Genomic DNA, 115,343 nt, shown 5'->3' on the forward strand with positions numbered 1-115,343 from the left:
GGTTTTACCACTCTTCGTCTTTGGCGCAAGGCCAGGTGCATAATAACCTACCGGATTCCCCTCACGCTGATAATCATGATGCTGGCGGGCATACCATAGTGGCTCATACCCCGGATCTTCGATGTGTTCGTAGCTATTGTATTTCCATACAATGTTGCCGTCCCAATCCACTTGGACCAGATCGACATTATCCTGAATACCGAACTTCGGATCTCTCCGACCCGTGCTGCCCAGCACATAGCCGCCAGGTAATATTTTGGCCGGAAAACCTAACAATCCTTTCCACAGGTGAACCTCCTTGCCATTCATATCGATCAATACTACGCCTTCTTCACCTGCCTGATAAACGGTATAACCGCCCCAAGCCTTATCCGGATTGTATAACGTCGCTCCAGTTGGATATATTGTTGAGTGTCCCATTGATCATCTCTCCCTAGAATGTTTGTGGTATATCAAATGTCGTTACATTGACCCAACCTCAATAACTGAGATAGTTCCTCTTCCCAGCATTGTCCCGCTGCTTCTGCTCAAGGTCACTTGTGGAGGACCGATTATGTTCTTGTATCCCGTTGCTCTCCGCCAATTCCAGCACCGTGTCCGAGAATCCCTCCAGATTCGCTACTACCCGCTCGTAGAATTGACTTTGCTGCTCCAGTTCCTCACTCGTAAAACCCTCAAACAGAAGCGTGATACATCGGGCACCGATATTGCTGTTTCTCGCATACATCTCCCGACCGCTGGATGTGATGTCCAGTAAAACCGTCCGGCGATCGTCTTCCTTTCGTCTGCGGATGGTGAGTCCCTTTTTTTCCAACTTATCGGTTAGAGCAGTAATGGCACCGGATGTAAAGTCCAACTGTTCTGCCAGATCTCCAAGCCGCTGTTCTCCCTCACGAATGATTTTGTGCAGGATAAGCATGCCTGGCAGGCTGATACCTTCTACAGAGATGCGATCCCGCTCTTTGACAAATCGTCTGACCATTTTGCGAAATAACCAATCCGTCCGCTCCAACGCTTCCCAGTCTCTATCACTCATTTCATAACCTCCTTGATCGTTTGAAGCTTCAATAAAGATACAAAAAAAGGCCCCCGAGGACATTCCTTAGAGGAGTAGTCCCGGGAGCCTTTGGTGGTCCAATCAGCTCAATGCAGTTTTCAGTTCAAATTAGTTCACTGTTCATTTAATGAGTATTAAAATAATTGAGATTATCATATAACCAACTAACCCAACCTGTCAAGTGAGAATTAAAATATAGATCTACTTTTACAGTCATTACCCGCCGGTTTGAAATTACTTATCCTGTTTTAAGTTTCACTTCAGGTTTCCCGTTTACACTATTCTCAGATCGAAACATCTACAACTACATCAACGACAAGGCTACGATTCAGTTCGTACTCAACTACAGAAATGAGGATTATCCATATGAATATGAAAAGAGTCATTATTATAGGCACAATGATTGTCACTATGTCCTTCGCTGGAACAGCCTGGGGCCAGTCTGCCATCTCTCCCATACCTACTGCTAAATGGTCCATCGTTGACTTGGACACTCGTGAGGGAAGCAGTGATGAGCTGCTCGACGCTCTGAATCAGGCTTCAGAAGTGGATCTGTACCAGGAACTGTACAACGGCAAATCACTGAGGACGATTACGGAAGAAAACAACGGGAATTTGGATGAGGTCATTGCTATACAAGTAAGGCAGCTCAAGGAACAGTTGGATGAACGGCTCGCAAATGGAAGTATCAGCTCGGAGCAACATGCTGCACAACAAGCTGAACTGGAAGAGTTGGTCACACAGAGCGCAAATACAGCATACAGCTTGGCCTAGATTAGTAGCGTATCCGTACGATGAAGATATAAACATATATCCACGATAACACAGCAAAAAGGAGCGTATTCACGCCCCTTTCTTGTACCCTACTCACCTCAAGCAGGTATGATGTGTAATCCTTATTGTGCTGCCCCAATCGTGCAGGCACCCAAGGATTCGCCGTCCCATGCCAGTTCGAGCACATCTCCTGCTTGTGTTGGTCCAACACCTTCAGGTGTTCCTGTAAAAATGACATCGCCCGGCCCCAGGCCGTAATGGTGACCTACATAATCCACAATATCTTGTAAACTGAAGATCATGTTACGAATATTACCACGCTGGACTTCCTCACCATTTTTGGTCAATGTAAAGTCTTTCTCAAGTAAAGCTGCCGCACCCGGGAATGCCTGAAATGCAGTAACCGGAGCGGAATTTCTGAACCCTTTGGCCGCTGTCCATGGGTGGCCCTTTTTCTTAATCACACTCTGTACGTCACGTAACGTAAAATCAATACCAAATGCATACGCATCCACCAGCTCATCTACCGCCATACCTGGCTCATAACTCCGGCCGATTTGTACGACCAGTTCAGCTTCATAGTGAACTTCACCCTTGGTAGCAGGCAATTCAAGCGTTTCACCATTCAGGGGCACGACTGCATGGGAAGGTTTCATAAAGATCATTGGCTCATCCGGAACCGCGTTACCCAATTCTTCCGCATGAAGTTTATAATTGCGTCCTACACAGTATACATTGCGAATGTTAGTCAACATGGGTATATTACCACCTTTATCGGATTCATTAGTGCATATAGTAAAGTTAAGGTCTGAAAAATCGGCTACTTGTCTCCTGAAATGCCAGCTCCCACACGTCAGGACGGTTCGTACATAACATCAGTTCTGGATCAACTGCCGCCAGTTTCTTCATAATGGTCTTGTCATCCACTGTCCAAGCCATCACCCGAATACCTGCACTCCGCATCTCGTTCATTAAAGATTTGTCTACATTGGTGTATCCAATTGAGAGGAATGTACAATTCATCTGCCGCAGCGCGGTTAACAGATCACCTGGTCGTGCATCGATAATCAGCCCCGTCTGGATCTCCGGTGCAAGTTTCTTCACTTCGATCAGAGCGGCTGGTTCAAATGAGGTAATCACAACATCATTTTGCATATGTCTTTTTCTCACTTCATGTATAACAGCCGCAGGCAGACCCGGGTACATGTCTCCCTGCGTTTTCAGTTCAATGTTCAAACGTACTCTGCCGCACGAGCGATCTAACAATTCACTTAGCGCCGGAATCCGTTCGCCTTTGTAAGACTTATTTTTCCACGATCCCGCATCCAGTCGTTGCAGATCAGCCCAATCGGTTTCCCGAACCAGGCCCTTGCCATTTGTCGTGCGATCCACTGTAAAATCATGAATGACCACGGGTACACCATCACGCGACAACTGCACATCCAGCTCCATCCACTGAACTTCAGGCCGCTCCATGGCCATAAGGAATGCAGCCATCGTATTTTCTGGTGCAATAGAAGAAAATCCACGGTGTGCTACACAAAGGTTGTTCATTCGATTCCCTCCTCAAAAAGGTTTTTAATTAGGCGAAGCGACTCCATTCCCATCATATCGAATACCAGGAGAGAGCTTTGCCATCTGTGCCAACAGCAGTTTGTTCGCCTCATTAATCATTGGAATGGCCTGACCTAGCCCGGCCTCATAAGGGATAACTTTCATGCTGCAAGCTGCATCTTGACTACAGCGAGCCTGAAATACCGCCGTTTTCCAAGTCTCTTCGGTTGTTGATCTGGAGAAAATGAAATTTCCCGTACTGTATGCAATCCACTTCCCCTTATAGTACTCCAACCCTTGCAACACATGAGGATGGCCACCTATGACCAGATCAGCGCCAGCATCTACAAACTCATGAGCCAATCGGGTCTGGTCACTATTCGGAGTACTTACACGTTCCTCTCCCCAATGTGCAACCACGATCACCAGATCAGCCTTCTTACGTGCCTCCTGGATCGCTTTGACTGCTCCTGTGGAATCATAGGCTTCAGCCACGCCAGCCCGATTGCCTTCCGCCTTCCAACTCGTTTCCGGTACAACTCGGGAGAATCCAAGCAATGCAATCTTCATGCCTTTGCGTTCCAGATATGCTGGTGCATAGGCCTCATCCCTGTTCATACCTGCCCCGGTGTGAGCTATGCCATATTCCTTGAGATAAGTTAACGTATCCACCAAGCCCTCTACGCCCTGATCCAGAATATGATTATTGGCCAAATTCACAGCATCAAAACCGGCTGAAGCCATTGCCGCCAATGCTTTGGGCGATGATTTGTAGACATAGGTTTTATCAGCTGCACTGGTACCACCATGAGTTATTGGTGTCTCCAGGTTACCGATGGTAAGATCATCATCCTTGAATAATCTGCCGAGTTTGGCAAAGGGATAATCATAACCGTTTTTATCCAGCAGTTCAGCAACTTTGCCCGAGAATTGAATATCACCAACAAAGTTAATCGTGACATCCTTCGCTGAATTGGAAGGTTTCGACGTCCCTGATTCCTGATCCACACCTGCATTTCCCTTGGTGCTGGATGGTGTCGAAGTTGCCACAGGTTTTTTCGTTTCGGATTCTGCTTTCTCACTATTGGTATTGCTTGAAGTGTCAGGTGTCGCTACTCCCGTTGTCTTTTCTACATCCTCTGTTGTCTCTTCATCCGTAGCTTTAGGATCTTCTTCCGAAGTCTCATCTGATTCCGAGTCTGGAGAACTTACTTGATCGCCGCCTTTGGCATCGTCTCCAATGGAAGGCTGATCCTGATCGACGATTTCTTGTTTCACTGGCTGGTCTGCCTGTTGCTGACGTGAATCAATGACATAAAAAATGCCCACCAGACCAATTGCAATGATCAATACAATATTAACTGTCCAGATGATTGTGATTGTATTGCGGGTGCGTTTACTACCTTTTTTCTTCTTTACACTTCGCTCTGATCTTGGGGGATACATAAGCAACTCCTCTTCTTCACAGCCATACATACCATTATATCAGGCATATTCTGGATTTCCATCATTCCTTGGAACTGTATCGATTGAAAGGGTATGAACTCAGTTAGCTTCCAGATCTTCACATAAAAAAAGCCATCTCTCCAGTAGATAATTCTACGTTTGAGACAGCTCTCTTGCTGTACTTAATCTGCTGCAAGCTCTTGTGTAGCCTGAACAGACATTTCCTTCGCTTGTCTGATGCAATCAGGCAAGCCTACGCCCTCATAACCTGCACCTGCAATGTACACACCCGGTAATTTGCTGCCAAGCTCCTCACGGAGGGCGGCAATATGTTGGAGGTGTCCCACCGGATACTGTGGCATGGATTTACGTAGCCTAGTAATCTCGGAGAAGATCGGCACTGCTTCAATACCCATCGTCTCTCTCAGATCCTTGAGAACCAGATTCGTCAGCGCTTCATCCGGAAGCTCTACGTTCTGTTCGTCACCGGAGCGACCAACATAACAGCGGAGCAGTACTTTATCATCCGGGCTGGTATGCAGCCATTTCGTCGATGTCCACGTACAAGCCGTAATATTCCGGCCCTCTTTCCGCGGAACGAGGAAACCCGACCCGTCGAATACATGCTCCACCTCTTTTTTCTCAAAAGCGAGCACTACATTGGCTACAGACACATAGTTAATCGCATCCAGTGCCGCTGTGTCCACGTGAGGCTTCAACAGCTCCGACGCAACATATGTTGGCACAGTAACCACTACATCATCGGCTTCAAGCATTTCGCCATTCCCCAGTTCAACACGATATCTGGTCTCCGCTTCGTCAAGACGTTGCAACGACTTCACTGCGGTGTTCAGACGCTGATCCACATCCTGCAGTTCATGTACGAGGGCGTGAACAAGGCTCTGCAACCCCTGGCGAAAGTTCAGAAAGGCACTTCGTTTTGTTCCGGTATGCGTCTCAGCCGGTTTGCGCCCCGTCATCATGCCCCGGATCAAGCTGCCGTAATCGCGCTCTACTTCTCCGAACTGCGGGAAGGTAGCCTGGAGGCTCAATCGCCGCATATCACCTGCATAGATTCCCGCGAGCAGTGGTTCCGTCAAGTTCTCCAGCACTTCTGCTCCAAGACGGCGTTCAATCATATAACCGAGCGATTCATCCTCTGTTGTACGACGCGGCGGGATGACAAAATCCATCAACGCCCGCAGTTTGCCTGCCGGAGAGACCAGTCCACTTCTCAAGAATGGTCTTAGTTCTGTCGGGATACCGAGCACAAGTCCTGCTGGCATAGGATGAAGCTTGCCACGCTGCATGATATACGTTTTCTTCGACTCCGGATTCTGACTGACCAATTCATGATCAATCTCCAATTCTTTGGCAAGATCAATCATTGCTGTTTTGCGAGCCAGGAAAGAATCGGGCCCTTTTTCAATCACAAATCCATCCCGGTGCAGTGTCTCAATCATGCCTCCCATGGACGAGCTTTTCTCGACCAAAGTAATCACAGGTTCAACTCCTGCTTCCCGGTAATGCTTGCGGATATAAAATGCCGCGCTGAGGCCGGTAAGGCCACCGCCGACAACAACAACACGGCGTTTCTTATCATCCATTACTCATCCGACCCTTGCTGCCATTGGCTTATAATAACGTCGCTTAACGTCTCCATGTATAGAGGATCGCTATTGAGAGAATCAATACGCATCAGGCGCATGTCGATCTCTTTGGCAATCGATTTGGCCTCAATATCAAGATCATAGAGCACTTCGAGATGATCCGAGACAAACCCGATTGGTGCCACAAGCACATCCTCTACCTGTTCACGAGAAAGCTCCTGTAACGTATCCAGAATATCCGGTCCAAGCCAAGGCTCAGCTGTTCGTCCGGCACTCTGCCACGTAAATTGCCAATTGGTTATGCCTACACGTGATGCAATCACTTCCGAAGTCTCCAGCAATTGTTGCGGGTATGGATCACCCATCTCCACAATACGCGCCGGCAGACTGTGCGCACTAAACAACACCTTCACATCTCCGCGTTTTGCTCCAGCTTCTTCGAACGCATCCAACTTGGCACTGACACGTGTGGACAACGCCTGAATTAACTTCGGATGCAGATGATAACTCTCAATAAAGGACATATGAACGCCCAGCTCTTCTGCTTTTTCACGCGCACGTTTGATATAACTGCCTACACTCATCGTGGAAAAATGAGGAGCCAGTACAATACCAATCGCTGTCTGAATTCCATCCTTCGCCATCTGCTCCACGCCATCCTCAATAAACGGATAGGCATGCTTCAGTCCTTGATAACAACGGAATTCCACATCAGTGCCACGCTCATCGCGGTTTAATGTCTCTTGAAGGGCCTTGACCTGATTGTCTGTGTTCTCCCGAAGTGGGAAAACACCGCCAACAATGGCTTCATAACGATCCGTCAGTTCTTTCAATTGCTCTGGTTCAGGCGGACGTCCTCTGCGGATATGTGTGTAATACGCTTCAACACTCTCCATATTTTCCGGTGTGCCATACGACATCACCAGTACACCTACAGTATTAGTCATTGGTTACCGTCACCCCACTCTTCATTGCTTCGGCAGAATATTCATGAATATACGCCGTTAGTTCTCTGAGCTTCTCTAGCGATGCTTCAGGAAATAATCCGTGTCCGAGGTTGAAAATATAACCCGGCTCCTTGATTCCTTCGTCAATAATCACTTTGGCTTGCTCTTTAATCAGTTCCATCGGGGCAGTCAGCAAATATGGGTCCAGGTTACCCTGTACTGCAAATTTGCCGCCAAGACGTTGACGCCCTTCCGAAATGGATACTCTCCAGTCCAGTCCAATCACATCGGCTTGCAAATTATGCAGGGCTGGCAACAACTCACCGGATGCAACACCAGGGAAATAAATCTTCGGTACATTCAAATCCGATAATTCGGTAAAGATACGGGTAATCGTAGGCAACACATATGTTCTGAAGTCTTTGGGAGAAAGTGCTCCAACCCAGCTGTCAAACAACTGGAATGCCTTACCGCCATTCGCAATATGCGCACGGACATATGTAATAACCATATCACCAAGCTTCTGCATCAGCTTATGCCACACCTCAGGCTCGCTGTACATCATCGTTTTGGTGCGGATATACCCTTTCGAAGGTCTTCCTTCAATCAGATAACTCGCAATCGTGAATGGTGCGCCCGCAAACGTAATAAGAGGCACATCAAGCTCCTTATCCAGAATTCGAATGGTTTCCAGAATATGTGACAGATCTCCTTCTACGTCGATGGGACGCAGCCGATCCACATCTGCAGCGGACCGAATAGGATTATCGATAACTGGACCAATATTTTTTACAATGTCAAAATCAATGCCCAGAGAGGCAACCGGATTCATAATATCGGAATACAAAATAGCCGCATCTACACCAAGTTTGCGTACCGGCATGAGTGTAACTTCAGCCGCCAGCTCGGGTTGTTTGCAGATTTCTAGCAAGGAGTACTTTTCTTTAATTTTGCGATATTCAGGATCGTAACGTCCAGCTTGACGCATGTACCATACCGGGACACGGTCTACCTGTTGTTTAAAACTTGCCCGAATCAGTCGATCATTATAGCTCATGTAAGAAGCCTCCAATAGTTTTTGGACTCATAATTACCATTATGCCCTTTTTAAACAGCCGTAACAACCACATGCAGATGCGTTCTACGTGACAATACTATGACATTCCTTACACCCATCCCTCATATGCCAATTATGTTATAATGAAAGAATGGTGTTTTTTTGAGAATTACAGAAATATCTTTGAAAGGAAGTGAAAGCACTTTGAAAACGTGGAAAGTAAACCTCATTGTGCTTTGGTTCGGACAATTTTTGGTCAATTCGGGCATGACCATGATTACCCCATTTTTGTCTCTTTATCTCGCAAGAGATCTGGGTGTTGTTGGCGAACATGAAATTGGCATTTGGGCGGGGTTTATTTTTGCAGCCAATTTCCTCACCTCATTTTTGTTCCAACCACTCTGGGGCAAGTTATCGGACAAGTATGGCCGTAAAGTTATGCTGCTGCGGTCGGGATTCGGGATGGCCATCGTAATTGCCCTTATGGGTCTGGCACAGAATCCTTGGCAGCTTCTCTTATTGCGTTTGCTTAACGGTACCATCTCCGGTTTCAATCCTGCAGCTGTTGCACTGATATCGGGTACCACTCCGAAAGACCGCATGGGTTTTGCCATGGGAATCAGTCAGTCCGGGCAGGTTGCCGGCACCATCCTGGGTCCACTCATTGGTGGCTTGTTAGCGGATGCGGTAGGCTTCCGCCCCATTTTCTACATTACAGGTGGACTGATCTTTGTTGCTTCCATGCTCGCCATGTTCCTGGTCAGAGAGAAGTTTGACCGTCAAGAAGCAGCCAAACTGCCGGCACAATCCGTATTATCCGGTCTGAAGGAATTGAACAAGTCACCTCAACTGCCCGCACTGTTTGCTGTGACGTTTCTGTTGCAGTTTGCAATGATCAGCCCCATGTCACTCTTGCCGCTGTATGTGCAAAAATTGCATGCTTCGGATGTAAATGTGGCCTTCTGGGCAGGACTTGTCGGTGCAGTTACGGGACTATCCAATATGGCAATGTCTCCGATTCTCGGGAAGCTGAGTGACCGGATTGGTCCTCACAAGGTGCTGACGTTCTCCCTCATAGGAACAGGACTCATGCTTATCCCGCAGGCATTTGTTCAGACCGTGTGGCAGCTCATTATAGTTCGTTTCATGATGGGTGTGTTCATGGGTGGCTTGCTTCCAAGCGTTAATGCCCTGATCCGTTCCTATACATCAGATAGCATGATTAGCCGTGCATTCAGTTTTAATACGAGTACTCTGGCGCTGGGCAACATGCTTGGAGCGATCATTGGAGGTTTTATGGCAGGATTCATCGGGATCGAAGGTCTGTTTATCGTATCTGGCGGACTGCTGCTGCTTAATATGGTTTGGGTCCGATTCAAATTGTATAACAAACCTGCTTCTATTCGGGAATCCTGATTCCCTATCCATTTCTTAATGAGTCCATCTTACTGTTTCATTTGAAAAAGCCGCTTCCAGCGCCTAATTGGCCTGAGAGCGGCTTTTGTCATTCATGTGCCATTCATCATTTATTTATTAGATTGAATTCTATCGGATAATGTTTCACACCAAATACAAAAGCACTTTGTATCGGTTGCAGAGCCGTTCCAGGCACAAGTTGAATGTTCCCCATGTGCTGAAGCAATGTATGAAGAACTACCCTTGCCTCCAATCGAGCGAGTGGTGCACCCAAACAAAAATGAATGCCAAAACCAAAGCCCATATGCCTGTTCGGCTTGCGATCAGAGATGAAATCTTCCGGGTTTTCAAATTGGGCACTGTCCCGATTAGCTGCTCCAACCCAGGAAATCACCTGCTCTCCAGCTTGAATCGTCTGACCATTCAACTCTACAGTTTCCTTGGCGACCCGCCCAATCGCCACAATTGGCGGATAATATCTCAGCGTCTCTTCAATCGCAGAAGTAATCCGCTCAGGATGTTCGCGCAACTCCTGTTGTAGCTCGGGTTGTTCAGACAGAATACGAACCGCATTGGTAATCAGGTTGGTTGTTGTTTCATTACCGGCAGCAAGTAAGAGAATACAGAAGCCAACCACTTCATCTGAAGTCAATTGCTGACCATCAATCTCCGCAGCAAGCAGTAATGAGATCAGATCATCCTTTGGCTGCAACCGACGTTCTTCCATAATGCCAGTGAAATAGATATGCAACTCCTGCATATTTCTTTTTTTCTCCTCCAATAACTCCTGGAAGGCCTGCTCACTATCGTCACGCGCGCCTTTCACCAACACATCAGACCAGTCTTTGAACTTTTGACGATCCGCCGCAGGGACTCCGATCAATTCCGCAATGACAATGACGGGCAGTGGTGTTGCAAGGTCATCAATAAGTTCCATATGTCCTTCTGACAGGTGTGGAGCAATTAACTCATCTGTGATTTCCTGAATACGCGGAGCCAATGCTTCAATTGCCTTGGGTGTAAACGCCTGATTCACCAGATCACGCAGCTGCTTGTGTTTGGGAGGGTCTGTCGTCAACATGCTCGTATTGGCACGATCACGTGCAGAAGAGAATAGTTTCGGATTTTTCAGAACGTACTTCACATCTTCATAACCAAAAACATCCCAACATTCTCGATGCTCATCATAGCGGACTGGAGTGTTATCACGAAGTTCTGCATACACCTTGAAGGGAGATAACCTCTCTTCCAAAGTCTCCAGTTCCCGAATCGGAATGTAATTTGCATACTTTCTCGGTGCCTGTTTCATCGTTTCTCCTCCAATCAATGTTATATATTTATTTACATATGTTGATCACCCCTATTATAAACATAACTCTATAACGAAACCACTCTTTAGACCGTAATTGAGCCCCATTACCTAATATGCGTTACTATCATCCTCTCATTCTGTTACCTACTTCTGATATGAGTCCCAATTCGACATTCTTTTATTAAAATGCTTCATTTTATCAGGACAAAAGACTCATTATGTAATGTTAATTAACATTGTAAAGACATTTCTCTTTTCAAAACTTTTAAAACCAGCTCTTATATATCTCTAGCAGAATGAATATTCTTTCGTAATTCCTCATAAATAATCATTTTACTCTCATTATCTACGAATGTAATCGATTACTCTATCATTATCTAAGTTTGTCATATTACTTAACATGAAATACAATCAATTTGAAATGGTATACATATTCTTCTTAACAAACTTAACATCACACTTACTTGAAGGAGAGTGCTATTCATGAGTAAAACATCCAATCTTCGTCCCTGGGCCGTATGGAGTACCGCAGCTTTAACAGCATTAACCATCTCGTTGTCCCCCATTGGAACCTACGCCGCGCACGCAGCTACGGTAGAGGTGAAAGGCACAACAGGTGCTGTTCAGACAGCAACTACTACTCCAGCTCGTAATACTTCCATCCCTGCAATACCTGACTCTTCCAAACAATCTGCACTTCCTAATGTATTGGTGATCGGAACTGGCGGAACGATTGCCGGTCAATCCGAGGACGCCACCAGCTTCCAGAATTACAAGGCAGGTACACTTCCCATTGGAGAGATGGTAGACGCCTTACCGGATAAACAGAAGATTGCTGATGTTAGCACACTCCAATTCGGAAACTCAGGTTCAGGTTCCTATAGCATGACCGACCTCTATGACTTGTCGCAGACGGTAGACAAAGCTCTGGCAACGTATGACAGTGTTGTCGTTACCACGGGTACAGATACAATGGAAGAAATCGCTTATTTCCTCGATATGACGGTTCAGAGTGACAAACCTGTCGTGATCACAGGCTCCATGCGTCCATGGACCGTCATCGGTTCTGACGCTCAAGCCAATCTGTACAACGCCATCAAACTTGCAGGCAGTGGTCGTACCACTTCATTTGGCACAGTACTCATGTTGAATGACACAATTCAGCTCGCTCGCGGTGTAACCAAGACAAATGATTATCGAACAGATACGTTTGAAACGCCGATGCTCGGAGCTGTAGGATATATTGATGAAGAAAACATTCGAATCTACCGTGCTCCTGCACGTGCCTTGAAACCTGAAGGCACAGCGAAGCCCGTATTTGATCTAAGTAAAATCACAAAGGCAGATCTGGCCAAAGTAGAAATTGCGATCTCATATCAAGAAGCTGGCGGCGGAGCCATTGAAGGATTCGTGAGCAGCGGTGCCAAAGGAATTGTGACTTCCGGTACCGGAGCTGGCGGTATCTCCAGAGCTATGGGACAAGCTCGTACCAAAGCCATTGAAGAAGGTGTCGTCTTTGTGACCACCACTCGGACGGGTTCAGGAAGTGTGTACGGCGGTGGCAAAGGTATCATTGCAGGCGACAACCTGAGTCCACAACAAGCTCGTGTATTATTGATGCTGGGCCTGTCCTTCAGTGATGATTTTGACACCATCAAAAAATGGTTTGAAACGTACGGAACACCTGAAGTATAAATAGAACTACTATAACGATATCTGTAAACACAAAGAAAGAGACGATACTCCCTGTGATTCAAGGTGTGTCGTCTCTTCTTTTTGTTTTCAGAAAACTCCGTACAGAATCACGATCCCCTCACAAACATAAAAGCGTGAGATCGTGCTCCATCGGAGTTTTATCTTTAGGAAATTTTCACTTTCACTTCACCCAGGCAAGTACCAGCCCATCGTAATCCGGCAACATGGTCGTCACCAGGCGCGGGTCACTTGCCATCTGTTCATTGAAACGACGAACAGCAAGCACGGCCGGGCCCTGCTTGTCCGGATTCAGTGTACGACCACGCAGGAAACAGTTATCACCAACAATAACAGCACCTGGCCGAGCCAGCTTGATGGCATAATCGAGATATACCGGATAATTCTCCTTATCTGCATCAATAAAGAAGAAATCAAATGTGCGACCTTCCTGCTCCAATTGCTCCAGGCTGTCTGCCGCCGGGCCAATGCGGTACTCCACCTTTTCGCCAAAACCGCCTTCCTCCAGATGACCACGCGCCATTGCCGCATATTCCTCTTTCAGTTCCAGCGAAGTGAGAGTCCCACTCTCACGCAAGCCCCGTGCAATGCAGATCCCACTGTAACCGCCCAGCACGCCGATTTCGAGCGCAGCTTCTGCTTTGGATGTCTTCGCTAGAAACGTGAGCAATCGTCCATATGCCGCCGCAACCGAAACTTCCGGCATACCGTTCGAACGGATGGCCTCTTTCACTTTCAGCAAAAGGTCATCCTCTTGAAATAATTGATTTACATATTCATCAGGGGTCAGATTCACCACTAAAATCCTCCTTGGACACTTGGACTGCTTTCCATATGGATGCCAATGTTCTATAATAAATGTTTGTTATCAACACAGGCGGTTGACTGGTGCATCACCTCGAAAGAGGAATGCATACGTTCACCGCATTTCTCATTGTAAGTTTTTTCACGGAAAGCGGCAAGGCCGCACCGTTACTATACAGCATAGAGAAGGATATTCCTTCTCCAGCTTGAAATGGAGTTGAAATGAATCACATGGCTCAATTGCAATTGATTGCAACCTCGGCGATGGGACTCGAGGCTGTTGTTGCCCGGGAACTGAAGCAACTGGGGTATGAAGATGTTACGATCGACAATGGCCGGGTTTTCTTCACAGGAGATTATATTGATATTTGCCGTTGTAATCTGTGGCTGAGAAGTTCGGATCGTGTATTGGTGAAAATGGGTGAATTCCCTGCCACGACTTTCGACGAATTGTTTGAAGGCACCAAAGCACTGCCTTGGGAAGAGTGGATTCCTGCCGACGGCGAATTCCCTGTAGAGGGTCGTTCTCAAAAATCCCAGTTAAGCAGTGTGCCTGCATCACAAGGGATCGTGAAAAAAGCAATCGTAGAGAAACTGAAGCTGACTTATGACACAGAGTGGTTCCCAGAGGATGGGTCTCGTTATGTGATTGAGGTTATTCTACTGAACGATCGCGCCCTGCTTACTTTAGATACGACGGGACCAGGTCTGCATAAACGGGGTTATCGTAAACTCGTTACCGAAGCGCCACTCAAAGAAACACTTGCTGCAGCTCTTATTCAGCTCAGCCGTTGGAATGTATCCCGTCCATTCTATGACCCATGCTGTGGATCAGGCACAATGCTGATCGAAGCCGCTATGATCGGCTGGAACATTGCACCAGGACTTCGTCGGACCTTCAACTCTGAGGACTGGGCTGTCATTCCTGAAGAATTGTGGGAACAGGCGCGCGAAGAAGCATTCGATGCTGTACGTGACGATGTCCCGTTACAAATTTCCGGTAGCGATATTGATCCTGAAGCGATTGAAGTTGCTATGGCAGCGATCAAAAGTGCTGGCTTTGCCAAAGATATTGAAGTCAGCGTCCTGCCCGCTCATCGCGCAAGACCACAGGGTGAATATGGTGTCATCATTACCAATCCCCCATATGGTGAACGTTTGAGTGAAGAAAAAGAAGTTCAGAAGTTGCTCCGCTCATTAGGGCGCAGTTACCTCGACATGCCAACATGGTCCTTTTTTGCAATCACATCAACCAAAGCTTTTGAGGAGTATTTCGGTCATAAGGCAGACAAACGTCGCAAGTTGTTCAACGGACGAATTGAAACCCAGTACTATCAGTATTTGGGCCCACTGCCCCCACGAAATAAAGCACCACAATCTTCATAATTATTTCGAATCTAAAGTGCTCCTGCCATCCATGGCCGGGGCGCTTTTTTTGTGCGCTTTTCTGGTCATAAGAATTCACCGACTTCGGTCTTCGGCTGGACAAGATTCAATTCTCCCTGAGGCATAGTTGAAAACACATGAGGCCACGCTATAATGGATGGAGCCCTATTTTACATTCCGATTACAAAACAACAAAAGCAAGGAGGACATACATATGGTTGTCACTCGGCCTACGCGTAGCTCCATGCCACGCGGGCTTCTAAATCATCCATTAACGTTATATCTTATTTTTCTTGTGCTCATGCTGCTCAAACTCATGTGGCTCCATCACAATCTTCACGCTTATAACATTACGATGGGACTGCTGGATAAAGTCATCGCTATAGGGTCTTTACTACTCTTGTCCTTCTGGACCTGGTTGCTGCCACGTAGAGGCATGATCTTGTCTCTCGCCGTACTTAACCTGCTGCTTACCGCACTAATCTACGCCGATATGGTGTATTATCGCTATTTCCAGGATTTCTTGACCATCCCGGTATTGTTGCAGGCGAGACAAGTTGACGCATTGGGTGACAGCATCGCTACACTGATCTACACAAGTGATCTCTGGTTCTTTGCCGACTGGCTTGTCGTCATTCCGTTCGCAGCTATCGTACTGTTCAGCAGACGTTACCGTTCGAAGCACTCCAGTACGTCTGTTACTGGTTACGGGAGTTATTCGTATAACGATGGCAAGGCACGGTTGCGCCGCCGTCTCACGGCTGGCAGCATCGCCCTTGTGCTGGGACTCGGCCTCGCGGTTGGCCCGATTTATTTCTACAGCAAAACATGGGCCAAAGGCCTGTTCGATAACAACTGGTGGAATGTATCCATGTATAATGTGACCGGACTGCTCGCTTTTCACGGTTATGATCTGTACAACTTCGCCAAAGACCATATCGGCTCCGGGCCGCAGGCTGATCCCGCTGATGTTGAGCAAGCAAAAGCGTTCTTTGCTGAAAGGCAAGGAACTGCCCCGCAGAATGATGCCTTGTTTGGCAAATATAAAGACAGCAATGTCATCATTGTTCAGGGTGAGGCTTTTATGAACTTCATGATTGGCCAGAGCATTGGGGGTCAGGAGATCACACCGTATTTTAACGAACTGATGAAGGAAAGCCAGTATTATAGTCACTTTTATCACCAGACAGGTCAGGGCAGAACGTCTGATGCCGATTTTGGCGCAAACATATCACTGCATCCACTTCCGGTTGGATCAGCCTTTGTACGATATGCAGACCATACGTATGATTCACTACCTTCCATTCTGAAGGATAACGGGTATAGCACCAACGTATTTCACGCTTATGAGAGCGGATTCTGGAATCGGTATACGATGTATCAGAACATGAAGTACGACAAGTTTTATAGTAAAAATGATTTTGCACAGGATGACCCACTTGGCTGGTCCCTGTCCGATGAATCCTTTTTCCGCCAATCCGTTGAGAAAATGAGTAGTGAGGTGACCGAACCGTTCTATTCCTTCCTAATCACTCTTACCAGTCACCATCCGTATGCCTTGCCAAAAGAGAAGCAGCAACTGGATGTAGGCGAGTTCCAGGGAACCATGTTTGGTAACTATCTGCAGTCCGTTCATTACGTGGATTCGGCACTGGGTAAGATGGTCGAGGATCTGAAAAATCGGGGCTTATGGGAAAATACCATCTTTATGTTCTACGGGGATCACGACAACTCGATTAAAGAACAATCACAATACGAACAGTTCCTGGGACGTTCACTGAACGAACTGGATATGGCACAGATCATGAACGAGGTCCCCCTGCTCGTGCATTTACCGGACGGAGCAGCTGCCGGAACCATCAACGAACCTTCGGGACAACTGGACATCACGCCTTCCGTACTGCATTTGCTAGGCTTATCCGACCAGTCCTATTATCACATGGGTAACGACGTATATGACGGGTCTGTGCGTACGGTTGTGCTGCGTAATGGCACATTCTCGGATGGTTCTGTATTCTATATTCCATCGGATGATTATATCTATGAGAGCGGTGTTTGTTATGACCTGTCCACACGCGACAAAACGGACATCAATGCTTGCCACTCCAGTCATGATGAAGCAACCAAACGATTGCATGTCTCGGACACGGTCATTACTTATGATTTGATTCAGCGCTTTCGAGAGGAAGACAGTTCAACAGCAACATCGCAATGAACAATATCGTAATGACAAGCTAAACAAATACACGAAATGAATTGAATTGGATTTAAAAAGGAGAACTTGCATTACATGACATCACACACTGAACCACTCAATATTGAACAGCAATTGTTCGATGCAGCCGCAAAATTTGTGAAGCAACGTTATCCTCAGGGATGGGGCGGTGCGGGTGCCGTCTATACAGAAGCTGGCTCCCTGCTGATTAGCGTAGCTCCAGAGGTCATCAACGATGCCACGCATCTGTGTATGGAAACAGGAGCTTATCTGGAAGCCCACAAATTGAACGAACGCGTCACCCACTCTCTCTGTATCGCTCGTAATGACGAGCATTCAGAATTTAAGGTTCTTACACCTTGCGGTGTATGCCAGGAACGATTATTTTACTGGGGCGAAGAAGTCAAAGCTGCCGTATACGATCCTTCTGGTAAACTGGCCTTCAAGAGACTGGATGAGATTCAACCTTACCATTGGTCCAAGGCATATCGGGATAAAAAGTAATCTCCTTGCGAATTATAGAAAGTGGCTTTATAATTGTAACCATATTGGTTTCAACTAAAAGGATGATGGAGGTTTTAATAAAATGAATATTGAGATATGGTCTGATTTTCTGTGCCCTTTCTGTTATATCGGTAAACGCCGCCTGGAGAATGTACTGGAACAGTTCCCACACCGTGATGAAGTGAAGCTGCAATTCAAAAGCTTCGAGCTTGATCCAAACGCTGCATTGAACCCAGGCAAAACCAATTCGGAATATTTGGCTGCCAAATATAATATGAGCGTGGAACAAGCCAAAGGTATGAATGCCCAGATGAATGCCAATGCTCGTACGGCAGGACTGGAATACAATATCGATGCCATGATCCCTACGAACTCCTTCTCAGCTCACCGCTTGACACACTGGGCAGATACACAAGGCAAAGCGCTTGAACTGAGTGAACGGATTTTCCAAGCTGTGTTTATTGAAGGTAAACACTCCGGCGACCCTGAAGTGTTGGCTCAGTTAGCAGAAGAAGTCGGTCTGGATCGAGAGGCAGCTACGGCAGTGCTGTCCAGTGATCAATTCACCGACAATGTCCGCGCTGACCAAGCGGAAGGCGAGCAACTCGGCATCCGCGGTGTACCGTTCTTTGTATTCGACCGCAAGTTCGCCGTATCGGGCGCTCAGCCTGACGAGGTGTTCCTGGATGCCATTCAAAAAGCATGGGACGACCGTTCCCCTTTCACCATGGTTGAATCCAACACAACAGAAACAGACGGCAGTGGCATCTGCACAGATGACGGATGCGAAGTCCCGAAAAAAAATTAAGCCAATTCACACAAAAAAAGCAGCCGGATCAGGGATATTTCCCGATCCGGCTGCTTTTTCTTATACTTCTTAATTACCCACCAAATCTAAAGATGGATTTGTAATTTTCACGATAACGGAGTGGGCAGAAAAAAGCTGGAGAAGCGGAGCGCTCGCATTTATCACCGGATTTCTCCCTTGATACAGGGAATTTCAAAAAAATCCGGGGATAACGGCGATCGAAAGATTGTTCTGCACAAGTAGTGTCTTAGCGTGACCGATTATGCTACATCTTAAACCCACGAAGAACGATTCCGTAACCGGAACAACCACAAGTAGTGCATCAAACACTTATATTCAATTAGCGTTCACCCACTTAATCCCAAAACAGTTGATCCGGATGTGGACCCGTCCGCTTATCGGAATCAAGTGCATCAATCTGTCTCAACTCATCCGGTGTCAATTCAAAGTCAAAGATGTCCGCATTCTCACGAATACGCTCCGGGGTAACCGACTTCGGAATCGTCACAATTTGATTCTGAATGTCCCAGCGCAGAATGATCTGTGCCGGTGTTTTCCCATATTTTTGGGCCAGTGCTTTGAGGGTGGACTCTTGGTTCAGCTTACCTTTCATGATCGGGCTCCAAGCCTCCAGTTGAATTCCCTGCGCCCCGCAGAAATCTTGCAGTTCTTGTTGGATCAGACCCGGATGCAGCTCTACCTGATTAACCGCAGGCACCGTGCCACCTTCATCTATGATATCTTGCAAATGGTGTACTTGAAAGTTACTCACACCAATCGCACGAATGCTTCCTTCGCTATATAGACGTTCGAATGCTCTCCACGTCTCCTTATACTGATCTCTGCCAGGCCAGTGAATTAAATAAAGATCAATCACATTCAGTCCAAGTGCCTTCTGACTGGCTTCAAATGCTCTCAACGTTGAATCAAATCCCTGATCCTCATTCCAGAGCTTGGTCGTCACAAACAGTTCGTTACGGGCAACACCACTGCTTGCAATAGCTTGTCCCACTTCTTCCTCATTGCCATAGATGGACGCGGTATCAATACTACGATATCCAACCTCCAAAGCGGTCTCAACCGCCTGTTGTACTTCCTTACCTTTTGCTTTATATGTTCCAAATCCTAGCCATGGCATCGTTACTCCGTTGTTCAGAATCGTACAATCTGTAATATGTTTTGTCATTCTGTACCTCCCGTATGGAATTTTGCCTGCTCTTGTTCTATTAACCTTCTCACAAAATTTTAAGCGACCATTCGACATACTGTCGGAGTAAACCCATGGACCCAGAGTCTTTGCAAAAGATATGAAAAACCCGCAAAGCATTGCTGCCCTGCGGGTTCTGATGTGACAGGAACGTTATAAATTCCCTTGACCGTGCTGACTCTGGATTGAATTCAATCTTCTCTTCTCCTCGATGAACATTTCCTCTGCCAACTCAACACCTTGCCCTCCGAGTGAAAGCTCTGCTTGTCGCATCGCCTGCTCCGTGTGTGCCAGACGTCGTTCCGCCTGTACAATGGTCTGTGCCGTCGGATGAGACATGGCCTGAGATACAGCATAATGAAGCTTGTTCACCGCATTTTGCGCCTGAGATACGGTGGTATCGGCTTGCAAACTGGAATCATAACGCTTCGGCATGAGTATTCCTCCTTGGGATTATCATGTTCCTGTTACCCCTTTAGGATGGATAACACAAGCCTTCCTTATTCTTCTTTTGTGTTTTTATCGTAACTTTAGTTGATCACGCTACGTTTATTAGATAATCATGTGAGTCGGGAGGAATTTATTTGAAGAAAATATTACTGACACTTTGCATGTTGCCCTTGCTCATTTGGGTACAGGGCTGCACTCCTGCTACATACGAGATAGAAGGATATACAGCGTCATCCATGAACCCAGACATCCCGGTTCCAACCAATGCAAAACTTATTGAGAACATAACTTATTCCGATGATCCAAATCTTAAAAAAGGCGCTAATTACGAACTGAAACATATTGGGGGTGAGCAAGGACTCTACCCACCAATGGATTATTTTCAGAAGTTAGCGGATACAGGTTGGGTAGAATTGGAGGAAAAACGACTGGGAAATGTACATTTTCTGAAAAAGGATACTACCGTCATCGCCATTGAAATTCGAGAAGATACCTTCCAAATTACTGAGTTGGTCGAAGGTGCTATGGAGTAACACACCCTTTCACTTCTACCCAAACGCAAAAAAAAAGGAGAGGCACGTAGCCCCTCCTTTCTGATGTGTGGACAGTTTTCTCCACTCACCTTGTTATATCCTATTACTTCACAAACTTTGCGACTTTGGCGAGCACTTCTTCTTCTGTCGGCGCACTGATATACCGACCATTAATAAAGACAAATGCACGTTTCGCGCAAGGACCGCAATAGGATTTGCACCCAATCTTGATCTCCGTGTCTGGAGCCATTTTTTGCAACTTGGGCACAATCGATTTCAGTCGGACATGATTACACTTTTCGCATACGCGGATATCGTTAGCCATGAGTTCCCCTTCTTCGCGCCCTTAGTGGTCGCCGTGATTACCTTGGGATGGATTCGTAATAACAAATCCCTCTTCCGGGAAGTAGAGGTAGTCAATTTTAACACCGTTCAACAAAGGCTGATCATTCGCGAGAATGACATCAATCTCTTTATCGGTAGATACAACTGTATCATTTTCTTTTGGTGTGTCGATATCCAGGCCGTAGTGAGCATGGTCACCATGTGCATGGGTGATGACAACGCGCAGTTTTTTTCCTTCGTTCTCCGGCTTGTCCAATTCAAGCTTCAATACTTTAGCAGCATTACGCGTAATTTTGCAGTTCATTCTCTTCATCTCCTATATTGTAATTGCAGATTTCAACAATTTCAGCATTCTTAAACTACAGCATCTATTGTAAAGAAAGTTACCGCTCTTCGCAATAACATTGATGCGAATTCAATGTCAATATGATCCATTGGGCCGCAAATTAAGAAGGTGCCCCCTCCTGAAGCACAGGATATTTACGTTCTGCCCGGCTTACAAACCAGTTCATCAGAATCAAAGTGACCCCGATATCATCGATGGGCATAAACGGCATTACGTCAGGAAGTACCCAGTACAACAGCGCTGGAATAATAAACAACAGCTTTTCTCCCAAAGGAATCTGCGGAGCCCGGAGCAGCCGGGGGAGCCTTTTGAAAACTTGTGTCCATCGTTTGAACGACAGTAGTCTTCTCCACTTCATTTGAATCCCTCCGTATAATTATATATGTCGCCGAAAAAGCACATCCATCATTACCCGTTCGAAAACCATTCAGAACGAATGACGTGACATGCCATTATCAAAAATAATAAAAACGGAACGTCGCTCATGGCGTCCGTTCCTGTTATACGAATGATCTACTGTTAAGTTTCACACCTTCGTAATTCGGGGTCTTGCCTCATTGTCCATTGGATAACAGTTCAGCCAGCAACATTCCCACTTCTATACAGATATCATCAAACTGTTCTACGGGAAGCGGATTAACACCCAATCCAACTTCTACCGTGAAGCCCGGTCTACCGAAATCTTGAATAAACCAGTCCTTGTATCCGGCATCACTGCCACCGAGCTTCACCGCCTTGTAGCCGGAAGCTTTGGCGAGTCTACGCGACAGCGGTCCACTCTCTCTAGGTTCCAGATCACGGTAGTTCCAATAGATCTCCTGTCCCTGACTATGCAGGGATACAACCGCATCAAATGTATGTTGCTGCGTCCACTGCGCAAGCGCCTGTGCCTCCGGTTCTGTCAATGGCGCTGTCCCAGCATAATCCCTGGGGCCAGGTGAGGTTATACCTCTTCTCGCTGCCTCTTCATCCCAATGGGCTGGAAATTGATCATTCAGATCCACCCCTCTGATGTTGGCCTTCCAATGGGTGAAATGTGATCTGTCCGCATTCCAGGCTAACAACTGCTGTGCGTGCGGGTGCTGATTGACCACACCTTCCTGAACCAGTTCGACCCCGTCCGGATTAACCATCGGCACGGCCCAGAGTGTCGTATCTTGCATCCAGCGTTCTGTCTGGTATTGATGCCATGTCCTATGCGCACTATACGCCTCGGCATACTCTTCGATAAACTTCATCAGAACTGCTGTTGTCAACCACTCATTCGCATGAACGGAAGCATTAACATGGATATGTCTCGACCCTTGCCCAATACGCAAATAAGGCAGCGACTTCCCCATGACACTTGTTCCAATGGACCCTGTTTCAATAAACGGGTATTGATTCTCCAGCTTGTCTATATCCCTGATTAATTCTCGATAACCATACTCTCCCTGAATCTTTACAATAGTTTTTCCATTCGAAGCCGGAATATGAATACAGCGACCAACCCAGTCGGTTATATTGGTGATTTCGGGATTGGCCTGGCGCAACACCTCTTCGTCCAGACCAAATCTCCCTGCAATCTCCCCTACACGTTCTCCAGGCGGTACAGCGTATCTGCGACCTGTCCCGGGGGCAATACGCAGCATCTGACCTGCCAGCAAGTATGGCTGGGAAGCCACTTCCGGGTTTAGTGCAGCAAGGAACTCTTTGGTCATATGGTGTGCTGACGCAATTCGCGGCAACGTATCTCCCCGCTGAACAATAATCCACTGTAGATCCATGTTGTTCTCCTTTCCACAGGAAAAGACAGGTCTCCTGTCCAGTTCTGACCGATTTCGTGTCTGTAACATATGTATGCAGGTCAGGTTGTCCGTCATGTGACAAGAATCATGTTTATCTCCTGTTAATGCATAATGACGACAAAAAATCCCGGAACTTCACAGTTCCGGGATAGTCCACAACCAATATACATTAATTAAAAGTCTTATTCATGCATAATTTGAGTATAACTATGATAATTGCGTTACCTGCCAGACAACAGGGGTCTTGGAGATCTGCTCCCCTAACCATCGACGGGTGATATTCTGGAACATTCTCGGGTCACCCGTGCAGAAAAATTGATGCACCGGAGTCTCATCCCCACTGGCCAGCTTTCGTTTATCATATAAAATCGTACTGATTTCACGTGCCGTTTCATCTGCTGAACTGATTAACTTCACTTCCTGTCCCATAACTTCCTGAATCGTGTCCATGAGAAAGGGATAATGCGTACAACCCAGAATAAGACAATCGATTGGCTGTTGTTTGATCTCGCCCAATGATTGTTCCACCGTATGTGTCGTGTGCTCGGAACGAAATTCACCTTGTTCCACCAACGGCACCAGCGCCGGACAAGCCTGACTGACCACATCAATATAGGGGGACAACTGCTTGAGTGCTGATGTATAAGCCCCACTACCGATGGTACCCGTGGTACCAATCACACCAATACGTCCTGTACGTGTCGCTGTGATTGCGGCCCGCGCACCTGGATGTATAACACCAATAACAGGCATATTCACTTTGCCACGGATATACTCCAACGCGGCTGCTGTTGCTGTGTTACAGGCGATAACGATAACCTTCGGATCGAATTGGATCAAGAAATCAACGATTTGTTCCGTAAATTGTTTTACTTGTTCGGACGAACGGGGTCCGTACGGTGTCCGGGCAGTATCCCCAAAATAAATGATCTTTTCCCGCGGGAGCTGACGCATCACTTCCTTGGCGACGGTCAATCCCCCCACACCGGAGTCTAATATAGCGATTGCTTGCTGCACGAACACACCGCTTCCTTCTTCATTGAATTGGTTCTCAAAACGTTTGTTTCTCAGAGCTTTCTTCCTACCGTATGAACATTCCGGCAAAAAGGTACCTACATCTTACCCGATTTCATCGCAGGGTTCAAATTAAATCCACGCGCTACGTCATCTATGTGTGGACACGCAACAAAGCAGGCTCTCCTCTAAATAGAGGAAAGCCTGCTTATCCTAAGCTTTGCTTAGTTGTCGTCCTTGGACTCATCCGCAGGAAGCTTCGCTACGATGTCAATTCCGGGTTCATCCACTGTTTTATCGATATCGTTATCAACAATGGCTGCCGATATGCGAATTTCTTTCCCTTCAGCGCAATTGCGCCAGGATTGAATATCCTGAATCACGACATCTGCGGTCTCTTTAACTTTGGATACGATCTGCGAACTTTGTTCTCCCACGATACCAGCCAGTTCCTGACCTTTCTCCGACACCTGACGAGCACCTTCTGTAATATCCTGACGAAGTTCACGTCCCGATTTCGGCGCCAGCAATAATGCCGTTACTGAACCAACCACGGAGCCAATAAGAGCTCCCCACAACAAACTTTTGTTAGAATCCTTCACGTCACATCTCTCCCTTTACTATTGTTTAAGTACCGGACTAGAAGCAACGGTCTGTCGCTCAGCCATCCGGGCGAATGCCTACTCTGTTGATGCATTATAAGCAGCACAGGCTTGACTTGACACTCCAGATGTTAAAAATAATCTGAACGCCCTTTTTGAATGGATGCAAATGACTTGGCTTAAACTCAGTTCTGACGAGCCGGCTCGAGATCAGCCGCGGCATGCTCATCCCCCGGGTCCAAATCAATGACATATCGTCCAGGTGCAATCAATGCCACCTGATGTTCACAACGCCAGCGACGTCCACCTGAAGAACCCAGCGTCTGTCCATCTTGCAGAACATCCCCCTGATCAAATATGTAATACGCTGCACCCAGTAAGGTCTGAGCCACCGTATCGGGATCAAGACCGACGAAGTGACACTGGACATCAGGTACACCCAGCGCAGATAATCCCACGGTATCCATGACCAACCCGCGCTGTTCCTCTGTACCTCCGGCTTGATACATTCGAACGTTCATGGCTGCATACAGATGTTCCTCACGTTCCTGAGCTTGCGTGTATGCTTCCGGTTCAACCAGCTTATCACTGCCATACCAATACAGCGCGTCACAGGTCACACTCTCCATGATTGCCAGTACAGTCTTCTGAAACAGCTCCAGGCGCTGTTTACGAGGCATGGCAGCCGTGAACATATCATGTATCCGAATGGAGTAACGCGCAGCTTCCACAGCTTGTCCCACTTCCGGCCAATGCCATGCTTGTTGCAGAGCACCGCCAAAGCGAGCACGATCTGCGATTTCATTCACAGGAAGCATGCAAGTCTGAGCAGGGATATCCCCTTCCTGGAAGGATACCTTGTGGTCCAGATGATAGAAGACAAGCATCTCATGCTTTTGCCCTCCGCTCTCTTGTTTCACATCCAGTCGGACTTGTCCTGTATGACGGATCATAGCTTCCTGCAAACGCAGGCGATCCACCTCTGGACGTTCCCGGAACAAAAGTTCAACCATATACACCGGATGGAATCCGGAAGGTGTTTCATTTGTTTCGTTACTTTCAGTATTTACTTCATTGAATTCTTTTGATTCATTTGTCATGCGATTTCCCTCATTCCTTACGCTGTCCCTCGGCCTGTGCCGTATTGAAAGGACCAAGTTCTTTTTCCACGTAGGCGCTAACCTGAGTAGTAAAATGTTCAAGTATACTCGGCAACTCTACGCTAAGTGGATGGAGCTCAGACCGCTCCCAAGTGTAATAATCCTGCACCAGTGGCTTGCGTAACGTGACAAGCTGACGCAATATCTCATAGGTCGGATTATCAAAAACCTTTTCTTCATAATTAATCTGAATAATATCATCATAGCTGCTTGCATCTCTCATGATGAAGCCGTCTATCAGATAACTTCCCACATCGGTAACAATCTCGATCGCCAGGTGAAGACAACGTTCCTGTACCATACCCAGCATGAGACTCCCATCCCAAGCTTCTGCTGCCCCGCGAAGCCCTTCAGCTACTTCCGGTACAGCAGCAAGCCGGCGGGCAATCTGTTCTCTGTTCACATAATACATTCGTTCACTTCCCGTTCAGTGAGTTATCGGTTCCGTTTCCCTCTTCGCTTAAGCCAGAATATCATCACAGGACAAGCGATTAGAAACACAACAAAAATATATAGAAATTCCATAACGTCTCTTAAATCGCTCATGCAGAGTCCCCTTTATCTCAACGTAGTTTGAATGATAGATCAGATTTCGTAGTCCACTGCAATTGACTGTTCTCTGACTTCGTTCATGTACTTGATAACTTCCTGATGAAGCGGGTGTACCTGATACGCCTGGAGATCCTCCAGTGACGCAAACTCCGCTGTGAGTGAGATGTCGAACGATCTCTCCGAGCGAAGCACATCAATCCCGATTTCAAGTGAAACCAGGACATCAATTTTACCTTCCAGATTGCGAAGCACTTGGGCTGCAGCTTCAATACTTTCTGCTGAGCGATCTTTCATTTTGAACAGGACAATATGTTTTATCATCTGGGCAAACACCTCGTTTAATATAATAGTAGAAATGAATGAATTTTCATGTATCCAAAATATATCATAACGTTCTCTATTACGAAAGGATACCTGGAAACGTTCTCTTGATTAAGAAAAACTAATCCGAACCGTTTCCTTTCGATTCGGATTTCTTTTGCGATCCATCCTCCGTCTGTTTCGCGGAGTCATCCTGCAAAGTTTGTCCTGTTTCAGCCTGCTGCTTGATGTCGTCCGGGGTTTGCTGCGGTTTGGACCATTCACGATTCGTCAGATATTCCTGATCCTCCTGTTTCTTCAACACTGCAATGGCCTGTCTGAGCTTTGCAGGCAATGGAAGACCGATTTTGGCATAATTCTCGGTAATCGAAATGAGTTCATTCACCAGATAGAAATAAATAGCTCCTCCTTTGATAAAATCGGTTCCCATGATCAGATCAATTCGATGAGCAAGCAAAACAACCGTCAGCATGAGCCCTTTGCGAGCAATCCCCCAGAATCCAATGTTGCTATTCAAGCCGGTACCTGTTCTTACCGCCGCTGCCAAACCTGTTATATAATCCACAGCCATCGCGACCGCGAGCAGGCTCAGCAATTGATCCCATCCGCCAAAAGCAAACGTAACAAATGCTCCCGAGATGACAGCAAAGGTATTCACAGATAGATGCACGTTCCTCACCTCTCCTTTACACTTGAGTATCATACAATATATGTAAAAGTAAGAGATTTGACAGGTCACATGTCATGCTGAACATGCGGATTTATCATTTCAGATTTGTGCACATCCTCTTCGCAACAGTGGAACGAAAATCACATGCTTTTGGGGAATTCAGGGAAATAAACCGCATCATATCAACAAAAAACAGATAAAAGTTCTTTAGACCTAGTAATAAGTAATTGGAACTATATTATTTTTATTCCTGTCCAATTTCTCCCCTCATTTTTAGTGAAACATTGTAATCTAGGAATATACTAGGATGTGAATTGCGCATGGTCTAGTTCGTAGTTCCCTCTTTATCGTGAATTGACGCATTGACGCATTTGTAACCGGTAATCCCGGCACTTGAAAGTACCCCGTTGTTTATTGTAGTATTTGGTTAAAAAAAATCGGAGGAAATATGCCTAATCAACCAGAACAACATTCCATCCAGGCGTGGTCTCTGATCAACCGTAAATACTTGGGAAAAGGCGTCCGTGTTAAACGATTCCGAAAACCGACACGCTGTCAAATCCGCAATCGTGTTCTTCTTGCCGTGCTGATGGCCAATGATATCAAGTTGTCCCAGCTTGCTGAAGACCTCTCCATCTCTTCACGCAGTGTCAGTGCGTGGGTATATGAAGGACGGATACCCGGCAGTACCAATTTGGACAAGACTTGCCAATTACTCGGCTACCCGCGTCATATTCTCTTCAATGAAGAAGTTGTGCGTAATAGCCCTGTCATATGTCAACCCGAGTCATCTCGCTTCATGAAGCGTACGGTGACCCGTTCTCCGGTTAGTAACCGTATTTTGACAGGCTTGTGTATGGTCCATGATCTGTCGGTGACAGATGTCAGCCACTGGATCGGGGTTCATCCCGGCACTTTCCGCAAATGGCTGCATCAGGGAACACTGCCTTCTGCTGCATTTCAGGAACAAGCGGAGCAATTTTTCCGTATCCCGAAAACTATTTTGTTCGCAGATGTCATCTTGAAAGATCGTCGCAACAACTAAATAAGCGAACAGCCAAAAGGCTCTGATCTCCCCATAGGGAGGCCAGAGCCTTTTTTAAAATAAATGCATGCCTTCTCTCTCGGACTTGAAGCACTGTTCTGGCTATTCCAGCAGAAATGTCAGATAACCTACCCTTTTTCGTCTTTTGCTCCCAAGGAGAGCCATCACAGCCCGCTACAAGTGAAGTTTATGCATTTCATCATGATCATTCTCTCTAAAAGGTCATCCTAAACTCGTGTTTAACACTTCATTGATATATCTCAATCCGGTATATCGAGGACGAAGCGTATGCGCTGTGTTGAATGCATGTTCCACCATCTCCGGGGTTACACCAAGTTGCTCAGTAGTCACAGGTCCACCTACTTGTTCCAACCATGCGATGAGCTGAGTAGCCTCCGGCAATTGGTCATATATCCCAAACACCGGTTCACCCGATGTCTGTGCAAGTTCTTTATATTTCACCGTAAGCAATGCACAAGCTACGCCAACTTTGGCACCATGCAGAACCGGCCTTTCTCCCGCTTGCATCAGATCCATCTCCAAAATATGGGACAGATGATGCTCACCTCCGGATGCCGGACGGGAATGGTCAATGATCAGCATGGAGATACCGGAAACAATTAGTGCGTCCATTAATACAGCTACTCCCTCTGCTCGCCCCTCCGCAATCGCTTGTACATGATCTATGCAGGTATTCAGCGCTTCTTCTGTCATCCGATAAGCAACCGGACAGAACGGTTCCCCGCCCAGATCACGAGAAACAATCCAATCTGCAAGGGAAGTATATTTGCCAAGCATATCTCCGAATCCGGCAGCCGTCATCACTTGGGGAGCTTGCTCCAGGATATTCATATCGGCAAAAATGGCTTCAGGCGGAACAGCCTGAAATGTCTGTTTGATTCCGCTTACAATTAAGGGTGCACCCGCAGAGGTAAAGCCATCTACTGAAGCCGCTGTCGGTATCGACAGAAAGGGCTTATTCATTTTGGAACAAACAAATCTCACCAGATCATGAATGGTACCTGAACCCACCGCAATTACAGCCTGACTTTCGAGTCTCACACCCAACATAACCTGCACAATAGCTGCTTCATCCGCAATGATATCCCCCGTGCGATTCTCCGGAAGAGCGATCTCATCCACATGCATTCCCGCTTCGCGAATACTACTCAGCACATCAGATCCGGCGGCCCGAAACGTATGTCGATCATAAACAACCGTCACCTGACGATATCCTTGCTCAGACAAATAACCCGGTAACCTCTGAATGGCCCCAGCTTCCAGATGTATCAGCATATCCACCACTCGGTGTTGATGACCGCAAGCACACTGCTGTGCTTCCTCATTCCATGCTGCAATTCGTTCGTTCATATTCATTCGCTCTTACCCTCCCATATGAGATATCATGCATAATTAACGGGTTAAAACCACAAGATAAAAAAGGAAATAAAATGTGATGATTTTCCTGATCACACTTTACTGCCTGTATCCAATATTTGCAAATCCATATCTCACATTTCCAAGTAGGTGAAGCAATGAAATTAACGAAAGAATTAGGAATTTCGCTCGGATTTCTCGCTGGAACCACTTTTGGCAGCGGTATCGCTTTTTTGTTTCGTCTCCAGTCGGTTGAAGTGGTTGCCAGTGTAACGCTATTTGGTATTGCAGGAGCCATTGCCGGGATCATCACGGCAGTCATTCTGCGCCAGCGGCAACATTAGCATTAGCATGCTGGTAGCAAAATGTAGGCTTCACACGAATGATCCACAAAATAAAAAAAGGTTCGTGAATTGCCCTAGAGCAACTCACGAACCTTTTTTTGTTAGATGCGGTCGAGAGGACTCGAACCTCCACGGGGGTTAGCCCACACGGACCTGAACCGTGCGCGTCTGCCAATTCCGCCACGACCGCATAATATGTATCTCCTCATCCATCGATGAAAAGCGTTCCGGTGAAACAATTCCTTGTTTTACCGTAATTCAGAGTATACATGCTCCAAAATAAAAATGCAACTTCTTTTTTTACTCATTCAAGAATAGGACATATGTCCTTTTTTCTCAACTTCAAACACCCTATCGTAGCATTAATCAACAAATATACCATCCATAAGAATGCAAAAATGAAGGAGAGATCCACCTTGAAAACAACCCATCTGTGCTTTATCGGTGCAGGGTTTCATGCATCCACGAATATTTACCCTTCTGTTGTTGAAGCCGGAGCGCAGATCCAGGCCATTGCCACACGCAGTATGGAACGCTCTGAAGCAGCTCTGCTGCGATTTGGCAGCAACGGACAAGCGTATGATAACGCTCAGCTTATGTTACAGCAGGAAACTTGTGACGGTGTCGTTGTGGTCGCCCAGCCTGTAGATCAGACCGCTCTTGTTCTCGAATGCATTGGGGCTGGCAAGAATGTATACGTGGATAAGCCGCTCGGATGGAACGCAGCGGAAGCCGCCACTGTAGCAGAAGCTGCCGAGCAGGCTGGCGTCGTTGTCATGGTTGGTTTTATGAAACGTTATGCCCCCATATACATGAAGCTGAAGGAGCTAATTGATAGTGGTTCGCTAGGTAAGGTACGTTCATTCCAGATGAAATTCGCTGTAGACAGTACCCCATTTTGCAAGGATGAGGAACAGTTCATAAAGCTCGCTGCCATTCATATGGTCGATCTGATGCGTTACTTATTCGGAGAAGTAATACGAGTTACAGGCACAACCGTGAAGGATGGGGAACACATTAATCAAAGCATTTCCCTTGTATTTGAGAATAACGTAGTAGGCAGCGCTTATTTTACCGGCATGAGTGCTTGGTCACGGGAAAGTGAAAGTGTACTCGTCACCTTTGACAACGGATTTGCGTCAGCTGAAGAGATCAACACACTTACTGTTCATCAATCCCGAAGTTCGACCAGCCTTCCCTGGAAATCTCTCGAGGAGCAAGATACTGTATATACACCTTCCGGATCTCCCATGTCAGGAGCTTATCGTGACCTTTATCTACGCGGGTTTGTTGGTGAAATGGTGCACTTCATCGCGTGTTGCCAGAATCAGACTGTCCCACATTCCAGCGCCAAGGATAATATTGCAACGATGGCTCTATGTGACTCCATTCTATCGTCACTGAAGTAGCGTATATACGCTCATCATCATATTTTATACATCCAGCGAAGAGCCTGAAACCCGGGCTCTTTTTTATATTCTAGACATCAGCACATCTGCCTTCGGCTAGAGTTAGGGTTTATAATCTGCATCATAAGTGATATGCTCTTTCATGAACTATACGTACGTTATGTAATATAACCACCCAAATAGATACTATAGAAAATCACCGTAAAGTGGAGGTGTACTTATAATGAAAAAGGACGCAACCAAGCTATGTCCCGCGCCCTACGGCTGTTCCGTGGAAGTTACCCTCAGTGTGATCGGAGGCAAATGGAAAGGTGCCATTTTGTATCATTTATTCTCCGGTCCTTTGAGATTTAACGAGATCCGAAAATTGTTTCCTGACATCACCCAGCGAATGCTCACCCTGCAACTTCGAGAGTTGGAAAGCAGCGGAATTGTTCATCGTGAAATATACCCCCAGATCCCACCTAAAGTGGAGTATTCCCTCACACCATTTGGTGAAACGTTACGGCCGATTATCTTCAGCATGCGAGATTGGGGAGAAACGTATACAAATGAGGTTCTGGCCAGATCCTCACAAGAGGTATAGTACACAAAAGAAGCTGTCCCTGGTTTTTAAGGGAACAGCTTCTTTGCTTGCTTATTTAATAACCGATTGGATCGTAACCGTACGGTTACGTCCCTCTTCCTTCGCTTGATACAATGCATTATCCGCCAAGTGAAACAGTTCTGTGGATGTTGTGGAGTGCTTCGGATATTCAGCAATTCCAGCCGAGATGGTGACGGAACGATCTATAGGCAATATGCTTTCTTCGACCGTTATTCGGATACGTTCAGCAATCTCAAAAGCCACGTTAGACTCGGAATTTCTTAACAAGACTACAAATTCCTCTCCACCAAACCTGGCGCATACATCTTCTGGTCGAACAGACAATTGAATGATATTGGCAATGTGTTTTAATACTTCATCCCCAGCATGATGCCCGAATGTATCATTAATGGACTTGAAGCGGTCGATATCCAGAACAATAATGGAGAATGGCGCCTCATCCTGAATCCATTCCTGAATGACTTCTTCGAAGGTTCTGCGATTGTTCATGCCTGTTAAAACATCGGTTCTGGCATCATAGACAAGCTGGTTTGTCTGTTTCCTAAAGTTCGCCAACGCGCCAACAACTGCTCTTGTTAGAAGGTCTGCCTCTCTATTCCAGTGAGGTTTCATCACAGGCAGATCTACTTGTCCCTTATCGACCTGATTCACCAAATCAGCCAGCATAGCAAAAGGACTGGCCAGCTTGCGTGCAACCCGAACCACAATAAGGGTCAGGATCAGAAAAGGCACTGAGGTGTACAGCAACAACATACGGATATGATGATTCAACTGATCGTACACCGTTTGGGTTGGAGACACGATTACGACGCCCCAACCTGTTGATGGAACTTTGTAATAACCTGCAAGCGAATCCACACCTGCCAGGTTTTTGTATTGTTCTTTACCGTTCTTGTTTACTAGCAGCTTTTGCACCACTTCATTTTTACTGACATTTTCACCAATTCGGTTGGTGTTTGGGTGAAATAACAAAGTGCCCTTCTTATCCACAATAAAAAAGTAGGACCCATTACTTGTCTTGAGCTGACTGCCAAAAGACAGACTCAATATATTATTTTCCTGTAAAAAGATATTTCCACCGATTGTTCCTTGATACTCCCCTGCCGAATCAAAGATCGGTTCACTGACAAATACAATTCTGCGTTTGGTTCTGGGTGTCTGGTACGCTTCGGAGATATACGAAGTTCTCAATTTTACCGCTTCTTTTGCTGCATTGGAACTAACATGGTGACCTACACTAGCCTCTGAGTAAGGTGAGGTTGACCTGACTACCCCCGCTTTATTTACCAAAGAAACGGAATTGAAAAAATTACTGCTATTGCGAACTAAATCCAATGTGGAATTCAACTCTTTTGTATTGGAGTGATCCATATTCGGGAAATAATTGGCTGCATATTTCAAGCTCTCCTGCATGGAATAAAAAAGCGAATCCAGCGTTTGGCTCATTTGCACAGCGCTTGCATAGTTTAGGGACAGGGTGTTATCAATGAGTGACTGTTTCTGAGATGTATAAGATGAGATGACCATGAGGGTCAATGTCATTATAACTGAAATAGTGACCAACCCGCCGAGTAAAGCCGTGAGGCTGATCTTCTTGATGTTTTTTATTTTTCTTCGTAATCTTCTAGATCTCTTGATCTGTGCAATCATCGTTTACTTCCCCCGGATTTTCATGAAAAAGCATATTCCTTCTATCTTATACGAAAGTTGTTAAGATCAAATAAAGAGACTGAGAAATCTTAACAATTACATCGTAAGATTGACGATTTAATGACATTTTACTTTCCCTGGAAGAATCACTGTTCAGGATCGCCCTAATCGACAATGATATATCCTTCTTCTGGCTCTTGTTCCACAAACCCTGCCATCTGACGAACCTGAAATTCGATCGGGTGATGACTACCCATTAAAATGCGATTCTGAACTTCATCCGCTGTTTCTGTAGGTAATGCGAATGCACGTGTATAGGCAAACTGTGCCTGAAGTGTCGTATAGATCGCATTGACAAGCCGATCGTTGCCCGCACGCCCAAACACATTAAGGATGACAGCTCCGTCCGAGTCCAGCTTGTCCTTGACCATCGCAAAAAAATCACTGGATATAAACTGCTCGGGTGTACCCGTTGCCGTAAAGGCATCAATAATAATATAATCATATGACGCAGCAGGTTCCTGGCTCAATAATTCACGACCATCCCCAATGAGCACAGGGCTTCCCTCATAACCAAAAAAGGTTTGGCTCAACTCCACGACCTCCGCGTCAAGCTCAGCCACTTTTACCTGACGATCAGACAAGTAGGTTGGCAATGTGCCAATACCATGTCCCACCACAAATACGGTATCAAACTCAGGATCATTCCGTTCCATTAGATGCACCATCGCTCTTGGATACTCCAACACCATCCGGTTAGGCTCATCCAGATCCATGGCTCCCTGCACAGCTGCATTGGAGAATTCTAATACACGAAACTGGCCCTTCTCTCCATAAAGCTTTTTGGTATCATATACCGTCAGCTCATGCTGTTCACTTTTATTCCGATACAGAACTCTCACTAACCGTTCTCCCTTCGATCTCTTGCACACATTCGACATATACCTTCATTCTATTACACGTGATGACAACATACCACCCTATACTTTAAAGATCATAGTACAACAAAAAAACCGTTCCGATTCATACGGAAACGGCCTTTTGATGAACCATTTAACACTTCTAAGACCCTATGGCCTCATGCAGAGCCTGGACATATGCTACACCCAGATTAGAGAGAGAAGTGCTCTTGTGGCTTATCCATCCTACATTAATGGATTCCTCACATTCCAGCGGTACAGGAATGATCTCGTCTCCGTTCAGATCAGCGCTAAGTACACCGGTAGAGATCGTATAACCATTCAGACCAATCAACAGGTTAAACAATGTTGCGCGGTCATTGACCTGTATGCTTTTGGGGTGAGATAACGTACTTAGGATCTCTTCGGAAAAGTGAAAGGAATTGTACTCTCCCTGATCAAATGACAAGTACGGATAATCCTGCAGTTGCTCGATTGCAACCGACTCTTGCTTCGCCAGCGGGTTCTTCACACTGATAAAGATATGGGGCTTGGCTGTGAACAAACTCGTGAAAACCAATCCCGCATCTTTTAACAATTTGTTAATCACCTTGGCATTGAACTCATTCAAATACAGGATGCCAATTTCACTGCGCAGGCTTTTCACGTCCTGAATAATCTCGTAGGTCTTTGTCTCCCGGAGCGCCAACTCGTATTCATCCTGACCATACTGCTGTACCAGACGAACAAAGGCATTCACTGCAAACGCATAATGCTGCGTCGATACGGAGAAGTGCTGCGGGGATGGCTTGGCGTTCAGATAACGATTCTCCAGCAATTCAGCTTGTTCTACCACCTGACGTGCATAACTCAGAAACTCAACGCCTTCTTTAGACAGAGATATTCCCTTATTGGTACGTTCAAAAATAGTAATTCGCAACTCCTGCTCCAGATCCCGAATGGCATTCGAAAGGCTGGGTTGCGAGATAAACAACCTTTTGGCTGCTTCATTCATGGAACCGCGCGTGGCCACTTCGATCACATATTTTAGTTGTTGTAATGTCACTGCACTATTCCTCTTTTCGTATCAATTGAATCTATTATATACCAAAAGAGGATCCGAACTTAAGCCATGCTTGCTGTCGGTCTCACTACAATCTCATTTACGTCCACCTCTGCCGGCTGGCTAATGGCATACAAGATACTTTGCGCAATCGCCGAGGCAGGAATCGATATGCGCCGATACTCTTTCATGAGATCACGTGCTTCTTCATCAGAAATCGTATCCGCGAGTTCCGATTCCGTCACGCCCGGTGATACAAGGGTTACACGGATATCTCCGCCTACTTCCTGTCGCAACCCCTCCGAGATGGCGCGGACCGCATATTTGGTTGCACAATACACCGCTGCCGTTGGTGACACGGCATAGGCTCCAATAGAGGCGATATTAATAAACTGGCCGAAACCCTGCTTTTTCATGACGGGTAGTCCAGCTACAATGCCATGCAGAACCCCACGAATGTTAACATCTATCATGCGATTCCACTCATCTACTTTTAACGATTCAAGGGGAGATAGCGGCATAACTCCAGCGTTATTTAAAATAACATCGATACGTCCATAGCGAGTTTGAGCGAGGTCAACGATGGTTTGCATCTCTTCCAATCTGGTAACATCCAGCGAATGATACTCCACCGATCCTCCCTCCAAACGAATGGAGGAGGCCAATGCCTCCAAACGTTCCATACGTCTAGCTCCAATAACTACATGTGCTCCATGCTGTGCAAGCAATCGAGCTGTTGACTCGCCAATTCCACTACTCGCACCGGTAATGACAACCACTTTCCCTTTTACATTGGACATATTTTAATCGCTCCTTATTTAGTTGTTATTGTACATTTTCTCTATACAAAACCATGCCTGCATGGTACAAAACGCCGTCCCTGAAGTCTCCATCCGCTGTAAATCCCGTATCATCCACGTACTCTATATGTTTCCCATGAACAACATAGCGACCCTGATATGCACTTTGCCGATCTCCTCTCGCTTCATCATATCTACCGCAAGGAAGAAGTTCATGTCTGATATATCCATCCTTCGTGACCCACATCCCCACATACGGGTGTTTTGATTCTTGTTGGTCGCCCATTGAATTGCGCTCCATTGTTTCTCACTCCTCTCTGCTTCAAAAGATTCCGTTGCTTATCTCCATTATGTAGAGGATCAGTCGTTGTACGATAGAAAAATCCCGCAGTATTCTTGCCTATTCCTCCAGAGCATTTTAAAATAATAGTAATCGTGCTTTACAAGGGGGACTGCAATTCATGCTTATCAAAACAAATGAAACGGATACGAGCATCACGGAGCAGCAGCAACAATTGGCTCAGCTTATTGAGCATTTCACCCCAAGTGACGGGATACATCCAACAGCAATTCCATCCCTTGCCTTAATCCGTGCCTCCGAGATCTCACAACCCATATATTCCGTTTATCAGCCTTCCCTCTGCATTGTCGCCTAAGGTTCCAAATTAGTTATACTCGGCCGAGAGAGCTACACCTACAACCTGTCACAATATTTGGTAGCTTCCGTAAACTTGCCTATTTCAGGACAGGTTGTACAGGCTACAACCGAACATCCCTATCTATGTATTCGACTGGATTTTGATTCAGGGCAGATTTTCGATCTGATTCACGATACCCCTTCTGCTCAACCCAAACCTGACCATTCAACACAAAGAGGATTGTTTGTTAGCTCAACCAAACCTTCCCTTCTTGAAACCGTGATCCGATTGGTTCGGCTGCTGGATACACCTGAAGACATTCCTGTCCTTGCCCCTATGTTTATCCGCGAAATTCTATATCGTATTATCCAGGATGAACACGGACACTCCATCAAGCAGTTTGCTATTCAGGACAGTCATGCACAGCACATCGCCGAGGTGATCGAAGTCATCCAATCTGATTACGCTAAGCCACTTCGGATTGAGCAACTTGCTGCCACGATCAACATGAGTTCTTCCTCATTACATCATCATTTCAAAGCGATTACCGCCATGAGCCCTTTGCAATTCCAGAAACAAATTCGATTGCATGAAGCCCGGCGAATGTTGCTTGCAGGTTCAACCGATGCCGCCAACGCTGCGTTCCAGGTTGGCTATGAAAGTCCGTCTCAATTCAGCCGGGAGTATGCACGCATGTATGGTCTCCCTCCCAAAAGCGATATCAAACGACTTCGTCATACACTCGATATTAAAAACTAGAAACAACAAAAAGACCCGCGTCATCATGACGTGGGTTTTCAGATTCAAATAGGCAGCAGCGCCATCAAGAGAATAGGTTCTGTTTTTCAAAAACAGATATCTGGTTCTCCCCGGTAATAGGACATTCATCAGGATACATACTTCGTTTCTCCAACTTCTCGTCGATAAAATCAACCACCTGCTGTAGCGAAGCAATCTGTGCTTCAACTTTCTTCCGGTGATTCACCAGCATCTCCCGTTCATCCGGGAAATCGGCGAGATCGGAATCCATGGACATTTGTAAATAAGGCTTCATTTCCTCCAGAGACATTCCTGTTTTTTTCAGGCAAGTGATCAACTTCATCGTATGGATATCCTCCGAGCGATATACCCGATGGCGATTGGCTTTGCGTTCCGCTCGGGGAAGCAGCCCAATCTTCTCATAATAACGAATTGTATCTTCTGATAATCCGGCCTGTTCTGACGTTTCTTTAATGGAGAACACTTCATTCTCACTCATCATATGGGCCTCCTCCACATTCATTTCTCTCCATATTACAACTTGGAGCTGACTCCAAGTCAAGCATGATCCGTTCCACCCCAACACCCCTTGACTTGGAGTCGACTCCAAGTTATAGAATGAGCGCAGCATACAGATTCGTTCTGTAATCCCATTCTATCTGGAGGTATATATGAATATACAAAATCAGCTTCGCACCGCTCTCATCACAGGTTCAACGTCAGGAATTGGTCTTGAACTGACACGCAGGTTACTCGCTGAGAGATGGCAGGTAATCGGTCTCAACCGTTCTGCTTTCCCATCCGAGGATACCGATATTCAGAACGCCTTACGTTCAGGCCAGCTCCGTTGGGTTCAGGCTAACCTGACCAACTATGACAATCTGAGAACTGCACTAGATCAGATTAAATCCGATACCGATTCGATCGATGTTTTGTTTAACAATGCGGGGGGCAGCGCTGCCGAACTTCGTTTCTCTGATCAGGGGCATGAACTGCACTTTGAACTTCAGACGGTAGTCCCTTACATCATCTACATGGAATTAGTTGAGCTATTACTCAAAGGACAGATGAAAACAGTTATTAATACTTCCACCACCTCGTTCAATATGGTCAGACAATTTGATCTGAACATCCTGGAACGTCCAGCCGAATTCAAAAAGCTGTTTGGTCCTTATGCCACCTCGAAGCTCGGCTTATCCCTATGGACACGCGAGGCTGCCAAGTCTGCCAGTGCGTATGGCATACAATTACTAAGCGTAGATCCCGGTGGAAATAACACGCTAAGGGGCAACAAAACATCCGGCCTGCCCTTCTATATCAAACCTATCATGAAATGGTTCTTTCCTCATCCAAGCCATGGCGCTTCGTTGCTCTACAATGCGGCCTTATCCCCAACCGGACTCGAATCCGGTGCGTTCCTGGTTAAAAATAAAGCGACAGTGCTTCGTTTCACAGAGCAAGGCCCTGCTGTTTTGAACCGGGTAAACGAGATTTATGAACAGCGTTTTCGTACAACGCAGTCTGGAAAGACTACAATCACCCCATCTTAACCATGATGGCCCGTAAGCAGTAAACATAACAAAAAAACACGCCATAGCGGCGTGTTTTTTTGTTATAGGCTTTATGGTTTTTTTCCTTGTTAGATAAAGACACTCAACAATAACACCATGCCAAAGGCGGCAAATCCGAGAATGGTCTCCATGACCGTCCATGTCTTAAGTGTCTGCGGCACAGACAGATTCAAATACTCTTTGACAATCCAGAATCCCGAATCATTCACATGGGACAAAATAATTGAACCTGCTCCCGTTGCGAGCACCAGCAACTCCGGACTTACCCCCGGCATCGTCATAGCGATTGGAGCCACAATGCCCGCCGCTGTTGTCATAGCAACCGTAGCTGAACCTACCGCCGCACGAATCAATCCGGCAATAACAAAGGCCAGCACGAGTGGCGACAGATGCGCACTTTGGGCAAAACCCGCTATCGCGTCACCTACACCGCTGTCTGTCAGGATACGGTTGAATCCGCCTCCTGCACCGATCAGCAAGATAATGGAAGCAACTGGGCCCAAGCAATCATTTGTATATTTCAATATCTGCTGTTTGCTGAAACCACGTGCATATCCAAAAGAATAAAAGGAAAAGAGCAAAGCGAGCAGCAGTGCAATAATCGGACTACCGATGAAATCAACGACCTGACGGAATCCGTTTGTCTCTGGTAAAATCAGATCCACAATCGTAGCGAGCAACATCAGAATCACCGGAAGCAAGATCGTAAAGAGGGTGATGCCGAAACCAGGCAGTTCCCGATCTTTGGTCTCAGTGAACTGTTCCATTAGCTCACTTGAAGTCTCGACTTTGATCCGCTTGGAAATCCATGTTCCATAGAGCGGACCTGCAATTGCTGCGGCTGGAAGGGATACAATCAGAGCCAGGAATATTGTTTTACCAACATCGGCATTGAATATTCCTACCGCGAGCATCGCCGCCGGATGAGGCGGAATCAGACTGTGTACCACGGCAAGACCCGCGACAAGTGAAAGTCCGATTTTGATTAGCGACGTCCCTGTATGCTTCGCAATAACAAATACCAGCGGGAAGAGTAGCACGATTCCAACCTGGATAAATACCGGAATACCACAGATCAGCGCAACAACCATCATCGCCCAGTGTACGTTCTTCTCACCGAAGACACGAACGAGTGTCTGGGCTATTCGTTCGGCCCCACCAGACTCGGCCATGAGTTTCCCGAGCATCGTTCCAAGTCCCAGAACAATCGCGATGAATCCGAGAACGCTTGCAACACCTTCCTGATAGGATTTCACGATATCCGTGAACGGCATACCCGAGATCAATCCCATAAAGACAGCGCCCACGATTAGGGCAACAAATGGATTCATTTTAAATTTGGCAATTAACAGAATCAATCCAAGAATGGATATCAGTGCGTAGAGCAGCAGACTTGCATCATGACTAAGACCGAATACGGAATACATCCGAATAGCCTCCCCCAAGTTGTTATGTTGTGTCAGCACGCAGAATTACACTGGCCCAAACGACCTGAACACTGCGCACCTTCGTATTAAGCTTAAGCTTCGATCTTCTCTACCGTCTCCAGTAGCGCACGTTCCCCGCCAACATTCCCTGGAAACACGATATATGGGATACCACTGAATTTGGCTTCTTCCCCTGTCAACCATACCGGAATGCCCGCAGCCACTTGACCGAGCACCCTTGCTTTGCGTATGCCCAGACCTTTTGTTGCCACATCACTGGATGTAATGCCACCTTTGGCAATAATGAACTTCGGTACGACTTCAAGAGATTGCACAATCTCGACCAACGCGGATGATACCGTCTGACTGATCTTGAAATTGCCCTCATGTCCTTCTACGGTGATGAGCTTACGGCTGCTGTATACAACAACATTGTTGCCCTCCGCAAGCTGTCTGTTCGCTTCACCAATCACACGTCGAATTTCTTCCGTATATCCATCCGGCGTTAATACACGCTCCACATCGATCTCCAGACTGATGATGCCCGGAAACGTAAGCAGTTGTTCCAGTTGACGAGTCGTCTTCTGCACATAGGAACCAACAACAACGATTCCGCCATGTTGTTCCTGTCCGCTTGCGATCAGCTGCTCTTTCGGCAGAAATGCCTGATCCGAGATGCCTGCATACGATTTGACAAAGGAGGCCGCCGTCCGAAAAATAAAAGCTTTCCCCTCATCCTCTGCTTGAAGCAAAGCCAGAGAAAGTACATCCATGTCTGCATAAGAGAGCGCATTCACGATAATCGGTACATTGCTTTCGGCTTTTAGCAAAATCGCTTTGACTATATCGACTCCTTGACGGATTTCCTCCAGTGAAATGGTGAGGCAGCGACTAGCCTTAATACGGCCTGAAGTCTTCTCCTCTACCCACGATGGCAGATCTCCATGCTCATACCCAAATACTTTATCCTTGGCAAATTCCGTCTCATGAACTGAAATCAACTGTTCGCCTTCAACCATATAATGCGTGTTGCCTATCGTAACCCGTCCTGCCTCGAAAAAGGCCGGAATGATCAGTTGTCCGTCATATGCACGTCCGCTGACACGCGCCACTTCTTCGGCTAGCACATCCGTCTCCAGCGGATAATAACCACGTAGCATGGAGTCACTACGACTCACAAAGGTGAAATTCGTTCCTTCCTCTGCTGCAACCTCCTGCACATTGCGAGCAATCTCCCGATTAATACGTTCCGCTGTATCTGCATCCAGCCCTCGTGTATTGGTCAAAATATAGAACAACGATTCAGAGGATCGAAACGCCTCCTGCAACAGTGGCTTGTCCCACTGTGTCAACACATCAATATCATGAACCGTCTGTACACCGGTTGGGTCATCATCCAGCACGATAATTTTGCGAGCCCTCGCATCCTGCAATTGTTTAATCTGTCCTCGCACTCCTTCAGAAGAGTTTTCCGTCCGAAGAGCTGCGGGGATATCCGATAACGTCTGATAGGTCATGTCTCTCCACCTCATATCTATATCTATTAAAATTCTTTTTTCTTTTTTGAATTTTTATTGGACCCGATTCACTTCTACACCTGCGAGTTTCTCAAAATACTGAACGATTCCGCCATGGTCATCTGCGGCTTTACCATCAATCTTCAGTGCATGGAAAATCTCCAGCAACTGACTGCTAAGCGGTAAAGGAACACCGATATCATGCGCCGTTTCCATCACATTGGTCATGTCTTTGAGATTAATATCAATCCGTCCTCCAGCGACAAAGTTACGATCCAGAATGAGTGGTACTTTTGCATCCAGTACCGCACTTCCAGCAAGGCCACTACGGATTGCCTGATACATCTTCTCTACATCAATGCCAGCCTTGGCTGCAAATACAAGCGCTTCGGACATGGCGGCAATATTCAGGTTCACGATAATCTGATTCGCCAGCTTGGCTGTTGCACCTGAACCATTATCCCCCACTCGCGTTACATCCTGTCCGACCACTTGCAGAACCTCTTTCACAGATTCGAAAATCATTTCATTGCCACCCACCATGATGGCGAGTGTACCATCTATAGCTTTGGGTTCCCCACCACTTACGGGCGCATCCAACATATGCAAGCCTGATTTGGATACAAGCTGAGCCAGCTCTTTGGAAACGACCGGCGAGATTGAGCTCATGTCGATAATGATACTTCCCGTATTGGCTCCTGCCAGCACACCTTGTTCGCCCGTTATAACGGTGCGGACATGCTCTGAGTTGGGCAGCATCGTGAAGATGACATCACTATGCTCAGCCACCTCTTTCGGAGATGCTGCGCCTCGCGCTCCTGCATCAGCCAATGACATCACAGCCGTTTGATTAATATCGTATACGCTTACATCATATCCCGCCCGGATCAGGTTCAATGACATAGGACGTCCCATAATACCGAGTCCAATAAATCCAATTCGTTTCTTCATCTTGCAATCCCTCCAGCCTAAATTCTTCGCTTTTCACTCTTGTAATCGCTATCATTCCTGTTCACATTCGTTATTGTACACAACATTATAATTTTTGTATACAATTTTATTATTTATGTATCCGAAAATTAAAATTTGGTTTTTAATCTTGTTGTTTATTGCCTTCTTTTTCGCTAAAGTAAAGGGAGAGGTGAAATACAATGCAACCAAGTACGGACAAGTCCCGTCCAGCTTATCAGCAGGCCTATGAAGTTCTGCGGGACATGATTTTGCAAGGCACCCTTTCTCCGGGAACCAAACTTGTGGAAGAGAAGCTGGCGACCGATCTGAATGTCAGCCGGACTCCGATCCGAGAATCCATCCGCCGGCTGGAACAGGAAGGATTAGTCGTGAACAAACGGGTCGTCAAGCTAACCGAGACCGATCTAAGAAATACGTTTGAATTACGGAAGTTACTGGAGGGACATGCAGCTCAATCTGCAGCTGCCTTCTTATCCGCCCAGGAAGTGGCGGCTCTTGAGCATTGCGTTCAAGTGGGACATACCGGAAGCAAAGAAGAGATTATGGAAGCCAATAAAGAGTTTCACGAAATCATCATGCGCGCGAGTAATAACGCATTGATGATTGATCTCTTCGACAAAATGCAATCCGTCATTTATCTATTCCGTCAGACGGTTGTGTATTATCAGCGCCCCTTCCTCATTGAAGAGCATCATCAGATCTGTGAAGCGATCAAGGCACATGACGGGCAGACTGCCGAACGACTGATGAAAGAGCATCTGCAATCCGATCTGGAATTCTGCCTTCATTTGATTCGATAACCGGATTCATGGATTGTTCGACTTTCTCACATCCGTATAAAGACGTGACCGCATGCGGTCACGTCTTTTTTTGTCGTTTGTCCCTCATATTATCCAGGCCCTGATTCATAGGTGTAAACATAACGATACAATGTCGCGTGTGATATGTTATTGAATCTGGAGGGATCACTCAATGACTAAAGGACAGCAACCTAACGAAAAATCATTTATTATCCCGCAACCCATTCGCAGTGATGGCGCTGGTGGACCTGATCTGGGACCCAGAGACGTCATGAGAGATATACAAAACCCCGATATGCTGGTACCTCCGGCAACCGATAACGGGTTATTGCCCAATCTGAGAATGTCTTTTTCCGATACCCATATGCAATTGAACCATGGGGGTTGGTCACGTGAAATCACCGTACGGGATCTCCCTATTGCCACTACACTGGCAGGTGTGAACATGAGCCTGACACCGGGAGGTGTAAGGGAATTGCACTGGCATCAGCAATCCGAGTGGGCCTATATGATCTGGGGAACGGCAAGAATCACTTCGGTAGATCAGAACGGACGTAATTTTATTGCGGATGTCGGGCCTGGCGATCTCTGGTTTTTCCCCAAGGGTCTACCCCATTCCATTCAGGGACTGGAGGATGGTTGTGAATTTCTGCTTGTGTTTGATGACGGGTCCTTCTCCGATCTGAATACGTTATCCATATCCGATTGGTTTGCCCATACCCCACCAGAGGTATTGTCTGTCAATTTCGGCGTGCCCGAATCCGCTTTTCAGTCAATGCCGAAGGAACAGGTCTACATTTTCCAAGATACCGTCCCGGGTTCCATCGAGAGCCAAGAAGTTCAGTCGCCATATGGTACCGTTCCTCTCACATTCAAACACCGATTGCTGGCCCAGGAACCACTCATTACCCCCGGCGGAAGCGTCCGGATTGTCGACTCCACCAACTTCCCCATCTCAACTACCGTTGCAGCCGCACTCGTTGAGATCCGACCTGGCGCCATGCGTGAACTGCACTGGCATCCCAATGCAGATGAATGGCAATACTATCTGACAGGACAAGGGAGAATGACTGTCTTTGGAGGCAATGGCATTGCTCGCACATTTGACTATCGGGCTGGAGATGTCGGATATGTTCCTGTCGCAATGGGACACTATATACAAAATACCGGCACAGACACTTTATGGTTTTTGGAGATATTCCGAAGTGATCGATTCGAGGATGTATCGCTGAATCAGTGGATGGCGTTAACCCCGCGGGATCTGGTCCGTGACAATCTGAATGCGCCGCCTGAGTTGCTCGATGCCTTGCGTAAAGTAAAATGGCCTGTCGTTTAATTTAGTATGTATATCTATCATTTAAGCTGAAATGGGGTAATTGTCAGAGAATCCCACTATATAAGGAGGAATATGAAAGATGAGAGCCGTTACGTTTCAGGGAATCAAGGACATTCAAGTCAAAGAGGTTGAAGATCCCAAACTGCAACAGAAGGATGACATTATCGTTCGTATTACTTCTACAGCTATATGTGGATCGGATCTGCATATTTATCAGGGAGCCTTGCCTGCTGCCAAAGATTACGTTATCGGTCATGAACCGATGGGCATTGTAGAAGAAGTAGGTCCAGAAGTGACACGTGTGAAGAAGGGGGACCGTGTGGTCCTGCCTTTTAACATCGCTTGTGGTGAATGCTTCTATTGCAATCATGACATGGAGAGCCAGTGCGATAATTCCAATGGCAATCCGGATATTCATACAGGTGGATATTTTGGATTCACCGAACGTTACGGAAACCACCCCGGAGGTCAGGCAGAATTATTGCGTGTTCCCTACGGGAACTTCACTCCGTTTGTGATTCCTGAATCCTGTGAACTGGAAGATGAGGCTTTATTATTCCTGTCCGATGTTCTTCCAACCGCATATTGGAGCGTGGAGAATGCCGGAGTTAAACCGGGAGATACGGTTACTGTACTCGGTAGTGGACCCATTGGGCTGATGACGCAGAAGTTCGCCTGGATGAAAGGTGCCAAACGCGTTATTGCTGTGGATCGCCTGCCTTATCGACTGGAGAAAGCCAAACGTTTGAACGATGCAGAGATCTTTAATTTCGAAGATTACGATGATATGGGTGAGCACATTCGTGAGATTACACAAGGCGGAACCGACGTTGTTATCGACTGTGTAGGTATGGATGGTAAAAAAACCACGCTGGAGGAGATCGGACAGAAGCTGAAACTTCATGGCGGTTCACTGAGTGCGATCGAAATCGGCATGAAAGCAATCCGCAAATTCGGCACACTCCAACTTACGGGTGTATATGGCTCTTCCTACAACATGTTTCCGTTAGGTAATTTGTTTGAACGCAATATCAATCTTAAAATGGGACAAGCTCCTGTTATACATTACATGCCTGAATTGTTCCGCAAAATCACTGCTGGTGAATTTGATCCAACGGAGATCATCTCCCATCGAATTTCACTGGAGAATGCAAGCGATGCGTATCGCATTTTCAACGATCATGAAGACGAATGTACCAAAGTTATACTGAAACCCTGAACCGTCACTTTGACTATAAATATGCAGAATAAAACAAGCAGAACTACCTGTTCAAGGTACTCTGCTTGTTTTATTTTATCAACATTCATCCTGTTACCGTTGTATAAACTGCTCAGCCAGCTAAATGGTCTTTACCTAATCAGACATGAGTCGGTTTAATCGCTTGGATATACACACTTTCTCCTTGGAAGCTGTCGAGCTTCCCGTTCGTTGTCACTTCAAAATTGAAAAATTTTCTGATGATGGACGGTGCACTCAACATACTTGCTTCAAGTTCCCTTCTCTCCCGTTCCGGCAGTGCCGCACGGTTACACCACTCTTCAAACTTAAAGCGCTTCTGGAAGGAAACCATCGTTTCCATTCGGAAGCCCGCATACTCCAGCATATGAATCCATTCCGTCTTGCGCCATGCTCGAACATGGCTTGCATCCCGGCACTTCTCCACTTCATTGTAAAACTGGTCATTCTCATCACGTTCAGGTGCCACGTTGTCAATGAATAATAACCTTCCACCAGGCTTCATGACTCGTAATGCCTCATGAACAAACGAAGAAACGTCCGGAAAATGGTGAGCAGCGATTCGGCAGGTCACAAGGTCATAGATATCATCATCGAATGGAAGCTTCTCTGCATCCCCGGCTACAAAATCTACATTACGGTGTCCATTGCCATGGATAAATGCTTCAGCTACCTGAAGCATTTCTTCCGTTAGATCGAGGGCTGTCACCCGCTGAACAAGTGGAGCCAATGCATTAGCGACATGCCCTCCTCCAGTGGCGATATCCAGCACGTTCATATCCGGAGTGGCTTGAGATGAAGCCACGAGCAACGTGAGATCCTCACCTTTGGCATGCCCCGAACTCGTCACATATTTACCTGCATTTTTCGCAAACTGCTTCTGCACCTGACTTTTGATTACATCAGACATTCCAATTCCTCCTGCACAAGTTTCATTAGACGAAACATAGTTTCAAAATATAATTATATTTATTTTACCATAGATGAATGTAAAAGCTGAAATAAGCATTTTACACAAATCCGGAGGCAACTTTCCACTACCTAACAAAAAAGCTGAAATAAAAAACATCCCCCAAGTGAATTTCACCCAGGAGATGTTTCTTATATTTATTACTTCACAAGCGTTGGCGACTTCTTCCACAGTCCCAGAATCAGACCGGAGATCACAGAACCAATCGCAACAGCCAGCAGGAACAATAATGCGTGGTTCGCCAGTGCTGCAACAAAGATCCCGCCGTGCGGAGCTGGTACATTAATGCTCCACAGTTGTGTCAATCCGCCAGCAACAGCGGAACCCAGAATACAAGAAGTCAATACACGTAATGGATCAGCCGCAGCAAATGGAATTGCACCTTCTGTAATGAAAGAGAATCCAAGTACATAGTTAGTCAGGCCTGATTTACGTTCTTGCTCTGTAAATTTGGATTTGAAGAATGTTGTTGCAAGTGCAATCGCCAGAGGAGGCACCATACCGCCTGCCATTACCGCTGCCATCCATGCACCGTCTGTGTTACCACTGGATGTGAATACACCAATGGCGAACGTGTAAGCTGCTTTGTTGAACGGTCCACCCATATCGATGGACATCATACCGCCAAGTAGCAAGCCCAACAATACCGCATTACCTGTACCCAGATTACCCAGTGCATCTACAAGCCATGTGTTCAGGGAACCAAAGATTGGATCAAAGACATAGAAACTGATGGCACCTACGATCAGCAAACCAAATACCGGATACAGCAAGATTGGTTTCAAGCCATCAATCGCTTTTGGCAATCCTTTGAACAACTTACGGAGACCAATAACTACATAACCCGCCAGGAAACCGGCAGCCAAACCACCAAGGAAACCGGCGTTTGAGTTAACCGCCATCAATCCACCGACCATACCAGGCATCAAGGCTGGGCGATCACCAATGCTCATCGCGATAAATCCGGCAAGTACCGGAATCAGGAAGTGGAACGCACCTGTTCCGCCACCGATCGTTTGAAGCAGCTGGAAGAGGGGATTATCCTCACCCGCAAGCTGTTCAATAAGGAACGAAATAGCGAGGAGGATACCGCCACCTACAACAAATGGCAGCATATGCGAGATACCGTTCATCAGATCTTTATAGATTTTGCTACCTACACTAATCTTGCCAGTGCTTGCGCCCTCTTCCTTCGCATTTCCGCCTTGGCTGCGATAGATCGGTGCATCACCGTTAACGGCCTTGCGAATCAGCTCTTCGGATTTACGGATTCCATCACTCACCGGTCTTTGTAATACCGGTTTGCCATCGAAACGTGCCATCTCCACATTTTTGTCTGCGGCAACGATAACCCCTTTAGCACGAGCGATCTCATCAGCAGTGAGAACATTCTGCGCTCCTTCAGAGCCGTTTGTCTCTACGCGAATATTAATGCCCATTTCCTGAGCTTTCTTTTTAAGTGCATCTTCAGCCATAAACGTATGAGCTATACCGGTTGGACAAGCAGTAACCGCAACAACAAAATCTTCCGAATTGGCGTTACCTACAATCACACCAGAAGTATTCTGTTGCTGATCAGTAGTAGAAGTGGATGCGGCATTTGCTGCTTTTTCAGCTTTTGCTTTTTCTTTGGCTGCTTCCTTCTCAGCTGCTTCAGCCTGTTTGGCATCAAACAATGCACTAACTTCGGCTGGTGTATCTGTACTCATCAATTGTGAGATGAAATCGCTATCAATCAACAACCTGGAAAGAGCTGCAAGCGTACGCAGATGAGTATTACCTGCGCCTTCTGGAGCCGCAATCATGAAGAACACATGAGCTGGCTGATCATCCAACGCTTCAAAATCAAGCCCTTTTCTACTCTTGGCAAATACAACTGTTGGTTCGTTCACCGCTGTTGTTTTGGCATGTGGCATTGCAATTCCGCCACCGATCCCCGTGCTCGATTCAGCTTCTCTTTTATAGATCATTTCCTTGAACAGAACAGGATCATTAATTCGTCCGCTTCGGTTCAGGCTTGCAATTAGTTCATCAATAGCCTCATCTTTGGTTGTGGCTTGCAGGTCCATGATCATCGTTTCCTGGATCATCAAGTCTGTTATTCTCATCTTGGTACACTCCCTTAAGTTCAGTCGGCCTGCATAGGCAGGCCTCACTACATTACAATTACAGTAAAAATCTTTTATATGGCCGTTAGGCTAGATTGTCGTAATGGTTACTTGATTACGCAATTCATCAATCAATTCTCGTGTTGCCAGATCATCCGAGAACGCAGTTGCGCTTCCAGATGCAACCCCTGTGCGGAAAGCTTCCAGCAGATCTCCGCTCTGTACATAGGTACCTACGAATCCGCCAATCATGGAGTCACCGGCACCAACCGAGTTTTTCACAGTGCCTTTAGGCACATTTGCATGATGAACTTCGGCTTTGGTAATGAATAATGCACCCTCGCCTGCCATGGAGATCAACACATGTTTGGCACCGGCTTCCAGCAACTTACGCCCGTATAACACCAGTTCCTCGCGAGTATTAATCGTTACACCGAACAGTTCGGCCAGTTCATGATGATTTGGCTTCACCAGCAATGGTGCATGTTCAAGAGCTTCCATTAACGCAGGGCCAGTTGTATCAATCACAAATTCGGCACCCGTTTGCTTGCACACTTTAATGAGACGATCATAAAAATCCGTTCCAAGTGAAGGAGGTACACTTCCGGAGAGAATGACAATATCTCCTTTTTGCAATGAGGACAATTTGTGAAGCAACTGCTCCGCCTCTTCGGCACTTATTGCAGGTCCAAGACCATTAATCTCTGTCTCTTCTCCATGCTTCAGCTTGATGTTAATGCGAGTATCGTCTGCAATCGTAACAAAGTCTGTCCGAATGTTATCTTCTTGCAACTTGTCATTAATGAAACGTCCCGTGAATCCACCAAGGAAACCAATAGCCGTGTTATCTGCTCCAAGTTGATTCAGTATGCGAGAGACATTAATGCCTTTGCCGCCAGGGAGCTTCAAATCCCGATTCATTCGATTCAATCCGCCAAGCTTCAGCTCATCCACTTCCACGATGTAATCAATGGACGGGTTAAGTGTTATCGTATATATCATCGTTATCCCTCAATTATTTTAGTTTTCTGGGCGATTCCAGGCCGCCAATGTTCTGGCATCTGCTCGGTAATCAAATCGGCCTCCTCCAAATCAAACAATTTGGCAAAAGTAATTTCCCCTATTTTGCTGGAATCAGCCAGCACATAAGATTTTCCCGACAATTGATGTGCACGCCTTTTAATCAAGGCTTCCTCCGGATCCGGTGTTGTATACCCCATTTCGGGATCAACTCCGTTGCTTCCAAGAAAACATTTATCAAAACGGAAATTATCCATGTTCTGTAATGCGATACTGCCAATGACTGCTTTTGTATGAATTTTCATCATACCTCCTAGCAAATAACTGCGAATACGCTTGCTTACCAAAGCTTCAACATGTGAAAGTCCGTTGGTAACAACCGTTACGTCTTTTGCTTCAATAAAAGGAATCATGGCTAACGTTGTCGTTCCTGCATCCAGATAAATGCATTCGCCATTTTCGATCTCCTGTGCAGCCAAACGGGCAATCGTCGTTTTTTGTTGAATGTTTTTGAACGTTTTTTCTTCCATGCCCGGTTCCAGCGTTTTTTCATTCACCAGTGCGGCACCGCCGTGGATGCGTTTGAGCATCTGACGACTCTCCAGATCGATCAAGTCACGCCTAATCGTTGATTCAGAAGCACCCAACACATCAACAAGCTCTTGTAATTTCACAATTCCCTGTAAATGTAAGCGCTCTATAATTGCAGCATATCGTTCTTCAGTCAGCATCTTCATTCCTCCAACTGCTTCTATAGTATCATAATTCACTCAAAAAACAACCACTTTCATTCAAAATAATTTAAAAACATTCAAAAACCCGCATCTTTCGACTTAGAATCTCCATTAAAAATCCTGCAGCTTCCAGCGCTTGATGCGCGGCGTTGCAGGATTTTGCTGTTCATGGGAACTGCATGACGTTTATGACTCTACAACCATAGCATCCGGTTTGGGTTTAAGCCATTTGCCATCTTCATTAATAAAAGCACCCTTGAAGCGGCCCATCTCCAATTGTTCAATTAGCCTCTCCTCGTCCATGACCAGAATCTCAGCGAGCTGCCCCAAGGTGTAATAATGAGCGGGATTGTAATCGAGCAGCACAGGAACAGACGTATCATATAGTTCTTTGATCAGATTCTCAAAGGAATGCCGACCCAGGTTCTCCATATCTCTATAAAACTGCAAATGTTGGGACACCATATTACGGAAAGATTTATTCTCCAGATGCATCCACAACGTATTGCAGGCCCGAACACTCATATGATTTTGTTCCACATCGTAAAATTGAACTTCTTCAATCTTCATGTATTTCTCTTGAAATGCTACGATCTTAATCAAAGGTACATTTCGTTTACGCGACGCTTTCTTCAAATGGGCTCTAAATTGTTCATAGTTCATTTCATTCATCTATTATCCCTGCCTTTAACATGTTCCAACCGACATTTTACAACAAATTAAAGGCAAGTGTAACCTTCATCATATGAAAAACAAAAAAACGTGCAGCATCAGATGCCACACGTTCACAATATTATAGCGTGCGATTACTCAGCGAGGGCACCACTTTTCACCCAAGTAGCCGTAAATTCCTGTTCTTCATACGCATAGAATTGTTGTAAAATAACTTCCCGATCATCAAGGAACAACTGATTCGCTATGGCAGAGACCAGTTTCGGCACTGCACTCTTCGTTCCCGATATTGCCGATGCCGACAGACCACAGCTGGCAAGTGCAGAGTAGTTGAATACAAACAGTCCGTGCAACGTTCTCTCACCCTGTTCACTCCTGCTGGTCATTGCAAACCCGGAACTCAGGTATGGATGTGCGTCCAGCAACGCATTGCGATGCTCTGGTGGAGCCTGGTAACAATCCTCCCAACGCGCGATGTATGGCTCCACAAGCTTCAGTTCAGGACGGAGTGCAGGATCACTGAGAAGACCTGTGCTAATAATTAGAAAATCAAACTCATATGCACCCTGTGCGGTATGCACAATCGCGCCTTGGTCTGTTGCTTCTACACTCAGCCAAGGCGAATTCAAATGTAGTTCGAATCCTGGCCAGGCTGCCGCACGATTAAACGTATCATTGGTTGGGGGTTGATTGAATTTGAAGAAATGAGAGATCACTTCATATTTATCAGCAACCGGAAGAGCGTGGTACCGCTCGATCATACCGGATTGTTCCATCTGACGAATGGGATTAACACTAGGCAGCTGTTCCCGCCGGACAAATACATGAGCTTCTGCCACACCTGTGGCAAGTGCATAGCTCGCATTATCAAAAGCAGACGCGCCGCCGCCAAGAACAGCAACCCGTTTACCTTTTAACCGTTCAAAATCAATTGCTTCAGACGTATGGGCATACAGCTCCCGAGGTAATCTATCCGCAATCATGGACGGCACATGCCACTGTCCACCACCTTGAATTCCCGTAGCAAACACTACTTTGCGAGCAAGTATAACGTCCATCTGAGATCCAGCCTTGTTCACATGAAGTCGATGTATTCCGTTCTCTATAGGCTCAACCAGCGTCAAATTCACCTCATTAAGCACAGGCAGATTCAGCACTTTCCGATACCAGCGTAAATAATTCATCCAGTCCCCACGCGGGATCTTATCTACCTCTTCCCAACCTTCGGGCCCAACCTGTGCTTCCCACCATGAGCGAAAGGTTAACGAGGGGATCCCCAGATCGATGGAAGTCAGATGCTTGGGTGTGCGCAAAGTAACCATACGTGCATAAGTCTCCCAAGGTCCTTCAAGCCCCGATGCATTCTCGTCAATGACCACAATATTGGAGATCCGTTCACGAAGAAGTCCAAATGCCGCTCCTAAACCACTCTGGCCTCCACCCACAATGACGACATCATAGACATGACCATCTGCATGTTCTCTTGGACGTACCCAGTTCGCGCCACCAAATGACAAATAAGCCAGATCATTCTTCACACGTTCATTCAAAGCTTCCAGGCTCATGATTCATCAACCCTTTCGAGATACATATATGAACTAGTCTTTCTTTGATTATTTGATGTAAGTTTGTTGTTAGTTATATTGAGAGTAATTGTGATTTTTCTTTGTGTTTCTGAAATATATTAGCGTTATTATATGAGTTATCAGAGATCATTTGAAGCTCGCGGTAGCTTTATTGTCATCAACACTAAAAATATCTAACATGCTTGTTAATTCGCACGAAACACTAACTGGATTATTAATGCAGTTCCTGCTGAGCGGATGATTGCAGAAAATAAAAAAAGACAGACCAAGATGTAACCTTGGCCTGTCTTATTAAAGGAATGCTATTGGCCGGCTTGTTCACGGCGCTGCAATTTTTCGTTGGTTAATTTCTCAGGGGTCACATCATGACCCAGTGGGTCCACAACGGATACTGCCAGCATGGTTGTCAGTACCTGACCTCGAATAGCCTGCAAATATTGTTTTCTAAGCTCGTGCTGCTCGCTTTTTTCTGCTTTTGTCAAACCGACGCTGCTACGTTGTTTTCGACTTAATTCGTTAATGCGTCCCAAAATAGGAATCATGAAATCCACCTCACTTGTTAGTCCAAATTTCGAAAGATACTTCGAATATTTTCAAACTAACTTATTACAACTTTACGAATTTGTCCATAGGCGCAATCCGTTGAGAAGTTTTTAGGTAATCTCATGCACAGACCAAACAATTCCATTTGTAGCACCACTGCCCAGGTTCAACGTAATCGTCAGCCCGTTTGCGGCATAGAACAGTCCAATCACATCTCCCGCATTTAATGCCACTTCTACCGCCAAAGTCACCGAACCACTTCCCAGCACTGCCCGCAGTGTAAGTAACGTAATCGCGACATTTAGGACGGGCAACAAACCACTGACAAGTGTAGTTACCGTTGGGGATGTTCTCTGTACAAGAAAGGCTGGGTTAACGCCTGCACCCAGAGATAGAGCAATCGCTGCAGTCGTTGCATAATTGATCGTGGCCACAATAGAGTATCTTCCGGTTACCGGGACGGTATAGTTTCCTGTGGTTGCATTGAAGTTGGCATTACCGTAATAGGGAGCCGTAGTCGTCCAGTTGGTTAACTGAGTGCTGGTTGCTGTCGAAAGTGTAGCCAGGAATGCCGAGAACCCTTGTGTTGCAAAATTGGGGCCGGTTGCACCGGTAGTTCCTGTTATGCCTGTTGCTCCAGTGGCACCTGTAGCTCCGGTTGCACTCGTTACACCGGTTGCCCCCGTAATTCCATTAGCCCCAGTTGGTCCAGTCGGGCCGGTGGCTCCTGTGATGCCTGTAACCCCAGTAGTTCCCGTAACTCCGGCAACCCCAGTTGCACCTGTAGTTCCTGTTGTCCCAGTTACACCAGTTAGTCCTGTAGCTCCCGTTATTCCTGTTTCTCCAGTTGTTCCGGTCGCGCCAGTTATACCGGTAACTCCTGTTGAACCAGTACTTCCGGTGGCTCCTGATACACCTGTGAGCCCTGTAGCCCCAGCTGCTCCGGTCACGCCAGTAATACCCGTGGTTCCTGTTGTTCCCGTACTTCCTGTTGTTCCCGTCGCGCCGGTCGTGCCTGTAACGCCTGTTACACCCGTCTCTCCTGTAATACCCGTGGTTCCTATTGCTCCAGTCACACCTGTGATCCCAGTGGCTCCAGTCGTACCTGTTGTACCTGTTGTACCCGTAACACCAGTTACGCCAGTTGTGCCAGTGGCACCAGTCGCACCCGTAGTTCCTGTCGCTCCGGTTACGCCTGTAACTCCCGTAGTTCCCGTTGCTCCAGTAGCCCCGGTTGGTCCCGTCACACCAGTCGTACCTGTGCCCCCTGTTAGACCCGTCTCTCCAGTTTGACCAGTTGTGCCGGTGGCACCTGTAATTCCAGTAGCTCCAGTCACACCCGTAATGCCAGTTACGCCGGTCGTGCCGGTTGCTCCTGTTTCACCAGTAATACCCGTTGGACCGGTTGCCCCTGTAGCACCAGTCGTACCTGTAACTCCGGTTATGCCAGTCGCACCTGTGGCTCCGGTTGTACCTGTGGCTCCGATTGTACCTGTGGCTCCGATTGTACCTGTCGTGCCGGTAACGCCAGTAACTCCCGTAGATCCGGTCGCCCCAGTCGTTCCTGTTGTACCCGTAACACCAGTTACGCCAGTTGTGCCAGTTATGCCAGTGGCACCAGTCGCGCCGGTTACACCAGTAAGTCCCGTAGTTCCCGTTGCTCCAGTCGTACCTGTGACCCCTGTTAGACCCGTCTCTCCAGTTTGGCCAGTTATGCCGGTGGCGCCGGTAATTCCAGTAGCTCCAGTCACACCCGTAATGCCAGTTACGCCGGTCGTGCCGGTGGCTCCTGTTTCACCAGTAATACCCGTTGGACCGGTTGCCCCTATAGTACCAGTCGTACCTGTAACTCCGGTTATGCCAGTCGCACCAGTGGCTCCGGTTGGTCCTGTTGTACCTGTCGTGCCGGTAAAGCCTGTTGCACCCGTCTCTCCAGTCGAACCGGTTACGCCAGTAACTCCCGTAGTTCCGGTTGCCCCAGTCGTTCCTGCAACCCCTGTTATACCTGTTTCCCCAGTGGCTCCGGTCGTACCGGTAGCGCCTGTTACACCCGTCACTCCTGTAATGCCCGTGGTTCCTGTTGCTCCAGTAGTCCCGGTGGGCCCCGTCACACCAGTCGTACCTGTGACACCAGTTAGACCCGTCTCTCCAGTTGCTCCCGTCGTTCCAGAAATTCCAGTAGTACCTGTAACCCCAGTAAGTCCAGTTACTCCCGTAACTCCGGTTGATCCTGTCACACCAGTTTGGCCAGTAATTCCAGTAGCACCAGTCGGCCCGGATACGCCAGTTATTCCTGTGGAACCAGTACTCCCCGTTGCTCCTGTAACTCCAGTCGTACCTGTGACTCCGGTTATGCCAGTCACACCAGTGGCTCCGGTTGGTCCTGTTGGTCCTGTCGTGCCCGTGGCTCCAGTTAATCCCGTAACACCAGTTGGACCAGTAATTCCTGTTAGACCTGTTTCCCCTGTGATACCAGTTGTGCCTGCTACACCAGTAGCTCCCGTAGTACCCGTACTTCCCGTTGCTCCAGTCGTACCTGTTGTACCCGTAACTCCAGTTAAGCCAGTCGCACCGGTTGGTCCTGTTTCACCAGTATTCCCTGTTAGTCCTGTAGTGCCTGTCGGACCAGTTATACCAGTAACTCCAGTCGTACCTGTGCTTCCAGTTAGACCCGTCTCTCCAGTGACGCCTGTTGCTCCTGTCACACCAATTGTACCCGTAACGCCAGTTAAGCCAGTCGTGCCAGTTGGCCCTGTTTCACCGGTGACCCCGGTTATGCCAGTAGCTCCGGTATTACCAGTTGAACCAGTAGCCCCAGTGAGTCCTGTCGTGCCAGTTACACCAGCAATTCCTGTTATGCCACTAACTCCGGTTGCTCCTGTAACACCAGTTGTTCCCGTCGTACCCGTACTTCCAGTTATACCTGTTAGTCCTGTCTCTCCTGTTGGGCCATTCAAACCGGTAGATCCCGTTACACCTGTAGCCCCGGTGACACCAGTGACTCCTGTTAGCCCAGTTGCACCAGTTGTTCCGGTTGCGCCGGTTACTCCCGTGGCACCTGTAATTCCTGTTTCTCCAGTCGCACCCGTAGGACCTGTAATACCAGTTGCACCTATACCCCCTGTTAGACCCGTCTCTCCAGTGACACCTGTTGCTCCGGTTACTCCTGTAATACCAGTTACACCCGTTGTGCCCGTTGGTCCTGTTTCACCAGTTGGGCCAGTCAAACCGGTCGGTCCCGCTACACCTGTGTTCCCTGTTAGACCAGTCTCCCCAGTAACGCCAGTGGTTCCGGTAATGCCAGTTAGTCCAGCCGCACCTGTAATTCCCGTTTCTCCAGTAGCACCGGTCGGTCCCGTCACACCAGTCGTACCTGTGACCCCTGTTGAACCTGTATCTCCAGTAGTTCCGATTGAGCCGGTTGCTCCAGTAGTGCCAGTAACTCCGGTTATTCCTGTTTCACCTGTTGGTCCTGTATTTCCCGTTAGACCTGTAGCTCCGGTCACACCAATTGTACCCGTAACGCCAGTTAAGCCAGTTGTGCCGGTTGGCCCTGTTTCGCCGGTAACCCCGGTTATGCCAGTAGCTCCGGTATTACCAGTTGAGCCAGTAACCCCGGTGAATCCTGTCGCGCCAGTTACACCAGCAATTCCTGTTGTGCCACTTACTCCGGTTGCACCTGTAACACCAGTTATTCCCGTCGCACCCGTACTTCCAGTAGCTCCAGTTATACCTGTTAGTCCTGTCTCGCCTGTCGGGCCAGTCGAACCGATTGAGCCCGTTACACCTGTAGCCCCGCTTAGACCCGTTTCCCCGGTGACACCTGTTAGCCCCGTCTCTCCAGTTGCACCGGTTGTTCCGATTGCGCCGGTTACTCCCGTGGAACCTGTACTTCCTGTTTCTCCAGTCGCACCTGTTGGGCCAGTTACACCAGCTGTACCCGTGATTCCTGTGATCCCAGTCGCACCAGTGGCTCCGGTCATGCCTGTGATACCCACGGTTCCGGTAATACCAGTTGGTCCATTCGCACCCGTAGGACCTGTAATACCAGTTGCACCTGTACCTCCTGTTAGACCCGTCTCTCCAGTGACACCAGTGGCCCCGGTTGCTCCAGTAATTCCCGTCGTTCCGGTTACGCCAGTCACTCCCGAGATACCTGTAATTCCGGTTGCTCCAGTCGCCCCAGTCGATCCCGTAGCGCCTGTGAATCCTGTTAGACCGGTAGCTCCGGTCACGCCTGTAATACCCGTGGTTCCAGTAATGCCAGTTAGTCCAGTTGTACCTGTAATCCCTGTGGCACCGGTCTCACCGGTGATTCCGGTTACCCCCGTTAACCCTGTCGTTCCTGTTGGACCGGTAACTCCCGTTAGTCCTGTGAACCCTGTTTCTCCAGTTACACCTGTCGTCCCGGTGTTTCCTGTAGCACCCGTAATTCCGGTAGCTCCGGTAATTCCTGTTGTGCCACTAACTCCGGTTGCACCTGAAATCCCCGTTTCTCCAGTTGCGCCAGTTGATCCCGTCACACCTGTCGTTCCTGTGACCCCTGTTTGACCTGTATCTCCAGTAGTTCCAGTTGCTCCAGTAATTCCTGTGGCTCCTGTTACACCAGTATTGCCGGTTATGCCTGTAACTCCCGTAGTACCGGTCGTACCTGTTATGCCAGTAACGCCGGTTGTACCTGTACTTCCCGTTGCCCCTATCGCCCCACTAGATCCTGTAGCACCTGTAACTCCGGTGGTACCCGTCTCTCCAGTGGCACCAGTTGCTCCGATCGCACCTGTGCTACCTGTAAATCCAGTAATACCTGTTGCACCGGTCACTCCAGTCGTTCCTGTTGTGCCCGCAATTCCAGTAACGCCAGTTAATCCGGTTGTACCTGTTGGTCCTGTTTCACCAGTGACACCACTTATACCAGTGACCCCAGTGAGTCCTGTCACACCAGTCGTACCTGTGACACCGGTAGTGCCAGCAGCACCAGTTGCTCCAGTAATTCCCGTGAGGCCTGTAATTCCAGTAGAACCGGTTACACCCGAGGTACCCGTAACGCCAGGTAATCCGGTAGTACCTGTTGATCCTGTTTCACCAGTATTACCTGTTATTCCAGTACTTCCTGTAGTTCCGGTTGTTCCTGTTTCGCCAGTGCCCCCGGTGGGCCCCGTTAGGCCAGTCGTACCTGTAACTCCTGTTAGCCCCGCCTCACCAGTACTTCCTGTCGCTCCGGTGAATCCTGTCAAACCAGTCGTGCCTGTATCGCCGGTTGCTCCCGTTAATCCAGTTGCCCCCGTAGTGCCTGTTGTTCCAGAAGTACCAGTGCTTCCTGTAACTCCAGTCTCACCCGTAATACCTGTTAGACCCGTCTCTCCAGTGACTCCAGTCGCTCCGATCGCACCAGTAAATCCTGTCGTTCCTGTGGTGCCTGTTTCTCCAGTAGTACCAGTTGCGCCAGTTAGTCCAGTCGTACCTGCTGTACCCGTAACGCCAGTTAATCCAGTCGTGCCAGTGACACCAGTTGGACCTGTGACTCCTGTTAGCCCCGTCTCACCAGTACTTCCTGTAGTTCCGGTTACACCAGGACTTCCCGTTAATCCAGTCGCACCCGTAATACCTATTAGACCCGTCGCTCCGGTTGGGCCAGTCGAACCTGTAACTCCTGTGAATCCTGTTTCACCAGTAGATCCCGTTAGTCCCATCACACCAATCCCAGTTGGACCAGTTGCTCCAGTGAACCCGGTAGCCCCAGCTAATCCTGCAACTCCAGTTGGACCTGTGAAGCCGGTTATACCGGTATTTCCTGTAGCACCGGTCACGCCTGTAACACCAAATCCGGTAATTCCAGTTGCGCCGGTTGTTCCTGTGACTCCAGTCGATCCTGTAACTCCTGTGCTTCCTGTAGATCCAGTTGCTCCCGCCTCACCCGTTGGACCGGTCGGACCTGTAAATCCTGTAGTACCAGTCACACCTGTGGTGCCCATCAGTCCGGTAGCTCCTGTTGCACCTGTGACTCCAGTTATTCCGGTACTTCCCGTGGTTCCGGTTACTCCGGTCCGTCCTGTTAAAATGGTTGCTCCCCATATGCCGGGATACCCAGGGTCTCCAGTTAACCCAGTAGCACCTGTTGCTCCAGTGAATCCTCTCATTCCCTGATAACCCCGTGGGCCGCGAAGGAAAGGAATCCTGTGACTTTTCTTTTTTTTGCATTTACGTCTGCTTTTCTTACAAGACTTACTCTTCTTCTTTGGGATAGAGTGCTTTTTTGATTTTTTTGCTTTCCGTTTACCTGTACTGATTGAGGAAATTTTGCGTTTCCTTTTGGATATACCGCTCACAAGAGAATCCCCCCTCCTTGTACACCACGTCAAATCCCCGCATTTTACAATAGTACACTCTATGCCCTGGACTAGCTTTGTGCGCCCCCCTATTCAATATACCTATGAAACCTTCACAGTTAGTGATCAATCAATTACTTTTCTCCAAAAAATATATTCCCCTCTACTCCCCCTGCAACTCCAACTCCTTAATCGTCAACGCAATTCCTTCCTCAAAAGATGTTGCCACAACCGGGCCAATCCGTTCCTCATACTTCTGTCTACTCAGAATCAGGGGTTCCTCAGTCAGATATAACATTTCTACAATTTCTTTCATAACGGGTACACCTAGTCCAATCAAAGACAATCCCACTCTTCCTAACGCCATCACAGGTTTACTTCTTCCTGCAGCCTTCTGTGCCAATCGCACGATGTCATGACCCGAGATGATCCCCGATCCAGGAATGTTCCAGTTCTGTCCATACGTCGTCTCTCTGCTTGCCAGCTCCACCACCATGACCGCAGCATCCGGCAAATAAATATACTCTCTCGGCACGTTCATATTCCCGATAAAAAAAGCCATCTTTCCTTTTGCTATCGCTTCAAGGGTTGAACCCAGATAGGAAGCTTGATTAGCCGATGGGCCATAATAATCTGGCAAACGAACGATCATCACCTGAGCTCTGCTCCAACTTGTGCTGAATAACATCTGTTCATAGGCAAGTCGTATCTTGCCTTTACGGGTATGTGGCTGTTTCGGATGTTCTTCGGTTACCTCGTTCATTTGTCTTCTGCCATAGGGATAGATTCCGTCTATAACAACCACGTTCAGACCCAAGTGTTCTGCCGCCGCCATCACAGATTCACCGAGCGGAATCAGCCTGCTCTCCATCTCGTTATAAGGACATTCGCACTATGAAATATGACATCGGCACCCTGGGAAGCAGCAATAATATCCTCCGACCGAAATGCATCTCCAACTGCAATTAGCAGGTGATCCGGATATCCCAATTTTACCGCAAGTTGCTCCAACTTTTGACGGGAGCGCCCAAATGCGATCGTTGAAATCCCTCGTCTAATCAATTCCTCCGTAATTGCTGCACCTGTTCCACCTGTGGCTCCAATCACAATAGCTCTTTTCATCGTAGATCGACCTCTTTCATCCATTTAGTGATTGATCAATAACTAAAATATAAAAAGGGACTTTACCTCCCTCTCTATCGTTCCTTCAACTCTGGCATATCCAGCGCATTAGATACATTACACAACATCCCGATTGCCAGAAAAATCATGGTTCTTTTTAGCGGTTCAGCAATTCCTGCAACGGTGAAAGCTTCCAGTACCATGGCTCTTACATCACTAATACCTTTTTGCATAGCCTGACGAATGACTTCCTCCCGGATCGTTTGCGCCTGCATCTGAAGCAAGATCTCGCTCTTGTGCGATTCCAGAATTTTATCATAGGCTTCAATGAGATCATTCTCTAACTGATCTGGTGTCGCCATCTCCACCACAATTCGAAACGAATCAATCACCCGTGTCCATGAGACCTCAATTGCAGTTAATAATAAAGCTTCTTTTGTTTTGAAAAAACGAAATATATACGGCTGTGAGATCTGTGCCCGTTCAGCCACCTGGGCTGTAGTCGCACGATAATAGCCAATTTCCGCGAAGACGTCAATTGCTGCAGAGATAATATCATTTCGCCGGTTAACCGACGCTGCTGCATCCTTTGCCATGATAATCCGCCCTCCAATAGTTAGTGATTAATTGATCAATAGCTTGAAGTATAACGAATACTATCCCTCAATGCAAAAGTATCGTGAACTTGTACAAAGCCAACAAACCCGCAGACGCTGGCTCAAGCCGCTGCAGGTTGTGTAGCTTGTCAATCATAGATTCTATCCACTGGAAACCGAAGAGAACATGGATTGTCTGAAACTGATTCGTACCATGCGGTACAAGAGTGTCTGTTCACTGCTGGAGAAGTTTACGCAATCGGGATTCCGAATCCAGCTTCGGACAACTATTACAATACCCATGTGTATGACTTCCGTTTCCAACCAGATAAGCCAAACAACAATATCGGCGTATCAGGAACGGAGGTCCCTGCCACCCGGAATGTTCGAAGCGCTGCAGCTCATTGGCAAATGTACATGCATTATCGTTTTGCCGATCCAGCCAGAGGCTTTGATCTTCTTGAATCTTTGCAAGCCGTTCATCTGTCTTCCAAATGCTCTGATCATTGATCATACGTGCATACAATTGTTGCACATTATGGGCAACCAGAGACCACATGACCTTATCGCTCGCTCTTGTAGCGACGGCTACCGCTCGCAGGACAGGTTCCAGATGTAGCAGCACTCTTTTCTTGAGCAAGCCACTCTCTGACCTGCGCTGAACAGGATCTTCACCCTCCAGAGAGGTTCTCTCCAGCAGAGTCTCATATCGCATGCCACCTGCACCATTCAATTCAAACCGCACATCATCGTCTGCAACGCTAAGTATAGTATCGTATAGACTGAATGCTGAAATTACGGACATCACGAATACGGAGTAACGTTTGGCAAAAAGTGTACCGACGGCCGCACTTCCTCTTCCGCCCAATTGAAGCCCTTGCTGCATAGCCTGTTCACGCAATATCAAGTTTCGTTTCTCTTCATTCAGCAGATCCTTCACACGGAAAGGATACTTGGAATCATCGCAGTCCACTTGGATCGTCGTCACAAAAAATTGCTGTAACACTTCCGACATCTCTGAATAATCATGTCTTGGATAATGTCTCATCTATTGAATCATCTCTTCAACTTCGTTGATAATCTCGCTTCGCCCAATCGCTCCCCAGCCCTTAAACAACCAGAACGAGTCTGTCGTATAGACCTGATCTGAACCGACAGCCGGCACTGCCTTCCAGAGTGAGCTTGCGTTGATGTTGTTTACATACTCATCGGCATTCGGGTCAATCTCCAGAACTACGAAATCAGCATCCACATCTGCAATTTTCTCCATGGACAAATCCTCACGTTGTTCGGCAGGTGTCACAGTCGTTGGCACAAATCCAAGATCATGATACAAAAGTGTGTTGGTTGGATGTCCTTTTGCCGCGTAAATTTGTAAGGTCTTCTCTCTTACACGCAGATAAGCCAACTTTTTTTGATCCAGTTGTTCGATCTTCGCTTTTAATTGCTTCGCCTGCTGCTCTACCTCGGCTATCTTTTCTTTTGCCAGATCCACTTTGTTGTACATCCCGGCAATGGTCAACAGATCCTGTGTCCAATATGTTGTATCATCAACAAAATCCAGCCATTCAGTACCAAGTACAATCGTCGGAGCGATTTTCTCCAACTGATCATACGTACTCTCCGCAGTTCGACTCTCAATAACGATGACATCCGGATCAATCTGAAGGATAGCCTCCAGGTTAGGACTGTCTGCAGACCCTACCGTTGGAATGCCGGCAAGCTGATCTGCAAAGTAAGGCAAATAATCTCCTCCGTAACGAACTTCTACATTAACGCCTGCTGGTTTCTCACCAATCGTTAACATGTGATCGATGTAAGCAGCAGATAATACCACCATACGCTCTATTTTTTGCGGTACAACCGTTGTTCCTTTAAGATGCTCAATCGTTTGCGTACCACTCTCTTCCACAGGTGTATCCTGTTGCGGAGGCGTTGCTTCTGTTACTTCTGATGCCTTGCTACATGCCGTCAGAACGAGCACAAGCAGGGCCAACAGTATCATCGTTGTTGCTCTCTGTCTTACCATTTGTAGTAAATCCCCTCTACTATTTAATAATAATAATCATTATCACTATAGTAGGGAAAAGCATACAGGCTTACCATGGATTATTCCACTCTCTTCTCTTGCACAATATCACCGTAAGGTAACCCCAAGTTGCTCTGCCACATATCGCATGGCCCACATGCGTCCGGTGGGACCCAGCGTTTTGAAAAAAATATCTCCTGCATTATATACATGGCCTTCTTGAACAGCCTTTAATGCCAACCATGCACCGGATTGCTGTAATTGCCTCAGTTGAGCACGTGCCTCTTCTGTGGGATCGACCATTACAAACACATGATCCGCGTCGTATAACTGCAAATCGCAAACTTTACTCTCTACAGCCCACTGTTGTTCCGGAAAATCACGAGGCAAATAAAATCCCAGATCATCATACAACAGGGCCCCTGTCTGGTTGTTCAATCCATACATTCGGTAGAAATGAGAAGTCACCCGGATGAACATGGCACTCTGTTTCCCCCACCTCGATTGAATGCGTCCTCGAAGAACCCGGCTCAGTTCAGCATGTTGTTCTATCCACTGTACAGCCTGTTCGGTGCGGCCCATAATGTCCGCCATATACAGAAGCCTCTCCCCAAAATGGTTGGTGTGCTCCAGCATGGTGGTAGGCGCGATACGATGCAGGGAGTCATTTGGCTCCAAACGATCACTTGTAATGATCAGGTCCGGTTGGACTCGCCTCAAATCATCATAGTTCTGATTGAAGCTATCCAGAATAAGTCCCTGATGACTGTGTGCTTGAAGCGCAGGTATGGCAACATGTCGAGCCACCCTCTGACCATAGGATAAAGCCGATACTGGCCTCAAACCAAGCGTTATCACATAATCGTCCAACCCGTAATACAAGGTGGCAATGCGATTCACTTTATTTTTCATATACAACGTTGGGGCGATTCCTTCGTTTTTCTTGAAGACTCTGCTGAAATAGTGCTCGTCCTTATAACCCACTTGCTCTGCAATATCCTTGATTTTATCTGAAGAAAATAACAGCTGCTTGGCCTTTGCCATACGTAGTTTCAATATATATTCAATCGGAGTCATGTTTAATTGCCGTTTGAATGTTCTTATAAAATGATTCACACTAAGCCCTGCCACGCGGGCCATCTGATCAATTCGAATGTCTTCCCTATACTGATGCGTCATATAATCAAGTGCCAAATCCATCCCCGCTACAGGGGGAGTTGCTTCTTTCACGTGCATCATTAACTGAATCAACAACTGATGCAAAAGATGTTTCCTGCGCGTCTTTTCCAGACTCGTAAACGAGTGTTTTCCACTCATCAGGGTATCCATCATCTCCTGAATATCACCTGTATTGGAAGGAACATTAAGCTTGCCCGTCACAGGGAGATCAAATGCCTCGGTATGCCAAGCATTCTTACGCCGGGTAAGTGTAACACAGGAAAATAAAATGATCTGATATCGGACAGGTGCTTCCATATCCGTCTGAAACTCCACATGCATTCCTGGCTTCAACAAAAACCACTCGTCTTGAGATACCGTATGTACAATGTTATCCATAGACAAAGATCCCTTGCCAGCGATGACCCTGCAAATGGCGAACCTTTTCCAGATCCGACGCTGAACAGCCCCCGGATTGCTAAAGTAATGGCAGACGTGGACAGCAGAGAAATGTAGTCGCTCCAGTTGTTTGATCCAATCATTTTCCTCCATGCTCACGTCCCCTCCCTGTTCTGATCCGATTCTATGTGAACTGATTACACTCTATTTTTCAGCTCCCAATAGTAAATTCTTTATACTATCCAACTGCAACTCCAGTGAATAGGGATCTTCCATGACGAACTCATCCTCTGTACCATCCAAGGAACCATAGGTGTAGACTTGTCCTTTCTGCACAGCAGGCAGACGTTTCCAAACCTCGCTGTTCAGGATCTCTTTGGCGTCCTCACTACCCGAACCATATAAGAAGATATGATCTCCCATATACTCAGGCAGTACTTCAAGGGAGATCGTCTCGAATCCATCCTTCATTTCGAGTGCTTGCTGAGTTGGAGGCAGTTTCAGCATCTCATAGATCGTGGAACTACCATAGTTCCCGCCTTCTGCACCAAGTACATACAACGCTTTGTACCCTATTTGTATGATGGATACAGTCTCGCCTTCTTTAATTACACCATCAATCTGCTTCTTAGTCTCTTCGATATTCTCTTCATATGTCGTGATCCATTGCTCTGCTTCCTTCTCTTTTCCAAAAACACCAGCAATCCGGCGCAGCTTTTCCAATGGGCCAGAAGTTTTATCACCTTCCCAATAAGGTAAAAAGACGGTCGTTGCAATTTTTTCGTAATCCTCAATATTTTTATCAATGGAACCGATGATGAGATCCGGCTCAAGTGACACTAACTTCTCCAGATTCATTGGGAACTCTCCTCCCAAATCCTCAATACCCGCTATAACATCAGTAGCAATGCCAGACTTTTCAATCCATCCTTCGTTCAGCATAAATGTTCTTACACCAACCGGTACTATGCCCAGTTTCAGCAGGTACCCCATATATTGATCTGAAGCAACACGCTGCGGATTGGCCGGGATTACCACATCTCCCCTCATTGTAGAGACGGTCCGCGTCTCCGGCTGTGCAGTCGATTTCCCTGCCTCCGTTGCCTGGTTACCCGATTGTGTAGTAGTCGCATTGGTCTCTGTTTGCGTACCACTTGCAGACGGCGCTGGACTGGAACAGGCCGTGAGCAATAGCGTGAGACACAACATCATGCTTAGTGCTGTCATTTTGAATTTTCCTTGCATTATTAATTCCCCTCCAACACTCTTTTGATATTGATAATCAATATCATTATATAGATGGGAATGTAACGAATGAAGGGCATTTTCTTGCATTACACTGGGCAAATCTTGCTTGTTGTTCAATACCAATGGGTGTTTCGACTTGTTTAACCGTTGGCTTACTCCTTTTTTGTAGCGAATTGGAGAAAGCCCTTTTATTTTTTTGAAGCTACGGCTCAGTGAATGTGCATCCGGATAGCCGATCTGTTCTGCAATCTGTTGCAGCGTTGCACTGGTATGCACCAGAAGATGTGCGGCCCTCTCCATTCGAATCTGTCCAAGATACTGGATGGGACTGATGTTTAACTTTTGTTTGAACAGCCTCGACAAGTGCCCCACACTGCATTCCATTGCTTCTGCCATTACGTCAAGAGCTATGGGCTCATGGAGATGAGCATTCATATATTCAATAGCCTGTGTGACCGTATCCGGTTTATGTGGCTGAATGGATTGTTCGTGTAAGTCTGTCAATAAAAGATATACCCATTGATGAAATAAGGTTTTGGCATGTAACTTTGCAAGCTTAGTAGACTGCTCCCACTCCTGTTTCAATTCCTCCATACACTGATACATGTGTAGCGGACGGGTTGGTACAAGTGCATATTGGTCCTGAAACGGACGTTCATGGTCCATCAGATACTGAATTTCCATCCCACAGGGCAAGGCTAGGATGGCTTTGTACAAAATCATATAATACGCCACGCCCGAATCCGTCTCCATATTTAAATACGCCTGCTTGCCTCCATGAATGATGTGGAATCCCTCCACGATGTATCTGTGTTGATCCATTCGTATCCGTGCACTTCCGTCGGTGATATATAGATAGGTACTTGCTGGTAGTTGATAATTCTTCAACTTCTCCCCAGGATGCAAAGCGTTTTGGCGTACATCCAGTATTTTGACAAAAACATGATTCCACAACCTGATGTGATCATTCAAATTCATATCCGCTGTACTTTCCCTCCCGCCATATTACATCGACATACCTTCTTGCTACTCTTTATGAAGAGCCTGTAATTTTCGCTCAGTATGTATATTTCATTTCATTATAAATCAATTGATAACAATTCTCAATAACATGCACAATCAATATTAACTTACCCATTTGGACAACATATATGGACTGCAATGTATACGTAGCGGGATAATAACGCTAGAATCAGCAACATTTTCTAACCTGTTGCAAAATCATAAAAGGCATGATATATTAATTGAGCCATCAATGATTGACGCATCAAATATTGATACATCAATGATTCGAGAGCATCCAAATAATCATTAGGCAATGGCATTGTATACTGCAACATTAATCATTGGTTAACATACGCCGTTGTTCATGATTCAGATTCACCCGGGAGGTCTAGTCATGACACGTATTGTTTCCAAAGAAGAACAAATCATCAATCTGTTGAACGTGTTGGGTAACAAACTCAGTCCCAAGTTCGAACGCTGTACAGGTATCAGTTCCTCTCGCTTTGAAATTCTGCATGAGCTGGATCAGGTCGATGAGATTAACCAATCCATGCTGCAGAAAATCATTAACATTGATAGTGCTGCGATTACACGCCACTTGAAGCAACTTGAGGCGGACCTGATGGTTACAAGACGTAAGAATCCCGATGATAATCGGGTCACTTTTGTTCGTTTGACGGACCACGGTCGGAAGCAGATTGAAGGCTACAAAGCTGAGAAGACCAATTTTATCAACCAGATTTTACAGGATTTCAGTGAAGACGAAGTTCAATCACTCGCCGATTTCCTGGAACGTATGCAGAACAATTTCTAAACCCATATATAGAGGAGAGATCCATGCATGAGTACAATTCAAAGCAAATTCCAAAAAACCAATGATTTTAACGAAATCACCTACGGTCGTCGTTCTGTTAAACTTTACGATCCTGAAGTGAAAATTAGCCGTGAAGAAATGACTGAAATTCTGTCAGAAGCTTCCCGTGCACCATCTTCGATCAATTTGCAGCCTTGGCGTTTTCTGGTTGTAGATACAACTGAAGGTAAAGAAAAGCTTGCTCCACTTGCGAGATTTAATCAAAATCAAGTGTTGACTTCCTCCGCAGTCATTGGCGTATTCATTGACATGAAAAACGCGGAACATATGGAAGAAATTTTTGGCAAAGCCGTAGAACTCGGTTATATGCCACAAGAAGTTAAAGATATGCAACTATCAAAAGTATTGCCTTATTATGAAAATATGCCTGCTTCCGCTATTCGCGAAGTTAATATGATCGACGCTGGACTTGCTTCCATGCAATTAATGCTTGTAGCACGTGCTCACGGTTATGATACTAACCCAATCGGTGGTTACGAAAAAGACCAAATCGCAGAAGCATTTGGCATGGACAAAGAGCGTTATCAAGCGGTTATGTTGATCTCGATCGGTAAATCGGCCAAAGAAGGTCACCCATCCTACCGCCTGCCTGTAGAAACCATCACAACTTGGGCATAATATCAGGGACGGTTTCCCCATTCTTAACACATTCCAAACAAACACAATATGGAGGTTATACATTATGATTATCATTCACGCTCATCTGCAAATTAAACCGGACCAAGAGCAAGCATTCCTCGCAGCTGCGAAAGAACTGATTGCTGCAACACGTCAAGAAGAAGGTAACATCAGCTACGATTTGGCAAAAAGCACAGAACGCGAACAACAATACACGATGATCGAGCTGTGGAAAGATGAAGCTGCTACAGCTTCCCACAACACAAGCGCGCATTTCCAAGCTTTTGTTCAACAAGCAGCAGCATTCATGGCCGCTCCAATGAACGTTGAAGTATTTGCTGGAGAACAAGTTAAAGCTTAATAGCGCTTTAACTGCCGTGCGTATTTAACATGTGAAGAAGCCGCTCTTGGTCATATGACCGAGGGCGGCTTTTTAGTTCTTTTGAAAATAAGTTCACTTCAGATTCACAGTTACTTGGTGGCCTCGTGTATCTCATAAGGACTGTTTGCAAATAGGTTGGCTAATTGTACGACGTTAGGTTCCGTTCCAACTCAAAAAGGACACACTGCCACTTAGTTCTCATGTTTGACCGTAATCACAACATTTCCCCTCTTTCGTCCTGTTTCCACATAACGATAAGCTTCCTGAATTTGCTCCAAGGCATAACGTCTGTCAATCACCGCTTGCATCTCACCAGCCTCCATCAACTCTTTAAGAAGTATCATATCCTTTGCAGTGACCCTTGCGATACCTTGCCCCTCAACAGTGACATATGTGCCGTTAAGTGCCAATAGGTGCCGACACTGACCTTTCGAGACTTTTCCAACTGCATCCAATATCAGATCATACCGCTGACTTGTTTTTGTAAAGTCTTCCTTCATATAATCTATAACATGCTCGGCACCAAGTGACTTCGTGAACTCCACATTCGTTGTACTGCATACACCCGTCACTTCTGCTCCAAAATATTTCGCAAGCTGTACAGCAGCAGTTCCTACGGCTCCCGAAGCTCCATAGATGAGCACTTTCATTCCCCGTTTAATGTTTCCTTTGCGCAGAAAATATAAGGCGGTAGTTCCACCAAACGGAATTGCTGCTGCTTCCTCATACGTTGCGTTGAGCGGTTTCAGAGCGACTGGATCCTCTTCGGAGAGGCATATATACTGAGCGTGGGCACCAAAAGACAATCCATTGATGGCATACACCTGATCACCTAACTTAAATTGCTTTACTTCCTTGCCAATTGCCGTAACTTCTCCTGCCAACTCTACGCCCAGGACCGAATTTCGAGGTTTTCGGAATCCCAAAAAAAGACGCATCGGTACCCAGTACAGAAACGGAACATTGGAACCACGAACTCTGCAGTCCCCGGAGGTTACAGTTGTTGCGTGTATTTTAATCTGAATCTCATGATCTTTGGGTGATGGCTTCGCTATGTCTTTAAGCTGCAACACATCTGGTGATCCATACTTCGTACATATGATAGCTCTCATATCTTTCCCCCATATGTTCCTGTTTGCCATGAGTATATCGGGAAGTGGGTTCGGCCCCTAGATACTTAAGTATCGTTTCAAGGATACACCCGTTACAGGAGTTTCCATTCACGTGCTTTTGCAACTGCTTCGGTTCGTCGCTTCACCTGCATTTTGTCAAAAATAATCCGGTTATGTCCTTTCACGGTAGGCAGTGCGATATGAAGTATCTCACTAATCTCCCGATTGGATCTTCCCTGCGCAATGAGATGTAATACTTCGAGCTCTCTCACACTTAACGGATCAATTCGTAGTTCAGAAACGTACGGATATACCTCTGACTCTTCCCAAATCATTTCTATTCTGTTGTCCTCAGCTTCATCAAATGCACCCAGTAATTGAAGCAGATATAAATGTGAGTCACCGCGTACTGTTATCCTCTTCAAAAGGCTGTGCACAACAACACCTTCGTCTACAAATACACGAATGAAGCCTGCCGGCTCTGCCATCATCATGGCCTCATTCAGGAGCTCGATAGCTTGTTTTCTATTTCCATGTTCCTCATGAATAACCGCCAGAAGGATTGTTGCCTTGAGCTGTTCATCCTTGAAGCCTTTGGTTATGGCCAAGCGAAGACAGGATTCCATCATACCAAGTGCCTCCAAGGTGTTCCCCTGCTTCAGCAATACTCTGGTCTGACTAAGCGCATGATTTCTGTCCCATGATAATCGTATTGCCTTTTTCAGATCGCCCTGACGAAGGAGCACAAGAACGTATGCAGCAGTAATATCAGGGATCGCCTTTGTAAAATTTAACTGTTGGGCCGTTTCGTTGATTCTATCTAACATGATAGCGGCTTTATGAAGATCCGCCTTCGCAAGCGTCACTCGGGCGAGCCATAACTCACTTGCAACAACCCTGTCCGTTTGGACAAATTGATGTGCCAACTGCACACTCTGTTGAGCGTGCAACATCGCCTCATCAAGGTTATTCCATTCATAATGCACTCGCGCCAGACCCAAATGGGCTTCACATGCAATGGGTAGCGGTGGCTTACCTGCCATATGTACCACCTGCTGATAGGATTCAGCTGCCAGATGTAGTTGATTGTTGAATTCCTGTATATTCCCCAAGCCCAGTGTCGCCATCATGTTGATGATATGATGTCCGATCTTAATACTGTTAGCTAATGATTCCAGGTAGGACAATTCAGCTTCCACACGTTCCCCCTGAAGCTGGTATGCATATCCTAATGTCCAGGCTGTTGCTGCACGAATGGGCAGATTATGAGGATGCAAATATTTGAGTGCTCGAAGTGACTCCGTAATAATCGTATCCGCATCGTGCCGGCTGACAGCCAGCGTGGCTCGGATGGAAGCGATATGTCCGATGAGATCAGAATTGATCTTTTCAGGTTCCGTATTTTGTAACGCTTGTTCAGCAGACTGCAATTTGGATTCGACGTCTATCATATGTCCTGCCACTAATAACGCAGCCGCATGCATCACCCATAGGGAAGGTATTGAATCCATTTCTGCTGAGGATAGAGAACTCAACCATTGCAAGGCAGGAGCAGCACCCCCGCGAAAAAGAAGTGGCATACCTTTACCTTCCAACAGATCCGATGCCCGATGAGTATCTGCCGTAGCTACAGCATGATTGAAAGCCTCCAGCTCCATTTGATGCTTCTCATACCAGATGCTCGCTCGCTTATGTATCTCAGTAACACACAAATCGTTCTCAGCTGTACCGGCGTAATTTGAATTCTGGTGTACTCTTTTACGCAATAAATCTGCAAATAGATGATGGTAACGATACCATCGCCTCTCATTGTCCAAGGGAACGATGAAAAGATTGGCTTGCTCCAGCCACTCCAACATGTCCTGTCCGGTAAAATCAACGGATTCATGTTCCTTTGGTTCATCTATATCAAAGATCGCATCACACAATGAACCGCATAATCGATCCAACATGCACGTTTTCAACAAAAAATTCTGTACCTGTTCGGTTAGCCCTTGTAATATTTCTTCCATTAGATAGTCCAGTACAAATGCGTCCCTGCCACTGAACGTTTCCATAAAGTGATTTGGATCAGAAGAACCCTGCATGGATAAGGCCGCTAACTGCAACCCGGCAACCCAGCCTTCTGTTCGCTTTTCAAGGAGAGCAACATGTTCCTCTGAAAGTTTCAATCCCATGACCCGATCCAAAAACTCACTGCTTTCGGCAGAAGTAAAACGCAGATCACTACCACGTATCTCAATCAATTCCCCCTTTGCCCGCAGTCGAGCCAAAGGTAACTTGGGTTGCTGACGCGTAGTCATGACGATATGCATATGCGGGGGCATGTGCCTCAGTAAGTAGACAAGCGCTTGATGGATCACTTCTGAAGTCATGAGATGATAATCATCCAGAACAAGTACAAAATGATTTGTTATTTGAGAGACTTCATTAAGAAGGTATGTAATAATGGTCTCGATCGGTGGCGGCTCGGAAGATTGAACAAATCCCATGATTCCTTCAGCAAGCTTGGGGACAATCGTCTGTAACGAAGCACATAGATATGTCAAAAAACGTGAAGGATCGTTATCTGCTTCTTCCAGCGAAAGCCAAGCTGTATCTATTGAAGAAGACTTAACCCATTGATTGACTACTATTGTTTTTCCTGATCCTGCAGGAGCAGAGACCAGTATGAGTTTAGCGTGCATCCCCTCGCCGAAACGGACATACAGGCGGGGACGATCCACTACATGGGAGCGCTGAACTGGAATAGTTAATTTCGTAGATAAGATCGGTGCATACATGAGCCAAACCTCCATTCAAGGGTCGAACAGCAACTGTATCGTTTCATATATCGTTTTGGCATCTATACTACCATAAATATCAATAAGACACGCCATAAAAGACGTGTCTTTATTATTAATAATACACAGATGAATTTAACTTCTAATTAGCACTAGCTGCTATTAAAAAATGAATGGCTCTACCTTACACTATCCGAGCAGGAGTAATGCTTTGCGGATTGTTAAACACATTTTTCGGGTCATACTTGGCTTTAACTCTCCGCAGTCTGGCATAGTTGGCTCCATAGTACACTGGACCGGAATTCTTGATCCCTTGGTCTGGAACGTTGATGTAGGAACCCACAATGTATGGTTGCAATTTCTTGCGAGTATTACGAGCGAGTGCGATATTTTTGGCGGCATGGGATGGTTTGAGCCACGTACTGGTCCATTCCACATAGAACTTCTCTTTACGCCAGAAGAAGGCGGTTGATCTAGGTGATTTGCGACTTACTGCTCCGCCCCAGTTGAGGAAATAGAATCCGCCTGGCCCCTCTTCCAGGTTCTCCAAGAAGGCGCGCATCGATTTAATGGCTTTGTCGGGGAATGGTTTTCGTCCAAAACCGGACGAGAACTGGTTGCTATACCGTTGAGTCTCGGTCGGATCAGGTTGTAATAAGAACTTCACAACTTCCGTGTAAGGTAACAAACGAACAATGGAACTTGTCGGTGTGCCAACACTTGTAATCGGCTGCAATAGACGGAGTGCCTCTGTTTTTGACCCTAGGAACAGCCCCTCCATGACGACATTGCCACCCTTTTTCGGTCCGATGGACAACTCGCTGCCCAGTCTTGTATCCACAGAGGGAGCCCACCTCTGCCATACTTTGAGCACCTTTTCGAATTGAGCCCATGGCCAGGTAATCTTAAATACAGTTGCTTTCGCTGGAGCACGGCGCACTTTGAATTTGTAGCGGGTGTATACTCCGAAGTTACCACCGCCCCCTCCCCGCGAGGCCCAAAAGAGATCCGAATTACGATTTTTATTGGCCCGAATCACTTTTCCTTTGGCGTCCACCATCTCCACTTCAAGCAGGTTATCACTGATAAGACCGATGGTACGCTGGAGAGGCCCAATTCCCCCACCTAATGTAATTCCACCGATCCCTACAGTAGGGCTGTCACCAAAAGGAGCTATGAAACCTTGCTTGGCAAGGGTATTTGCAATTCTTCCCACTCGGTTTCCTGTTCCAACAACAACCGTTCCATTTTTTTTATCAAGCTTGATGGAATTCAGATCACTCACATCAATCACGATACCGCCATTCACCTGTGAAAGATTCACTTCAAGCGCATGTCTGCCGCTCCGCGGCCTGATCGGTACATTGTTTTCACGAGCCCATCGGATAGCATTGGATACATCCTTCGTCCGTTGGGCAAATACAAACACTTTGGGAAATTTGTCCGTATGCGGGTCCCAGTTCTTGCGCGCCGCTTCATATCCCGGATCTCCTTTATAAATAACCCGTCCGGTAAGCTTTGTTGATGATTTCACACATCCCACTCCCTGCTGAATAATTGTCCTACAGCCTCTGCTGCATCAAGCACTTTATACTGTATGACGGACATTCGCGGAGGGAATGGGCTGTTGCCTTAAATTTCAAGGTTGCGTTTCAGAGGAATCAATTCTGATTAACTTGCGCGCTTCCTGTTCTTTTTCACCATACCAGACGAGCACGTCGGCAAACAGATCCATGATGCGAACAAAGTTCTGCTTATCCGCTTCTGAAATCTGATCTGCATACTTGAAAATCTCATCAAAGCAAAGCTCCCTTACAAATTCGGTATACTTCGCATATACCTCGCGACCTTTCTCCGAAGGTTTGACGTAAATGTCTTTGCGGTTACCGCTTAAATGAAATTTTTCGAGCAGCCCTTTTTCCGTCAGATTCTTCACGTTCTTGGAAAATGTACTGCGGCTTACACCCAGACGTGCGGCCATCTCCGACATCTTCTCTTCCTTGTCCTCGGCTTCCAGAATGTATTCCAGCGTCTGAATCTGTGAAGCCGAGAACATCATGTCTGTACCATAACTTCGCTGCAGCTTATAGGTGTTCGAGTACGCATTACCGTATTTGATAATTTTCTCAATCAGTTCCCGATGATCGCCCATCCAATCTAATTTCATGCGTAATTCCTTTCATATTCAGATTCTCTCTCTTACTCTACTGAAATCAGATCCGTTTTTCAATCCATGTAATTGCTTCTTCAATAACATCATCACGAGTCGGTTCATTAAAGATCTCATGCATCAGATGAGCATAAATTTTGAGTGTTTTATCAGTTGAAGCGATATCGCCGTAAAAGTCACGGGAATCCTTTTCGCTGACCAGTCCATCATTGGCCCCATGCAGAACAAGCACGGGATCTGTAAACTGCTTGGCGTTCTCCTTGAGCCATGTTATTCCATTTCCCAGACAGTTAAATAAATCTACAGAGATCTGCTTTTCAACCAGTGGGTCATTCGCGTAAGCGGATACAACTGCGGGATCACTGCATACGCCGCTGCCCAGCTCATTCGGGAAATACGTGCCTGTAGGAAGTTCCATCGGCAGTTCTCCGGCAACTTTTGTATTGTAACGAGTGAGCGCTCCGGATAGTACGATGCCCTTGACCTTGCCTGGATATTTCGTTCCAAAGGACGAGGTTGCAAAACCGCCCATACTATGTCCGATGACAAACAGCGGAAGATCACCGCTCTCTTGCAATGCCGCCTCGACAATGACATGGACATCTTCAATAAGATGATCAAACTTTTTATAGAACGTACGCTGTCCCTCGGATCTGGCATGACCACGATGGTCGAAGCGATACACGCTAAACCCGCGCTGATTCAGCTTCTCTGTCAAATAATCGTAGCGCCCTGCATGCTCAGCTAGTCCATGAACAATGACTACTGTTGCCTTGGCATCACTAACTAAATTCTTACTAGAATACAGCCTAGTACCGTCAAAAGATTCGATTGTTGTTTCAATTATACTCATAATATTTCCCATCCCTCTCGTTACGCTCAAGCACCAAACAATTAAAATTCTTTAGCACAGGGCGTTATTCGTATACTTAAGAATGAAGTCCTTATAATTATATTTGATAAGAACAATATAGTTTCTTATAGAAACAATATTATCACCGTCGACATCCCTTGTCTATATTAAATTAAAGCGCTTACACAAAGATTGTGTCATACCTTTGGCATCATTCCTGATCTGCTGTATCGAGTCGATTTACAGCTTCATGCACGCACGCGGACTAAGCTACGCATTCGCTACCTGAACAATCCATAACGAAAAAAACGCCATAATATATTTCGTAATGACGTCTTTTTCGTTATGGTACCTAGGGGATCGAACCCCTGACCTTATCGCTGTCAGCGGATCGATACTCTTCTGATCGTTAACAGAAATGCGGAGAAAAGCCACTTGTGTCATCAGGCAATAATTTTATGCTCTACCACCCTGTAAACAACGGCTTCGGACCCACATGCGTAGGAAAGAGCGGCAATACTTCCTCTGCCAACTCCTGAATCACCTCAGCAGGAGGCCGACTCGAAAAATGAATGCCTAGTGCAGCATGATTAACTCCCACCGCTCGCCATTCCTCCAAAAGCTGAATCAAACCTGCCCGACCTGTACGTAATATGTATCCGCCACGAAGTGGTGTTCGCGGATAATTGACATCTTCCACAAGATCAATCCATTCGTTGGTCATATGCGGCTTGAACATGCCATTAGGTATTTTTTCACGCCAGGCACTAATCTTATGGCCAAGCATCTGAGGACCGGATTCGTTTGCCGTTGCTTCGGGATACGTAAGCCAGCCGTCACTGTTCTTCGCAATCCAATCTAAAGACTGCCTGCTTGAGCCTGTCACAACGAGCGGAATACCACCAGCTGCTGGTTTCGGGAGTAATTCAAGCCTTTCAATTGACCAAGAGAAGATTGAATTGCGCCAGTTCTATCCTGTATAAGCTCACGGAAAAACTCCACCGTCTCCCGGAATCGCACATCACGATGCTCCCTATCTATCCCATATGCCGGAAACTCAGCAGGTCGGTCGCCAGAAGCAATCCCTAACACAAGTCGTCCGCCCGAGAGTACATCAATGGATGCAGCTGCCTTGGCTAAATCAATCGGATGGCGAAGCGTGAAGATCGCGCTTCCTGTTACTAGGGAGACGTTTTTGGTTCTTGCAGCAAGATAGGCTAGATAGACAAATGGGTCAAATACTTGTCCAGCATCTCCAAAGCCGGGATCAAATAAAGGGACATCTCGCACCCATACGGCTGCAAAATTGCGTTGATCAATGCTTTCCACAAGGTCAGCTTGACCTTTTAGAACATCCATGTGTCCTTTATAGAATTTAAGTGGTAAAAACAGCCCTATTGTTAATTGGTCTGGGGCAAACATACGGCAGAAACCAGGGTGTTGATTGAAGTTTTCCACCGCTTGTGTTGACGGATTTTCTATTCGTTCCATAACATCTATAGGTTTGTTCATTCCTTCTCCTCCTACAACAATAGTAATCCAGTGCACTGATATCTTTTCAATTCGACCGGAACTGATATAATTGTAACCATCGATTGACCCCATAAGTAGTGACAACTCTCAACAAAATCATAGGGTCAGTTCTGGCAACAAGGAGGATTAGCATGATTGAGTTGACATTATTGTTGAACAGAGAGTCTGGAGATCCGTTATACACTCAGCTTTATCACTATATTAAGAAAGATATTTTGAACGGAAAGTTACCAGCCGATAGTCGTCTTCCCTCTATTCGTTCACTATCCAGTCACCTCCACATTAGCCGTAATACAGTCGATATGGCCTATCAACAGTTATTAGCCGAAGGTTATGTCCAGAGCAGACCTAGAAGTGGCTTATACATAATGGATTTGAAGCTGGAAGCATTGCCCCTGTCCCATGTAGTGAGTAAAAATTGGTTGGAAAACAGTATTCAGGATAGCCCTGAGATTCGATACAATTTTCGTTATGGTGACGTAGATGCCGAGCATTTTCCATTTGCCACTTGGCGCAAGTTATCCAATCAGAGCTTGCTCCAGAACCAAATGAAGTTGTTCTCTTATGGCGATCCTCTTGGAGAACCGGGACTTCGATCTGAAATTGCAATTTACCTGCACAGCTCTAGGGGAGTAAATTGTTCACCTGATCAAATTATAATTGGTGCTGGTGTTCAATACCTGCTCGGTGTGTTATCTGGATTAATAGATAACGTTAGTCATGGTATCGCGATGGAAGACCCGGGATATGACGGTGTTCGGACGGTTTTTCAACATAAAGGTCTAAACATTCATCCTATTCCGCTGGAAGCAGATGGTCTTCATATCCATAAGTTATACAAAAGCAATTCCCGCATCGTCTACATTACACCGTCACATCAGTTCCCCTATGGAATGGTCATGCCGCTGGCCAAGAGAATGCAATTACTAAAATGGGCAACAGATCAGAATGGGATCATTATTGAGGACGATTATGATAGTGAGTTCAGATATGTCGGCAAACCGATACCTTCCCTGCAAAGCCTGGATACTCAACAGCGAACCGTTTACCTGGGGACATTTTCAAAGTGCCTTCTTCCTTCATTACGAATTGCATATATGGTTCTACCACAGACCATGTTAGAGCTACACCGTAAACAAGACTACCGATTATATGATCAAACGGTCTCTCATTTTCAGCAGAACACCTTAGAGCTGTTTATGAGTAATGGACATTGGGAAGCCCACATTCGCAAGATGAGGAAGGTATATCGACAGAAGCAATTCACACTTATTTCAATGATTCAGAAGATGATGGGTGCTCAAGTTACCATCATTGGTGAGGATGCAGGACTTCATATTTTGTTGCGTGTACATAACGGAATGGATGAACACAAGCTGATTGCTACTGCTGAGAAGGAAGGTGTTCAGGTCTACCCGGTATCCCCCTTTTGGGCGCAACCAGCTAAAGCGGAGCAATCCATGGTTCAGATTGGTTTTGGTGGATTAAGTATTGAGGATATTACAGAAGGCGTATATGCCCTTCACCGGGCTTGGTTTGGGGTCTGAGAACATTCGTATTACCACGACCACAAAACCAAACCATTTCCACATCGAAAAAACCCGCAAAACACTCGAAAATCCTTGTGTTAAGCGGGTTCTTTACATATGGAACCTGGAGTGATATATATTTCTTAGGTTACATTCTAATCATTCATCTCATCAACAGCAGTCTTACCAGCGATTCGTCCGAAAGTAAAGATATCCGTCAAGGCATTACCGCCTAAACGGTTGCCTGCATGTATACCTCCTGCAACTTCCCCAGCCGCATACAGATGTGCAATCGGCTGACCATTTTCATCCAATACGCGGGTTTGGGTGTCGATCTTAATTCCGCCCATGGTATGGTGAACTGCCGGCTTTCTAGGAGTGGCATAGAATGGAGACTTCTCGACTTTTAAGCTAAACGTATCCTTATGGAACTCCGGATCAAAACCAGCATCCACATATGAGTTATACTTTTCAATCGTATTTCTAAGAACTTCAGGTTCCATATTGATTTTCACTGCCAGTTCTTCTATGGTGTCGGCTCTGAACAAGGTACCTGCTTCGACTTGACGGTCTATCTTTTCCTGGCTTGTGTTCGCTGCCGTTTTCTTGATCTCGTCATCCGCAATCAGGTAAAATAAACTTCCCTGCTCGATAGCTGCTTTCGTTAAGACATCTCGTCCAGAGAATTCATTAACAAATCGTTCTCCCTTTTTATTAACAATGACAAAGTTTTCAGGCGGTACTTGCAGTCCACTGAAGAGTTCGCCCGTATCCGGATCGGCTACCGGCATCATTTGAGTGAAGCCCATGCCTGTCAGCGCTGCTCCCGCACTCTTACCAAGCCATATTCCATCACCAGTCATCGCATAGGAATTTGTTGTTTTGATATCATCGTCAATATGGCTCCAGTACGTGTTATATTCCTTGAGCATCTGTGTATTTGCACCAAAACCACCACTAGCAAGCACAACCGCTTTAGCATGAATGGTAATTTTCTGACCATTGACACCTGTTGCGATAACACCTGTTATTTTTCCATCTTCGATGATCAATTGTTTGACCGGGCTATCTGTAATAATTTTTCCTGAATGCTCTTCTACATATTTGCTAAGTGCAATGATAAAGGCAGAGCCATAACTTTTGACTGGTTTATGGCCGCGACGCCAAAGGGCACCCACTGGAGCAAATACGATACTCTTATCATACTCAACCCCGATATCCTCAAGCCACGTTACACTTTCCAAGGCACGGTCTGTAAGTACTTTGACCAAATCGTATTGTCCATAGATCATGCTCCCATTCAGGTCTGTACGTTTGCCCCCAAAATACGTTTGCATTCTGTGAAGAAGTGGGGAGTCGAATAAATAAGCCTTTTCTGTGCCGAACTTATCCTGATACGCAGTAAACTCTTCTTTGAGTGCATGGAAATCATCTACATATTCTGGATGGATCAAGCTCTCATCGGTACTTAATAAATTCTCAATCGTCTGTCTTTCCCCTGGATTCTCAGTGAACTGTTGTTGCCATACAGGATCTGCAGCATTGACAGGACCACCTGAGCGGATCGTATTCCCCCCAACAGCAGGATATTTCTCAAGTACAATCGCACTTGCTCCTTGTTGTAAAGCTGTAGCAGCAGCACTGAGTCCTGCGCCACCTCCACCTACAACGACCACATCGCAAGTGTATTCTTCGTCATCTTTCATCTGGCTGCTAGCAGGTTTTGGACGTCTTTTCAGGATGTCAGGATTCACTCCGGCAAGCTTAACCGCTTTGGCTACACCATTGATGACAGCATTACTGGTTTCAGAAGCACCTGAGAGAGCATCTACATTAAGTGTCTGTCCCTCAATGATTTTATTCGGAATTCTTACAAAAACAACATCGGCGATGCCTTCGGTTTCACCCTTCGAATCGATATCGATGCTTTCAATTCTATTTTCACTAAAGGATACCTTCATCGGCAGATTGCCACTGTGACCTATAGCATTGATCTCATACACACCGGGATTATAAGTGAATTCTTCTTCTTCGTTCAACTGATTTGAAATTTTGGCAAACCGAAGGAACCGCAGGAAACATGTTTCCAGGAAATCGATCGTTCCTTCATTGTTCAGGTTGCCTGATTCGTCAAATGCTTTATGTGCGCTGCCAAGCAAAAATTCATACCCTGGCATCACGTTAGCTTCGACACCTGGTGCATCCAGGATTTGACGAAGATGCAGTTGTGCACGCGAGGAACCTTGTGTTCCCTGTGACGCACCTATGATCATCACGGGTTTGCCAGCCAGCGGATGGATTTCAAAGCTCAACCATTCCAACAGGCTTTTAAGGGATGAAGGGATGGAATGGTTATATTCTGGAGTCGCAATAATGACACCATCACTTGCGATAATTTTTTCATTAAACGATTGTATAATTACACTGTTTGTTTGGTTATCGGACTGATTAAACATCGGAACATCTGTAATATCGAGGATTTCAATGGCTGCTCTGGACTCAAAATGCTTTTGTATGAATTGAAGCAGCTTGCGATTATACGATTTCTTTGCATTTGTGCCAACGATCGCTATGATTTTCATTGTGATTAGCCCCCTACTCTTGCCAGGAAAATTTTTTCGTTTTTTTCTTCAACGTCCTTTTGGATAACAGTTCCGTAGTGATCTCCGTAAACAAAACAAACTCATTGAAGATTTCGTCAAGCTCGGCCACTTTTTGAGCGTCAATGAGATTACCACTGCTATCAAATGCACTCTGGGATTTTCCCAAAAGAAACTCGCTGCTAGGCATCATTCTCGCACCAAGCTCAGGCGAATCCAGGATTTGTCTAAGATGCGCTTGTGCCCTGGAAGAACCGAGCGCACCATGTGAAGCACCCACAATCAGAACAGGCTTGTCTTTCAAGGTTTGAGTGGTATAACTGATCCATTCCAGCGCACTTTTCAGAACGGCAGGGATTGCATGGTCATACTCAGGAGTAGCGATAATGACACCTTTCGCTTTAGAAATTTGATCTAATAAGTCTTGTACCTTCACAGGAATATCAACTTCAGCATCCTCTAATTCATCTTTTTCAATAAAGGCAGGCAAATCCTTAATTTCAAACAAGTCAATCTGGGCTTCACTAGCAAAATGCTTTTGCATAAATTGAAGCAGCATGCGGTTAGTTGACACATCCGAATTTGTGCCCACGATAGCTAAATAGTTCATCGTAATCCCCTCTCTGTCATTCGAGATGATGCTCGTAACTGTCAGGCTCAATCTTTCGGCCTAACTCTAACATATCAAAGCTCAAATGATCTAATAGTTATTCATTGCAGTTTGATAACTAATTTGTTATAATCACCTCAAATTCAAAGTTTGTTACTTTTTTCACAAGTGGTGAGGAACATGTCTAAGTTAGAATCTCAAGATATCTTGTGTTACATTGACAGCCTATTAAAATACAGCAACTATAGCAGGGCTGCACAATCCCTTTACATATCTCAGCCCTACCTCACAAAGGTCATCAAGAAAATCGAAATTGAGTTGGGCTGTGAGCTAATCACTCGCAACAAACTTCCGTACCGATTAACCGAGCAGGGGAAAATATATTATCAATACTTAACTTCACTCGAAAACAGCTACGCCAAGCTTATTAGGGAAATCTCATATGTATCGGATATTGGCAATAAGGTGATACGGATCGGCATTCTTCCGAGCCTCGGTGTGTACTTAACGCCCCTTTTTTTACCAGATTTTCTGGAGCTTCATCCTGCTTATAAAATTAATCTTGTCGAGGATTTACCTGAAAAAAATGAGAAACGTCTCCAAAATAATGAGCTGGACTTCTGGATCGGGCAAAATTCAAGCAGTATCTCCCCTAACTTGAACTCGTTTAACTGGGGCAGGCACAGTTACCAGGCCATCATTCCGCGTTGCTGCGAATTATATCAAGAGAATGTTGCAGTCATCCCGGAGGGCACAATTGAGATCAGCACCATTTTGAATCAAAAGCTTATTCTAACGTCCAAAGGTTCGGCAATCCGAAAACAGATTGATCAATTGCTCAGTGTCTATAAGGTACAGCCTAATATCGTTATGGAAAGCAATGAAATCTACACTGTACTCAAGCTTGCAAAGCATAATTTAGGTCTGACTTTTGTGCCTGAAAGCATCCATATCAAGGAGTGCCCTTCGGAATACAACATCTATCCTATCCCTGTAGAGAAGATGAGTCTGGATTATTTTATAGCCCATCATGGAGAAAAAAAGTTGAATAGCGTGGATCATGACCTCATCCATACTTTTCTCAATCACGGACAACAATGTGCAATATAGGAGGCTATCATGAAAGCTTTTACGAGAACGATACCGCTCATGGGAACGAACATATCCCTCTATATCGAGGGGACAGATGCTGAAGAGCTTGCCGAGGAAGCCGTGAATATGCTCATCCGTTATGAACAAGTATTTAGTGCCAACAGTCAGCAATCGCAGCTTGCCCTGCTAAAAAAAGAAGCCGCATCACATCCGCTTAGAGTAGACAAGGAACTGTATGATCTTATTAAGATAGGCAAAGAACACAGCCTGAATAAAGATTCATTTTTAAATATTGCGATAGGGCCTTTGATCAAATTGTGGAGAATTGGTTTCCGCGAGGCACATGTGCCGGAGGATACAGAGATTAAAGCGGTGCTGGAACTCTTGAATCCGGAGCATATACAGCTTGACGATGAGCTGCAAACGGTCCATTTATTCAAAAAAGGCATGGAAATCGACCTTGGAGCGATCGCTAAAGGTTATTTTGCTGATCAAGTTATGTCATTTTTCAAGAAAAACGGAGCTACATCAGCTATGGTCGATATGGGCGGCAATGTTCTGGTTCATGGCGATTCTCCCACCGGGTCCAGTCACTGGAAAGTTGGAATCCAAAATCCCTTTTTACCTAGAGGAAATGCAGCAGCACTCGTTAGTATACGGGAGCAATCCGTCGTTACATCAGGAATATACGAGAGAGTTTTAGAGAAGAAAGGGGGTCAGTACCATCATATATTTAACAGCGGAACAGGCTATCCAATCGAAAGTAATATCGCTTCTTTAACGATTATTGCGGATAGATCACTCGACTGCGATATATATACTACAGAATTATTTGGGTTAGATGCGGTCTCCATTATTCATAAAGTTAATAATATGAAGGATATCGAGGCTGCCGTAATCACGACGGATGGAAATCTGGCCTATACCGATAATCTTAGGGGAAGAATTGAGCCCGTATTAAGGTAAAGTTAACAGCTACTTCTTTAGGCCAGGATCTAACGGCTTTTCCTGCTCACTGATTAAACAGATAATAAAGTGGACGGAACAAGTTCTTCCGCCCAACTTTATTATCTGAGTGAATCAATAGCAACTGCCTTATAATTAACGTGTCTACATCAAACCCAACAAATTATAGATCATCACTGCTGCTTCTGCACGGCTAGCATTCTTCTTCGGTGCAAACTCATCGTTACCTACACCGTTTATTATGCCTGCTCCCTGTATTGCCTCTACCGCTTGCTTCGCATAACTTGCGATGTTTGCTTCATCCTTGAAGGCTGCAGCTTCACCACTTGCTAACGCTAGTTGCTTAATTTGGATCGCCTTGTATACCATAACCGCTATATCTTCTCGTGTAATGTTCTCATGAACTCCGAATCGTCCATTTGGTTTCCCGTTCACAATCCCCAGCTTCTGCGCGGTTGCGATATTTCCATGGTACCATTCTCCTTGCTTCACATCACTAAAACTTGTCGTTGCGCTCTCATCCGATAGCTCAAACATATTCATCAGCATGGTGATGAATTCTGCTCTTGTCACTTGACCATTCGGATTAAACCCACCGTCGCCTACACCCTTCACAATGCCTCTTGCTCCCAATGCTGAGATCGCGTCCTTCGCCCAGTCTTGGTTCACATCCTTAAAGCTCGTTGCAACATACGCTACCGTATACTTGCTTAGATACGTTGGCTTGAACTCTACTTTTCCTGTCGCTGCATTGTATTTACCATTCGTCACCACTCTTAGCTCTCCGTTGTCCTTCACATCGTATACAACGACGTTGTTTGGATTTTCGTTAGCCTTTAGTGTGTATGGCAATTCAATCACGAGATCATCTCTGCCATCAAACTCTGTAAGTTTCTTACCATCAATCGTTAGCTCAATATCGTATACGACCTCACCGTTCAGCTGAGCTTGTGCGCCAGCTGGCAGTTGATTAGCTGCAATTTTCTTAATCGACAATCCTAACGTTTTCCCTGCACTTGTTCCTGTTCCAAGCAGTTCGGTTGCCACTGTTACAACTGCAGAGCCTATGTTGATCTCGATGCGATCTACCGTAGAAGATCCACTTGTTAAGCGCGCATCTACTGCGAGCTCCATCGTTAGCCCGTTCAAGCTCTCATCTGCTTCAACTCGCATGTGTAGCTTACCGCCTGTCGTTTGATCAAGCGCACGCTTCATTGTATCCGCACTTAACTTCACTTCAGAAGTACCGCTCTCATTTACAACTGGTTTAATGTTTATTTGGCCGTTGTCCATGACCACTGGCTCATTTCCACCTGGAGCTGGTGGTACTGTAGGTGCAGGAATGTTACCGTCACCGCCACCATTTCCATTACCACTGCTTGGTGCTTGTGGTGTTCCATCAACCAATGGTGTTACCGTTACCGTAGCGCTAGATGATAAACCACCATCCACTGTAGTTACTGTAATCCTTGCTGTTCCTGGTGCCACCGCTGTTACTTGACCTGTCGCACTTACAGTCGCTACAGCTGTATCGCTAGAGCTCCATGTTACTGCTTTTTTCGTTGCATTAGCTGGTGTTACCGTAGCTGTCAATTGCCCTGATTGACCTTCTACGATTGACAACGTCGTTTTGTCCAAGCTAATTCCGCTAACGGGTACGTTCTTCCCGTTGAGTGCATCATACTCACTTTGTGTAATTGGAATTACCGTTCCGTGACGCGGACTAGCTGGTAAGTTGTAGTTAGAAGATAATGTCCAGACACCTGATGCAAGATTTGTTGTCTCGAATGGAACATAACCTCTTCCACCAAACTCATCTACGAATAAATACCATTTTTCATCGGTATTCGATTTGAAGATCGTTGGACCCTCAACCCATTTGATGTTACCAACGCCTTGATTAATCATCTTGAAGGTTGGATCTAAGATCGAGTCACCGACCTCTTGGAAGATCATCTTGCCAAATGGAGCAGAATCTCCGTTGTTTTGCTCATCTTTCGTAAACCGATACACTTTTCCTTCATGCTCAATCATCGTTGTGTCAATGATTGAATATCCATAATCCAAATATACTTGCGGTTCAGTAAACGTATAGAAATCTCTTGTCTTGCTATACATCATTTTTTGATAAGCATCGCCTGTATGAGATGCATCATCAAACATTCTTGATGCCCAAAATACGATATATTCACCCGTTGTCTTGTCGTACATAATTTCTGGTGCCCATGTATTACCCGCTTCTTCCGGTGCAACCTCTACCATGCGTTGATCTGTCCAATTGACTAGATCATTCGATTCCCAAACCATAATGGAACGACTGCCCCATGTCTGTGCTCTACCCCAGTTACCATTGCCGTTAATTTTCAGATCGGTAGCGATCATGTAGAACTTATCACCTTCAGGCGAACGAATAATGAACGGATCACGTACCCCCTTCTCCCCTAAGGTAGAGGTCAATACAGGTTTACCATTATTCAATTCTCGCCAGTTCAACGGATCATTACCGTTACTTAGTGCAAAGTAAACTTGCTCCCCTGTTGCAGTACCTTCTCCAGTGAAATATGTGAAAAAGTATCCCGCATATTTTTCATCAGCAGGCAGTTCCTTCACCTTCGCAATAAATTCCTTCGTCGTGGATGCTGAATTTAATGTAATCGTAGCTGTAAGCTTCACGTCTACATTTCCACTACCGTGTGCCGGACGTTTTACTTCTCCAGTAACTGAAACAACGTTTGGTAGAACAGAAGCCCAAGTAATCGTTGTTCCATATAGTCCAGATGTTGGTAATGATATATGACCTCTTACATCATTAATGTTATGAACGACTAGCGCTACTTTTGCTTCATCTACAGAAGTGACATCGTTTGGCAATGCCTTAACCGTCAACTGAAAAGCTTTGTTAACTGTCTCTGTACCATCTGTAAATACTGCTGTTAACGTTACTACTTGATCACCTGTTGCGTTAGCTGGTCTGGTTACGGCACCTGTAGTTGAGATGACATTCCCCTTATCTGAAGTCCAGCTTATTGTCGTGCCATAAGCACCTGATGTTGGCAATGTTACATTGCTTATAATCGTATCTTTTGATGCATTAGCAGCAAGAAGATCATGAATCGTTAATTTCTCTGTCGCAGCCGATACAAGCATGCCCTCCATTTTAGCAATCTTCTGATCTGAATGGGCCTTAAGTGATGTAATATCTGCCGTAGTCATAGCACCATCATAGATTTGAAAGTCTGCAATCATACCTCCGAAGTATGGATCAGCTGTATAGAATGACTTACCGATGGTTCCACTACTGCCTGAAGTATTTTTTATTTGTTCTAGTGTCATTCCATTCGTTGAGCCTGATGCAACAGCAACACCATCGATATAAAGCGTTAGTGTACCATCCGTGCCTGAAACAACAGTCGTAACTACTTTCCATTCATTATTCTTTAAGCCCGTGGTAGAAGTTGAAGACTCATTATTCCAAGCATTCGTCGCGATACCTAAACGAGCTAGACCATTAGCGTTATAACGTGGTGTGAAATACGTATAGTGGGTATTATTGTTTGGTCTTCCTAATGCATATAACCACTCGGCAGCGTTTTTACCGCTCCAGTTCACAATGGATGAAACGGTCATATCCGTTAATCCATCGAGAACTCCTTGTGGCAGTTCTACATAAGAGTTAGTTGTGCCACCAGTAAAGCTTAGTACACCAGCATCTTGTGTACGAATCCATTCTGCTTTAGACGGATTCATCCATTTTCCATTGAAGTTTCCTGTTTGGTCAATAACCGTTGCACCATCAATATCATCCATATTGTAGTGAAGAATGAGCTCTGCCCCAGATGGCTGCTCTACTGGAGGAGTAACGTCTTCATCAGCTAATGTTGCAATCTCTTCAACGGATAATGCACGATTATAAATACGGAAATCATCCAATTTACCATCAAATAAACTATGAGAGCTGTTTCTCGATTTACCAATATAATTCATCGTTGTTTCCAGTAACATTCTCGGCTCAACGTTAAATGTCGAGCTACGTTTAACCTCTTGACCATTCACATACAATACGGCATCAAATTCATCCATTGTAATTGCAACATGCTGCCAAGTCTTCGTTGGTAATAACCCGGAATTTCTCACCGCATATTTATATTCTGATCCCAGTCGCGTGCTGTCATTGCTAAATTTCTCTGTAAAAGGGGTTACGACAGCGAACTCTAGACTACCTGTATCACCTTGTGTGCTCAAGTACATGGTGTTGCGGTTAACCTGTCTGCCTGTGTCGGAAGCAAAATCAAATATTCTTTGACTTGCTTGATTTCTGTCCATTTGAACCCATGTAGAGAACGTAGCCTTCTCAAGATTCAAGGATTGAATCAAGTTATCTGGCAGCTTCACATATCCTGTTGATCCATTAAGCTCTAGTGCACCACCCGTTTTACCAATACGATCCTCTTCATTAATCGTTGCTCCACCTACTAGTGTTGCGTGATGACCATTGCCAGAAATGTCATTCACCATTGTACCATTCACTGTATTTGCATCAAATGAGTAATGTACAACCGGGTCTGTTGATGGTGCTGGACCTTTCCAGGCATACTTCTCTTGCAAAGCATCATACTCTGCACGTGAGATTGGAATTACGGTTCCGTGTCGTGGTCCTGGCGGAAGTGCATATTTATCACTACTTAATACATTGTTCATATATTGTGTGCTACTATCCAGATCTGTTGTATATCGAACATGATATGGCCATGAATCAAGGAACAGATACCATTTGTCTTTATTATTATCTTTAAAAATCGTTTGCCCTTCGTTGTTGCCATTATTTCCGATCAAGCCAAGTTTATTATCACGTGTACCCGGAACAGCGTCGTATTGAAGGCCGTTTGCTGCAATACCGTCCTTGTCATAGTAAAAAGTTGGTGCTTTCTCCACATACACTTTAGTATTCACTTCTGATTTGGTGAATCGGTACAACATATCATTATGCTCAATAAACGTTGTATCAATTGTCGGAAGTGACTCATCAATCATGACCTTTGGCTCCGAGAAGTTGTAGAAGTCTCTTGTTGTTGCGTAGTACATCACATTGTACTGACCTGCAGGTCTTCCGTTATAATCACCATATGTCTCTGTGTTTTTCATCGATGATGCCCAAAATACGATATACTCTCCAGTTACTGGATCATAGATAGCTTCTGGTGCCCACGTATTTCCTCCAGTCTTAGGAGCAACCTCGATCATACGTTGCTCGCTCCAATGAACGAGATCCTCCGACTCCCAAATCATCATGTAATGACTACCCGTAATTTGAGCTTGGTCGAAATTTGTACTTTCGCCCATTTTCAAATCGGTTGCCAGCATATAGAATTTATCCCCTTCTGGTGACCGAATAACAAATGGATCTCGAAGTCCTTTTTCACCCATATCAGATTGAAGGATCGACTTACCGTTATTCAAGCCTTTCCAGAACAATGGATCTTCTGCTGTAGCGAAGGATATCTCTTCACCACCCTCATATTCACCTGTAAAGTACGCAAAGAAGTAAGCATCATGCTGCACTGGCGCAATTGCTTGTTTAATCGTAACGTTAAACGTAAGCTGTTTAGAAGCTGCACCATTCGTAATTGTAGCTATTAGCGTAACGGGCGTATCCGTAGCTTGACGGCTTACCCAGCCTAGCTGTGTAGCGTTACCAGCCGCTTCAGCCGTTCCTTTAATAACTGCCGGTCTGCTAGATACCCATGTAATTGTGGAGCCTTGTTCACCTGTAGCAACAAGACGTAAGTTACCTTTAACGTTGTCAGCATTGTAGATCTCTATTTGTTCAGCGTCCAGATCAACCTTCTGCTGATCATCGAATTGCTTCAAGATCGTAACAGGGAATACAGCTGTAGTTGATACGCCTTGATACGTTAAAGTAGCCGTAAGCTCTGCCTGAACATTATCTGCTTGAACAGCTGGACGTTGTACAGTGCCATGGTTAGAAATGACAGTAGGATGACTGGAACTCCAAGTAATGCTCACGCCGTTTTTACCGCTTGTCGGTAATGTAACGTTTCTTGTTATCTTATCGGTGCTTTTATCGCCTTCACCTAAGTAACGACTGATGTTGAGTTGATTCGCTGCATCATCAACAGTCAGCTGACGTATTTTTGAGATGTGAGTTGCTCCTTCTTGTTGATATAACTCGCCTACTTCTTGGTCTGTCAACGCGCGATCATATACTCGAAAATCAGCTACGCTACCTTGAAGGTATGGATCGTTTGAGAAGATTGATTTACCGATAAAGCCAGAGAAAGTAGCATCCGGATTAATAATTTCTGACAGCTTTAGTCCCTTTGCATTACCCGAAGCAACCTTAGCTCCATCCACGAATAACGTTATCCTATTGCTAGCTTCGGACAAGGACACCGTTACATGCTTCCACTGCCCACCGATAAGGTTTGAGTTTGCGCTACCTGTAACTAATGCTTCGTTCGGCCAGCCATTTTTAGAGATACCTGTGGCAATCATATTACCTGATCCACTACCGTGACGTGGTGTTACGAAGAAATATTTGTTCGTTTCTGGTGTTAATACAGTACCCAAACCGAAGATCCAGCGATTCGTCCCATCATTCGTCCAGTTCACGATTGAAGATACTGTAATCTCATTCAGACCGTGTAGTAGATCTAGTCCATTTGAGCCCTTAGGAATCTCAACATGCCCACTATTAGATGTAGAGCTTCCACCATTGAAGGAAACAAAGCCAACCTCACTGTTTGAAATGAATTGTCCATTGTTTGGATTTCTAAATATTCCGTCAAATGTAACTGCCTTGTTGGCAACATCCTTCAGTACGAGTTGACCGTCTACTTCTTCAGTCGTCTTCATGTTGTAATGAAGAATAAGATCATCTTTTAGCGATTTTCCCTTAACGGTAACGGCTGATGTAGCTGTAAACTCTCCATCTTCAGTCTGTACCGTAATTGTGACTGTACCTTCACTAACAGCTGTAACTTTACCCGTTGAATTGACAATCGCTACACTGGAGTCACTAGATGCCCAGATAACTCTTTTATTTGTTGCATTTGAAGGTGAAATAGTAGCTACTAATATCTCGCTGTCCCCCGCTGATAAAATAAATGTAGGTTCATTAAGCAAGACATTCTTAACGGCAATCTGCTCAATAGAGTCATCCTTAGGTAGTAAGGTAACAATAAACTCCTTCGTTGCCTGGCTTCCACCTAAAGAAATGGTTGCAGTTAACGTCACTTGTTGCTCCATTTCTCGTAAGAACACTTCCCCGGTTGCACTAATCGCACTCTCATCACTAGAAGTCCATGAGATCATTGCGCCATTCTTATCTTGAGTAGGCAGTTCAAGAGATTCTGTAACTGCCGATATATCACCTAACGTTAACTCTATTTTGCCTTGTTGTATTTGCTTTTCATTAAACGATTGTTCATATACTACAGCGATATCTTCATTATCTAGTGCCTCTCCGTAAATTCTTAAATCTTGAAAGCTGCCTGCAAAAGTAGCATCCCCTAAATAATTGGAGCGACCGATGTAAGCATGCAAATCCGTACCAAAACTTGCTGTTGTTTTCTCTTTGGCGGTCGTGCCTATACTTACACCGTTAATGTAACCTGTAATATAGCGTTCTGTAATGACCGTCGTATAGTGAACCCATTGACCTTCGTACTGTGACGTAGAAGTGCCTGATACCCCTACCTCAGTCGTCCAAGGCTGGTCAACATTATTGTTATTCGTAAATACTGACTTAAAATCACCACTTGGATTCGATGGATTAAACATCCAGTAATTCGTTGGCAAGTTATTGCCAGCTGCTGGAGTACCGTAGAATAATGCTGAGTAGTTCCCACTTCCAGTGTTGCTCTTGATCCATACAGATATCGTTGTATTTTCTTGATTATCAAACATACCAGTAGGAAGCTGAACGTAGTTCGTATTACTATCTGTTCCCCCAGGTAGAGTGAGACCATCGGTGTACGTAATGTTTCCTACGGCCGTTCCATGCTTTTCATTACCTGATATATCCTGTACATCCTCAAGCAATGGATAATGCGCCAACATCGTTGGTGTTATTGTGTCCGCTGAAGCTTGATTGCTAAATGGCAGAACAAGATTAAACCAGCTACTGAAGGTCATAAGTAAAACTAACATTAGGATTGTAATTTGCTTCCGCATAGCATTCTTCCCTTCGATTAATTTTCAGAAGCATACAACCCATATCTCTCACCTATAAAACCAGACCACCTCGCTCAAGGAAATAGAGATACTTTTTTTAAAAAAAGAATGCGCTTACATTTCTTCTCATATTACGTCTTCAACACTTCCAATTCAATGTAGTATCTTGTTCATAAGGTGGAATTTTTTATTGCAATTCCCGCAAACTTCAACACTATCCCTATGCTTCGAAGTAATCGTTTTCATTCTTAATATACTCTATAGGTAAATTAAAGGATTGAACGCCTGATAAACATAATATATATAGTTGGGCGCTTGTCATATGGACAACGTGTCCGAATACGATGCGGTAAGCCATGGGCACACCGAATCGAAAAATAAGGAGGATTTTCATTTATGCCAAAACGATTTAGCAGAATGCTCGCGTTCCTCTGTTGCTTGGTAATGGTGGTGTCATTAATGCCTACCAGCTATGCCGCCGCCACTGACAACATCGAGAACGCAGAAGCGAATGAAACACCCACCGCCATTTTTGGAACTCCCGAACTCGGGTCAAACGACCCACTCTGGGGCCAGACCATGGAGCATCACATCAACAAAAGCACTGTGCCCGCCGATCCCAGACCCCATGCCACGGGCACAGCCAGAATCCTTTGGGACCATGACTACCTGTATTCCAGAGTAGTTGTGAATGACAGTAATCTATATCAGGGAGCTGGCGGAGATCACCAGTACGACAGCCTGGAGTTTTATGTCGGCACCGGAACCGGAGGCTCAAACCAATGGCGCGTTAGCGCGACGGGTGTGTTTTCAGGGCAGGCCGCTCCGGGCAGAGCTGCATGGACCCAGATCACGGAAACAGGATATATCGTGGAGATGAGAATACCCAAAAGAACCTTGACCTTGGAGGAGGGCAAGCTTACCTTTGAGGTTTATATTAATAACTCAACAGAAAAGGGCGGTGACCGCTATGAAGTCGTTTCCAGTTTCGGAGATCCGGACGCGGCTTACACCAGCGCTGCTTCTTTTACAGACAGCCTGCAGCTCTCTTTAGCCAATGAAGTGGACACCAGATTCTCAATCACCGCCACTGCGGGACCGGGCGGCCGAATAACGCCGAACCCACCCGGCGATGTTCTGAGAGTAGATCGGGACTCTAACAAAGAATTTACGTTTACCCCCGATTCCGGCAAAATGGTGGATACCGTAACGGTAGACGGCGAGACCGTGACTCTATCTGCTGGCACTTATACCTTTTCGAATATTGAGGCTGACCATACAATTCACGTAACATTCAAAAACGATCCGGACGCGGGGATACTTCCCTTTATCGTATGGAATGACAACTTCGCCAGTGGCGAGTACACAACGGCTGTCATCATTGACTTAGGCGAGGGGAAGGCAGCGTTAGGCTCCGAGCTTAATCCGGGCTTGTTTACCTTGTCAGCCAGGAACACAACCCTGAACGGCGAAGCGGTGACCTTTGAAGGAACGCGCAAGATCACAAGGGTATACGCTAATGACGAACCGAAGGTACGCGGCTATCTGGGGCCGGTAAGCAATTCACCGGATTATCAGGACGGACTGGCAAGCGGCCGTTACATCGTAGTTGAATCTGAGTTTTATTCAGCGAGCGGCGGCAAAACAACGCTGGATGGCAGCAGTAACTCGACAAAGCAGGTTTACAACATCGTCCCAAACGGAGAGATCGTACTTACAGAGGGGAGTCCACTTCGCAACGTGGTTTTTGAACAGGAAAAAGTTGTGAATCCGATCCTTGACAAGTTTACAACATTCACGGACAATTCGGTCAATCGCTCGCTCTACCTTCACAAGGATGAAGACGGTAAAGTGATCAAAGGATTGCCGCTGTATGTTTATACTCACGGCATGTCACGCGGCGGCACAAACGCTGCGACAGACCAAAAAGCGGCCATGAAATCCGCCAACGGCTCGGTCGCTCTAATGAAAAAAATGGAGAAAAATCCTGACAAGTACGCCAGCCATGTACTGAATATTTCCTATAATGGCGTATCTGTTCCCTCAACAGAGAATGTTAAGAAGGTCATAGACGCCCTGATTGCCAGCGGCGAAGTAGACCCTAATCGTGTTTACGCGGCGGGCTTCTCATGGGGCGGCCAGTATACAAACAACTTAGTTAACAGCCACCCTGGCTTCTTCGCCGCCGCCGCACCTATGGCCCCGGTAAGCGGTTCACCGAATGCTAAGGACAACGACGCTCACAACAACCTGGCCTATTGGATGTTTTTAAATGCTCATAATGCTGGAGGCTACCAGACTAACCTCAATAACTTCATAAATAACAATATGCCGAAAATGATCAACGCGAGGGCTTCGCGCTTTGAGAGTAATGAGGTCCTTACGTGGCCCTACAATCAATTTGATCAGCCAAATCTGAGGCCTAATCCGGCCAACACACCTGTTCTGGCTGATTACATAGCCCACGAAGTTGAAGCGGCGGTTCTTTACAACCAGATAACTATGGGGAATTGGAGCATAGCTCCCACGGCGCAGTCCTCTAACTTGCCGGCTTGGAACAATGACTACACAGACGTCTTTGATTGGATGTTCGCGCAGAGAAAACCGGTCGTGCCAGGTGCTCCGAGCGGCTTCAAGGCGACAGCCGGTGACGGACAGGTCACATTGAACTGGACCGCCCCTGCTGACGACGGTGGCAGTGCGATCTTGGGCTACAAGGTATGGTATGGCAACGGGACGCCGATTACACTGGATGCGACGGAGACCAAATATACCTTCAAGAACCTGACAAACGGCCAAGGCTACAACTTCACCATCATCGCGGTGAATGCAAAGGGCGACGGCGCGGAGATCAGTGCGACGACGACGCCGATGAAGACGACGACTCCCACTGTGCCTGATTCTGGCGGCAATACGGGCAACACCGGAAATACCGGCAACATCGGTAATACGGGCAACACCGACAATACGGGCACCGGGACAGACGCTGGAACGTTGAAGTCGACCTACACAGTGAATACACCGAAGGATAAACCCGCGATCACAGACAAAAACGGCAACACCACCCTTCCCGGTGGCGGCGAGATTGCGACCAAAGGCGGGACGAAGATTAAGGTACCCGAAGGCACATCGATAGACTCAAACGGTAAGTTAACCATTCCGGCAGACAAGAGCGCCGAAGTGATACTACCCGGCGACAACAGCACAGTGACCATTTCGGGAGGATCGACGATAGCGAGCGACGGTACGGTTACAGTAGGCGGCAAAGACGCGCATGTGACCCTGCCCAACGGCAACCGTGTGGATATTCACGGCGGATCGAAGATACGGAGCGGCGGAGCGGTTGTGGTAGGACCGAGCGGCGCAAAAGTTAGCTTAGATAACGGCATGTCGCTGAACATCCGTGAGGGTACGGAGCTGGCATTTGATGACGCCACCCCACTGGGCTTCCTCGTGATATCGGGCAATCCTTTCAGGGATGCCAACATGGACGACTGGTTCTACAGCTATATAAATTTCGCCTACACATACGATCTTTTCAACGGCACGACGTCCACAACGTTCTCACCCGGCACCGCAATGACACGTGCAATGTTCGTGCAGGTACTGGCCAATCTTGAAAATATAAACCTCTCCAGCTACACGAGTTCCCGCTTTAACGACGTGACAGAAGGACAGTGGTACACCGCGGCAGCCGAGTGGGCGGCCGAAAAAAGCATAGTCAACGGTACAAACGCAGACCTGTTTGACCCCAATTCACCGATGACGCGCGAGCAGATGCTGGTGATACTGTACAACTACATGAAGTACAAGGGCTATGAGATACCTGAAAGCCAGGCTAAGTCCTTCACGGACGAGAGTGAGATCAGCTCCTGGGCATTGGAGGCCGTTCAGGCGCTGCGGGACGTCGGCATTGTATTAGGCAAGCCGGATAATCGTTTTGCTCCCAAAGCCACCGCCACCCGCGCCGAAGTAGTCACGATCTTTGTAAGATTCGTCGAATATCTGGCTAACTGAAAGCGTATACAGAAAAATGCAGACCCTTCCGGTTGGACAATATCCAGCCGGAAGGGTCTCCTTGTTTTCAAACTGTACTTTTTTTGACAACTCCACAGTCAGGACTTTAAACCCTCGATTTTTGCATCTAGAATATTCGTTAACAGGCTCGTCACCAAGTCCAAAAATTCTAATTAATTAATGCATGTTCTGATTTATTTCACCACAAAAAAACGCCATCACAATAATGTGATGGCGTTCTTGATTATGGAGCCTAGGGGGATCGAACCCCTGACCTCATCGCTGCCAGCGATGCGCTCTCCCAGCTGAGCTAAGGCCCCAGGATATGAAATAGATAACTTGTCCAGCGCTGCTACGTTCCACAGGCGACTCCTATATCATATAAAATCCAGCTTTCGCTGTCAATCACTTTTTCAAGATCCAAAGTGATTGGAGAAGAACAACCGATTTCTCTGGTACACACGGACTGGAACTCCAGACTGCTCTTCTCCCTTTACCCACTTCACTAATCCTCCAGATCGTCTTTGGACAACAGGGATTTCAGTTCTTTCATGAACATATTGATATCTTTGAACTGGCGGTATACCGACGCAAAACGGACATACGCCACTTCATCGACTGGAAACAACTGTTCCATCAACAGCTCACCAATCTGGCGACTCTCAACTTCAGCATCGGCTGTATTACGCAGAGATTTCTCCACTTCAGATACCATCATCTCCAGGGTCTCTACGGAGACTGGACGTTTCTCACAGGCACGAATAAGCCCGCGGAGAATTTTGTCCCGGCTGAACTCTTCACGACTGCCATCTTTCTTAATGACGATCAGTGGAGTCTCCTCAATCATCTCAAACGTTGTAAATCTTCGGGCACACTGCTCACACTCACGGCGACGACGAATGGATTTTGCTTCGTTGGCCGGACGCGAATCAAGCACTTTGGTACCCATATAACCGCAATAAGGACACTTCAAAACAGATCACTTCCCACGTTTTACTTTTTACCACATATTCCCTGTACTGATTTTGTAATGAAAAACGCATTGCCGACACATAATACTTTTACCAACCCGCGAGGAGGTGAACAGCAATGGCACAAAGCAATGGTAACTCCAACAACTTGGTGGTAACTAAAGCTTCCGCAGCACTCGAGCAAATGAAATATGAAGTTGCTCAAGAACTCGGAATCAGCATCCCACAAGACGGATACCAAGGTAACATGACTTCTTACGAGAACGGTTCGATCGGTGGATACATCACGAAGCGTCTGGTAACAATTGCAGAACAGCAATTGGCAGGTCAATACCAATAATATCTGCATCGTAATACGCTACACAGAGGAGCATGGAGCGGCCGGTGAACAACCGGCCTGCTCTGTGCTTCTACTTATATACTTAGAACGTATTATAGATCTTTACATACTGATTATAATAGTAAATGACTCTTTGTACATAGTGACGCGTCTCACCAAACGGAATATCTTTCACTGTATCGAACGAGCCATCCCATACACCATCTCTAAGCCAACTGTTCACTTTGCCTGGACCCGCATTATAGGCAGCGATCATAACTGCTTCATTGCCATCGAATTGATCGGACAGATTCCGCAGATACCATGTGCCTAACTGAATATTTCGTTCTGGCTCGTGCTTTAATTCCTCCAGCGAAGTGTCGGGAATTTTGGCTTGTTCCAGTATCCAGTTCGCCGTGTCCGGCATCAGTTGCATGAGCCCAATGGCACCTCGTTTGGATTCCTTGCTTGTCTTAAAATTGGTCTCCACCTTGATAATGGAAGCAATTAGAAACGGATCAACCTCATAGCTCTGAGATTGGGCACGGATCTCTTCCTTATAATGTATGGGATAGAACCATGCCATCCAGTTTGTATTCAGAAATAACACCAGTACAAAGGAAACAAACATCAACAGCAATACACGTTTCTTACGCAATATTCTCATAACAAACCCTTACGCTGTAGATATGAGTCAATTTGCTGTTCCGTCTCAGGCCATAAGCCGCTGTTATCGATGACAATGTCAGCCAGCTGTTTTTTGCGCTCAATATCCATCTGTACATCCATTCGAGCCTCAGCCTGTGCTGCAGTCATTCCATCCCGACTCATCAAGCGATCTCGTTGCACCGATCTCGGGACATATACAACCATGACTTCCTCGAAACCGTCCTCCAGACCTGATTCGTAGAGCAAAGGAATATCAGATACCACAAGTTTATCCGGATGTTGCAACGCGTATGCAGCAGCCCGTTCGCTCATCTCTCTTCGGATCGCCGGATGTGTGATAGCCTCCAATGCCTTTCGTTCCTCTGGTTGTTGAAAAACAATACTCCCAAGCTTTTTCCGATCCAGTGTTCCATCTTCGTTCAGTATGGCTTGTCCAAACCGCTTAACAGCGGCGGCCAACACGGGATGCCCGGGCATCATAACTTCCCGGGCAATAACGTCTGCATCGATGAGCAACGCTCCCTTACTGGCGAGATAGGCGGAAACACTGCTTTTGCCTGTCGCGATCCCGCCGGTTAAGCCTATATTCATCGTTTCACCTCATAACAACTTCATTATTCCCATAATCATTAACAATAGCGCTGGCAATACAGACAGTCTTCGCATCCAGCGCAGAGCTGAGAATCGTAGGCCAACCTTCATGCCGAGTGACAGAAAAGCCCCACTAAACAGTGCAATAATGAGTGCTGTCCATAGTGTAGGGAATCCCAGAAGTGCCGCTCCCAAACCTGCTCCAAACGCATCCAGAGACAGGGCAATACCCAGCCACATCGCTTCTTGAGCAGATATACTCCCCGAGTTATCCATATCCGCCTTGGAGGGACTGCGAAGGATCTGAATGACAACGCCCAGCTTGCGTAGCTCCAGTGTAAATACCATTCGTTCCAGTGATCCATTTGAAGCCGACTGCTCCAGATCCAGTGCGAGCACCTGATTCCTGCCCTTTGAAGCCGACAGTCTCTCTTGTGCTTCTCCCACTCCAGTTACCTTTGCTTCTGCTGCCTCACCCATTCCAGTGTCTGTTTCCAGCTGTTCTTTGCCTTGCTTTCGAATTAGTTGCAACAGTGACCATGCACCAATACCTATCAATATAACGGCTCCCACGATCGAAGCGATATCCGGTGACACCACATGGGACAACAACACACCTACTTGCATCGACAAGGCAATAACCAATCCCGAACAGATCGAAATAACAGCGATAGATAACAGGGGAATCTTAGTCCTCCGTAACCCATATGTAATCCCGACTCCAAAACCATCTAAACTAAGCGCCAAAGCAAGCGCCAGCAATGAAATAAAATGATGCAGCACCCCGGACTCCTCCTCTGTGCGGTACTCGTGCCAACTGAAGATGCCAGTATGGGTATACGCCCGCTTATTTCTGCCATATCAGTATATGGAGGGAGGAATCCAAGGGTGCTATGATTTCATCATTTCGTTCATTCAGTTCATGTTACAGCAGCTGACAGTTCGGACAAAAATGTGTTCCACGGCCACCAACCACCGTTTTTTCAATTAACGTACCACAAGTTGTACAAGGTTCTGATTTGCGTCCATAGATTTTCAGTTGATGCTGGAACATCCCCATCTCACCCTGTCCATTCACATAGGACTTGATGGAAGATCCACCTGCATTCACTGCATCTTGCAACGTAGCCACAATCGCTTCATGGAGCACCGTTAACTGAGCTTCGGTCAGTGTCTTGGCGATGGTCTCGGGATGGATACCTGCGCGAAATAGAGCCTCGTCCACATAAATATTCCCGATACCAACCACATATGCCTGATTTAAAAGTACAGCCTTGATTTTGGTTGTACGCTTGCCAACCGCCTCGCGGAATGCAGTTACCGTAAAGGCTGGATCAAGTGGCTCCAGTCCCAGCTTCAGCAGAGGTTTGGACACCAGTTCCTCACCTGCATTGAACAGATGCATCGTACCAAATTGACGCACATCCTTATAACGCAATTCCGTACCATCATTAAAATGGAAGATCACATGTGTATGTTTCTCCACATCTTCATGCTGCTCGTACACACCGTATCTTCCTTCCATCCGCAGATGGGAGACAAGCACCAGCCCGTCCAGCAAAATACGCAAAAACTTGCCGCGGCGCTCCACCCCAATGACGGTATGTCCCGCGAGTTCCATTGCAAATGCATCTATGTCGTCCGGCCGCTGAATAATCCGCGGCAAGCTAACGGTAACATGATCAATCGTTTTGCCCACAATAAGTTGATTCAATGTTCTTCTGACTGTTTCGACTTCCGGTAATTCCGGCATGATGTTCTCACCTCCCCTATATTATAACGGAAGATGGCGCTCAGCGGGACCCTTTTCTTATATCTCAAACATGGAAGGGCCTATTGTAAAATACCGGAAAAACCGCGCAACACTTGATTTATTTCGCTTCGTACCAGTTATCACCAAAGCTGACTTCTGCTTTCAGCGGAACCGACAGTTCCAATGCTTTTTCCATGACAGAAGGCACTAATTCCTTCATCAATTCCAATTCATCCGCAGGCACTTCGAATACAAGTTCATCGTGCACCTGAAGCAACATACGGCTCTTCAACTTGCGTTCCCGTAGCGCTTCATCCATCTGTACCATGGCCAGCTTGATGATATCTGCCGCTGTTCCCTGAATCGGTGTATTCATCGCCGTACGCTCTGCGAAAGAACGCAGGTTGAAGTTACTGGCATTAATCTCTGGCAGGTAGCGACGACGTTCCAACAACGTTTTGACGTAACCATCCTGGCGAGCTTCCTTCACAATATCATCCATATATCGGCGCACACCCTGGAATACTTCAAAATACTGATCTATAAACTGCGCGGCCTCTTTACGCGTAATATGCAGGTTTTGTGATAAGCCATAATCACTTATTCCATACACGATACCAAAGTTAACTGCCTTGGCGGAACGACGCATATCCCCATCCACATCCTCAGGCTTCACGCCGAATACATCCGAAGCGGTCTTTGTATGAATATCCATATCATTGACAAATGCTTCCTTCAAGCGCTCATCGTCCGAAATGTGGGCTAGTACACGCAGTTCAATCTGGGAATAGTCTGCTGCCAAAATGGACCATCCAGGTTCGGAAGGAACAAATACCTTCCGGATTTTGCGACCTTCTTCCATCCGAATCGGAATGTTCTGCAAGTTCGGGAATTGACTGCTAAGTCGTCCCGTTGCAGCAATGGTCTGACGATAATACGTATGCACCTTGCCATCCCGATTGGATATCTCTTTGAGCAATCCTTCTACATAAGTGGATTGCAGCTTGGCAAGCTGACGATATTGCAGAATATGCTTGACCACATCATTATAAGGAGCCAATTTCTCCAATACTTCCGCATCTGTGGAATAACCCGTTTTTGTTTTCTTCACCACTGGCAAGCCCAGTCTATCAAATAAAATCTCACCCAGTTGCTTTGGTGAATTCAGATTAAATTCCGTTCCTGACAGCTTGTAAATCTCAGCCATCAACCTGCTGATCTGTTCTTCAAACTCACTGCCTAAAGCCTGTAGATCGGCTGTATTGGCCTTGATGCCCTGTTTCTCCATGTCTGCCAATATACGTGACAACGGCATCTCCAGTTCATGGAACAGTGAATTCATCTCATCCGTTTCCAACACCTGCTCCTGAAGTGGAATAATGGCTGCTACTGCAGCAGCTTTGCGGCATAGGAAATCACCCAAGATCTCCACTTCCGGTACCTTGTACTTGGCCCCTTTGCCCATAACCGTGTCATCCTCCACAAGTGACGGCAGACCATACTTGGTCGTGAGTCCACTAATCGTCTGGTTGGATTCGGTTGGATCAAGCAAATACGCTGCCAGTTGTACATCAAATGACGCACCAGCAAATTCAATGCCATGCGCATGCAGGGCCAGGTCTACACGATGAAGATCATAACCCCGCTTTGGCTGGTCTGAATTACCAAGCCATGCCCGCACTGGAGCCGCAGCCTCGGAATGAAGCAATTCAGGAGATATGAACGTATACGTTCCAGCGGAACCTACAGCAAGTCCAATCAATTTCGCTTGGTGCGGGTTATCCCCATGTGTCTCCACGTGGAGTACATCAATGGAATCGAGGGAACTGAACAGCTCACTGATGTTGTCCTCTGTTGCAATGGAGGATTCAACTTCGGCAGCAGGGACCGCTTCCTGTTCAGAACCGATGCTACCACTGAACGACAGGCGTTCGAGCAAAGATTTGAATTCCAGCTTAGCTAGTGCAGGGCCAGCATGTTCTTCTTTTAATCCCGCGAATTGCATATCCTCCCACGTCTGCTCCAGCGGAACTTCCCGGTGAATCGTCGCGAGTTGTTTGCTCATCCGGGCATCTTCGGCATGGGCCTCGATCTTTTCTTTCATCTTGCCTTTCAGTTCACTTGTGCCGTTCAGCACATTCTCTACCGATCCGAACTGGTGCAGCAGCTTCAACGCTGTTTTCTCTCCAACCCCTGGAATCCCCGGAATGTTATCGGACGCATCGCCCATCAGACCCTTGAGATCAATGATTTGCAACGGCGTCAGGCCATAACGCTCCTTAATCTGAGCAGGATCATACAGCTCAATATCGGTTACCCCTTTACGCGTCAGCCCGATATGTACATGTTCGGAAGCAAGCTGCAGCATATCTTTGTCACCCGATACAACGAGCACCTGTCTACCCGCTTCATCTGCGCGTTTGGTTAACGTTCCGATGATGTCATCCGCTTCAAATCCAGCGAGCTCAAACTGAGCAATGCCAAGTCCTTTCAGCAGTTCTTTGAGCAAAGGGAATTGCTCTGACAACTCTGGTGGTGTTTTCTCCCGTCCACCCTTGTATTCCTGATACCCTTCGTGGCGGAACGTGATTTTGCCTGCATCAAATGCAACCATGACATGTGTAGGTTTATGCTCTTCAAGCAATCTCAGCAGCATCGTAGTGAAGCCATATACCGCATTGGTATGCAGACCTTTCGAGTTGGTCAGAGGCGGCATTGCAAAAAACGCCCTGTAAATAATGCTATTTCCATCTATGAGAATAAACTTGTCCATTCCAGCACCTCGCGTATTATATGGTCAACCTCTTCAAATTACATCTACTCTCATGATACCATACCCACCTGTCACATCAAAAAGAATAGCCTCTTTCACTTCACATTTAATCGCAAAAAAAGAACCTTCTCCACAGACAGCTGTACACTGCCTACCTGAGAGAAAGTCCTTTTCCATTCATATGATTGCATCACTTAATCAGTACTGATTCCCCAATTCCAAAGCAATGCTCTTCTATTGATTCAGATCCGGACGTTTACCTGTCACCAGGTATACCGTGCTCTCACCAATGTTGGTTGCATGATCGCCAATTCGTTCAATGTAACGTCCAACCATCATCAGCAGCATAGCCTGAGAAGCCTGATTAGGATGCTCTGACATTAACGTGTAGAGATCACTGATCATGTGGCTGTACAGTTGATCGACCTGATCGTCTGTCTGAGCCATTTTGTAGGCCAGGTCTGTGTTTTCTTTCAGGAAAGATTCGATGGATTCATCAATCATGGATTTCACGATTTCTGCCATTTGCGGGATATCCACCAAAGGTTTAATTAGCTTCTGTCCATCCATACGGAGTGTCACCTTCGCCACGTCGAGCGCAAGATCTCCCATACGCTCCAGATCACTGGAGATTTTGAATGCCACGATAATACGTCTGAGATCCTTTGCCACCGGCTGTTGTGTGATGATCAGTTTGGAGCCAAGTTCCATAATTTTGTCTTCAAGGGCATTCAGATTCGCATCATTCTTGATGATGACCTGAGCTTTCTCCGCGTTCATCGTTTGTAAACTCTCAATAGCACCATCCAATGCTGCTCCTACATGTTCACCCATTTGTTTGAGCAAGGTACGCAGCTCTTCAAGCTCCTGATCAAATTCTTTTCTGCGAATCATAGATTTCATGTCCTCCTTATCCATCATCTCCGGGTATGCCGGGATCATTCCAATTCAGCTCGCTTAACCGAACCTTCCAGATATATAATCCTCGGTTCGGGAATCTTGCGGTGTGGAGAATAACGTCTCCGTATCAGCTGCCTCCACCACTTCACCATTCAGGAAAAATACCGTGCGTCCAGATACCCGTGCCGCTTGGTGCATATTGTGGGTAACCATAACGATCGTGTACTTGTGATGCAATTCCTTCACCAGTTCCTCAATCTTCAATGTGGAGATCGGGTCGAGTGCAGACGTTGCTTCATCCATCAGCAGAACGTCAGGCTGTACAGCCAGCGCCCGTGCAATACAGAGACGCTGTTGTTGTCCACCAGACAAACTAAGTGCCGACTTTTTCAATACATCCTTCACTTCATCCCACAATGCAGCATGGACAAGACTTTGTTCCACCAACTGATCCAGTTCAGCCTTTTGGGTTACCCCGTGCAAGCGAGGTCCATAAGCCACGTTATCGTATATGGATTTTGGAAAAGGGTTCGGTTGTTGGAACACCATGCCAACTCGTTTGCGCAGTGTCTCCACTTCAATCTCATTACTGTAGATATCGGAGCCGTTCAGCATAACCTGTCCTTCCACACGAACACCCGGAATCATGTCATTCATCCGGTTTAACGTGCGAAGCAATGTCGATTTACCACAACCTGACGGCCCGATGAACGCAGTAACGGTTTTTTCCGGCAGATCCATCGATATATTTTTAAGCGCGTGATGCGTATCATAATATAAATTAAGATTTTCAATGTGAATGAGGTCCTTCATGGATGTTCACTTCTCCTTCGCTGCAGGGACACGGAAACTCCCTTTACGTTGAGACCGATAGTGATAATCTTTCATCGCTGCTCGGCCATCTTTAATATCCTACCCTTTCATTGTAAAAACAGTATCACTTTCATGTTAACGGAATGTAAAAAAGACATCCTTAACCTTCATGATCTGCTTGATGGATCAATCTGATTGCTGATGCCTGCCTTATTGACTACTTTATATTACTCACTATTCGTAACCATCTCATCCAGCTTCGTACGAATGTGCTCTGCAACTTCTCCAGCTTTCCCGCCTTCCATGGCGATCTCCTCTGCTATACGAGACAAATCTCTCACCGCACTGTTCAGTTGTCGGAACGTTGCTCCTCCTGCGGTGACATGCACCGAACTGTCGTCAATCTCCGCTCCGCTTGCCTTAACCAGTTCAACAGTCTGAAGGGTCAATCCACCAATATTCTCTAGCAATGAAGACATGTTCCCCGCAACCTCACGGGTCTGTTTTGCGAGCGCTCGAATCTCGCCTGCAACAATCTGAAAACCTCGTCCATATTCACCGGCATGAGCTGCTTCAATGGAAGCATTCAGGGCGAGGAGACCACTTTGATCTGCCAGGGAGCGAATGGATTGTGCCATGCCTGAGCCTGTTTTGATCGAATTCAGCATGTGATCCGCATGTTGACCTTGACTTTCCATATGCTGATGTACCCGGTTATAGGAAGCATCAACGTGCTTCAAACTCTCTTCGCCCTGCTTGGACAATGCCATGATCTCACGGGCCTCATGAACGGTCTGATTCGCTGCATTCACCAGCTTGGTGACCGCATTATTGATTCTGGATATCTCCTGTCTGCTCTCGGTTACTGTACGTATGCGCTCTTCCGTAACAGCCTGTTGTAATCTGCGAGATAGCGACATTACGTCTCGCATCGTTAGCACACCAAGCAGTCTGCCTTGGTCCGTAACCAGCAGACAATCGTAGAAATGCTGTTCATTCCGTCCAAGTGCGATATCAATAATCGTTGCGGCTTCCATATGAATATCTGCTATAACCGGAGATGTATTCACTACTTGTATGACCGGCTTACGGTAGAATAGATCTGCGGCAAAACGGCCATTTAACATCCGATATAACGTCTCTCGCATTAACAATCCAGTGGGTTTCATCTGCTCATCACACAATACGATACATGGGTGTTCCTGATCCTGATTCATCATCGTGGCTGCTTCTCCACAGGTGGTATGGACTCCGGCGACAGGTACTTGACGATAATAGTCATGTAAATGGATTACAGGTTCTTCAGCAACCACCTTTACTTCATGATGCTGCTGTTCGGATGTTGTTAATTCTTCATTATGTAAAACAACATGAGGCTGGTCAGGTTTCACTTCGAGCAACATGGGCATAAATGCGCAATCTCCTTTACGTAATACCTCCGTCTTGAGGTGGGTTATGTAGGTACAAAGTATCACTCAGATAAGTCCATGCTACTCCCTCTACGTAAAGAAAAATCTTCCTTTATGTTAAATGAACGTAAAATAAAACTCCCCGATCATTGCTAACTTGAATGATGGGGAGTTTTTCTTTTGACAACCAATTTATAACCTACACCACGAATCGAATCAATGTGAACCGATTCCGGGTCCAGCTCCAGCTTTTTACGTAATGAACTGACGTGAACGTCCACGGTTCGTTGACCTCCGATATAATCGAAGCCCCACACAGCGTTCATCAGATCATCCCTTGTCAGTACCACACCCGGCTTTTTGGCCAAATATAGAAGTACTTCGAACTCTTTCGGACGCAGACTGATGGATTGTCCACCCAGTGTCACTTCATATTTCAGAGGATAAATCTCCAGCTCTCCCAGAATAATTCGTGAGCCATCCTTGTCCTCAAGCTGTGGTAAATCTTCACCATTGGAATAACGTCTTAATACCGCATCCACTCGGGCTAATAACTCAGATACACCAAACGGTTTGGTAATATAATCATCGGCACCTGATTTCAGTCCCTGTACAACCTCGGCTTCACCGTTCTTGGCCGTCAGAATGATAACCGGTGTACTAACACCCTGTATTCTTAACTTGCTCAGAATGTCCAGACCATTCATGCCCGGAAGCATCAAATCCAGCAAAATGAGATCAAATTCCTGGGACAAGGCCCGATCATATCCTGCAGATCCGTGATCCTCTGCCGTAACGTCATAACCTTCCTGTGTCAGGTTATACGTGAGTAATCTTGATAATGTAGGTTCATCTTCAATAACTAGTAAACGCTGTGCCATGATACCCCTTCTCTCTTCATAGGTTGTCTGTTGCCACAACACTTTTTCTATCATAGCACTAATTTGTTAACGCGGTGTAAAACAATACACACTTTTTACATTTTGATAGGGCGTGTCTGAAAATTCTGAAGGAAGCAGATTTTTCCGAATTTTCGTTCCAAGCTAGGAAGTTTTCCGCAGGCGTGCCGGGGCACGTCAAGGGAAAGTGACGCAGCAGGGGGCGAAAAGGCGGTAAAAGATGCACTTCAGCGAATTTTGAGACACGCCCTAACCAGACGCCTACATCTCTTCTTCCTGAATGAAAGGAAGGATCACACGGAACGTTGTCCCCATGCCCAATTCACTCTCTACAGACAATTTGCCATGATGCAATTCCACCAGATGTTTAACGATGGAAAGTCCAAGGCCTGTGCCCCCTGAATTACGGGATCTGCCTTTATCAACACGATAGAACCGTTCGAAGATTCGCGGCAAATCTTTTTTCGGTATGCCAATGCCTGTATCTGACACCGCAAAGACAACTTCATCATCGTTATCCATCGTCACCTGTAACTTCACTCGTCCACCATCGGGGGTATAGTTGATGCCGTTGGATAACAGATTGATGAAAATCTGCTTCATCTTGTCCTCATCCGCTTCAATGTACAGTTCCTCCGGAACATGCATTTCCAGACGAATTTGCTTTTTCTCCGCCACCTTGGACAAGGTGCCCAGCACCATTTCGAAGAAAGAGTGTACATGAACAGGTGAGCATTGCAGCGGTGCGCGTTTCGATTCAATTTTGGATAACTCCAGAATATCCCCGATTAATCGGTTCAGTCGATCTCCTTCATCATAGATGATTTTCAGGAATGATCGCTCTGTCTCCTTATCCTGTACCCCGCCACTGAGCAACGTTTCAGCAAAGCCTTTGACCGCAGCGACTGGTGTCTTGAGCTCATGAGAGACATTTGCAACAAACTCACTGCGCATGGACTCCAATCGGCGAATCGCCGTCACGTCCTGCAACAGGAACAACATGCCTCGATACCCACCATCATCTTCGGACATCGGTACTCCATCAATACGGATCAATTTTTCCTCCGGGTTGAACACACTCACTTCTTCATGCATCCGTTCTTTCAATGCAACACTCTCTTCAATGGTACGAGTTAATTCGTAGTGTCTTTTCAATTCAGTAAAAGGTTTACCCGTAACCTTTCCTGCCTGAATACCAAGCATACGCTCCGCTTCCCGATTGACCAGTGCAATGGATTGCCCTGCGTCGATCATGACAATTCCTCCGGTCATGTTCGCGAGGACACTCTGTAACAACGCTTCATTGTCACGAATCGTCTTCAGTTGAGACTGCAAGCTGTCTGCCATTCCGTTTATCGCAAGCCCTAGCTGTCCGATCTCATCTCTACGCGTTACATCAACTCTGGCATCGTATTCCAGCTTGGTGATCCGATGGGCCACTTTTGTAATATGCTCAATCGGGGAGGTTAATCCACGTGCAACCCGATAACTGACAAACGCGACAATTAAGAACAATAGTCCAAGTGCAGCAAACATAATCATCCAACCACGCTGAAGCCCTTGATCCACAGCCTGTAGACTCATGGATAGACGAATGTAGCCATCAAATTTGCCGCTAGGTATTTCAATCATGTCACTTTGATCCGAATTCACAGGTAGTGCTACATACAGCATGTCTTGTCCCAATGTCTCACTGTAACGTATGGATTGCCCGTATCCATCTCCGACGGCACCCTTAACCTCCTCACGGTTCAAGTGATTATCCATGGATGCCGGGTCACTCTCGGAATCCCCGATGACCATGCCGTCTTTATTGATGAAAGTTACCCGGGAATCCGTTAGACGATCCAATTCCAGCGCCCGATCTGAATAATACTTTCGTGTGGCTTCCGAGGTTGGATCACTTGCATCATGGAATGGAAAAGTTGCTTTGAGCAAATTAATCTCGCGCACCATGGTTTGCTCCAATGCGGCTATATGCGTAGTCTTAAACACTCTGCCCATCGTATATCCAGCCACAATGACGGATACGCCGATCAGCACCATCATAATGATGGCAAGGCGAATTCGGAACGGTCTCATCTATCTCTTCCTTTATGATCAGATTAATATCTAATGAATTGCTCTACATTGAATCCAGTTCAATTCGGTCCCCACGGGTACCCGGATTGGAAATTACGAGAAACTCCACTTCCTCGTTGCTCTGATTCATCATCTGATGCGGCATTCCGGGTGCAATCTCTATTCCTTCATGGGTTTCCAGCACAAACTTCTCTCCATTAAGTTCCATACACGCTTCACCGCTGAGGATGAAAAAAATCTGACGGCTTACCGAATGATAATGTCGTATTTCAGCCGTTCCTGCGGGCATTCGTTCATGAATAATGCTCAGTGTTTCATTTTGAACGAGATGCCAACCGTCGCACTGTGCACCCCATATATAATGTGCTGCATTCTGTTTGCTCATTTTCATATGACTTGTCCCTCCGAGTATAATTGCTCAATCTATCATATCACAGATTAGGGGACTCCCAATCCTTTCGGTCAGTACTGTGCAATACGCTATTTAACTGCAGTCAGACAAGGCTAATAATAAAATATCATAGTTGTATCAACAGAGATGCCGACTTTTGTAAACAGGTGCTAAACCGCATCTTTGACATACATATTCACCTGATATCAAAAAGGCACACCGCTCAGCCATGCTGAAAGCGATACGCCTCTCTATATAATCAAATTAATCCTATCCTGAGTCTAAACGTTCTTAACGTATTATCCGTTCACCACTTCGCCGCCATTCACATGTATCACCTGTCCGCTTACATACGAAGAATCATCAGAAGCTAGATATACATAGGCGGGAGCCAGTTCATCCGGTTGTCCTGGCCGCTTCATTGGCTGCGTTGCGCCGAACTCACTTACTTTTTTCTCATCAAATGTGGATGGAATGAGTGGTGTCCAGATCGGCCCTGGTGCAACGGCATTAACACGAATTCCCTTCTCAATCACATTCATCGATAGCGAACGAGTGAACGAAGTAATTGCTCCTTTGGTAGATGAATAGTCAAGCAGAGTCGGGCTGCCGCGATAGGCTGTGATGGAAGTTGTATTAATAATCGTACTGCCCTTCTTCAGATGTGGCAGGGCTGCCTGCGTCACATAGAACATGCCAAAGATATTGGTGCGGAATGTACGCTCCAGCTGTTCTGGTGTAATATCCTCCAAATTCTGCTGTGGATGCTGTTCTGCTGCGTTATTCACGACAATGTCCAGTTTGCCCAGTTCATCTACTGTCTGCTGAACCGATTTCTTCGCAAAGGCATCATCACCAATGTCACCTGCAATCAAGATGCACTTGCGTCCTTCCTGTTCGACCTGACGCTTCGTTTCCTTGGCATCTTCGTGCTCGCTAAGGTATACAATGGCAACATCCGCGCCTTCCTTGGCATACGTAACAGCAACAGCACGTCCAATTCCGCTGTCACCCCCTGTAATAAGCGCCACCTTACCCGTCAGTTTACCTGCTGCCTTGTATTCAGGCTTCTCAAATTCCGGTCTGGGATGCATCTCTGATTCGATTCCGGGACGTTGATCCTGATGCTGCGCTGGCATTGTTTTTTGATTTTGTGGTGTAGTTGACATCTAACATTCTCCTCTCAAAATGTGAACATATTTGGATTACAGAAGACATGGACATAACTGCACACTTCCTTGTCTTTCGTTCTCTGAAAAAAGTCTCATTCTGTAGGATGGCAGTAACAGTCCAGATTATTCTTCTGTGATCAACAGCAACTCAAGCCTCAGCGTGCTGTCTCTAATCGTTATTTACCACTCTCTTTGGATATCAAACAACCGATTTGCTTTAATGCCTGTTTTGCCAAAATTCGAAATTTATTCGAAATTAGACTGTTTCATGATACAAAGTGTATTCCTATGCTGCTTGGGCTGATGTACAATGTACAGTATACTGATGTGCTTTAACTTTCATTTTTATTGGTTTAATCATTCTAACCTAACATGGAGACCTGACAATGGAATCGCATATTAATACATATATAACACTCGTAGCTACTTCAGCTGTGCTGAATGTCTTTTTGTGTTTATATACCTATTTCAGAAGATCCGAGATTCCCAGTTCCAAAATATTCATTCTCTACACAGCAGCACTCTCCATATATACTTTTGGTTATGCGATTGAGCTAGCCAGCAACACGCTGGAGCAGATGATGTTTTGGACCACCGTGGAGTATATAGGCATGCCCTTCTCCGCATCTCTTGGCCTCATGTTGATGATAAAGTACACTGGAAAAACGTTATCCAAAAAGGTAACTGCCTCGCTGTTTGTAATCCCTTCCATTACACTAGGTATGGTTGCAACCAATGACTTTCATCATCTATTTTATAAAAAAGTATGGCTGAGAGAAGATAGTCCCGTTCCTCTGATGGATATCGCAGTGGGCCAATGGTATGTTGTACATGGTGCATTCACCTTCTCCTGTCTGTTATGTGCCTGCCTCATTTTGATAGGACAATGGAGACACACCAAAAAGATGTATCGTCGTCAATTACTTACTCTCATTACTTCACAGATTATTCCTATGGTCGCAGCTTTTCTGTATTTGCTTGGTTTGACCCCCGGCGGGATGGACCCCGTCCCCGTGCTCATGTGTATCACATCTGCCATGTATATCTGGGCCATTCTATCCTCCCGTCTACTGACCATCGTACCCATCGCCAAAGACAGTATTTTCGAGAGTATGCGTGAAGGTGTTATTGTACTGGATAGTTTCAATCGACTGGTCGATTACAACAGATCTCTGCGTGACATGTTGCCAGAGCTTAATACAACCATGATTGGCCAACCCTTGGATGATATCTGGCTTAATCTTGCTGGAAAGACGTTTCCCGTTGAATACGGAAGAGAAGGATTGCAAACCGATCTGTACTGGCAGTTAAATGGAGAGACCGTCTGTTATCAGGTCAGGACATCTTACGTGTATAACAAGGATGCACAGACTGTGGGCAGTCTAATTATGTTAATCGATATAACGGAACAACGCTTTTTGCAAGAACAGCTGAAACAACTGGCTTATTTTGATGGTCTGACCAAAATCTATAATCGCACTCAATTTTTGCATAGAGGACGGGAGATTTTGAGTGAAGCTCAGCTTAACCCGCAACCTGTTTCATTCATTTTATTTGATATTGATTACTTTAAACGTATCAACGATACGTACGGGCATGATGTTGGCGATCAGGCCATCATTCATGTGGTCTCTGTCTGTAATCGATATTTAAGCCCTGAGATGTTATTTGCCCGTTATGGAGGAGAAGAGTTTGTCATCGCTCTTCCGAATACCTCGCTTCAAGAAGCCGAGAAACTTGCCGAACAACTGAGAGTTGCCTTGTTGAATGACCCCCTGGATGTTAAGGGAGTGCCTATTACGCTCACCTCAAGCTTTGGTATTGCCCAGTACAATGGAGGGTCAGATTCGCTGGAGTCCTTGTTACGCGATGCTGATACTGCCTTGTACGAATCCAAGCGTAATGGTCGAAATGCAGTGCGGGCGTATACTGTGAGTACAACCTAATCAATGTAGATCGCGTCTGATGGAATATGCATGCTGTTATGTGTATGGTAGTGATTCCCTCTAGTTTCAGTTCAAATAAACCGAGGACTACTGATTTTATCTTGATAATAACAAAAAATAGACAGCCAATGAGGCTGTCTATTTTTTGTTTGTTCCAACGAAACACCATCTTACATCTCATCCCGCTTGTCCTAAGTACGTCTGCAAACGCTTAACCAACGACTAACAATACATCTTCGTAAGGTGGATTAACCGTCCGCAACGCATTTAGATCACCTGATTATTCACCATCAGGTACACCATGATTAGCAAGAATACAGCCAGAAGTGTACTGAACATACGGATCTTGCTTTGCTCAGGACCCACATCACGTTTGTTTTTCACACCTTCTGCAGCGAGTCGCAGCGGTTTACCCATGATTCCTCCAATAGCCGCAATAGCCAAGAGCAGAACAACAACGACAGCCATCCAGACATGAGAATACTCACCTTTGGTCATCAGGTAACCACCAGTAAGAAGTTGGATTACAAGTCCATACTGCGCGACTTTGTTCAAAGAACGAAGTGATGCAAAGGCTCCCTCTTGTGCTGCGGCATTCAAAGTACGGATTTTACCGACCACAAATGGCAGAATCAAATAGAATCCCATCGCCAGTGCTCCAACAATATGGAGCAAATACATAATCATTGTCAAAATTTTCATCCTCCTCAACATTTTCGGTGTGCTATACATCACATCCCATTATACTGGGGAACTTATCCAAAGA

Annotated in this window: 93 protein-coding genes, 2 tRNA genes and 3 pseudogenes (1 of these 98 running past the window's edge); 26 read left to right on the forward strand and 72 right to left on the reverse strand. The window is 46.2% G+C overall.

What is annotated here, in order from left to right:
* Both MHI01_RS08440 and MHI01_RS08445 read right to left on the reverse strand, forming a co-directional pair.
* On the reverse strand, positions 1 to 420 hold the 5' end (the start) of the coding sequence (locus MHI01_RS08440; RefSeq protein ID WP_340982925.1) for an aryl-sulfate sulfotransferase. Its footprint begins 1,029 nt before the window's first position; only the first 420 of its 1,449 coding nucleotides appear in the window; the start codon lies at positions 418 to 420; its stop codon lies off the left edge, out of view.
* A gap of 58 nt (positions 421 to 478) precedes the next feature.
* Complete coding sequence (locus MHI01_RS08445) at positions 479 to 1,036, reverse strand: MarR family winged helix-turn-helix transcriptional regulator (RefSeq protein ID WP_036670114.1); 558 nt, start codon at positions 1,034 to 1,036, stop codon at positions 479 to 481.
* A 387-nt stretch (positions 1,037 to 1,423) separates the two neighbouring features.
* Between MHI01_RS08445 and MHI01_RS08450 the strand changes: the two genes are divergently transcribed.
* Positions 1,424 to 1,831, forward strand: a complete 408-nt coding sequence (locus tag MHI01_RS08450) for a hypothetical protein (RefSeq protein WP_315372637.1) — start codon at positions 1,424 to 1,426, stop codon at positions 1,829 to 1,831.
* Positions 1,832 to 1,953: 122 nt separating this feature from the next.
* Here the strand turns inward: MHI01_RS08450 and MHI01_RS08455 are convergent, their stop codons facing one another.
* The 6 genes from MHI01_RS08455 to hemE all read right to left on the reverse strand — a co-directional run bounded on the left by MHI01_RS08455 (position 1,954) and on the right by hemE (position 8,445).
* The gene (locus MHI01_RS08455; protein WP_338708339.1) at positions 1,954 to 2,586 is read right to left on the reverse strand and encodes a fumarylacetoacetate hydrolase family protein; all 633 of its coding nucleotides are present in this window, start codon (positions 2,584 to 2,586) and stop codon (positions 1,954 to 1,956) included.
* 46 nt (positions 2,587 to 2,632) lie between these two features.
* Positions 2,633 to 3,385 (reverse strand): glycerophosphodiester phosphodiesterase, encoded by a 753-nt coding sequence (locus MHI01_RS08460; protein ID WP_091032254.1) that lies wholly within the window; start codon positions 3,383 to 3,385, stop codon positions 2,633 to 2,635.
* Positions 3,386 to 3,409: 24 nt separating this feature from the next.
* Positions 3,410 to 4,831 carry a CapA family protein gene (locus MHI01_RS08465; protein WP_340982926.1) on the reverse strand — a complete coding sequence of 474 codons (1,422 nt, stop codon included), beginning with the start codon at positions 4,829 to 4,831 and terminating at the stop codon, positions 3,410 to 3,412.
* 182 nt (positions 4,832 to 5,013) lie between these two features.
* Positions 5,014 to 6,438, reverse strand: a complete 1,425-nt coding sequence (hemY, locus tag MHI01_RS08470) for a protoporphyrinogen oxidase (RefSeq protein ID WP_340982927.1) — start codon at positions 6,436 to 6,438, stop codon at positions 5,014 to 5,016.
* The gene (gene hemH / locus MHI01_RS08475; RefSeq protein WP_036609705.1) at positions 6,438 to 7,388 is read right to left on the reverse strand and encodes a ferrochelatase; all 951 of its coding nucleotides are present in this window, start codon (positions 7,386 to 7,388) and stop codon (positions 6,438 to 6,440) included. Before hemH ends, hemY begins: the two co-directional genes overlap by 1 nt.
* Positions 7,381 to 8,445, reverse strand: coding sequence for a uroporphyrinogen decarboxylase (gene hemE / locus MHI01_RS08480; RefSeq protein ID WP_036609707.1), 1,065 nt, complete (start codon positions 8,443 to 8,445; stop codon positions 7,381 to 7,383). The genes hemH and hemE overlap by 8 nt, the downstream gene beginning before the upstream one ends.
* A gap of 204 nt (positions 8,446 to 8,649) precedes the next feature.
* On the opposite strand from hemE, the gene MHI01_RS08485 reads away from it, so the two are divergent.
* On the forward strand, positions 8,650 to 9,861 hold the full coding sequence (locus MHI01_RS08485; RefSeq protein WP_211081777.1) for an MFS transporter: 1,212 nt from the start codon (positions 8,650 to 8,652) through the stop codon (positions 9,859 to 9,861).
* A 106-nt stretch (positions 9,862 to 9,967) separates the two neighbouring features.
* On the opposite strand, the gene MHI01_RS08490 is transcribed toward MHI01_RS08485, so the two are convergent.
* The gene (locus MHI01_RS08490) at positions 9,968 to 11,170 is read right to left on the reverse strand and encodes a cytochrome P450 (protein WP_340982928.1); all 1,203 of its coding nucleotides are present in this window, start codon (positions 11,168 to 11,170) and stop codon (positions 9,968 to 9,970) included.
* A gap of 486 nt (positions 11,171 to 11,656) precedes the next feature.
* Here MHI01_RS08490 and MHI01_RS08495 point away from each other — a divergent pair, with 486 nt between their 5' ends.
* Positions 11,657 to 12,868: an asparaginase gene (locus MHI01_RS08495; RefSeq protein ID WP_340982929.1), complete on the forward strand. Its 1,212-nt coding sequence runs from the start codon at positions 11,657 to 11,659 to the stop codon at positions 12,866 to 12,868.
* Between the two features lie 181 nt (positions 12,869 to 13,049).
* Here MHI01_RS08495 and MHI01_RS08500 read toward each other — a convergent pair whose 3' ends face one another.
* Positions 13,050 to 13,682, reverse strand: coding sequence for an O-methyltransferase (locus MHI01_RS08500; RefSeq protein ID WP_253433250.1), 633 nt, complete (start codon positions 13,680 to 13,682; stop codon positions 13,050 to 13,052).
* Between the two features lie 239 nt (positions 13,683 to 13,921).
* Between MHI01_RS08500 and MHI01_RS08505 the strand changes: the two genes are divergently transcribed.
* The 4 genes from MHI01_RS08505 (at position 13,922) to MHI01_RS08520 (ending at position 18,603) form a co-directional block, all read left to right on the forward strand.
* Complete coding sequence (locus MHI01_RS08505; protein WP_074094429.1) at positions 13,922 to 15,076, forward strand: THUMP domain-containing class I SAM-dependent RNA methyltransferase; 1,155 nt, start codon at positions 13,922 to 13,924, stop codon at positions 15,074 to 15,076.
* A 214-nt stretch (positions 15,077 to 15,290) separates the two neighbouring features.
* Positions 15,291 to 17,291, forward strand: coding sequence for an LTA synthase family protein (locus MHI01_RS08510; protein ID WP_340982930.1), 2,001 nt, complete (start codon positions 15,291 to 15,293; stop codon positions 17,289 to 17,291).
* A 75-nt stretch (positions 17,292 to 17,366) separates the two neighbouring features.
* Positions 17,367 to 17,795, forward strand: coding sequence for a cytidine deaminase (locus MHI01_RS08515; RefSeq protein ID WP_340982931.1), 429 nt, complete (start codon positions 17,367 to 17,369; stop codon positions 17,793 to 17,795).
* A gap of 82 nt (positions 17,796 to 17,877) precedes the next feature.
* Positions 17,878 to 18,603, forward strand: a complete 726-nt coding sequence (locus tag MHI01_RS08520) for a DsbA family oxidoreductase (RefSeq protein ID WP_036670092.1) — start codon at positions 17,878 to 17,880, stop codon at positions 18,601 to 18,603.
* Between the two features lie 355 nt (positions 18,604 to 18,958).
* Here the strand turns inward: MHI01_RS08520 and MHI01_RS08525 are convergent, their stop codons facing one another.
* Complete coding sequence (locus MHI01_RS08525) at positions 18,959 to 19,789, reverse strand: aldo/keto reductase (RefSeq protein ID WP_036670089.1); 831 nt, start codon at positions 19,787 to 19,789, stop codon at positions 18,959 to 18,961.
* A 174-nt stretch (positions 19,790 to 19,963) separates the two neighbouring features.
* Positions 19,964 to 20,245: a hypothetical protein gene (locus MHI01_RS08530; protein ID WP_076209046.1), complete on the reverse strand. Its 282-nt coding sequence runs from the start codon at positions 20,243 to 20,245 to the stop codon at positions 19,964 to 19,966.
* Between the two features lie 149 nt (positions 20,246 to 20,394).
* On the opposite strand from MHI01_RS08530, the gene MHI01_RS08535 reads away from it, so the two are divergent.
* Complete coding sequence (locus tag MHI01_RS08535; RefSeq protein ID WP_340982932.1) at positions 20,395 to 20,793, forward strand: hypothetical protein; 399 nt, start codon at positions 20,395 to 20,397, stop codon at positions 20,791 to 20,793.
* A gap of 103 nt (positions 20,794 to 20,896) precedes the next feature.
* Here MHI01_RS08535 and MHI01_RS08540 read toward each other — a convergent pair whose 3' ends face one another.
* From MHI01_RS08540 to MHI01_RS08585, 10 genes and pseudogenes are all read right to left on the reverse strand, one after another.
* Positions 20,897 to 21,118 (reverse strand): DUF1450 domain-containing protein, encoded by a 222-nt coding sequence (locus MHI01_RS08540; protein ID WP_017689421.1) that lies wholly within the window; start codon positions 21,116 to 21,118, stop codon positions 20,897 to 20,899.
* Positions 21,119 to 21,139: 21 nt separating this feature from the next.
* Entirely contained in the window at positions 21,140 to 21,442 is a 303-nt protein-coding gene (locus MHI01_RS08545; RefSeq protein WP_036609727.1) for a heme biosynthesis protein HemY, read from the reverse strand.
* Positions 21,443 to 21,584: 142 nt separating this feature from the next.
* Complete coding sequence (locus tag MHI01_RS08550) at positions 21,585 to 21,842, reverse strand: hypothetical protein (protein WP_017689423.1); 258 nt, start codon at positions 21,840 to 21,842, stop codon at positions 21,585 to 21,587.
* Between the two features lie 196 nt (positions 21,843 to 22,038).
* Positions 22,039 to 23,250 (reverse strand): M14 family metallopeptidase, encoded by a 1,212-nt coding sequence (locus MHI01_RS08555; RefSeq protein ID WP_340982933.1) that lies wholly within the window; start codon positions 23,248 to 23,250, stop codon positions 22,039 to 22,041.
* Between the two features lie 228 nt (positions 23,251 to 23,478).
* Positions 23,479 to 24,288: a glutamate racemase gene (gene racE / locus MHI01_RS08560; protein WP_076249991.1), complete on the reverse strand. Its 810-nt coding sequence runs from the start codon at positions 24,286 to 24,288 to the stop codon at positions 23,479 to 23,481.
* A 221-nt stretch (positions 24,289 to 24,509) separates the two neighbouring features.
* Complete coding sequence (locus tag MHI01_RS08565) at positions 24,510 to 24,887, reverse strand: YtxH domain-containing protein (RefSeq protein ID WP_017689426.1); 378 nt, start codon at positions 24,885 to 24,887, stop codon at positions 24,510 to 24,512.
* A gap of 185 nt (positions 24,888 to 25,072) precedes the next feature.
* The gene (locus tag MHI01_RS08570) at positions 25,073 to 25,987 is read right to left on the reverse strand and encodes a DUF4261 domain-containing protein (RefSeq protein WP_340982934.1); all 915 of its coding nucleotides are present in this window, start codon (positions 25,985 to 25,987) and stop codon (positions 25,073 to 25,075) included.
* Positions 25,988 to 25,997: 10 nt separating this feature from the next.
* Complete coding sequence (locus tag MHI01_RS08575) at positions 25,998 to 26,459, reverse strand: DUF86 domain-containing protein (RefSeq protein ID WP_076318399.1); 462 nt, start codon at positions 26,457 to 26,459, stop codon at positions 25,998 to 26,000.
* 173 nt (positions 26,460 to 26,632) lie between these two features.
* Positions 26,633 to 26,920: a Dabb family protein gene (locus tag MHI01_RS08580; RefSeq protein WP_017689429.1), complete on the reverse strand. Its 288-nt coding sequence runs from the start codon at positions 26,918 to 26,920 to the stop codon at positions 26,633 to 26,635.
* 286 nt (positions 26,921 to 27,206) lie between these two features.
* A pseudogene (locus MHI01_RS08585) lies at positions 27,207 to 27,590 on the reverse strand (phage holin family protein); the annotation flags it as partial.
* A 448-nt stretch (positions 27,591 to 28,038) separates the two neighbouring features.
* Here MHI01_RS08585 and MHI01_RS08590 point away from each other — a divergent pair.
* The gene (locus MHI01_RS08590) at positions 28,039 to 28,635 is read left to right on the forward strand and encodes a helix-turn-helix domain-containing protein (RefSeq protein ID WP_017689431.1); all 597 of its coding nucleotides are present in this window, start codon (positions 28,039 to 28,041) and stop codon (positions 28,633 to 28,635) included.
* 222 nt (positions 28,636 to 28,857) lie between these two features.
* Here MHI01_RS08590 and MHI01_RS08595 read toward each other — a convergent pair whose 3' ends face one another.
* A complete protein-coding gene (locus MHI01_RS08595) occupies positions 28,858 to 30,012 on the reverse strand; it encodes a sn-glycerol-1-phosphate dehydrogenase (protein WP_340019932.1) in 1,155 nt (384 codons plus the stop codon).
* Between the two features lie 158 nt (positions 30,013 to 30,170).
* On the opposite strand from MHI01_RS08595, the gene MHI01_RS08600 reads away from it, so the two are divergent.
* Positions 30,171 to 30,356, forward strand: a complete 186-nt coding sequence (locus MHI01_RS08600) for a hypothetical protein (protein ID WP_036609735.1) — start codon at positions 30,171 to 30,173, stop codon at positions 30,354 to 30,356.
* A 106-nt stretch (positions 30,357 to 30,462) separates the two neighbouring features.
* Here MHI01_RS08600 and MHI01_RS08605 read toward each other — a convergent pair.
* Positions 30,463 to 30,546, reverse strand: a tRNA-Leu gene (locus MHI01_RS08605).
* 226 nt (positions 30,547 to 30,772) lie between these two features.
* Here MHI01_RS08605 and MHI01_RS08610 point away from each other — a divergent pair.
* Positions 30,773 to 31,765 carry a Gfo/Idh/MocA family protein gene (locus MHI01_RS08610; RefSeq protein WP_036609737.1) on the forward strand — a complete coding sequence of 331 codons (993 nt, stop codon included), beginning with the start codon at positions 30,773 to 30,775 and terminating at the stop codon, positions 31,763 to 31,765.
* Positions 31,766 to 31,988: 223 nt separating this feature from the next.
* Positions 31,989 to 32,351 carry a winged helix-turn-helix transcriptional regulator gene (locus MHI01_RS08615; protein WP_036609739.1) on the forward strand — a complete coding sequence of 121 codons (363 nt, stop codon included), beginning with the start codon at positions 31,989 to 31,991 and terminating at the stop codon, positions 32,349 to 32,351.
* A 51-nt stretch (positions 32,352 to 32,402) separates the two neighbouring features.
* Here the strand turns inward: MHI01_RS08615 and MHI01_RS08620 are convergent, their stop codons facing one another.
* The 5 genes from MHI01_RS08620 to MHI01_RS08640 all read right to left on the reverse strand — a co-directional run bounded on the left by MHI01_RS08620 (position 32,403) and on the right by MHI01_RS08640 (position 37,085).
* Entirely contained in the window at positions 32,403 to 34,022 is a 1,620-nt protein-coding gene (locus tag MHI01_RS08620; protein WP_051447134.1) for a sensor domain-containing diguanylate cyclase, read from the reverse strand.
* Positions 34,023 to 34,186: 164 nt separating this feature from the next.
* A complete protein-coding gene (locus tag MHI01_RS08625) occupies positions 34,187 to 34,924 on the reverse strand; it encodes a spermidine synthase (protein WP_036609741.1) in 738 nt (245 codons plus the stop codon).
* A gap of 160 nt (positions 34,925 to 35,084) precedes the next feature.
* A complete protein-coding gene (locus MHI01_RS08630) occupies positions 35,085 to 35,987 on the reverse strand; it encodes a LysR family transcriptional regulator (RefSeq protein ID WP_017689438.1) in 903 nt (300 codons plus the stop codon).
* A 59-nt stretch (positions 35,988 to 36,046) separates the two neighbouring features.
* Entirely contained in the window at positions 36,047 to 36,784 is a 738-nt protein-coding gene (locus MHI01_RS08635) for an SDR family oxidoreductase (RefSeq protein WP_036670070.1), read from the reverse strand.
* A gap of 25 nt (positions 36,785 to 36,809) precedes the next feature.
* Positions 36,810 to 37,085, reverse strand: coding sequence for an Atu4866 domain-containing protein (locus MHI01_RS08640; protein ID WP_200869416.1), 276 nt, complete (start codon positions 37,083 to 37,085; stop codon positions 36,810 to 36,812).
* Positions 37,086 to 37,245: 160 nt separating this feature from the next.
* Between MHI01_RS08640 and MHI01_RS08645 the strand changes: the two are divergent.
* Positions 37,246 to 38,181, forward strand: a pseudogene (locus tag MHI01_RS08645) (AraC family transcriptional regulator).
* 64 nt (positions 38,182 to 38,245) lie between these two features.
* On the opposite strand, the gene MHI01_RS08650 reads toward MHI01_RS08645, so the two are convergent.
* A complete protein-coding gene (locus MHI01_RS08650) occupies positions 38,246 to 38,680 on the reverse strand; it encodes a MerR family transcriptional regulator (protein WP_235193815.1) in 435 nt (144 codons plus the stop codon).
* A gap of 172 nt (positions 38,681 to 38,852) precedes the next feature.
* On the opposite strand from MHI01_RS08650, the gene MHI01_RS08655 reads away from it, so the two are divergent.
* Positions 38,853 to 39,731 carry an SDR family NAD(P)-dependent oxidoreductase gene (locus MHI01_RS08655; protein ID WP_339198715.1) on the forward strand — a complete coding sequence of 293 codons (879 nt, stop codon included), beginning with the start codon at positions 38,853 to 38,855 and terminating at the stop codon, positions 39,729 to 39,731.
* A gap of 89 nt (positions 39,732 to 39,820) precedes the next feature.
* Here the strand turns inward: MHI01_RS08655 and MHI01_RS08660 are convergent, their stop codons facing one another.
* The 3 genes from MHI01_RS08660 to garR form a co-directional block, all read right to left on the reverse strand.
* Complete coding sequence (locus MHI01_RS08660) at positions 39,821 to 41,179, reverse strand: GntP family permease (RefSeq protein WP_036609749.1); 1,359 nt, start codon at positions 41,177 to 41,179, stop codon at positions 39,821 to 39,823.
* Positions 41,180 to 41,271: 92 nt separating this feature from the next.
* Positions 41,272 to 42,696, reverse strand: a complete 1,425-nt coding sequence (locus MHI01_RS08665; RefSeq protein ID WP_339198712.1) for a four-carbon acid sugar kinase family protein — start codon at positions 42,694 to 42,696, stop codon at positions 41,272 to 41,274.
* Between the two features lie 54 nt (positions 42,697 to 42,750).
* Positions 42,751 to 43,647, reverse strand: a complete 897-nt coding sequence (garR, locus tag MHI01_RS08670; RefSeq protein WP_076318389.1) for a 2-hydroxy-3-oxopropionate reductase — start codon at positions 43,645 to 43,647, stop codon at positions 42,751 to 42,753.
* Positions 43,648 to 43,847: 200 nt separating this feature from the next.
* On the opposite strand from garR, the gene MHI01_RS08675 reads away from it, so the two are divergent.
* The 3 genes from MHI01_RS08675 (at position 43,848) to MHI01_RS08685 (ending at position 47,023) form a co-directional block, all read left to right on the forward strand.
* Positions 43,848 to 44,468 (forward strand): GntR family transcriptional regulator, encoded by a 621-nt coding sequence (locus MHI01_RS08675; protein WP_036670058.1) that lies wholly within the window; start codon positions 43,848 to 43,850, stop codon positions 44,466 to 44,468.
* Between the two features lie 172 nt (positions 44,469 to 44,640).
* The gene (locus MHI01_RS08680) at positions 44,641 to 45,804 is read left to right on the forward strand and encodes an oxalate decarboxylase family bicupin (RefSeq protein WP_340982935.1); all 1,164 of its coding nucleotides are present in this window, start codon (positions 44,641 to 44,643) and stop codon (positions 45,802 to 45,804) included.
* A 79-nt stretch (positions 45,805 to 45,883) separates the two neighbouring features.
* Positions 45,884 to 47,023, forward strand: coding sequence for a zinc-dependent alcohol dehydrogenase (locus tag MHI01_RS08685; protein WP_036609757.1), 1,140 nt, complete (start codon positions 45,884 to 45,886; stop codon positions 47,021 to 47,023).
* A gap of 139 nt (positions 47,024 to 47,162) precedes the next feature.
* On the opposite strand, the gene MHI01_RS08690 is transcribed toward MHI01_RS08685, so the two are convergent.
* The 14 genes and pseudogenes from MHI01_RS08690 to MHI01_RS08755 form a co-directional block, all read right to left on the reverse strand.
* Positions 47,163 to 47,951, reverse strand: coding sequence for a class I SAM-dependent methyltransferase (locus MHI01_RS08690; protein ID WP_340982936.1), 789 nt, complete (start codon positions 47,949 to 47,951; stop codon positions 47,163 to 47,165).
* Positions 47,952 to 48,151: 200 nt separating this feature from the next.
* The gene (locus tag MHI01_RS08695; RefSeq protein ID WP_340982937.1) at positions 48,152 to 50,119 is read right to left on the reverse strand and encodes a PTS fructose transporter subunit IIABC; all 1,968 of its coding nucleotides are present in this window, start codon (positions 50,117 to 50,119) and stop codon (positions 48,152 to 48,154) included.
* Positions 50,120 to 50,209: 90 nt separating this feature from the next.
* Positions 50,210 to 51,121 (reverse strand): 1-phosphofructokinase, encoded by a 912-nt coding sequence (gene pfkB, locus MHI01_RS08700; RefSeq protein WP_340982938.1) that lies wholly within the window; start codon positions 51,119 to 51,121, stop codon positions 50,210 to 50,212.
* Between the two features lie 2 nt (positions 51,122 to 51,123).
* Positions 51,124 to 51,870, reverse strand: coding sequence for a DeoR/GlpR family DNA-binding transcription regulator (locus MHI01_RS08705; RefSeq protein ID WP_017689448.1), 747 nt, complete (start codon positions 51,868 to 51,870; stop codon positions 51,124 to 51,126).
* 189 nt (positions 51,871 to 52,059) lie between these two features.
* Entirely contained in the window at positions 52,060 to 52,536 is a 477-nt protein-coding gene (locus MHI01_RS08710; RefSeq protein ID WP_340982939.1) for a hypothetical protein, read from the reverse strand.
* A 143-nt stretch (positions 52,537 to 52,679) separates the two neighbouring features.
* Positions 52,680 to 54,110 carry an NAD(P)-binding domain-containing protein gene (locus MHI01_RS08715; RefSeq protein WP_340982940.1) on the reverse strand — a complete coding sequence of 477 codons (1,431 nt, stop codon included), beginning with the start codon at positions 54,108 to 54,110 and terminating at the stop codon, positions 52,680 to 52,682.
* A gap of 323 nt (positions 54,111 to 54,433) precedes the next feature.
* Positions 54,434 to 54,673: a DUF896 domain-containing protein gene (locus tag MHI01_RS08720; protein ID WP_076326982.1), complete on the reverse strand. Its 240-nt coding sequence runs from the start codon at positions 54,671 to 54,673 to the stop codon at positions 54,434 to 54,436.
* Positions 54,674 to 54,784: 111 nt separating this feature from the next.
* Positions 54,785 to 60,811, reverse strand: a complete 6,027-nt coding sequence (locus MHI01_RS08725) for a beta strand repeat-containing protein (protein ID WP_340982941.1) — start codon at positions 60,809 to 60,811, stop codon at positions 54,785 to 54,787.
* A 352-nt stretch (positions 60,812 to 61,163) separates the two neighbouring features.
* Positions 61,164 to 62,122: pseudogene (locus tag MHI01_RS08730) on the reverse strand (NAD-dependent epimerase/dehydratase family protein).
* Between the two features lie 74 nt (positions 62,123 to 62,196).
* Positions 62,197 to 62,718 (reverse strand): TetR/AcrR family transcriptional regulator, encoded by a 522-nt coding sequence (locus MHI01_RS08735; RefSeq protein ID WP_253507187.1) that lies wholly within the window; start codon positions 62,716 to 62,718, stop codon positions 62,197 to 62,199.
* 235 nt (positions 62,719 to 62,953) lie between these two features.
* Positions 62,954 to 63,766 (reverse strand): hypothetical protein, encoded by an 813-nt coding sequence (locus tag MHI01_RS08740; protein WP_340982942.1) that lies wholly within the window; start codon positions 63,764 to 63,766, stop codon positions 62,954 to 62,956.
* Positions 63,767 to 64,747: an ABC transporter substrate-binding protein gene (locus MHI01_RS08745; RefSeq protein WP_340982943.1), complete on the reverse strand. Its 981-nt coding sequence runs from the start codon at positions 64,745 to 64,747 to the stop codon at positions 63,767 to 63,769.
* A gap of 108 nt (positions 64,748 to 64,855) precedes the next feature.
* Complete coding sequence (locus MHI01_RS08750; RefSeq protein WP_340982944.1) at positions 64,856 to 66,457, reverse strand: AraC family transcriptional regulator; 1,602 nt, start codon at positions 66,455 to 66,457, stop codon at positions 64,856 to 64,858.
* 51 nt (positions 66,458 to 66,508) lie between these two features.
* Complete coding sequence (locus tag MHI01_RS08755; RefSeq protein ID WP_282322038.1) at positions 66,509 to 68,530, reverse strand: AraC family transcriptional regulator; 2,022 nt, start codon at positions 68,528 to 68,530, stop codon at positions 66,509 to 66,511.
* A gap of 421 nt (positions 68,531 to 68,951) precedes the next feature.
* Here MHI01_RS08755 and MHI01_RS08760 point away from each other — a divergent pair, with 421 nt between their 5' ends.
* The 3 genes from MHI01_RS08760 to MHI01_RS08770 all read left to right on the forward strand — a co-directional run bounded on the left by MHI01_RS08760 (position 68,952) and on the right by MHI01_RS08770 (position 70,410).
* Complete coding sequence (locus tag MHI01_RS08760; protein ID WP_036609779.1) at positions 68,952 to 69,371, forward strand: MarR family winged helix-turn-helix transcriptional regulator; 420 nt, start codon at positions 68,952 to 68,954, stop codon at positions 69,369 to 69,371.
* A gap of 27 nt (positions 69,372 to 69,398) precedes the next feature.
* A complete protein-coding gene (locus tag MHI01_RS08765; protein WP_036670026.1) occupies positions 69,399 to 70,049 on the forward strand; it encodes a nitroreductase family protein in 651 nt (216 codons plus the stop codon).
* Positions 70,050 to 70,113: 64 nt separating this feature from the next.
* Entirely contained in the window at positions 70,114 to 70,410 is a 297-nt protein-coding gene (locus MHI01_RS08770) for a putative quinol monooxygenase (RefSeq protein ID WP_340982945.1), read from the forward strand.
* A gap of 212 nt (positions 70,411 to 70,622) precedes the next feature.
* On the opposite strand, the gene MHI01_RS08775 is transcribed toward MHI01_RS08770, so the two are convergent.
* From MHI01_RS08775 to MHI01_RS08805, 7 genes are all read right to left on the reverse strand, one after another.
* On the reverse strand, positions 70,623 to 71,543 hold the full coding sequence (locus tag MHI01_RS08775) for an NAD(P)-dependent alcohol dehydrogenase (protein ID WP_340982946.1): 921 nt from the start codon (positions 71,541 to 71,543) through the stop codon (positions 70,623 to 70,625).
* Between the two features lie 92 nt (positions 71,544 to 71,635).
* Complete coding sequence (locus MHI01_RS08780) at positions 71,636 to 74,326, reverse strand: LuxR C-terminal-related transcriptional regulator (protein ID WP_340982947.1); 2,691 nt, start codon at positions 74,324 to 74,326, stop codon at positions 71,636 to 71,638.
* Positions 74,327 to 74,510: 184 nt separating this feature from the next.
* Entirely contained in the window at positions 74,511 to 75,860 is a 1,350-nt protein-coding gene (locus MHI01_RS08785) for an FAD-binding oxidoreductase (protein WP_036609785.1), read from the reverse strand.
* A 105-nt stretch (positions 75,861 to 75,965) separates the two neighbouring features.
* Positions 75,966 to 76,493, reverse strand: a complete 528-nt coding sequence (locus tag MHI01_RS08790) for a MarR family winged helix-turn-helix transcriptional regulator (RefSeq protein ID WP_047842333.1) — start codon at positions 76,491 to 76,493, stop codon at positions 75,966 to 75,968.
* Positions 76,494 to 76,539: 46 nt separating this feature from the next.
* Positions 76,540 to 77,349 carry an alpha/beta hydrolase gene (locus MHI01_RS08795; RefSeq protein ID WP_340982948.1) on the reverse strand — a complete coding sequence of 270 codons (810 nt, stop codon included), beginning with the start codon at positions 77,347 to 77,349 and terminating at the stop codon, positions 76,540 to 76,542.
* 463 nt (positions 77,350 to 77,812) lie between these two features.
* Positions 77,813 to 78,235, reverse strand: coding sequence for a hypothetical protein (locus MHI01_RS08800; protein WP_340982949.1), 423 nt, complete (start codon positions 78,233 to 78,235; stop codon positions 77,813 to 77,815).
* Positions 78,232 to 78,861 (reverse strand): LLM class flavin-dependent oxidoreductase, encoded by a 630-nt coding sequence (locus MHI01_RS08805; protein WP_340982950.1) that lies wholly within the window; start codon positions 78,859 to 78,861, stop codon positions 78,232 to 78,234. Before MHI01_RS08805 ends, MHI01_RS08800 begins: the two co-directional genes overlap by 4 nt.
* 152 nt (positions 78,862 to 79,013) lie before the next feature.
* Between MHI01_RS08805 and pdxR the strand changes: the two genes are divergently transcribed.
* On the forward strand, positions 79,014 to 80,429 hold the full coding sequence (pdxR, locus tag MHI01_RS08810; RefSeq protein WP_340982951.1) for a MocR-like pyridoxine biosynthesis transcription factor PdxR: 1,416 nt from the start codon (positions 79,014 to 79,016) through the stop codon (positions 80,427 to 80,429).
* A 137-nt stretch (positions 80,430 to 80,566) separates the two neighbouring features.
* Here pdxR and MHI01_RS08815 read toward each other — a convergent pair whose 3' ends face one another.
* Positions 80,567 to 82,993 (reverse strand): flavocytochrome c, encoded by a 2,427-nt coding sequence (locus MHI01_RS08815; RefSeq protein ID WP_340982952.1) that lies wholly within the window; start codon positions 82,991 to 82,993, stop codon positions 80,567 to 80,569.
* 13 nt (positions 82,994 to 83,006) lie between these two features.
* On the reverse strand, positions 83,007 to 83,621 hold the full coding sequence (locus MHI01_RS08820; RefSeq protein ID WP_127544281.1) for an NADPH-dependent FMN reductase: 615 nt from the start codon (positions 83,619 to 83,621) through the stop codon (positions 83,007 to 83,009).
* Between the two features lie 180 nt (positions 83,622 to 83,801).
* Here MHI01_RS08820 and MHI01_RS08825 point away from each other — a divergent pair, with 180 nt between their 5' ends.
* Both MHI01_RS08825 and MHI01_RS08830 read left to right on the forward strand, forming a co-directional pair.
* Positions 83,802 to 84,731 carry a LysR family transcriptional regulator gene (locus tag MHI01_RS08825; RefSeq protein WP_340389916.1) on the forward strand — a complete coding sequence of 310 codons (930 nt, stop codon included), beginning with the start codon at positions 83,802 to 83,804 and terminating at the stop codon, positions 84,729 to 84,731.
* A gap of 9 nt (positions 84,732 to 84,740) precedes the next feature.
* On the forward strand, positions 84,741 to 85,679 hold the full coding sequence (locus MHI01_RS08830) for an FAD:protein FMN transferase (protein ID WP_340982953.1): 939 nt from the start codon (positions 84,741 to 84,743) through the stop codon (positions 85,677 to 85,679).
* A 144-nt stretch (positions 85,680 to 85,823) separates the two neighbouring features.
* On the opposite strand, the gene MHI01_RS08835 is transcribed toward MHI01_RS08830, so the two are convergent.
* Positions 85,824 to 93,848, reverse strand: coding sequence for an immunoglobulin-like domain-containing protein (locus MHI01_RS08835; RefSeq protein ID WP_340982954.1), 8,025 nt, complete (start codon positions 93,846 to 93,848; stop codon positions 85,824 to 85,826).
* A gap of 420 nt (positions 93,849 to 94,268) precedes the next feature.
* Between MHI01_RS08835 and MHI01_RS08840 the strand changes: the two genes are divergently transcribed.
* Positions 94,269 to 97,889: an S-layer homology domain-containing protein gene (locus MHI01_RS08840; protein WP_340982955.1), complete on the forward strand. Its 3,621-nt coding sequence runs from the start codon at positions 94,269 to 94,271 to the stop codon at positions 97,887 to 97,889.
* A gap of 247 nt (positions 97,890 to 98,136) precedes the next feature.
* On the opposite strand, the gene MHI01_RS08845 is transcribed toward MHI01_RS08840, so the two are convergent.
* Positions 98,137 to 98,209: transfer RNA gene (locus tag MHI01_RS08845), tRNA-Ala, on the reverse strand.
* A 185-nt stretch (positions 98,210 to 98,394) separates the two neighbouring features.
* On the reverse strand, positions 98,395 to 98,862 hold the full coding sequence (gene nrdR, locus MHI01_RS08850) for a transcriptional regulator NrdR (protein WP_036609807.1): 468 nt from the start codon (positions 98,860 to 98,862) through the stop codon (positions 98,395 to 98,397).
* Positions 98,863 to 98,978: 116 nt separating this feature from the next.
* Between nrdR and MHI01_RS08855 the strand changes: the two genes are divergently transcribed.
* Positions 98,979 to 99,200, forward strand: a complete 222-nt coding sequence (locus tag MHI01_RS08855; RefSeq protein ID WP_017689472.1) for an alpha/beta-type small acid-soluble spore protein — start codon at positions 98,979 to 98,981, stop codon at positions 99,198 to 99,200.
* A gap of 82 nt (positions 99,201 to 99,282) precedes the next feature.
* Here MHI01_RS08855 and MHI01_RS08860 read toward each other — a convergent pair whose 3' ends face one another.
* The 12 genes from MHI01_RS08860 to MHI01_RS08915 form a co-directional block, all read right to left on the reverse strand.
* Positions 99,283 to 99,846 carry a lytic transglycosylase domain-containing protein gene (locus MHI01_RS08860; protein ID WP_036609809.1) on the reverse strand — a complete coding sequence of 188 codons (564 nt, stop codon included), beginning with the start codon at positions 99,844 to 99,846 and terminating at the stop codon, positions 99,283 to 99,285.
* Positions 99,843 to 100,439, reverse strand: a complete 597-nt coding sequence (gene coaE, locus MHI01_RS08865; RefSeq protein ID WP_340982956.1) for a dephospho-CoA kinase — start codon at positions 100,437 to 100,439, stop codon at positions 99,843 to 99,845. Before coaE ends, MHI01_RS08860 begins: the two co-directional genes overlap by 4 nt.
* Before the next feature lie 9 nt (positions 100,440 to 100,448).
* Positions 100,449 to 101,222 (reverse strand): manganese efflux pump, encoded by a 774-nt coding sequence (locus MHI01_RS08870; RefSeq protein WP_445255470.1) that lies wholly within the window; start codon positions 101,220 to 101,222, stop codon positions 100,449 to 100,451.
* A gap of 142 nt (positions 101,223 to 101,364) precedes the next feature.
* On the reverse strand, positions 101,365 to 102,192 hold the full coding sequence (gene mutM / locus MHI01_RS08875; protein WP_036669994.1) for a DNA-formamidopyrimidine glycosylase: 828 nt from the start codon (positions 102,190 to 102,192) through the stop codon (positions 101,365 to 101,367).
* Positions 102,193 to 102,310: 118 nt separating this feature from the next.
* Positions 102,311 to 104,965 (reverse strand): DNA polymerase I, encoded by a 2,655-nt coding sequence (gene polA / locus MHI01_RS08880; RefSeq protein WP_340982957.1) that lies wholly within the window; start codon positions 104,963 to 104,965, stop codon positions 102,311 to 102,313.
* A 234-nt stretch (positions 104,966 to 105,199) separates the two neighbouring features.
* Entirely contained in the window at positions 105,200 to 105,859 is a 660-nt protein-coding gene (phoU, locus tag MHI01_RS08885) for a phosphate signaling complex protein PhoU (RefSeq protein WP_036609819.1), read from the reverse strand.
* Between the two features lie 63 nt (positions 105,860 to 105,922).
* Entirely contained in the window at positions 105,923 to 106,678 is a 756-nt protein-coding gene (pstB, locus tag MHI01_RS08890) for a phosphate ABC transporter ATP-binding protein PstB (RefSeq protein ID WP_036609821.1), read from the reverse strand.
* Between the two features lie 227 nt (positions 106,679 to 106,905).
* Positions 106,906 to 108,087: a methyl-accepting chemotaxis protein gene (locus MHI01_RS08895; protein ID WP_340982958.1), complete on the reverse strand. Its 1,182-nt coding sequence runs from the start codon at positions 108,085 to 108,087 to the stop codon at positions 106,906 to 106,908.
* A gap of 152 nt (positions 108,088 to 108,239) precedes the next feature.
* Positions 108,240 to 108,968 (reverse strand): response regulator transcription factor, encoded by a 729-nt coding sequence (locus MHI01_RS08900; protein WP_036609823.1) that lies wholly within the window; start codon positions 108,966 to 108,968, stop codon positions 108,240 to 108,242.
* A gap of 279 nt (positions 108,969 to 109,247) precedes the next feature.
* Positions 109,248 to 111,068 carry a two-component system histidine kinase PnpS gene (gene pnpS / locus MHI01_RS08905; protein WP_340982959.1) on the reverse strand — a complete coding sequence of 607 codons (1,821 nt, stop codon included), beginning with the start codon at positions 111,066 to 111,068 and terminating at the stop codon, positions 109,248 to 109,250.
* Between the two features lie 43 nt (positions 111,069 to 111,111).
* Positions 111,112 to 111,459 carry a cupin domain-containing protein gene (locus MHI01_RS08910; RefSeq protein WP_340982960.1) on the reverse strand — a complete coding sequence of 116 codons (348 nt, stop codon included), beginning with the start codon at positions 111,457 to 111,459 and terminating at the stop codon, positions 111,112 to 111,114.
* 299 nt (positions 111,460 to 111,758) lie between these two features.
* Positions 111,759 to 112,628 (reverse strand): SDR family oxidoreductase, encoded by an 870-nt coding sequence (locus MHI01_RS08915; protein ID WP_076209096.1) that lies wholly within the window; start codon positions 112,626 to 112,628, stop codon positions 111,759 to 111,761.
* 389 nt (positions 112,629 to 113,017) lie between these two features.
* Between MHI01_RS08915 and MHI01_RS08920 the strand changes: the two genes are divergently transcribed.
* The gene (locus MHI01_RS08920) at positions 113,018 to 114,577 is read left to right on the forward strand and encodes a histidine kinase N-terminal 7TM domain-containing diguanylate cyclase (RefSeq protein WP_340982961.1); all 1,560 of its coding nucleotides are present in this window, start codon (positions 113,018 to 113,020) and stop codon (positions 114,575 to 114,577) included.
* Positions 114,578 to 114,844: 267 nt separating this feature from the next.
* Here the strand turns inward: MHI01_RS08920 and MHI01_RS08925 are convergent, their stop codons facing one another.
* Positions 114,845 to 115,270 carry a hypothetical protein gene (locus tag MHI01_RS08925; protein ID WP_017689485.1) on the reverse strand — a complete coding sequence of 142 codons (426 nt, stop codon included), beginning with the start codon at positions 115,268 to 115,270 and terminating at the stop codon, positions 114,845 to 114,847.
* Positions 115,271 to 115,343: the final 73 nt, after the last annotated feature.

The organism is Paenibacillus sp. FSL M7-0656 (assembly GCF_038003225.1).
GTDB lineage: Bacteria > Bacillota > Bacilli > Paenibacillales > Paenibacillaceae > Paenibacillus > Paenibacillus amylolyticus.

Excerpts from the sequence above, each read along its gene's own strand:
- MHI01_RS08445 (WP_036670114.1), bottom strand. The coding sequence starts at position 1,036 with ATGAGTGATAGAGACTGGGAAGCGTTGGAGCGGACGGATTGGTTATTT.
- MHI01_RS08450 (WP_315372637.1), top strand. The coding sequence starts at position 1,424 with ATGAATATGAAAAGAGTCATTATTATAGGCACAATGATTGTCACTATG.
- MHI01_RS08455 (WP_338708339.1), bottom strand. The coding sequence starts at position 2,586 with ATGTTGACTAACATTCGCAATGTATACTGTGTAGGACGCAATTATAAA.
- MHI01_RS08460 (WP_091032254.1), bottom strand. The coding sequence starts at position 3,385 with ATGAACAACCTTTGTGTAGCACACCGTGGATTTTCTTCTATTGCACCA.
- MHI01_RS08465 (WP_340982926.1), bottom strand. The coding sequence starts at position 4,831 with ATGTATCCCCCAAGATCAGAGCGAAGTGTAAAGAAGAAAAAAGGTAGT.
- hemY (WP_340982927.1), bottom strand. The coding sequence starts at position 6,438 with ATGGATGATAAGAAACGCCGTGTTGTTGTTGTCGGCGGTGGCCTTACC.
- hemH (WP_036609705.1), bottom strand. The coding sequence starts at position 7,388 with ATGACTAATACTGTAGGTGTACTGGTGATGTCGTATGGCACACCGGAA.
- hemE (WP_036609707.1), bottom strand. The coding sequence starts at position 8,445 with ATGAGCTATAATGATCGACTGATTCGGGCAAGTTTTAAACAACAGGTA.
- MHI01_RS08490 (WP_340982928.1), bottom strand. The coding sequence starts at position 11,170 with ATGAAACAGGCACCGAGAAAGTATGCAAATTACATTCCGATTCGGGAA.
- MHI01_RS08495 (WP_340982929.1), top strand. The coding sequence starts at position 11,657 with ATGAGTAAAACATCCAATCTTCGTCCCTGGGCCGTATGGAGTACCGCA.
- MHI01_RS08505 (WP_074094429.1), top strand. The coding sequence starts at position 13,922 with ATGGCTCAATTGCAATTGATTGCAACCTCGGCGATGGGACTCGAGGCT.
- MHI01_RS08510 (WP_340982930.1), top strand. The coding sequence starts at position 15,291 with ATGGTTGTCACTCGGCCTACGCGTAGCTCCATGCCACGCGGGCTTCTA.
- MHI01_RS08515 (WP_340982931.1), top strand. The coding sequence starts at position 17,367 with ATGACATCACACACTGAACCACTCAATATTGAACAGCAATTGTTCGAT.
- MHI01_RS08520 (WP_036670092.1), top strand. The coding sequence starts at position 17,878 with ATGAATATTGAGATATGGTCTGATTTTCTGTGCCCTTTCTGTTATATC.
- MHI01_RS08525 (WP_036670089.1), bottom strand. The coding sequence starts at position 19,789 with ATGACAAAACATATTACAGATTGTACGATTCTGAACAACGGAGTAACG.
- MHI01_RS08530 (WP_076209046.1), bottom strand. The coding sequence starts at position 20,245 with ATGCCGAAGCGTTATGATTCCAGTTTGCAAGCCGATACCACCGTATCT.
- MHI01_RS08540 (WP_017689421.1), bottom strand. The coding sequence starts at position 21,118 with ATGGCTAACGATATCCGCGTATGCGAAAAGTGTAATCATGTCCGACTG.
- MHI01_RS08545 (WP_036609727.1), bottom strand. The coding sequence starts at position 21,442 with ATGAACTGCAAAATTACGCGTAATGCTGCTAAAGTATTGAAGCTTGAA.
- MHI01_RS08550 (WP_017689423.1), bottom strand. The coding sequence starts at position 21,842 with ATGAAGTGGAGAAGACTACTGTCGTTCAAACGATGGACACAAGTTTTC.
- MHI01_RS08555 (WP_340982933.1), bottom strand. The coding sequence starts at position 23,250 with ATGGATCTACAGTGGATTATTGTTCAGCGGGGAGATACGTTGCCGCGA.
- MHI01_RS08570 (WP_340982934.1), bottom strand. The coding sequence starts at position 25,987 with ATGACAAATGAATCAAAAGAATTCAATGAAGTAAATACTGAAAGTAAC.
- MHI01_RS08575 (WP_076318399.1), bottom strand. The coding sequence starts at position 26,459 with ATGTATTATGTGAACAGAGAACAGATTGCCCGCCGGCTTGCTGCTGTA.
- MHI01_RS08580 (WP_017689429.1), bottom strand. The coding sequence starts at position 26,920 with ATGATAAAACATATTGTCCTGTTCAAAATGAAAGATCGCTCAGCAGAA.
- MHI01_RS08590 (WP_017689431.1), top strand. The coding sequence starts at position 28,039 with ATGCCTAATCAACCAGAACAACATTCCATCCAGGCGTGGTCTCTGATC.
- MHI01_RS08595 (WP_340019932.1), bottom strand. The coding sequence starts at position 30,012 with ATGAATATGAACGAACGAATTGCAGCATGGAATGAGGAAGCACAGCAG.
- MHI01_RS08600 (WP_036609735.1), top strand. The coding sequence starts at position 30,171 with ATGAAATTAACGAAAGAATTAGGAATTTCGCTCGGATTTCTCGCTGGA.
- MHI01_RS08615 (WP_036609739.1), top strand. The coding sequence starts at position 31,989 with ATGAAAAAGGACGCAACCAAGCTATGTCCCGCGCCCTACGGCTGTTCC.
- MHI01_RS08620 (WP_051447134.1), bottom strand. The coding sequence starts at position 34,022 with ATGATTGCACAGATCAAGAGATCTAGAAGATTACGAAGAAAAATAAAA.
- MHI01_RS08635 (WP_036670070.1), bottom strand. The coding sequence starts at position 36,784 with ATGTCCAATGTAAAAGGGAAAGTGGTTGTCATTACCGGTGCGAGTAGT.
- MHI01_RS08640 (WP_200869416.1), bottom strand. The coding sequence starts at position 37,085 with ATGGAGCGCAATTCAATGGGCGACCAACAAGAATCAAAACACCCGTAT.
- MHI01_RS08650 (WP_235193815.1), bottom strand. The coding sequence starts at position 38,680 with ATGAGTGAGAATGAAGTGTTCTCCATTAAAGAAACGTCAGAACAGGCC.
- MHI01_RS08655 (WP_339198715.1), top strand. The coding sequence starts at position 38,853 with ATGAATATACAAAATCAGCTTCGCACCGCTCTCATCACAGGTTCAACG.
- MHI01_RS08660 (WP_036609749.1), bottom strand. The coding sequence starts at position 41,179 with ATGTATTCCGTATTCGGTCTTAGTCATGATGCAAGTCTGCTGCTCTAC.
- MHI01_RS08665 (WP_339198712.1), bottom strand. The coding sequence starts at position 42,696 with ATGACCTATCAGACGTTATCGGATATCCCCGCAGCTCTTCGGACGGAA.
- garR (WP_076318389.1), bottom strand. The coding sequence starts at position 43,647 with ATGAAGAAACGAATTGGATTTATTGGACTCGGTATTATGGGACGTCCT.
- MHI01_RS08675 (WP_036670058.1), top strand. The coding sequence starts at position 43,848 with ATGCAACCAAGTACGGACAAGTCCCGTCCAGCTTATCAGCAGGCCTAT.
- MHI01_RS08680 (WP_340982935.1), top strand. The coding sequence starts at position 44,641 with ATGACTAAAGGACAGCAACCTAACGAAAAATCATTTATTATCCCGCAA.
- MHI01_RS08685 (WP_036609757.1), top strand. The coding sequence starts at position 45,884 with ATGAGAGCCGTTACGTTTCAGGGAATCAAGGACATTCAAGTCAAAGAG.
- MHI01_RS08690 (WP_340982936.1), bottom strand. The coding sequence starts at position 47,951 with ATGTCTGATGTAATCAAAAGTCAGGTGCAGAAGCAGTTTGCGAAAAAT.
- MHI01_RS08695 (WP_340982937.1), bottom strand. The coding sequence starts at position 50,119 with ATGAGAATAACAGACTTGATGATCCAGGAAACGATGATCATGGACCTG.
- pfkB (WP_340982938.1), bottom strand. The coding sequence starts at position 51,121 with ATGATATATACGATAACACTTAACCCGTCCATTGATTACATCGTGGAA.
- MHI01_RS08705 (WP_017689448.1), bottom strand. The coding sequence starts at position 51,870 with ATGCTGACTGAAGAACGATATGCTGCAATTATAGAGCGCTTACATTTA.
- MHI01_RS08710 (WP_340982939.1), bottom strand. The coding sequence starts at position 52,536 with ATGAACTATGAACAATTTAGAGCCCATTTGAAGAAAGCGTCGCGTAAA.
- MHI01_RS08715 (WP_340982940.1), bottom strand. The coding sequence starts at position 54,110 with ATGAGCCTGGAAGCTTTGAATGAACGTGTGAAGAATGATCTGGCTTAT.
- MHI01_RS08720 (WP_076326982.1), bottom strand. The coding sequence starts at position 54,673 with ATGATTCCTATTTTGGGACGCATTAACGAATTAAGTCGAAAACAACGT.
- MHI01_RS08725 (WP_340982941.1), bottom strand. The coding sequence starts at position 60,811 with ATGAGAGGATTCACTGGAGCAACAGGTGCTACTGGGTTAACTGGAGAC.
- MHI01_RS08735 (WP_253507187.1), bottom strand. The coding sequence starts at position 62,718 with ATGGCAAAGGATGCAGCAGCGTCGGTTAACCGGCGAAATGATATTATC.
- MHI01_RS08740 (WP_340982942.1), bottom strand. The coding sequence starts at position 63,766 with ATGAGACATTATCCAAGACATGATTATTCAGAGATGTCGGAAGTGTTA.
- MHI01_RS08745 (WP_340982943.1), bottom strand. The coding sequence starts at position 64,747 with ATGGTAAGACAGAGAGCAACAACGATGATACTGTTGGCCCTGCTTGTG.
- MHI01_RS08750 (WP_340982944.1), bottom strand. The coding sequence starts at position 66,457 with ATGGAGGAAAATGATTGGATCAAACAACTGGAGCGACTACATTTCTCT.
- MHI01_RS08755 (WP_282322038.1), bottom strand. The coding sequence starts at position 68,530 with ATGAATTTGAATGATCACATCAGGTTGTGGAATCATGTTTTTGTCAAA.
- MHI01_RS08760 (WP_036609779.1), top strand. The coding sequence starts at position 68,952 with ATGACACGTATTGTTTCCAAAGAAGAACAAATCATCAATCTGTTGAAC.
- MHI01_RS08765 (WP_036670026.1), top strand. The coding sequence starts at position 69,399 with ATGAGTACAATTCAAAGCAAATTCCAAAAAACCAATGATTTTAACGAA.
- MHI01_RS08770 (WP_340982945.1), top strand. The coding sequence starts at position 70,114 with ATGATTATCATTCACGCTCATCTGCAAATTAAACCGGACCAAGAGCAA.
- MHI01_RS08775 (WP_340982946.1), bottom strand. The coding sequence starts at position 71,543 with ATGAGAGCTATCATATGTACGAAGTATGGATCACCAGATGTGTTGCAG.
- MHI01_RS08780 (WP_340982947.1), bottom strand. The coding sequence starts at position 74,326 with ATGTATGCACCGATCTTATCTACGAAATTAACTATTCCAGTTCAGCGC.
- MHI01_RS08790 (WP_047842333.1), bottom strand. The coding sequence starts at position 76,493 with ATGAAATTAGATTGGATGGGCGATCATCGGGAACTGATTGAGAAAATT.
- MHI01_RS08795 (WP_340982948.1), bottom strand. The coding sequence starts at position 77,349 with ATGAGTATAATTGAAACAACAATCGAATCTTTTGACGGTACTAGGCTG.
- MHI01_RS08805 (WP_340982950.1), bottom strand. The coding sequence starts at position 78,861 with ATGAACAAACCTATAGATGTTATGGAACGAATAGAAAATCCGTCAACA.
- pdxR (WP_340982951.1), top strand. The coding sequence starts at position 79,014 with ATGATTGAGTTGACATTATTGTTGAACAGAGAGTCTGGAGATCCGTTA.
- MHI01_RS08815 (WP_340982952.1), bottom strand. The coding sequence starts at position 82,993 with ATGAAAATCATAGCGATCGTTGGCACAAATGCAAAGAAATCGTATAAT.
- MHI01_RS08820 (WP_127544281.1), bottom strand. The coding sequence starts at position 83,621 with ATGAACTATTTAGCTATCGTGGGCACAAATTCGGATGTGTCAACTAAC.
- MHI01_RS08825 (WP_340389916.1), top strand. The coding sequence starts at position 83,802 with ATGTCTAAGTTAGAATCTCAAGATATCTTGTGTTACATTGACAGCCTA.
- MHI01_RS08830 (WP_340982953.1), top strand. The coding sequence starts at position 84,741 with ATGAAAGCTTTTACGAGAACGATACCGCTCATGGGAACGAACATATCC.
- MHI01_RS08835 (WP_340982954.1), bottom strand. The coding sequence starts at position 93,848 with ATGTTAGTTTTACTTATGACCTTCAGTAGCTGGTTTAATCTTGTTCTG.
- MHI01_RS08840 (WP_340982955.1), top strand. The coding sequence starts at position 94,269 with ATGCCAAAACGATTTAGCAGAATGCTCGCGTTCCTCTGTTGCTTGGTA.
- MHI01_RS08855 (WP_017689472.1), top strand. The coding sequence starts at position 98,979 with ATGGCACAAAGCAATGGTAACTCCAACAACTTGGTGGTAACTAAAGCT.
- MHI01_RS08860 (WP_036609809.1), bottom strand. The coding sequence starts at position 99,846 with ATGAGAATATTGCGTAAGAAACGTGTATTGCTGTTGATGTTTGTTTCC.
- coaE (WP_340982956.1), bottom strand. The coding sequence starts at position 100,439 with ATGAATATAGGCTTAACCGGCGGGATCGCGACAGGCAAAAGCAGTGTT.
- mutM (WP_036669994.1), bottom strand. The coding sequence starts at position 102,192 with ATGCCGGAATTACCGGAAGTCGAAACAGTCAGAAGAACATTGAATCAA.
- polA (WP_340982957.1), bottom strand. The coding sequence starts at position 104,965 with ATGGACAAGTTTATTCTCATAGATGGAAATAGCATTATTTACAGGGCG.
- phoU (WP_036609819.1), bottom strand. The coding sequence starts at position 105,859 with ATGATTCGCAGAAAAGAATTTGATCAGGAGCTTGAAGAGCTGCGTACC.
- pstB (WP_036609821.1), bottom strand. The coding sequence starts at position 106,678 with ATGAAGGACCTCATTCACATTGAAAATCTTAATTTATATTATGATACG.
- MHI01_RS08895 (WP_340982958.1), bottom strand. The coding sequence starts at position 108,087 with ATGCCCATGTTGCTCGAAGTGAAACCTGACCAGCCTCATGTTGTTTTA.
- MHI01_RS08900 (WP_036609823.1), bottom strand. The coding sequence starts at position 108,968 with ATGGCACAGCGTTTACTAGTTATTGAAGATGAACCTACATTATCAAGA.
- pnpS (WP_340982959.1), bottom strand. The coding sequence starts at position 111,068 with ATGAGACCGTTCCGAATTCGCCTTGCCATCATTATGATGGTGCTGATC.
- MHI01_RS08910 (WP_340982960.1), bottom strand. The coding sequence starts at position 111,459 with ATGAAAATGAGCAAACAGAATGCAGCACATTATATATGGGGTGCACAG.
- MHI01_RS08915 (WP_076209096.1), bottom strand. The coding sequence starts at position 112,628 with ATGTCAACTACACCACAAAATCAAAAAACAATGCCAGCGCAGCATCAG.
- MHI01_RS08920 (WP_340982961.1), top strand. The coding sequence starts at position 113,018 with ATGGAATCGCATATTAATACATATATAACACTCGTAGCTACTTCAGCT.